We start from the raw sequence: 113,952 nt of genomic DNA, 5'->3' as shown, positions 1-113,952 counted from the left end.
ACCTCAACGAAACCATCAGCGAGCGCGTGCTGCGCGAGATGACCCTGCCGCCTTTCGAGTCCGCCTCCAAGAACAGCAAAGTCGCGATGATGATGTGTGCATTCCAGAAGGTGAACGGCGAGTTCGCGTGCCAGAACAAGCACCTGATGCGCGACATCCTGAAAACCGAATGGGGCTATCCGGGCTTCGTCCAGAGTGACTACAACGCCGTGGTCGACGGCTTGCCGGCAGCACAGGCCGGTACTGACCTGGACATGATGGGCTACCAGATGAACAGCACCGTCCTCAAGCCGTACCTGGACAGTGGTGAGCTGAGCAGCGCGACCATCGATGACAAGGTTCGCCGCATCCTCAAGCAGATCTACCTGTACACGTTCGACAGCAAAGCCCCGCTGACCAGCCACAACATGAACAGCGCCACCAGCAACCGCACGGCGCTCAATGCCGCGCGCGAAGGCATCGTGCTGCTGAAAAACCAGAACAGCCTGCTGCCGCTGGACGCCAAGAAGGTCAAGCGCATTGCCGTGGTCGGCACCCTGGCCAAGTACGCGCCGCCTACCGGTTTCGGCAGCGCCAATGTGATGGCCGCCAACTACATCAGCGAGCTGAGCGGCTTACAGCAACTGGCGCCAGGCGCCAAGGTCGAGTTCATCGACGGGCTGTCGCTGGACCCGGCCACCTCCAGCTGGACCCATGCCGACAGCAATGGCACTAGCGTCAAAGGCCTGAAGACCGAGTTCTTCAGCAACACCAACTGGTCCGGTGACCCGGCTGCCACCCGCACTGACAGCCACATCAACCTCGACTGGTCCACCGACAGCCTGCCGGTGAATGGCGATACCGCCGCCACGTCGATTCGCTACAGCGGCCAGATCACCCCGACCGTCAGCGGCGAACAGGTGTTCAAGATCCGCGCCGACGGTGCGGTACGCCTGTACGTCAACGGCAAGAAAGTCCTCGACAACGGCGACGGCAAGCCGCTGCCGAACAACAGCATTCCGCCGACCATCCCGGTGTTCGCCAAGGTCAATCTTGAAGCGGGCAAACCGGTCGACATCAAGCTCGAATACTCGCGCCGCAACGGCTACCTCTCCACCATGGGCGGCCTGGTCGGCGTGCAGATGAGCTGGGCCTCGCTGGTTGCGCCACAGGACCTGGCCCAGTACGACGCCGTACTGGTGGCAGCCGGCAACAGCAATGAATACGAGGGCGAAGGCTTCGACCACAGCTTCGACCTGCCGGAATACCAGAACCTGCTGATCCAGAGCATCGCCAAGGTCAACCCGAACACCGTGGTCACCCTGCACGGCGGCACCGGCTTGAAGATGAGCGACTGGATCGACCAGGTGCCGGCCGCACTGCACGCGTTCTACCCTGGGCAGAACGGCGGCCAGGCCCTGGCAGAGATCCTGCTGGGCAAGGTCAACCCGTCGGCCAAGCTGCCGATCAGTATCGAACGCAATATCGAAGACAACCCGATCTATGCGACTTTCCCCAAGTTCGACAATCAGGAAACCCTGAGCGAGATGAGCTACAAGGACGACCTGTTCCTGGGCTATCGCGGCTACGAGAAGAAGGGCATCAAGCCGCTGTATCCGTTCGGTTATGGCTTGTCGTACACCACCTTCGGCTACAGCAACATCAGCGTCAGCCCTGGCGTCGCAGTGGCCGGTGCGCCGATCAAGGTGTCGTTCGATCTGACCAACACCGGCAAGGTCGCAGGCGCCGAAGTGGCCGAGCTGTACGTGGGCCAGAACAACCCGAAAGTCGAACGCGCGATCAAGGAGCTCAAGGGCTACAAGAAAGTGTTCCTCAAGCCTGGCCAGAGCAAGCGCGTGACCATCGAGCTCAACGACCGCTCGCTGGCCTACTACGATGTGGCCGGCAAGCAGTGGGTGGTGGATGCCGACAGCTTCAACCTGTCGGTGGGCGCTTCGTCCCAGGACATCCGCCTGAACGCCAAGCTGGTCAACCCGTTCCGCCAGGAACTGTCGACCACCACCAGCAACCCGCTGCCGCGTTCGGCGCTTAATTCGACGTTGCGTGAATCGACGGTGAAGACCGGCGGCGTGCTGCATCAAAATGAAGGGGATAGCGGCACCAGCGACGGTGATGGCTATGACATGAGCGATGACAGCAGCCAGGGCAGTGCTGCGGGCAACTGATCCCTGTGGGAGGGTGCCTTGCTCCCGATAGCGGTTGTCCAGTCGACACTTGTATCGACTGAATCACTGCTATCGGGCACCTAGGTATCTACACAGGTATCTACACAGGTATCTACACAACACTGCAGCGCCCCCCCTAACCACGATGCGCAGCGAGCCGCTCTTGACCTTGATCTTGATCTTGATCTTGATCTGCTTTTGATCTTAGGCGCCCCGTTAAACCACGCTGGCCGAACGCAGGCTTGAATCCGTGGGTAACCCGGCAGGACGCCGGGTTAGCCGCCCCGCGCCATGGATGGCGCGTGGCGGCGGCCCACGGATTCAAGCCTGCGTTCGGGCACACCGAGCCTGGGCGAGGTGCCGAGTGGTGGGGCAAGAGCCTTTTTGGTTACTTTTGGGGCTCTTTTCCAAAAGTGACCCGCTGTAAAAGCGGAACCGATAGCAGCCGTGACCGCATGAACGGATATGTACTCGGTCTGATCCAACATCCTGGTCGGCCCATTTTAGGCCGCCATCGGGGGCAAGCCCCCTCCCACATTTGGATTGTGGAGCATCAGTAAGATAGTCATAAGCTAACAACGGGGGGCAAGTCGAATCGTCGCACAGCCCCTCCCACATTTGGATTGTGTTCGACTCAGGCTCTAATGGCCGCTTCGACCCGCGCAATGTACGCATCGAACCGCGCCACCAGGTCCACCTGCTCCGGAAAGCGCAGCCACTGGATCTGCAGGCCATCCATCATGGCCAGGATCTCTTCCACCAGCCCGGCGATGTCGACATCGCTGCGCACCTCCCCCGCCGCCACCAAGTCGGCGAACTGCCCCTGCAAACGTCGCTGGATCCCTGCATAGCGCTCCTGGAACCAGCCCCACGCCGGTTGCGTATCAAGCAGGCTTTCCGCATTCAAAATGGTAAACGCGCGCACCACGCCAGGCGCGGTGGCATTCGAACGGTTGATCGCGCGCAGGCTGCCAAGCAACCCGCTCAACGACTTCTCGGCGCGTACTTCATCGGCAATCCGTTGGTTGACTTCGTCGCGGCGTTGCAGCACGCCCATCAACAACGAGATCTTGCTGGGAAAGTGATGCAGCAGGCCAGCCACGGAAATACCGACAATCGCCGCCACCTGGGCCACGGAGGCGCCGCTGTAGCCCTCCAGGGAGAACACCTGCAAGGCCGCGTCCAGCAGCTCTTCGCGGCGTTTTTCTCCCTTGGGTGCACGGCGGGTTTTAGGGGCGGGTTCGGTCATGGGAACATCCTTGTGGGCAGGCCTGCACCGTATCCAAATTGCCCCTGGGCCGCAAATAAAGCTCAGGCGCTTTCGCGTTTGATCAAGCGGCAGTCCAACAGCTTCAAGCGCTGTACCTCAACCACCACCGGCAGTCCGCCACGGCTTTCCAGCACCCGCGTGGCCGCCAGCACACCGATTTCCAACGCCGGCGGCTTGATGGTGCTCAGGCTCGGCAACAGCATTTCGGCAAACGGGTAATCGCCGAAACCGAGTACCGCGCAGTCCTGGGGGATCTTCAACCCGGCACGCTGCCCCGCCAGCAAGCCACCGGCGGCCAGGTTGTCATTGGCGAAGAAGATCGCGTCGGGCGGTGTGGCATGGCTCATCAGGCTTTCCATCGCCTGCTTGCCCGCATCAAAAGGCGCGCGATCGGCGTCGGGGGCAAGCCCCCTCCCACAGGTTGATGGGTGTTTACAGCCCTCAGAAATCGACAGTGGCCGACAACAGGTAGGTACGCGGGGTCGACAGGGTCAATCCCGGCTCACTGTCATCCGACGCACCGGCCGAACTCCAGTAGCGCTTGTCGGCGACGTTCTCCACATTGGCCCGCAGGGTGATGTGCTTGTCATCGACCTTGAACGCGTAACGCGCACCCACGTCGATGCGGTTCCAGGCGTCGATCTGTTTGACGTTGGACTGGTCCAGGTACTGTGAGCTCGAGTAAATGCCGCGACTGGTCAGGGTCAGGCCTTCCAGCGTCGGCACGTCCCATTCGGCGCCCAGGTTCACGTTGTATTTGGGTGTGGCGGGCGCGCGATTGCCGTCGAACGTACCGTTGGTGGTGTGGGTCAGTTCGCTGTCGATGTACATCACCCCGCCGAGCAGGCGCAAGCCCTTCAGTGGTTCGCCGAACACGCTCAATTCCATCCCATTGTTCTGGCGCTTGCCGTTGGGGCCGAACACCCGCGAGGTGGCGTTGGTCTCATACGCCGGTTGCCTGATACGGAACACCGCGGCGGTCACGGCAAACGCCCCAGCGTCGTATTTGGCGCCCGCTTCGATCTGGCGGCTGATAAAGGGCGGGAAGATTTCGTCCTCGTTGATCGAGGTGGACGGTGCAACCTTGCCCTGGCTCAGACCTTCCATATAGTTGGCGTACAACGACAGTTTGTCGGTGGCCTTGAACAGCACGCCGCCCGAGAGCGAGATCTTTTCTTCATCGTAGGCGGTGGCGCCTTTGACGTTGTCGGTCCAGTCATCCACCTTCACCCGCTGCCAGCGCGCGCCAAGGGTCAACAGCAAACGGTCGTCGAAAAAGCCCAGGGTGTCGGACAAGGCCACGCCGCTGAATGTATTTTCGGTATAGACCTTGGAATCAAAGCGTGTCGGCCGCGAGGGCACCGGGGTCTGGACCGGGTTATAGAGATTGCTCGGCGCCGCCGCATACCGCGCCCCGCCGTTTTCAAAGTCCATGTAGAAGTAGCTGGCCGCCAGGTTGATTTCATGACTGACCGGCCCGCTGTGGAACCAGCTGCGCACGCCGGCAGTGGCGGTGCGCACGTTTTCATCGCGGGTAAAATCACGCGGCAGCACGCTGAAATCCCCGGCGTTGTTGGTGACCGAAACCGCGTGGCGCAGGAAGTCATGGTTACTCTTGCGCGCGCCTACCCCGCCGTACAGCATCACACTGTCGCTGAGATCGAACTCGCCGTTGACCGTGCCAAAGGTGTCGTTGGTACTGGCCTTGCTCCAGGACTGCGCGTAGTTGCGTCGCACATCATTGGCGCTCGGCACCTTGGCATTGGCGCCGACCTGCACGCGCTCCTGGGGCGCATCGGTGTCCCGCTCGGTACGCCCGATATCGGTGGAAAGACGCAGGCGCTCGCCGCGAAAGTCCAGGCCGAGCACCGCCATTTCGCGGTCAACCGACTGATGATCCCACGCCGTATCCCCGGCCTGTTTCACCCCGTTGAAACGGATACCGAATTTGTTGTCCTCGCCAAACCGACGCCCGATATCCACCGCGCCACCGGCCTGGCTGTCGGACGCCCAACTGCCGGTGAATGAATTGATGTCCTTGTCGGTAGCACGCTTGGGCACCACGTTGATCCCGCCGCCGACACTGCCGCGAGGGGAGATGCCATTGATCAACTGCGTCGGGCCCTTGAGGATATCGACGCGGTCGGCCATTTCCATGTCGATGGTGTAAGTCGGCAACACACCGTACAAGCCGTTATAGGCCACATCGCTGTTGAACAGGCTGAACCCACGGATGGTGAACTGCTCATAACGCCCGCCGGCCGGGTTGGTGGCACGCACCGAAGGGTCGCTGGCGATCAGATCGCCGAGGGTGCGCGCCTGCTGGTTCTTCACCGCATCCGCGGTGTAGGTGGTCATGCTGAACGGCGTTTCCATGAAGTCCCGCGAGCCCAGCAGCCCTTGCGAACCGCGACGCGCCACCTGACCACCGGCATACGTGTCGCCGTCGGCCAGCCCTGTGGTGCCCACAATCGACGTCGGCGCCAATTGCAGGCTCGCGCCCTCCGGCACCGCCACTAACACATACGCCTGCTCCCCCATCGGTTGCAGTTGCAGACCGGAGCCTTGCAGCAACCGTGCGAAGCCCTCCTCCACGGCATAATCGCCGGACAAGCCACCGCTGCTACGACCGCTGACCAACGCCGGATCGACCGACAGGTTGACCCCCGCCAGCCCGGCGAAACGCGTCAGCGCCGCGCTCAAGCTGCCGGCGGGTACCTGGTAACTGCGACGGGCGGCGGCGTCTTCGGCGTAACTGAGCGGGATGAACAGCGGGCTGGTGCTGAGGCTGAGCATCAGGCTCAGTTTCAGTAAGGGACGCAAGGACATGGCGGGGACTGCGGGCATGGGAAGGCTCTCGATTTTATTCACTGCCTGGAATGACAGGCGAGGTGAAAAAAAGGGACAGCCTGCTGTTGGATAATTATTCCTGGGCGCGATTAGAGACCCACCCGGGTATCGCAGTAGCCTCCATCGGCCTTGCGATCAGATATCCCTGAACCTCATGACACCCCCACCCACGGACAAGCTCATACGTTTGCAGGTTCTCAACACCCTCAGCCACCACGCGGTACCCCAACGAGTTGGCAAGTTTGATAATTGTGCGTACCAGACACTGACTCCTGGACTGCTGAACCAGGTTTTCAATCAGTGAACGATCTAATTTAACGACACTGGCGGGCAGCCGTTGCAGGTGGGACCAGTTGCTATAGCCCGTTCCGAAGTCATCAATGGCAATCTCGATACCCAACGCACGCAGCTGATTGAGATGGCGCAGGACGCTTTCGAAATCACCTATGCGGGCGCTTTCAGTCAACTCCACTTCAAGTAACCGAGGATCGAAATCAGCCTGTCGAACCCTACGCACCAGAGCGTTTATGAATATCGAAGACTCGATGTCCTGCACAGTGACATTGATCGACACCTTGAAATTCAAGCCCTTGCGCTGCCACTGAGCCGCCTGGTCGATCGTGTTTCGCAAGACCCACAGACTGATCTGCTCCATTAACGCTGTTTTTTCCGCCAGCGGGATGAACTCTGAAGGTCCGATGGCCCCCAGAAGCGGGTGCTCCCAGCGCAGTAGCGCCTCAACCGACGTGCATGTTCCAGTACCTATATCAATACGAGGCTGGTAGACCATTCTGAATTGTTCATCGCCGGCTATAGCCGTTGCCAGCGAGCTCAAGATAATAAAAGTGCGCTGCTGTGTGGCGTCCAGTTTATCCTCGTAGTAACCCCAGCCAACCATTCGATCTCGGGCATCATCCGCGGCGCTGATCGCCAGACGCAGACATTCATGCGGCGACTCACCTGAACCCTCAAGTTTCAACAAGCCCACGCCGACGGTCATCTGCAAAGGAATGTCGTGGCACAGTACCGGCGTGATGTAGTCATTGATAACCGCTTTGCTGACAGCTTCTCCAATGGGGCAAGGCACAATAAGGCCGAACCGTGTAGGACTGATTTTGTAAAGCCGGGATTCGGGTGGAACAATCCTTAACAAGCGCTCCTTGATAGCCAGCATCAAGTCCAAAGAAAACTCATAGCCCAACGTCTTGACTATCTCGTTCAAAAAGTCGGGAGAAATCACATCAATCACGACGAGACTACAGACTTGCAGGCGATTCTGAGCATTGCCGATGTCGCTCTCAAGCCGAGCGCGGTTGTATAAGCCTGTGGCAGGGTCAACATAGCTTTCTGATCTGAGCGCAATGATTCGACTCATCACCAGTCCAGCCAGATGCCTCAGCATTGAGGCATCTTGTTCGCTCATCATTGGCCTGGTGACGGTATCAATCACGCACAGAGCGCCAAGACCCAAACCGTCGTCAGTGGTCAGCGGCGCGCCCGCGTAATACCGGATACCTGGAAGCCCGGTGACCAGGGGATTGTCCTGGAAACGCGGATCAAGCATCGCGTCCGGCACCTCGAGAAACTCATGGGAGTACAAGGTATAAGCACAGAAAGATTCGCGGCGGGGCGTTTCATTGATGCTTACGCCGACCTTGGCGCGGAACCACTGCTGGTGTTCATCCACAATTGAAATGAGCACAATGGGTGCTCGGAAGTATTCAGCACAGAGCGCAACGATTTGATCAAACGTATCATCGCGCTGATCGTCGAGCAGACATAGCTCACGGATTCGCAGAAGACGACGTTGCTCAAGGGTTGACAGATCTTCGGCGTGTTCCATCAAACTCTCAACGAAGGTAATGAGATAAAGGACGATTCTTCGACGTCGCGGGCAGAGGCTTCGATCGGCAAGAACAGTGCAACCAACGATTCCTGCGCGACCTAAGCCACTTGAGTCGCGAACCTGCCCACCGCCTCGACGACTCTCTTGGCCCCATCCTGGATTTCAACAATGACCTGGCCCGCCTGCGTGGCAAGTTCAAGGCCTTGCTCTGCCTGGGACTTACTGTTTGCCATCTCAGCGACGGTTTGTTCCACCAGCTTCTGGTTCTGCAACACCACCGATGCGATCTCTTCAGTAGCAGTACTGGTGCGGCCAGCCAGTTGTCGAACTTCATCCGCTACTACAGCGAAGCCTCGCCCCTGCTCACCTGCGCGAGCAGCTTCAATCGCCGCATTCAATGCCAACAAGTTGGTTTGCTGAGCAATACTGCTGATCGTCTGAATGATCGAGCTGATCAACAACGACTGCTTCCCGAGCGCCTCTACCCCGCCGGAGGCAGCCTGCATATCACCCGCGACTTTACGCATGGTGTGCATCGTATCGTTGACTACGACGGCTCCGCGCTGAGCAGTAACATCCGTCTGCTGGGAGATCTCAAATGCAGTTTGGGCTGCTTCACTGACTTCCTGCTCACGCGCAACCTGGTCGGTGATAACCGTCGCAAACTTGACGACCTTGCAGAGCGTTCCTTCGGTGTCATAAACCGGGTTATACGTCGCTTCCAGCCATACCGTCCTACCGCTACTGTCAACACGCTCAAATCGCCCGGCGACAAACTCACCCTTGTTCAAGGTAGACCAGAACTCCTTGTATTTCTGCGACGACGCTTCCTCCGGCCTGCAGAAAATACGGTGGTGACTGCCCTTAGCCTGGCTCAGGTTGTAGCCCATCGCTTTCAGGAACTGCTCATTCGCCATGAGCACATGCCCGGAAAGATCGAATTCGATCACTGCCGTCGAACGAAGTAATGCATCGATGAAGGATGTGTTCTCCGACGCTTCTTCCACGCGCGAAGTGATGTTCGTGGCATGGCAGGTCACATGGCTCAACTTGCCATTTTCATCCTTTACCGGTTGCCAATGTGCGTGAAGCCACACCAGGGAACCGTCAGCGTGCAGGTATCTGTATTCATCAGAGATGGACTTACCGGCCGCTACCGCTGCTCGAAAGTTATGGAAGCATGGGAGCTTGGACACGTACTGCGGAACAACATCAGCCATGGCGCGACCCAGGAGCCGATCCTGGTCGTAGCCCAAGGCGCCTGCGAAATGTTCGTTGCACGCGATAATTTTGAATGTCGGGTCGATACTCATTGTCAGCATTTCGCGGTTGAGGCCATCGCGCAGTTGGCGCAGCTCCAACAGCTCTGCCGTCTGAGCGTGAAGCTGGTTCTTGATTTTGGTATTGAACATGGAAAACCGCCTATAGGGTCATAGCAAGTCTATCGGCACCACCTGAATGATATTGAGGCCGTCCGCCGCAGATAAAGGATGCGGCGATAAAGTACCGACCTCAGCCCCCGGTGTGTCAAAGACGCCGTCCTGCCCCAACCTGATATCCTAAGCCGCCGTGAAGAAAGCCACTTTCGCCGTAAGGCGATCCGCTAACTGCGAGAGTTCCATGCTAGCGGTTGCAACTAGATGCGAGCCGGTGGCTGATTGCACGGTGGAGCCGTGAATACGGTTGATGTTTTGAGCAACATCATCAGCCACGCCACTCTGCTGTACAGAAGCGCTGGCAATCTGGGCGTTCATATGACTGATGGCGCCAACCTGCTCGCTGATCCTGGCCAGTGCACTCTGCGCGCTGCGGGTTTGTGTGACGGTTTGGCTCGCCAGCTCGCAACTGTTGCGCATGGTTTGCGAGGCGGCTTGCGTCCCCGATTGCAGCGTGCTGATCATCTCCCGGATTTCCTCGGTTGACTGCTGGGTACGATTGGCCAGCGAGCGCACTTCATCGGCGACCACCGCAAATCCACGCCCATGCTCTCCTGCCCTCGCCGCCTCAATAGCAGCGTTCAGCGCCAGCAAGTTGGTTTGAGAGGCGATGGAGTTGATGACATCGATCACTGACTCGATATTTTCACTGTATTTGGATACCTGATCTACGGTACCCGTGGTTTGCTCCAGCATTATTGCCAGTTGGTCAATGGCAACGGCAGTGCTGGCAACCAATCGATTACCGTTTTCCACTTCGATGTCGGCCACGCGGGACGCATCAGCTGCCTGCGCGGCATACCCGGATACTTCGCTGACAGTAGCGGCCATTTGGGTGATGGCTGTGGCTACCTGCTCGGCTTCGTGGGTTTGCAGGTTGATCTGGTCATTGTTGGTCGACGAGGTGGCAGACAATTGGACGGAGGACTGATTGACCTCCTGGGCCGCCCTGCGCACTTGTTGAATAGTCTGCGCCAAGTGCACAAGCGCGTCTTTGAGCACCCCCATCACACTCTTGGGGTAATCAGTGCAAATAGTCTGGTTCAGATCACCCGCCGCCAGACGCTCAATGGCCAGTGCCACCTCAGTGGGCTCGGCGCCCAACGTCGATTTAACGAAGCGAATAATCACCGCCGATAACGTGACGCTCAGCAGCAGGGCGATACTGGTCGCGATCAGCATCAGGGTACTGAACTGGCTGGCCGTTTCCTGCACCGCGCCAAGCTTGGCCTTGATGGATGCTTCTTCATAGTCAATCAGCGCATTCACGCGCTTTAACCACTCGCTGTAATCCAAAGACGTTTGACGCATCAGAAGCGCCTGGGCTCCGGGAATGTCCCCCGCTCGGCGCATTGAAATGACCGCCTGGGTGGATGTGAGGGTTTGTTGTTCAATCTCCTTGATTGCGGTCAGCAGTCGAAGCTCTTCGCCCGTAACGCTTGCGCGTGTGAACAACTGATCCATTGGCGCCGCCGAGTCGGCGTAGGCTAGCTCCAGGGCTTTAATCTGCGACAAGTATGTGTCCAGATCATGGTCGCTCGTCACGAGCACCGCATCCCGGATAGCAATGGCACGGTTATGCACGCTGCCACGGAAATTGATGGCGTAGCGCTGCACCTTTGCCGCGTTTTCACTGACGTCGCCCAAGGTGGCATCAATGAACCCAACGCGCTGAATGCCGATGGCAGTGATCAACATCAGAAGTGCCAGGATGGCTGCGAAACTCAGCCCTATGCGTGTGGCCAACGAGAGCGTTTTCTTCATGGCTTACTCTGAAATATGCCCGTCATGGGACTGGGTTGATGCGGATGACGCGAGGGGCGCGGTGAGCCAATCACGCTGGGTGCGTTGAAGATACGTCGATGCCGGATAACCAATCCATTGAGTATTACGCACTGCATTGATAGCTCAGTGCTATCACGCGAAATAGTGAGCCGCAGGCTCATGAGGCAGCGCGCCGGGTGCCTGCCATCGCTCGGAACCTCAATAAAACGGTGACAGAGGCCCCCGTCAAAGGCTCACGCAATAGCCCTGTATATCACCGGCCTTGACCTGATCGAGTAGTTTCAGCCAATCAATGACTTCCTTGCCGAGGCCCTTATGGCACTGACTCACATCGCTTGCGTCTTTTCGTATTTCCTCTTGCTCAGCACTGTCTGGCCCAGCCACGCCAGAGACCTGGCCGAGGGCCTTACCGAACAGTCACCTTCGGTGGCACTTGAAAATAAAAACCAGCGGTACCCGCAATGGACCGGCATCGGTTTACTGAAAAACGCTTTGGGCCAGACCTGCAATGCCGTGCTGCTCGACACGCGCAATCGGCAGGGTAAGGCCGTCGGCCCGGCTTATGTGCTGACCAGCGGGCATTGTGTGTTCTATAGCTACGGTACGGCGCGCATCCGCCAGGCGTTCACCGCCGACGTGACCTTCAATTACTTTCATGACACCCCCGAACGGCATGCCACCTACACCGTCAAGACGGCACATTGGAGCAGCATGGCGGGCACTGACCTGGCCGTACTCGAACTGGATACGTCACTGGCCGTGCTGGTGGCCAGCGCGATCATGCCCCTCAAGCTCGCCGCTCATCGTCGGACAACGGATCGAGAAGTGATCAATGTGGGAGCGCCGACCGGTTTTCTGAAAAAGGGCCTGCGCATGAGTGCCTGCGCGGAGTCGACCCTCAACAGTTTTGCCGAACACCCCGGCGTGTTTCCCAGCGCCTTGCACAACCGCTGCAACGGTCTGCGCCCAGGCAGCTCCGGCAGTCCGATGCTGGACCGGAACACCAATGAAATCACCAGCATCATCAGCAAAGTCGCGTCTGCCATTCAGAAGGACATTCTCAACAGCTGCCAGAACAACTCGGCGTGCGAAGCCGCCAAATTCAACTACAGCTATCCTGCCAACGACTTGTACTACTGCTTTGTAGACGGTGTTTTCCGTAACGACACCCCAACCTGCCAGCTCAAGGCCGTTGACATCACGCTGGACGAGCCGTGGAATCTGAAACCGTATGTGCATTTAAAACATGACGCCGCCGACCAGATTACCCGTCCGACCTGGAACCTGAGGTTCTCGATCCAGGAGCCGTTCTACCGATTCAAGGCCGTGAATGACATCAGCGATTGCGCACGCACACACGGTTACCAAGTTGCTGCCGCCTCTGAGGAGGCCTACATCAACCAGCTCATCGGCCCAGTGCTGGGGCCGCATGTGCTATGCATACTCGGGGTACAAAAGGCCGAGCAGCCGCTGACCGAAGCACTGCTACGCAATGTATTCACCCATTCGGTATTCCTGACCAACCCGGCACCGGCCCCGCTGCTCAAGCACCGCTATCACATCGCCTGGGAAAACCAGCGCAACGGTTTCAGCCAGCATTACTACTACAGCGTGAACTCGGCGATCAGCACCACCTGCGGCGATATTGACGACGATCGCTACACCCTGGCCATGGATGGCACTTTTCTTGATATAGCAGAGCTGCCGATCACGCTCTGCAGCTATGCGCGTAACAGCGCTGGGCAACCGTCGGCCATTCGCACAGACGTGATCAAAGGTGCAATGGTTCGCTCGCAGCGTCATGCCAGGTGAGGCAGAACGCATCTGGTTCCACGTCTATGCAGATCAACTGCACCGTCGAAGAGATGTTTGCCAGGCTGAGGCGCCTATGCGCCAACACCTCAGGTCCTTAACAGCCCGCGGCGGGCCAGGAATTCCAGTAGGTTTTTTTCACAGACATGAAAAAGCCCAACCGGTGAAGATTGGGCTAAGTCATTGAAAAATATGGTCGGGACGGAGTGATTCGAACACTCGACCCCTAGCACCCCATGCTAGTGCGCTACCGGACTGCGCTACGCCCCGACTAGGCGTGTTACTGGGCTTGCTTCTTAACGAAGCGAACCGGAATATACCGCAAGCTTTTGAAATGTGGAAGTATTTTAAAAGCTTGAATCACTTTTTCAATACCACCAGCACATCTTCGAGTTCGGAGATCATCTGGCGGATCAGTTGCTTGTATTGGGTGGTGTCGTCTTTGGCTTCATCACCGGACATGCGCTGGCGCGCGCCGCTGATGGTGAACCCCTGATCGTACAGCAACGCACGGATCTGTCGGATCATCAACACATCCTGGCGCTGATAATACCGACGGTTCCCGGTGCGTTTGACGGGGTTGAGCTGAGGAAACTCCTGCTCCCAATAGCGCAGCACGTGCGGTTTTACCGCACACAGCTCGCTGACTTCACCGATGGTGAAGTAGCGTTTGCCTGGGATGACGGGTAGTTCGTCGTTATGACTTGGTTCCAGCATAAGCCTCAACTCGGGCCTTCAACTTCTGCCCTGGACGAAAGGTGACCACACGGCGAGCCGTGATCGGGATTTCTTCTCCCGTTTTTGGATTGCGGCCGGGCCGCTGGCGTTTGTCCCGCAGGTCAAAATTGCCGAAACCGGACAATTTGACCTGTTCGTTGTCTTCCAGAGCGTGCCTGATCTCTTCAAAAAACAGCTCGACCAATTCCTTGGCCTCGCGCTTGTTCAGACCCAACTCTTCGTACAGACGTTCCGCCATCTCAGCTTTCGTCAAAGCCCCCATACGTCACTTCCTTAACGTGGCGTTCAACCTTTGTTCGAGCGAGGTGAGGATATTTTGTGTCGTGGTATTCACCTCATCGTCATTAAGAGTGCGCGATGGATGCTGCCAGGTCAAGCCAACTGCAAGGCTTTTTCTATGCGGATCAATGCCTTTACCCTGATAGACGTCAAATAGCCTGAGGTCCGTCAGCCATTCCCCTGCATTTTCTCGGATTACCTCCAGAACGGCAGTGGCGGCGACTTCACGATCGGCGATCAAGGCCAGATCACGACGCACTTCAGGGAAGCGCGACAACTCGCTGAATTTGGGCATCTTGCCCGACGCAACTTCAGCCAGGACCAGTTCAAAAACGAAGACTGGACGGTCCAGACCCAGGGTTTTCGACAGTTCCGGGTGAATGGCGCCGACAAAGCCGACCAAGCGACCCTCGCGCTCGATGCGCGCGGTCTGGCCTGGGTGCAGCGCCGGGTGTTTGCCGGGCAGGAACGTGAACGCATCCAGCGCACCGGCAAAGCCCAGTACCGCTTCCACGTCGGCCTTGACGTCGAAGAAGTCCACGGCGTCGCGGCCCTGTGCCCAGCCTTCCGGCAGGCGGCTGCCGCAGACCACACCGGCCAGCATCGGCTCTTGCTTCAAGCCATCGAGTTGACCGACGAAACGCAGGCCGCTTTCGAACATGCGCACGCGATCCTGCTGACGGTTCAGGTTGTGAGACAGCGCCTTGACCAGGCCTGGCCACAGCGACGAACGCATGGCCGCCATGTCATTGGAAATCGGATTGGCCAGCAACAGCGGCTCAACGCCCGGGTTGAACAGCTCGAATTGCTTTGGATCGATGAAGCTGTAGGTCACCGCTTCCTGATAACCACGAGCCACCAGCAGGCGACGCAACTCAGGCAGGTGCGCACGCGCCTCGGCCTTCGGTTGTGGCGCAAGACGCGCTTGCGGGTAGCGCACCGGCAGACGGTTGTAGCCGTACAGGCGAGCCAGTTCTTCGATCAGGTCGACTTCCAGACTGATATCGAAGCGATGGCTTGGCACTTCAACGTGCCACTGCCCTTCCCCACCCGCAGAGATGGCGAGGCCGAGGGCCGACAGCAGTTGCTCGATCTCGGCAGGCTCAATCACCAGGCCGAGCATTTGCTCGACGCTTTTGGCACGCAGGGTGATGGGCGCAATGGACGGCAGGTACTGTTCGTTGACGATCTCGGTGACCGGACCGGCTTCGCCGCCGGTGATGTCCAGCAGCAGGCCAGTGGCGCGCTCCATGGCTTCACGGGCCAGCTTCCAGTCCACGCCACGCTCATAGCGGTGCGATGCATCGGTGTGCAGGCCGTAGGAACGGGCCTTGCCGGCGATGGCGATCTGGTCGAAGAACGCGCTTTCAAGGAATACGTCGCGAGTGGTCGCGGATACACCGCTGTGCTCGCCCCCCATCACGCCAGCAATCGCCAAGGCGCGGGAGTGGTCGGCAATGACCAAGGTGTCGGCGCGCAGGCTGACTTCCTGGCCGTCGAGCAGTACCAGCTTCTCGCCTTCCTCTGCCATACGCACGCGGATGCCGCCGTGGATTTCGGCAAGGTCAAACGCGTGCAGCGGCTGGCCCAGCTCCAACATCACATAGTTGGTGATGTCGACGGCCGCATCGATGCTGCGCACATCAGCGCGGCGCAGGCGTTCAACCATCCACAGCGGGGTTGGCCTGGACAGGTCGACATTACGGACCACGCGCCCCAGGTAACGTGGGCAGGCGTTTGGCGCCAACACGTCAATCGAGCGCACCTCGTCGTGCACGGCAGGCACGCTGGCAACCGCAGGACGGGTGACAGGCACGTTGTACAGCGCACCCACTTCACGGGCCAGGCCGGCCAGGGACAGGCAGTCGCCACGGTTCGGGGTCAGGTCGACCTCGATGCTGGCGTCTTCCAGTTCCAGGTAAACACGAATGTCCTGGCCCACCGGCGCATCGGCCGGCAGCTCCATCAGACCGTCATTGCCCTCACCCACCTGCAACTCAGCCTGGGAGCACAGCATGCCGTTGGACTCGACGCCGCGCAGCTTGGCCTTCTTGATTTTGAAGTCGCCCGGCAGTTCGGCACCGATCATGGCAAACGGGATCTTCAGGCCCGGGCGCACGTTGGGCGCTCCGCACACGACCTGGAAGGTCTCTGCGCCGTTGCTGACCTGGCACACGCGCAATTTGTCGGCATCCGGGTGCTGCTCGGTGCTCAGCACCTCGCCCACCACCACGCCACTGAATACACCGGCGGCCGGGGTAACGCTATCGACCTCAAGACCGGCCATCGACAGACGCGCAACCAGCGCGTCGCGATCCACCTGCGGGCTTACCCAGCCGCGCAGCCATTGTTCACTGAATTTCATCCTGCTCTCCTAAAGATTCGTTACGACTAGCGAAATTGCGCGAGGAACCGCAAGTCGTTGTCGAAGAACAGACGCAAGTCGTTCACGCCGTAACGCAGCATGGCCAGACGCTCAACGCCCATGCCGAAGGCAAAGCCCGAAAACTCTTCCGGGTCGATCCCGGACATGCGCAGCACGTTAGGGTGGACCATGCCGCAACCCATCACTTCCAGCCAGCCAGTCTGCTTGCAGACACGACAGCCTTTACCACTGCACATCACGCATTCCATATCGACTTCAGCGGAAGGCTCGGTGAATGGGAAGAAGGATGGACGGAAACGCACCGCCAGCTCTTTCTCGAAGAACACCCGCAGGAACTCTTCGATGGTGCCTTTGAGGTCGGCGAAATTGATATCGCGATCAACCAGCAGGCCTTCGACCTGGTGGAACATCGGCGAATGGGTGATATCGGAGTCGCTACGGTACACACGGCCCGGACAGACGATGCGGATCGGCGGCTTGTTCGCTTCCATGGTGCGGACCTGTACCGGCGAGGTATGGGTGCGCAACAGCATGTTCGCGTTGAAATAGAAGGTGTCGTGCATCGACCGGGCCGGGTGATGGCCTGGGATGTTGAGCGCCTCGAAGTTGTGATAGTCGTCTTCAACCTCAGGGCCTTCGGCAATGCCGTAGCCGATATGGGTAAAGAACTGCTCGATGCGTTCCAGAGTCCGGGTGATCGGATGCAGACCGCCCGACGCCTGGCCACGGCCAGGCAAGGTCACGTCAATGGACTCGGCGGCGAGCTTGGCCGCAAGATCGGCCTCCTCCAGCGACGCCTTGCGCGCATTGAGAACCTCGGTGACGCGCTCCTTGGCAACGTTGATCAGAGCCCCGACCTGCGGACGCTCTTCAGCAGGCAAATTCCCCAGGGTCTTCATCACCTGAGTCAATTCACCTTTTTTGCCAAGGTAGTGAACCCGGATTTGCTCCAGGGCATTGATATCTTCAGCGCTTTGCACAGCCTCAAGAGCTTGCGCGACGAGCGCGTCCAGGTTTTCCATGTACAGACTCCAGATACAAAATAGGGGAAGAGCTTGAAGGCTCTTCCCCTATTTATGACGTTTACCACCTTGGGCTACAGGAGCAACCCAGGGTGACTGTCGGGGGTACTTAAGCCAAGGAGGCTTTAGCTTTCTCGACAATCGCAGCAAACACCGCTTTTTCGTTCACGGCCAGTTCAGCCAGAACCTTACGGTCGATTTCGATGGACGCTTTCTTCAGGCCAGCGATGAAACGGCTGTAGGACAGACCGTTAACACGTGCACCAGCGTTGATACGAGCGATCCACAGAGCGCGGAACTGACGTTTTTTCTGACGACGGTCACGGTAGGCGTATTGGCCTGCCTTGATTACCGCTTGCTTGGCAACACGGAATACGCGTGAACGCGCGCCGTAGTAGCCTTTAGCAAGTTTCAGAATTTTTTTGTGACGCTTACGGGCCATGACGCCACGCTTAACACGAGCCATGAGTTACTTCCTCTATTCTTGAACCAAAATTAACGAAGGCGCAGCATGCGCTCGACTTTTGCCACGTCAGACGGATGCAGCAAGCTGCTACCGCGCAGTTGACGCTTACGCTTGGTCGACATTTTGGTCAGGATGTGGCTCTTGAAAGCGTGCTTGTGCTTGATGCCGTTAGCAGTTTTCAGAAACCGCTTAGCAGCACCACTTTTAGTTTTCATCTTTGGCATGTTCGGTACTCCGCATTCAGTTGATAAACATAATCAGAAGGCCTGCCGTGCCCTGTTGATTACTTCTTCTTTTTCGGGGCGATGACCATGATCAGCTGGCGTCCTTCCATCTTAGGATGCTGTTCGACCGAACCGTACTCGAGCAGGTCAGCTTCAACCCGCTTGAGGAGTTCCATCCCCAGCTCCTGGTGGGCCATCTCACGGCCGCGGAATCGCAAGGATACCTTGGCCCTGTCCCCATCACTCAGGAAACGTACCAGGTTGCGCAGTTTTACCTGGTAATCCCCTTCCTCCGTCCCTGGACGAAACTTGATTTCTTTAACCTGGATCTGCTTCTGGTTTTTCTTGGCTGCGGCAACCTGCTTCTTCTTCTCGAAGATCGATTTGCCGTAGTCCATCAGCTTGCAGACAGGCGGTACAGCATCGGCGGAAATTTCCACCAAATCGAGCTTGGCTTCTTCAGCCTTAAGAAGCGCGTCTTCAATTGACACAATCCCAAGCTGCTCACCCTCAGCCCCAATTAACCGAACCTCGCGTGCCGAGATATTCTCGTTGATCGGGGCTTTCGGTGCAGCTCGTTTATCTTGTCTCATTTCACGCTTAATAGTAATTACTCCGAATCTGGGCGACCACGCCGGGAAACCGCTTGCGCGAGGAACTCAGCGAACTGGGCGACGGGCATCGAGCCCAGGTCAGCACCTTCACGAGTACGCACAGCGACAGTCTGCATCTCGACTTCCCGATCTCCGATAACCAAAAGATAGGGAACCTTGAGCAAAGTATGCTCACGGATTTTAAAGCCGATCTTTTCATTTCTCAAGTCGGACTTGGCACGAAATCCGCTTTCGTTGAGTGTTTTTTCAACTTCAGCGGCAAAATCTGCCTGTTTATCAGTGATATTCATGATCACTGCCTGGGTCGGAGCCAGCCACGCAGGGAACGCGCCCTCGTAGTGCTCGATCAGGATGCCGACGAACCGTTCGAACGAGCCGAGGATCGCCCGGTGCAGCATGACCGGGTGTTTACGACTGTTGTCTTCGCAGACGTATTCGGCTCCCAGACGGATCGGCAGGTTAAAATCGAGCTGCAGGGTACCACACTGCCAGACACGGCCAAGGCAATCTTTCAGCGAGAACTCGATCTTGGGACCGTAGAACGCGCCCTCGCCCGGCTGCAGGTCGTACGCAAGGCCCGCGCTGTCGAGTGCTGCGGCCAGTGCAGCTTCGGCGCGATCCCAGAGTTCGTCGGAGCCGACGCGTTTTTCCGGACGAGTGGACAGTTTCATTTCGACTTCGGTGAAGCCGAAATCGCGATAAACGTCCATGGTCAGCTTGATGAACGCGGCCGATTCAGCCTGCATCTGCTCTTCGGTGCAGAAAATATGGGCGTCGTCCTGGGTAAAGCCGCGCACGCGCATGATGCCGTGCAGCGCACCCGATGGTTCGTTGCGGTGGCAGGCACCGAACTCGGCCAGACGCATCGGCAACTCGCGGTAGCTCTTCAGGCCTTGATTGAACACCTGCACATGGCAAGGGCAGTTCATCGGCTTGATAGCGTAGTCGCGGTTTTCCGACTGGGTGGTGAACATATTGTCGGCGTAGTTGGCCCAGTGCCCGGACTTCTCCCACAGGCTGCGATCGACGACCTGCGGGGTCTTGATCTCGAGGTAGCCGTTTTCGCGCTGAACCTTGCGCATGTACTGCTCGAGCACCTGGTACAGGGTCCAGCCGTTCGGATGCCAGAACACCATGCCCGGCGCTTCTTCCTGCAGATGGAACAGATTCAGGCGCTTGCCGATCTTGCGGTGGTCGCGTTTCTCGGCTTCTTCGATGCGCTGGATATAGGCGGCCAGCTGCTTCTTGTCGGCCCAGGCGGTGCCGTAGATACGTTGCAGTTGCTCGTTCTTTGCGTCGCCGCGCCAGTAGGCACCGGACAACTTGGTCAGCTTGAACGACTTGAGAAAGCGCGTGTTCGGCACGTGCGGACCACGGCACATGTCCACGTATTCTTCGTGGTAGTACAGACCCATGGCCTGCTCGTCCGGCATGTCTTCCACCAAGCGCAGCTTGTAGTCTTCGCCACGGGCGCTAAACACGTCGATCACTTCGGCGCGCGGGGTGACCTTCTTGATCACGTCGTAATCTTTTTCGATCAGCGCGTGCATGCGCTGCTCGATGGCCGCCAGGTCGTCCGGAGTGAAAGGACGCTCATAGGCGATGTCGTAATAGAAGCCTTCTTCGATTACCGGGCCGATCACCATCTTGGCGGTTGGGTACAGCTGCTTGACCGCATGGCCAATCAGGTGCGCGCAAGAGTGGCGAATAATCTCGAGCCCCTCTTGATCCTTGGGCGTGATGATCTGCAGGCTGGCATCGGAGGTGATCAGGTCACTGGCATCGACCAGCAGGCCATCGACCTTGCCGGCCACGGTGGCCTTGGCCAGGCCGGCACCAATGGATGCGGCGACCTCGGCTACGGAAACCGGATGATCGAATGAACGTTGACTGCCGTCGGGTAGAGTAATAGTTGGCATGGCGCCTCCTCTCCTAGTGGTGACCCCTACCAAAGGTCACGTGGGTTGGGATGAGCCAGTACAAGATCCAACACCAGGCTGTTCAATGCTGAATGCCTGCCTTACAGCGGCAGGAGCCTTTCGGCCAACCGATAATCGAACCAGAGTGACTGGAGTGAACAAAAAAAGCCCTGACAAGGCGGCAAATGGCACACCTGGGAAAAGCCAAGCCGACGATGCTAGCACAGATGAACGGTCATCGCGCCGACACGACCGGGGTAAAAGCAAATTCCAGGCTTTATGGGCGCAAAAGTGAACTTGAACTGTACGTCAGGCCTCAAACACCCCGAGAATCGCCGTTCGTCCTCGACCCAAAGGAGCATCCCATGATGCGTTTTACCTCGACCCTCGCCCTCGCCGCTTCCCTGGCATTCCTTTCGCTCGGCGCGCAAGCCGCGGCGCCATCGAACTGGCCGGCCGGTGCCCGTGACGCCTTCGTCAACGACTGCAGCTCCGCGGCCAGCCAGAACGTGGACGTCAAAACTGCCAAAGCCCACTGCGAATGTGGCGCCGACAAGATCAACGCCGATTTGAGCACCGCGGAAATCAAAGAACTGATGACCAATCAGAACGCCAGCGCGGAGCTCAAGAACAAAGCAGTAGCGGCTATTTCGTCCTGCAAAGTCGTCAAGAAAAAGTAAGAACGGCCGCTGATCAGGCGTCCTTTTTGCCAAAAAAACTGCCTAAAAACTGCTATTTCTCACAAATTACGTAGCTTTTACGGCTTTTTTTAATAGCTAATATTTCGCCGCAAAGCCCCGCAGGCCGGGGCTCTCAGCCAGAATCTGGATTGAACGCAACGCGATTGATTAGCAAACAATGCCTTGGGGGGGCTCCCAAGTCGAACATTTCGACTATGATAGCCCTGTGTGCCCAGTTGGCCTGAGCAGCACAGCACTACTGAAAATATATGTTTCTTGGAGATACACCATGTCTAATCGCCAAACCGGCACCGTTAAATGGTTCAACGATGAAAAAGGCTTCGGCTTCATCACTCCTCAAGGTGGCGGTGACGACCTGTTCGTACACTTCAAAGCTATCGAAAGCGACGGTTTCAAAAGCCTGAAAGAAGGCCAAACCGTTTCCTTCGTGGCTGAGAAAGGCCAAAAGGGTATGCAAGCTGCACAGGTTCGCGCCGAGTAATTCTCCGCTGAGCTAAAAAAACCCCGTCCATGTGACGGGGTTTTTTATGGGCGCTGCTAAAGCCGCAGGCTATCAGCCGCAATTGACCCGTGTGATCACCAGATTATCGTCGGCATTCAGGTTCAAGCGGTCGGAGCGATACTCCAGCGTGATCATGTCGTTGGGCTTGAGGATGCGTGCATTTTGTGCACCGGCACGGGTACGCGCCTGCTCCAGTAGTTGAGGCGAGGCTTTCTGGCCGATTGTGTACTCGGCGGCCTTCGACTCACAGCGGCTATGACCGGCATCGGTCACGCTGGCATCTTTGCCTGGCTCAGAGGCACCCGGGGTGCTGCAACCCGCCAATGCGAGCGCCGCCAACAAAGTACCGAATGATGCGAGCTTCCAAGGCATGAAGCCTCCTATGATAAAAAAGTGAACAGAGATCGTGCGACAGCGATTGAACCGATTGGTTTCAAGACGTTAACGTCTCACCCGCAAGTCTGCCTGAGTCACGCCAGGCAAGCGTCCAGTCAATCGTGACCAGATATGAACATGCTCAGTAGATATCGATGTAGTCAGACGACGGCTCTGGCCAGTTCTGCTTCAGCGCGTTGAAAATCTGCGTCACCCACACCTCGTCACTGGCAGCCACATTTCCTACATACCCCGACCCCTTCGCCCAGGTCTCCAAGCGAAACAGCAGCCCGTCGATATCTACGCCGCCTACGAGCTTTCCTGAAGAGATGTAGGCGATACCGGCGTTGGTGACGCGAAGCTGGGCATGTTCATCGTCACTGGCACTGGCAATCAGTTGCCGCACAGCTGCCAGATTAAGGTCTTCAGACTTATTCAAATCGATCTGCACGCGGTGTTTCCCGGCCAATAAACAGGGCGGCAGTGTCGCACACCCCTTTCCTTATGCCTAAGTAGCAGTGCCAAACCCCGTGTAAAATGCTTAACTGCGCCCGCTGCAGCCGCACGCCAGCGCATTGCCCCAGTACTTACAACCCGCGAGATTTTCCATGACCACCGTAACGCTCCAAGCCGATATCAAAGCCAAATGGCCCCTGGGGCAAAGCTCTTATAGCCCCGGTAGTGCGGAGGAGCTGGCGATCATTGGTATCGACCTGCTGGTCAAGGAGCTCGGCACCCAGGGCGCGCACGCTTTCATCGGCCAGGTATTCGAGAAATACCCGGCCGACCACATGGGCGCACAAGAGCGCGAATAAGAACCGGCCGGCGAGCGCCGACCGGCAAGCGGTTTACTTCAAACGCGCCAGGCGCTCGGTCAACAGATCGAAGAAGCCCTGGGCGTCACCGTTCTCGACCCAGAAGGCGTTCTTGTCCTGCTTCAGGCCGTCGTACCAATCGACGATGGTCTGGCCGAAGGTCGGGCCTTCCCGACTGTCGACAACCACGTTGACCTGGCGACCACTGAACAGCGATGGCTTGAGCAGGTAGGCGACCACCGTAGCGTCATGTACCGGGCCGCCGGGAATGCCGTAGTGCTCCATGTCGCCCTTGACGTACTCGTTAAGGATATTGCTGACGACTTTGCTCGCGTTGTTGTTCAGGTCTGCGATCTTCTTCAGGCGCGCTTCGCTGGTCAGCACTTTATGGGTGACGTCCAACGGCAGGTAGGTCAACTTCACGCCACTTTTAAGCACAATTTCTGCGGCCACCGGGTCGGCGAAGAGGTTGAACTCGGCCACCGGCGTGATGTTGCCGCCATTGAAGTGCGCGCCCCCCATTACCACCACTTCCTTGATGCCTTGAGTGATTTCCGGCGCCTGGGTCAGGGCCAGGGCCAGGTTGGTCTGCGGGCCGAGCATGGCGATGGTGATGCTGTGGGGTTTGGCGGTCGTCAGGGTCTTGATCAGATAATCCACCGCGTTGCCATCAGCCAGGCCTTGTTTCGGCTCATGCACGGTGACACCGGAGATACCTTCCTTGCCATGGATATTCTCGGCATAGATCGGCTTGCGCAGCAACGGCGCTGGAGCACCCGCGTAAACCGGGATGTCCTCGCGATCTGCCCATTCGCGCGCCAGGCGTTCGTTGCGCGAGGTTTTGTCCAGGCGGACGTTGCCGGCCACTGTCGTCAGTGCGCGAATGTTCAGTTCCTCTGGAGACGCCATGGCGAACAGCAAAGCAACCACATCGTCGGCACCGGGATCGGTATCGATGATCAGGTCGATTTTTTCCGCCGCCTGGGCGCTCGCTGCTGTTAACGCGGACAAAAGCAGAACACTCCGAAACAGGTTTTTCAGGGATGGAAGACCACGTTGCATAAAACACTCCTTGTCGTAAGGGGACTCTAGAAGGTTACGCCGGATACCAGCGCGATATTGCAGTAAGGCTGACATTCGCCGGTGCGCACGACAGCGCGCGCCCTGCCACTCAATTGCTTGAACGCTTCATGGCTGAGCAGGCGTCGCTCGCCCAGCGCAGCCTGCTCTGCCAGCGCGTTGAGCGCGACCAGCGCCGGAGGCTGCTTGAGCAGAATTTCTTCAGCCAGCACGTGGCTTTCCACCTGCATTTCACTGAGCACAACGCGCAGGGTGCTGATGAAATCCGGAGTGCCCTGGGTCAGCGCCAGGTCGATCAATTCGACGCCGGGAGGCACCGGCAGGCCGGCATCCCCGATGACCAGGATGTCGCCGTGCCCCAATGATGCGATCACGCGGGACAGGGCGATATTGAGCAGAGGGGTCTTTTTCATGAGGGCACAAAACCTTGTACGTCGTGCAGCGTAGGAATGGAAGGCTGGGCGCCGGCACGGGTCACCGACAACGCGGCCGCGACCTGGCCAAAACGGATGGCCTCGGCTTCGCTCTTGCCGGCCGCCAGCGCGGCGGCAAAGCCACCCACGAAAGTATCGCCGGCAGCCGTGGTGTCCACTGCCCGGACCCTGGGTGCGACCAAGTGCTCGAAGCTGTTGCCGTCAGCAAACAGTGCGCCCTGAGCGCCAAGGGTGATGATGACTTTGCCGGCACCAGCCTTGATCAGCGCTGTAGCGGCGCGTTTGGCGCTGTCGAGCGAATCGACCGCAACACCGCTCAAGGCACTGGCTTCACTTTCGTTGGGAATCAGGTAGTCGATCGAGGCATACCACTCGGCCGGCAAGGGCCCATTGGCCGGCGCCGGGTTGAGGATCACCGTCTTGCCCAGCTCGCGGCCGCGCTTGAGCGTATGCCCGACGGTGTCCATCGGCACTTCAAGCTGGCAAATGATCACGTCGGCAGCCTGCAACACAGCATCGCAGGCCGTCAACGACTGGGGCGTCAACTGAGCGTTACTGCCCGCCACAATTACAATCGCGTTCTGGCTGCTGTCATCCACCACGATCAGCGCGACACCACTGGAGCCGTCCACGGTGCTGATGGCCTGACAATCGATACCTTCGACCAATAGCGCATCGCGCAATTGGCCGCCATAGGCATCACTGCCGACGCAACCGATCATGGCCACATCCGCCCCGAGACGCGCCAGGGCGACGGCCTGATTGGCGCCCTTGCCACCGGGGACAGTGGAAAACGTCTGGCCGACAAGTGTTTCACCGGCACGCGGCAATCGACTGGCGCGGGTGACCAGATCCATGTTCAAGCTGCCTACTACCACTACGTTCGCTGGCATACATCAGTACTCATCAATTCGGTTCAGCGGTATTGGGCAAACACACCCGCCAACGGCGCCGTCGACTCACGCAAGACAATGCTTGGCGTCACGATACGTTGATCGACCGGCAGTTGGGGTGTCGCTATACGTCGCAGTAATAATTCGGCCGCTGTCTCACCCAACTGTACGATCGACTGCCCGACCGTGGTCAGCGCAGGATAGACATAGCGACCCATTTGAATATCATCGAAACCTATCACCGACAGCTCGCCCGGCACACGGATATTGCGCTCTGCCGCGGCGCGAAGCACGCCAAAACCGATCATGTCGTTGCAGGCAAAAATCGCACTGGGCGGTTGCTGCGCAAGCAATTGCACGGCGGCGGCATAACCGCCGGTGCTGGTGAAATCACTTTCCCGGATGCGCTCGGCCGCTGTTTCAACACCCGCCTCGCGCAACGCACGTCGATAGCCTGCCAGGCGCATTTGCGCCACGCGCGTATGCGCAGGGCCGGCGATGCAGGCGATGTCACGATGGCCCAATTCAAGCAAGTGCCGGGTCGCCAGGTAAGCACCCTCTTCATGATCGATGCGCACCAGGTCGACATCAATACCATCCAGTGCCCGGTCGACGATCACCATGGGCGTGCGCACCGCGCTCAAGCCAGCAGCAAGGCCGCTGTCATCGCCGCCCACCGAGGTCACGATCAAGCCGTCGACACGTTTCTCCAGCAACACGCGCAAATAGCTGCGCTGCTTTTCGGCGTTGTCGTCGGAGTTGCAGAGGATCACGCAATAGCCATTACGCTCGCAGTAATCCTCGATGCCCCGGGCCAACTCCGCGAAATACGGGTTGAGGCTGTTGGGCACCAGCAGCCCGATCGTCGCCGTGGTCTTGGCCTTGAGCGAGCGCGCTACCGCACTGGGCACATAGTCCAACTGCTTGATCGCCGCCTCGACCTTGACGCGCACAGGTTCGCTGACCGGGCGCGTCTTGTTCACCACATGGGACACCGTGGTATAGGAAATGCCCGCCAGCGCCGCCACATCCTTGATCGTTGCCATGGTTCAGCCCCGCCGACTGGCGCGCTGGCTGCGGTACGTATCGAGGACGACGGCGATCACGATCACCGCACCGGTAATGATGCGTTTGGTGGGTTCTGTCGCGCCGATCTGCGCCAGGCCCGCCGCCAGTACCGAAATAATCAGCACACCAAAGAACGTACTGATGACCGAGCCGCGTCCGCCCATCAGGCTGGTACCGCCAATCACCACGGCGGCGATCACTTGCAACTCCAGGCCTGAGCCGGCATTCGGGTCCGCCGCTTCCAGACGCGAGATCTGGAACAGCGCGGCCACACCGGCGAGCAGGCCCATCAGGCTGAACACCAGGATTTTGTAGGGCTTGGGGTTGATGCCGGCCAGGCGTACCGCTTCTTCGTTGGTCCCGATACCGATCAGGTAGCGACCGAACACGGTGCGGGTCAGCACCAGCTGCGCGGCGATGATTACCAGTAATGCAATGATGAACGACGGGGAAATCCCGAACGCGATCGGATTGGACAGCCAGGCAAACGAGTCACCGATGTAAGCGGTGCGCGAGCCGGTCATCTGGTACGCCACGCCCCGGGCCATCTCCAGCACGCCAAGGGACACGATAAAGGACGGAATACGCCAGGCCACGGTGATAGAACCGGTAAGCGTGCCGGCCAATGCGGCGCAGCCCATGCCCAGTACGGCAGCCGGCAATACGCTCCAGCCCCAGCTCAGAATCGCCACGCTAACCGCCGACGCCGCCAACGCCAGCACCGAGCCTACCGAGAGGTCGATGCCACCGATGATCAGGATGAAGGTCATGCCCACCGCCAACACCATCAGGTCCGGAATCTGGTTGGCCAGGGTGCTGAACGTGTCATAAGACAGGAAGTGATCGCTGAGTACCGAGAACAGCGCAATCATCGCCAGTAACGCGCCCGCCAGGCCCAGGTAGGTGCCCAGGCCGTAGAAGTTGCCGCCCGTTTTACCGGGGGAAGTGGTTGTTTTCATGGGGTATTCCTAGGCGCTGCCTCGTTGAGCAGCGCGTCACGTTTGTGATAGCCGGCAAAGGCGGCGGCGAGCAATTCGTCCTGGGTCCAGCGGTCGCGTTCGAATGTTTCGATCAGGCGTCCGGCGGACAATACGCCGATGCGGTCACAGATCAGCATCAGCTCGCGCAGATCACTGGAGACCACCACCAGCGCTTTGCCCTGGCGCGTCAACTCGCCGAGCAAGGCATAAATGTCGAACTTGGCGCCGACGTCGATGCCGCGCGTAGGCTCATCGAACAGCATCACCGCACAATCGCGCTCCAGCCAGCGGCCAATCACCACCTTTTGCTGGTTACCACCGGACAGCTCGGACACCAATTGCGCCGGGCTGGAGCTGCGGATGCGCATGGCGTCGATCTGACGCTTGGCCAGGGCGGTTTCATCGCGGCTGTTAACCAGACCGCCCGCAGAGATTTCCGGCATGTTGCCCAAGGCGATGTTGGCGCTGATGGACTGGGTCAGCAGCAGGCCTTCACCCTTGCGGTCCTCGGTGATCAGGGCAATCCCATGGGCGACCGCGTCGACCGGGGAGCGAATGCTGACCACGTTGGCCTGCGGCCCCAGCGCCACCGTACCGCTGTCGGCCGGATCGGCACCAAAAATCAGGCGCAGCAACTCGGTACGACCGGCGCCGATAAGGCCGGAAATACCGTAGATTTCACCGGCGCGCACCTGAAAAGATACGTCGCGGACCTTGTCCGAGCGCGTCAGGCCTTTGACCGTCAAGGCCGGCTCGCCGATGGTGCGCGGGCCCAGGTCGATATGCTCGCCCAACTCGCGCCCTACCATCAGGGTCACCAGTTGTTCACTGTTGTAATTGGCCATCGGCTCGACACAGACCAGCTTGCCGTCGCGCAATACAGCGATGCGCTGGGCCACACGGGCCAGCTCCTCGAGCCGATGCGAAATATAGATAATCGCCACGCCTCGGGCCTGCAGGCGGGTGATCTGTTCGAACAGCATCTCGACTTCACGGGCAGTGAGCATCGCCGTCGGTTCGTCGAGAATCAGCACATGGCAATCGCCGATCAGATTGCGGGCAATCTCGACCATTTGCTGATGACCAATGCCCAGGCTGCCCACTAGGGTGTCCGGGTCGATTGCGTCCAGGCCCACCTGGGCCATGGCTTCGGTCGCGGCCGCGCGCAACTGTTTGCGGCTGATCCAGCCACCACGGCTGGGCAGGTTATGCAGGAACAGGTTTTCAGCCACCGTCAGCGTCGGCAGCAGGTTGAGCTCCTGCATGACCATGCGCACACCCAGCGCTTCGGCCTGGGTGCGGCTGCCGGGTTGATAATCCTGACCCTTGAACTGCATGTTGCCGGTGGTCGGCGTGACCAACCCGCCGATGATCTTCGACAAGGTACTTTTGCCTGCGCCGTTTTCACCGGTCAGCGCCAACACTTCACCACGATTGAGCGTGAGCGTGACGTCGGACAGAACCGGCTGGGCATAGGTCTTGCCGATACCGCTGACCGAGAGGACAGCGTTCGGGGCGGAAGATGACATAGGAAAAATCTCCAGGCGCCCGCTCAGGACGAGCGAGCGCTGTTGGCTACTGCCGGGATTACTTCTTGAGGACGAGTTCGACCGGGGTTTCGATCACGCCATCGGTGGCATCGACCTTCTCGCCCTTGACCAGCTTCAGCGCATTCTGGATGCCGAACACGGCTTGCTGGGCAGCGGCCTGGTCGGCGGTTGCCAGCACGCGACCGTCCTGCAGCATCGGCTTGATGGCTTCGATATTGTCATAGCCCACCACCAGCACTTTACCGGCCTTGCCTGCCGCACGTACGGCGGAGACGGCGCCCAGGGCCATGTTGTCGTTACCGGCCAGAAGTGCCTTGAGGTCCGGGTATTCACTCAGCATCGCCGAGGCGACTTTCTGGCCCTGGTCAATTTCCCAGTTACCGGATTGGGTGGAGACGATCTTCATACCCGCCGCATCCATCGCATCCTTGAAGCCTGCGGTGCGCTGCTGCGCATTGGTGGTGGTCGGCACGCCTTCGATGATACCGACCTTGTCGCCCTCGGCCAGTTGCTTGGCCAGGTAGTCACCGACCAGCTTGGAGCCTTTGCGGTTGTCCGGGCCTACGAAGGGGATATCGAGTTTTTTGCTTTTCAGCACGTCCGGGTCCAGGCGGTTGTCAATGTTGACCACCTTGATGCCGGCATCCGACGCTTTCTTCAGCACGGTGACCAGCGCTTTGGAATCGGCGGGTGCGATGACGATGGCGTTGACCTTGGCCAGGATCATCTGATTGACGATATCGATCTGCGCGCTGGTGTCGGTTTCGTTCTTGATGCCGTTGGTGATCATGTCGAAGTCGGCGGCGTGGGATTTCTGGTAGTCCTTGGCCCCTTCTTGCATGGTCACGAAAAATTCGTTGGCGAGGGACTTCATCACCAGGCCGACCTTGGGTTTGGCGGCAGCGTCGTCAGCGAATGCAGAAGAGAGAGGCAGGGCAGCGGATGCGGCGGCAAGCACAGCGACAGCGAGAAGACGTCCTGCAAATGGCAGCTTCATGGATGTACTCCGATCTTATGATTATTGTGAGCAACGCTTGCACCGAAGAAACATCTCGCAAACGTTTGCGTTGGCAGAACTATGAGAACCTTGTCGAGATTTGTCAACGGTCGCCGCTCACCTTTCATTCCTGAAACCGCCGTTCACTCAGGCGCTGTTTGAAACGACAGGGCTGGCAACGATTTCACACGTGGCCCGACGTAAATACCATCAAGGCTTTCGGACAACCGAACATCACCGCCTCCCGCGTTCGGAAAGCCGGACAGCACCGTGTCAGACCAGCCTGAACAAGCAATTTAAGTTGTTCTAAATCAATAAGTTATTTTATCTATGCTTTCATCATTGGCCTGGTACAAATCCTGCTTTTTCACAGCGCCTCGGACGTTCAGAGTCGCCCGGGTGTTCTGGATAAATCTGCTACCGCACTCGTCAAAACCAGAGAGAAAAATAATGAAATCTGCATTGAAGTCCTTTGTTCCCGGGGCGCTAGCCCTCCTGCTGCTGTTCCCTGTCGCTGCTCAGGCAAAAGAAGTCGAGACCAAGCTCGCCAATGTGGTGATCCTCGCCACTGGCGGCACCATTGCTGGCGCGGGCGCCAGTGCGGCCAACAGCGCCACCTACCAGGCGGCCAAAGTCGGCATCGAACAATTGATCGCCGGCGTTCCTGAGCTTAGCCAGATCGCCCATGTTCGCGGCGAACAAGTGATGCAAATTGCGTCGGAAAGCATCAATAACGAAAACCTGCTGCAACTGGGTCGCCGCGTCGCCGAATTGGCCGACAGCAAGGACGTGGATGGCATCGTGATCACCCACGGTACCGACACCCTTGAAGAAACCGCCTACTTCCTCAACCTGGTTGAAAAAACCGACAAGCCTATCGTGGTGGTCGGCTCCATGCGCCCGGGTACCGCCATGTCGGCGGACGGCATGCTCAACCTGTACAACGCCGTCGCGGTAGCGGGCAGCAAGGATGCACGCGGCAAAGGCGTGCTGGTGACCATGAACGACGAGATCCAGTCGGGTCGCGACGTAAGCAAGATGATCAATATCAAGACCGAGGCGTTCAAGAGCCCATGGGGCCCATTGGGCATGGTCGTTGAAGGCAAATCCTACTGGTTCCGCCTGCCGGCCAAGCGTCACACCATGGATTCGGAATTCGACATCAAGACCATCAAGAGCCTGCCTGACGTTGAAATTGCCTACGGCTACGGCAACGTGAGCGACACTGCCTACAAAGCCCTGGCCCAAGCCGGCGCCAAAGCGATCATCCATGCCGGCACCGGCAATGGCTCGGTGTCATCCAAGGTCGTTCCGGCACTGGTGGAGTTGCGTAAACAAGGCGTGCAGATCATTCGCTCTTCGCACGTTAATGCCGGTGGCATGGTGCTGCGTAACGCTGAACAGCCAGACGATAAATACGACTGGGTGGCAGCCCTTGACCTGAACCCGCAGAAGGCCCGCATCCTGGCAATGGTCGCCCTGACCAAGACCCAGGACAGCAAAGAGCTGCAACGGATGTTCTGGGAATACTGATTCCAGACCTACCTGAAAGGGTGGCGAGGTAGCCTGCCTCCTCGCCACATCAGGTTTACGCCTAAAACTTCTCGCAGCAAATCACAGCAAATTTCCATTTTCGCTGTCAGACGGACGTCTTTGAATTTAAGCAGTTGCGAAATTACCTACAGTTAAATACTGTATGTGCGTACAGCTTACTAAGGAATACTCCGTGGCAAAGCCCTCCTCCGCAGCACCCGCAATGCCGGACGCCTACCAACGCCTGGCCATTCGCGTACAAAAAATCATTAATTCGACCAACGCCCAGAAAGCCAAGGCGGCGTTGATCTTCCGCCTGCCGGAAGAGCCCGAGGACGAGTGGGCGCGCCTGCTTGAAGAAATTGCGGAAAACGACAACGTCACCCTCGCCTACAGGGATGATGGCGGCGTGCAGATTTTCTGGGTTGTGCCGAAGGAAGATTGATTGAATGAGTGTCCGTTTTTTCGCTGTGTGCTGCCTGTTTTTTGCCGTCACCGCCAACGCCCAAGCCCCCCGAACCTTCAGTGAAGCCAAAAAAATCGCCTGGAAGCTCTACGCCCCTCAATCCACCGAGTTTTACTGCGGCTGCAAATACACCGGCAACCGCATAGACCTGAAAGCCTGCGGCTATATCCCGCGCAAGAACGCCAACCGCGCTGCGCGCATCGAATGGGAACATATTGTGCCTGCCTGGCAGATCGGCCATCAGCGCCAGTGCTGGCAAACTGGCGGGCGTAAAAACTGCACGCGCCATGACGACGTGTTCAAGCGTGCCGAAGCCGACCTGCATAACCTGGTGCCGAGCATCGGCGAGGTGAATGGCGACCGTAACAACTTCAGCTTCGGCTGGCTGCCGGTGCAGAGCGGGCAATACGGTTCATGCCTGACCCAGGTGGACTTCAAGGCCAAGAAGGTCATGCCGCGTCCGTCGATTCGCGGGATGATCGCACGCACCTATTTTTATATGAGCAAGCAATACGGCCTGCGCCTGTCGAAACAGGATCGCCAACTGTATGAAGCCTGGAACAAGACCTACCCGGTGCAAGCCTGGGAGCGCCAGCGCAACCAGACGGTGGGCTGTGTAATGGGCCGAGGCAATGAATTTGTCGGCCCGGTGAATCTGAAGGCCTGCGGCTGAAGGTGGGCGCAACTGGCGCCCACCCGGCCCGTTACTGCGCGACCTTGTGCTCGATGACCTCTGACACGGTGTCGTTCTTCTTGGCCCGCGCCATCTTTTCGTTGAGCAGTGCCTGCTTGGCCTCAGCCTCGGCCTTGGTGGCAAACGGGCCAAGCAGTACCTGGTCCTTGCCGTCTGCCTTCACGATATAAAAATTGAAACCATGTTCCAGCAACCAGGCGGTCAAGTCAGTGATCGCCTGCAGCTTGTGATCCGGCGCCCCCACCCATACATCCCATTCCTGCGCGGCAATCGCACCGGTCTGTGGCTGGCTTTCGGTCACGACAGGCTTGGCCTTGGGGGCATCGACAGGGTTACCTTCGCCGCATCCGGCCAATGCCAACACCGCAATTGCCATCGCTACTTTACGCACTGCCCTGCTCCTTTGAAGATAAAGAGGCGACTTTACCATTCACTGTCTATTCTGGCCGTCATAAACGTTGGCTTAAACAATGCGAATCATGTATCGCGACCTGTATGATGCCGCCATGGGAATTAATGTCGCCTCTATGCGTCCTAAAAGAGGCAGTCACAGGGAAGCGCTTCGCAGTAAGCTACGCACATCTGACACCTGCCCTGTCTGAACATGTGTCCTTAAAAGTAATCAAGGAGAAGTCCATGCTTATACTCACCCGCAAAGTTGGTGAAAGCATAAACATCGGTGATGACATCACGATCACCATCCTGGGCGTTAGCGGCCAGCAAGTACGAATCGGCATCAACGCCCCCAAGGATGTGGCCGTGCATCGCGAGGAAATCTATCAGCGCATCCAGGCTGGCCTCACTGCGCCGGACAAAAACCAGACGCCTTGAAGCACCTCCAGTAGCCAGCCTTTTGCTTCACCGTAACGGCTGGCGAAAACCTGATCGGCCCGTTCGCCTTCTTTATCCCAGCTGTACGCCTCGTACATGCCCCCGCGCTGCAAGATGAAACTGCCATGATGCCAGGAACTTGTTGCATCATTTGCAGCCAAATCCCACGTCATCCTGCGGTCCGTGTGCATTCAGGAGCACGTCGATGAGGCCAACCGTTACACAGCCCATGGTTTCCCTGTCCTGGACGATCACCTTGCTGATAGGCCTGGTCTTTCTGGCGCTAGGGTATGGACTGCGATTGGAAGTCCAGGGGGCTGTCGACGCGGCTGACCACTCCTGGCTGGACCTGGCATTACTGCTGTGTGCCTACCTGTTTGCGTTCTGCCTCAAGCCGATGCAGAAGACAATCTTGCGCAAGCTATGCCAGCGTGAGGCGCATCGCGCGCATCAAAAAGCAACACGCTGACGGTCTTCCAGCTCGCGCACAGTCAGCAGGCCATCCGCTTCTCGCAGGACCTGCAGCCCCTCATACCCGTCGATACAGGCATGCTCGGTCGCCATGGCAGCCAGGTGCGTCGAGGTCACCACCATCACATCCGCTCCCGCCGCTTCTGCGGCTCGAATGCCTACCGTCGCATCCTCGAACACCAGGCAATCCTGCACCGGCACGCCCAGGCGCTGGGCACCGAGCACATAACAGGCCGGATTTGGCTTGCCGCTGGCGACATCTTCGGCCGTCACCATTACCGCCGGCACCGGAATACCCGCAGCGTCCATTCGGCGCAATGCCAGTGCCTTGGGCGCAGACGTGACCAGCGCCCACTGATCGGCAGGCAAGCGCTTCAAGAACTCTACCGCGCCGGCAATCGCCACGACGCCCTCGACATCGTTCACTTCAGCTGCGGTAATCCACGCCGCTTCGGCCTGGGCGTCCACACCCGGCAACGCCTGGCGCGTGATCGTATCAATCGCGCGTGCGCCATGAATGGTGGTCAGGAACGCCTCCACATCCAGGCCATGGCGTTCGGCCCAACGGCTCCATACCCGCTCGGCGGCGGCAATGGAGTTAAGCAGGGTCCCGTCCATATCGAACAGAAAGGCACGGTAACGCTGAGTCAATACGGCAGGATTTCGGTTGGACACGACGCGGCTTCCTCAAGTGCTCAAACCATGAGCGGCCCCTGCAATCTACGTTTCACCTCGCCACTTGTAAACGCTGCGAGGCACCCGCCTCAAGCCTTGAATGACGAACTTGTCATCATCCTGTTGGCTGGCTGTTCGGGTCGCCTGATTACTGTGAACTCACTGCCGACCCCGGCAGCCAACCTTTCACAGAGAGATTTGGCCATGAAACGCTTTGCCCTCGCCTTGATTGCCTTGTTCGCCACCGCCTCGGTGTTTGCCGCCGACACCGCCCCAGCCGCTCCCGTGATCCATGATCAAACCGGCTTTTTCGTGCACCTGGATGTGGCGAAGGTGCTCTCCAGTACCGACACCTATGGCCAATGCGGTATCGTCCCGGCGCAACTGCGCTACCTGGATCATCAGGACCGGGAACATGTGCTGGACTACCGGGTGCAAGGCATCGGTTGCGCCAGTGACAATTGATCAGGCTACACTGGCGCAACCCATTGAATCAGGGCATTTCCCATGAACATCCTCGTAGTCGAAGACGAACCCAAGGCCGGCAATTATCTGCTCAATGGCTTGCAGGAACTGGGCTACAGCGTGAGCCTGGCCCGCGATGGCGTGGACGGTTTGCACCAGGCCCTGGAAACGCCGTTCGACGTGATCGTGCTTGATGTGATGATGCCGAAAATGGATGGCTGGGAAGTGCTGCGCCGCCTGCGCAAGGAGGCCGATACGCCGGTATTGTTCCTGACCGCCCGCGATGATATCGCCGACCGCATCAAAGGCCTGGAGCTGGGCGCCGACGACTATCTGATCAAGCCCTTCTCCTTCGCCGAACTGGTCGCGCGCCTGCGCACCCTGACCCGACGCGGCCCGACTCGGGAAGAAGAGCACCTGCAGATCGCCGACCTGCAAATCGATGTGCTCAAGCGCCGCGTCACCCGCGCCGGCACGCGCATTACCCTGACCAATAAAGAGTTCGCCCTGCTGCACCTGTTCGCCACTCACCAGGACCAGGTGCTGTCACGCTCGCTGATTGCCTCGCGGGTTTGGGACATGAATTTCGACAGTGACACCAACGTGGTCGACGTGGCCGTGCGACGCCTGCGCTTGAAAATCGACGACCCGTTCCAGCTCAAGTTGATCCATAGCGTGCGCGGCATCGGCTACCGCTTCGATACCCAGCCATGAGTCGCAGCCGTCATCACTCGCTGACCCTGCGCCTGGCGCTGATCTTCGCCCTGCTCGCCTTTGCCCTGATGACCACCCTGGGCGTGGCACTGTACCGCGAGCTGGAGCGCGAACTGATCCGCCGCGACGACACCGCGCTGATCTCCCGAGTGGATCAACTGCGCAACCTGCTCAGCGACAGCAATACCCTGGACCTGATCAAGACCAAACCCGAGTTGTTCCAGAACATGCTCGGCAACCGCGAATCCGTATTGAGCATCGCAGCCCCCGGTCAACAACCCTTGCTGTTGGTGAACCCGGCGAATATCAAACTGCCTGCGATAGAGCCGGTGCCCAGGGATCACGTACTGGCGCTGAGCGATGTGCAGCACGTGCCGGGGCTCAACGGCATTCCCTTCTCGACGGTAGCCGCGACCATCAACACCGGCGACCTGGGCAGCCTGCAAGTCACCAGCGGGCGCCTGATGACCGAGCGCACCGCCGTACTCGCCAGCTATCGATTGAGCGTTTACATCCTGGCAAGCATCGCTGCGATCATCCTGGCATTGGCCGGTTACCTGCTGGTGCATCGCGGCCTGCTGCCCTTGCGCCGCCTGGCCCGGCATGCGCATGGGATCGGCGTCGGCAACCTGGCCGAGCGCCTCGACAGCGAGGGCGCCCCGAAAGAACTGCTACCGATGATCGAGTCGTTCAACACCATGCTTGAGCGTTTATCCAAGGGCTTTGTGCAACTGGGCCAGGTCTCCACCGACATGGCCCACGAACTGCGCACGCCGATCAACAACCTGCTCGGCGAAACCCAGGTTGCCCTGCAGCAGCAGCGCAGTGTCGACAGCTACCAGCAACTGCTGGCGTCCAATGTCGAGGAGCTCGAACGCCTGGCGCGGATGCTCGACAACATGCTGTTCCTGGCGCGCACCGACCCGGCCAGCGCGTTGCGCCAGCGCCAGGCGCTGGACGCAGCGGATGAGGTGGAGCGCATCGCGGATTATTTCGAAGGGTTGGCCGCTGACGTGGGCATGCATATCGTGGTCCAGGGCGCAGGCGAGATCTGGGCTGAGCCGATGCTCCTGCGCCGCGCCCTGGCGAACCTGTGCGCCAACGCCATCAAGTATGGATCGCCGGGCTCGGCGCTGAGCATCCAGGCGATTGCAACCGACGAGGGCGTCAACGTGAGGGTCAGCAACCAGGGTGAGACCATTCCCGCCGAGCATCTGCCGCGGCTGTTCGAACGGTTCTACCGGGTGGATGAGTCCCGCGAGCGCTCCTCCCAATCCAATGGACTGGGGCTGTCGATCGTGGCCACCATCATGCAACTGCATAACGGGCGGTATCGCGTCAGCAGTGAAGATGGCGTAACGACTTTCGAGTTGTTTTTTCCCGTACGGGAAGCGTGAACCATCGCCCCTTCAATCAAACGCCCCGTTGAGCACTTCGTAGATAATACCGGTGGCGATCGTTACCAATATCAGATCCGTACCCGCTTGCTGCCACTCATACCCATCGTAATGAGGCAGGCGCCCCGCCAGGCGACCATCGAGCTTCTTCGCGATACCGGGCGGCAGCGGCTTGCCGCGAGCCAGATTTTTCTGAATACCCGGCGGCAACGCAGGCCCTGGACTCCAGTAATCGCGGTTACCACCCACCAGGCTCAGCACACCGCCTCGATCAACGCTGGGCCCGAGGTTACCGGCCGAGCCTTTGCCTTTGGGTTTGTCGTGGCCCTGCCCCGCCGAATGATTACCTTTGTTGTTGCCCTGACCCTTGCCATTGCCGGGGTCAGCCAGGGCCATACCGCTGCCTGCCAACACTGCAAGCGACAACGCGACAGAGACGAACTTAGAGGACTTGATCATGGTGTACTTCCTAGGTGGACGCCTGTTTAACTGTAGTCGAGGTTATAGCCCCTCGAACTAAATCAGCTCACCCGGCCACCTGTTTCCACGATATCCATCCGGGTTCGCCAGGCGGCCGAGACCGCCAGGCGCAAGCCCTCCACCAACACAGGCAATTCCATCGACGGCTGACCGAACGCCGGCAAGCCCGGCACATGGATAAATCCACTGCGCACCTCAGTACCCACCAGCGCATGCTGCAATCGATAAAACACCTGATTGCACACGAAAGTCCCAGCCGTCTGCGAAACCGAGGCCGCAATACCCGCCTCACGTACCGTCCTGACCATGCTCTTGATCGGCAAAGTCGAGAAGTAAGCGGCAGGCCCACCTTCCACCACTGCCGTGTCGATCGGCTGGGCGCCGAGGTTGTCCGGGATACGCGCATCATTGACGTTGATCGCGACGCGCTCAATGGAAATATCACTGCGCCCGGGGCCCAGGCCGGTCGCGATGACCATGGCCGGTTGCAGCTCCTCGATCAGTTGAAGCAAGGTCTGGGCAGCAGTGGCAAAGGCGCAGGGCAATCGGCGCGCGACGATCCGCACGTCATCACTCAGCTCTACCCCTTCCAGCAGGCGTACCGCCTCCCAGGAGGGGTTCACCACGTCGTGGTCGAAAGGCTCGAAGCCGGTCAGCAATAGGGTTTTCATCCTGGCCTCACATCAACAGATAAAGCAGCACGATATTGACCACCAGCATCATCAACGCGGTGGGCAATTGGGCCTTGATCACCGCGTTCTTGTCCGGCAGTTCCAGCAATGCTGCCGGTACGATATTGAAGTTGGCCGCCATCGGTGTCATCAGCGTACCGCAGTAGCCGGAGAACATGCCGATCGCGGCCATCACCGCCGGGTTGCCACCGTAGATGCCCACCAGCACCGGCACGCCGACGCCGCCGGTCATCACCGGAAACGCTGCGAAGCCGTTGCCCATAATCACCGTAAACAACGCCATGCCCAGCACATAGACCATTACCGCCACCAATTTGAAATCCAGATTGATGTAAGTGGTGGTGATGTGGGCGACCGCCGTGCCTACCCCGGCTTCATTGAACAACAGCCCGAGCATGGCCAGCATCTGCGGCAGCACCATGGCCCAGCCCAGAGCTTCGGTCAGGCGACGCGATTCGCGCAAGGCCTGCACGGGTGTATCGCGCGTCAGCCAGCAGGCCAGGCCAAGGGCGATCAGGCAGCCGATGCCGAGAGAGACGAAGGTAGTATTCTTCGGATCAAGCAGCGGCACACCGCCGATTTCGGTGTGCTTGAGCAATACCGAGCCAATCACCGTGGTCAGCGGAATGGCCAGCGCGGGTATGAATAGCTTGTGACCCAGGCGAGCGGCACTGGCGCGGGCCGCCTTGTCATGCAATTGCGCATGCTGGCCACGGCCAACGCCACCCAGGCCGGCAATCAGCGCCATTACTACAACGCCACCACCGATGACCACCGAGGGCAGGCGCTCTCCCACCAGGAACGGAATGGCAAACAGCAGCCAGAACAGCGCGCTCGACCAACGCTTGGGATGGGTGCGATCCAGCAGGATCATGCCGGCGGTGATCAGCAACAGCACACCGGCCAGCCAATACAGATATTGAATGGAAATAATCATTGCGCAGCCTCCACCGAGGGGGCGGCGGTCATCTCACGGGTCAACCGTCGATCGAATCGATGCAGTCGAATGGCATGAATGATAAAGGCACAGATCGCCGTCGGGATGCCCCACACTGCGATATGCAGGGGCTCAACATCGATCCCCGAGCCCAGCAGAAAGGTATGCATCAAGGCGATCGCACCAAAGGCGACGAAGATGTCTTCACCGAAAAACAGCCCCACGTTGTCGGTGGCGGCACACATGGCCAATACCTTGTGACGCAGCTTGTCCGGCAGCTTGCCATAGCGTTTTTCTGCCGCGCCTTCGGCCATCGGCGCCAGCAACGGCCGCACCATCTGCGGATGCCCACCCAGGCTGGTCAGTCCCATGGCCGCAGTGGATTCACGTACAAACAGATAGATGATCAGCAGACGCCCGACCGTCGCGCGCTCGAAACGGGCGATCCAATTCTGTGCATGCAGGCGCAAGCCATGTCGCTCCAACAGGCCAATCACCGCCAGCGGTAATAACAGGATCAATTGCAGTGCACGGGTCTGAAGGAAACCGTCACCCATGGTGGCGAGAATTTTCTCCAGCGGAAACTGAGCGGCGAGCCCGGTAGCGATAGCGGCGGCAGTGACCACCAGCAACGGATTGAAGCGCAATACAAAGCCGACCACGATGACAAGTACGCCGATCAACGGCCATAAATTCACAACAGTTTGCATGGCAGAGAGGTCCTTTAGTGCGCGCTGCGGCGCCATTACAGCAGGATGTGAGCAAGAGGCTCACAGCATGAAAGTGGCGTGCAGTCGGCTCGGTTTTTTTATTGTTGACCCGGAAGGTCGAGCAGTGGCGGCAACTTTGCTGCCTTGAGGCGGGAGGTGTCCAACAAGAAAAACTGTTGCTGCAGACCAATAAATTTTGTCGAGATTGGCACTGCTGGAATCGGCAACTGGAGGGATTCGGGATTCGCCCTATACTCAACGATGATGCGCCTACGCAGCATCCAGGGTGCTATTGCCGACAATGAGGGCTCCAGCTATGTATGCCGGTCAGATGAGCAGTATGGCGACAGCAATTGGCGAGATACGCTGCCAGATGGTGGTCCAGATCATTTGCCTGCTGTCGGTGGCGACGCTTTTCTGTTGACCGAGACGTCAGTGTCCCAAGTGCGCCGCAAGGCGCCGCTTTGCGTGGTATTGCCCGAATTTCAGACAACAAAAAAGGGCCCACCTTTCGGTGAGCCCTTCTAGACCGCCCAGCAGAGCGGATTTTGTTTGGTAGGCGCGATTGGACTCGAACCAACGACCCCCACCATGTCAAGGTGGTGCTCTAACCAACTGAGCTACGTGCCTGCTGTGAGGCGGCATTCTACGGAATTCCGTAGGGGTGTCAACATCTTTTTTGCAGCTAACCCTATGAATATGCGAATTTTTTATTCGCGGGTCAGGCGCCCGCGAATTACGCGTGGCTGGCAGGCAATTTTCAACTCAGGTAGGATCGCCGCACTCGTAAAAAATATAAAACAGAGGTTCCAGGATGGCGAACACCCCCTACCCCCAGTCGTATTACGCCGCCTCCGCGAATGCGGTTCCGCCGCGCCCGGCATTGCAAGGCGAGGTCGAAACCGATGTCTGCGTAATTGGTGCCGGTTATACCGGTCTTTCCAGCGCGCTGTTTCTGCTCGAGAACGGCTTTCGCGTAACCGTCCTGGAAGCCGCCAGGGTAGGTTATGGTGCGTCCGGTCGTAATGGCGGGCAGATCGTCAATAGCTACAGCCGCGACATCGACGTCATCGAGCGCAGCGTCGGGCCCAGGCAGGCGCAGTTGCTGGGCGAGATGGCATTCGAGGGTGGCAGGATCATTCGCGAGCGCGTGGCCAAATATCAGATCCAGTGCGACTTGAAGGACGGCGGTGTGTTCGCCGCCCTCAACAGCAAGCATATGGGCCACCTGGAATCACAGAAGCGCCTGTGGGAGCGCTACGGCCATACGCAACTTGAACTGCTGGACGAGCGCCGTATCCGCGAAGTCGTGGCCTGTGACAACTATGTGGGCGGCCTGCTGGACATGAGCGGTGGGCATATCCACCCACTCAACCTGGCATTGGGCGAAGCGGCGGCCGTCGAGTCCCTGGGCGGCACAATCCATGAGCAATCGGCGGCCGTGCGCATCGAGCGCGGCGCCAACCCGGTGGTGCATACCGCCGAAGGCAAGGTCAGAGCCAAGTTCATCATTGTTGCGGGCAATGCCTACCTGGGGAATCTGGTGCCGGAGCTGGCGGCGAAATCAATGCCGTGCGGCACCCAGGTGATCACCACCGCACCACTGGGCGATGAGTTGGCCAAGACCTTGTTGCCGCAGGATTACTGTGTCGAAGACTGCAACTACCTGCTCGACTACTACCGCCTCACCCGCGACAAGCGTCTGATTTTCGGCGGCGGCGTGGTGTATGGCGCGCGGGACCCGGCGAATATAGAAGCGATCATTCGACCAAAGATGCTCAAGGCGTTCCCACAGCTCAAGGACGTGAAGATCGACTACGCCTGGACCGGCAATTTCCTGCTGACCCTGTCGCGCTTGCCACAGGTGGGCCGCCTCGGCGACAACATCTATTACTCACAGGGTTGCAGCGGCCATGGCGTGACGTATACGCACCTGGCAGGCAAGGTCCTGGCCGAGGCATTGAAAGGCCAGGCCGAGCGCTTTGATGCGTTTGCCGACCTGCCCCATTACCCGTTCCCAGGCGGACAGCTCTTGCGCACACCGTTTGCCGCAATGGGCGCGTGGTATTACGGGCTGCGGGATAAACTGGGTTTTTGATGAAGAACGGGAGCCGGTTCGCCGGCTCCTCGCCTGGATTAGACAAATCGCAGACACAAAAAACCCCGGTCTTTCGACCAGGGTCTTTGCTATCGGATCAAAGCAGCCATCGGCTTCTTTGTGCTCCAAGGCGTTCAGTGGGCCTTGAGGCAGATATGGCGCAGCGGACGGGACTCGAACCCGCGACCCCCGGCGTGACAGGCCGGTATTCTAACCGACTGAACTACCGCTGCGTATCGCTTGGCTGACTGAGCGTAAAGCCTCAATCACCTTTGAACATCTGATCGATCAACCTGGGCTGTTCAATCTCAAGCTCGACACATCGAACCTGGAAAATATGGCGCAGCGGACGGGACTCGAACCCGCGACCCCCGGCGTGACAGGCCGGTATTCTAACCGACTGAACTACCGCTGCGCGTCGGTGCAACCTTTAACGTTGCGTCTTGCCCTAAGGCAAAACTCTCAAGAAGTGGTGGGTGATGACGGGATCGAACCGCCGACCCTCTGCTTGTAAGGCAGATGCTCTCCCAGCTGAGCTAATCACCCTTTGCTTCGTTGAGGCCGCGAAATTTACGCAGGTAGCGGACCTAAGTCAATAGCAGGATTGAGTTTTTTTCAAAAACAGCTGTAAGCAGCAAGCTTCAAGCCGCAAGTTCAAAGCCACCAAAAATCTGCTCTCACTTGCAGCTTGCAGCTTGAATCTGCATCTCACTGCTCATAGATCATCTTCTTGCTCATGCCGCCGTCCACCACGAACTCTTGTCCGGTGACAAACCCGGCCTGGCGCGACAGCAGCCATGCCACCATGGCCGCCACGTCCTCCACCGTCCCTACCCGGCCCGCCGGATGCTGCGCATGATCGACATCGGTAAGCGGCTCGGCCCGCCGCGCAGCAGGATCACGCGCATCGATCCAGCCGGGGCTGACCGCATTGACCCGCACTTCCGGCCCCAGGCTCATCGCCAGGGCGTGAGTCAGCGCCAGCAGGCCACCCTTGCTCGCCGCGTAGGCTTCGGTGTCCGGCTCCGACTGGCGGGCCCGTGTCGAGGCCAGGTTGACGATAGCGCCACCATGGGCGCGCAGGTAAGGCGCGCAATGCTTGGCCAGCAGCATCGGCCCACTGAGGTTCACTGCCAGCACGCGGTTCCAGTACGCCAGGTCGAGGCTTTCCAGGGTGATATTGCGTGGATCGGCCACCGCCGCATTGCACACCAACGCATCCAGGCGCCCAAACTGCCCCAATACCTCGGCGACACCCTGGGCCACTTGCTTCTCGTCGGCCACATCCATGGTGATAAACCAGGCATTCTCGCCCAGCACCTTGGACACCTTGGAACCGCGCTCGCGGTCCAGGTCGGTCAACACCACCTGCCAGCCCTCACTGATCAGCCACGCCGCAATCCCGAGACCAATGCCGCGCGCCGCGCCGGTTACCAGCGCAACGCGCCCGTTACTGGCCGCTGCGGCCTCCATGGACCACTCGATCACAAGGCCGCCAGCCCGCGGGCCAGGTCAGCCTGCAAGTCCGCCACATCCTCCAGCCCGACCGCGATGCGAATCAGGCTGTCACGGATGCCCGCGGCTTCACGCTCCTGCGGCGCCAGACGCCCGTGGGAGGTGGTGCTCGGGTGCGTGATGGTGGTCTTGCTGTCACCCAGGTTGGCGGTGATCGAGATCAGACGCGTGGCATCGATAAAGCGCCAGGCGCCCTCTTTGCCGCCCTTCACCTCGAAACTCACCACTGCGCCGAAACCGCGCTGCTGGCGCTGAGCCAAGGCGTGCTGCGGATGGCTTTTCAGGCCGGCGTAATGCACCTTCTCGATACCGTCCTGCTGCTCCAGCCATTCGGCCAGGGCCTGGGCATTGGCGCAATGGGCCTTCATGCGCAGGCTGAGGGTTTCCAGGCCTTTGAGAAAGATCCAGGCATTGAACGGGCTCAGGGTCGGGCCGGCGGTGCGCAGGAAGCCCACCACCTCCTTCATCTGCTCGCCGCGACCGGCCACCACGCCACCCATGCAACGGCCCTGGCCGTCGATAAACTTGGTGGCCGAATGCACCACAATGTCCGCGCCCAACTTCAACGGCTGTTGCAGGGCCGGGGTGCAGAAACAGTTGTCGACCACCAGCATGGCGCCCTTGGCATGCGCCACTTCGGACAGCGCGGCGATATCCACCAGTTCCGCCAGCGGGTTGGACGGCGACTCGACGAACAGCAGGCGGGTATTGGCCTTGATCGCCGCATCCCACCCGGACAAATCCGCCAGGGGCACGTAGTCCACTTCGATACCGAAGCGCTTGAAATACTTCTCGAACAGGCTGATGGTCGAACCGAACACGCTGCGCGACACCAGTACGTGATCGCCAGCACTGCACAGGCTCATCACCACCGCCAGGATGGCCGCCATGCCGGTCGCCGTGGCCACCGCCTGCTCTGCGCCCTCCAGGGCGGCGATGCGCTCTTCGAACGCACGTACGGTCGGGTTGGTATAGCGCGAGTAAACGTTGCCCGGCACTTCACCGGCAAAGCGCGCGGCGGCGTCGGCCGCCGTGCGGAACACATAACTGGAGGTGAAGAACATCGGGTCACCGTGCTCCCCTTCCGGGGTACGGTGCTGGCCGGCGCGCACAGCCAGGGTATCGAAAGCTACGCCATCGAGGTCGCTGTCCAACCGACCGGCATCCCATTCTTGACTCATGCTGCGACTCCTTACACAAATTCTTTGTTTAAGATACAAAACCGGCCCCTCAGGGCCGGTGTCTACTCAGTTGTTGTACAGATCGATGATCGCACTGACCGCCTGGGTCTTGATCTTGGACGAGTCGTTGCGCGCCTGCTCGATCTTGTTCAGGTAGGCCTCATCGACGTCACCGGTCACGTACTTGCCATCGAACACGGCGCAGTCGAACTCGGCGATCTTGATCTTGCCGCCGCCAACCGCCTCGATCAGGTCAGGCAGGTCCTGGTAGATCAACCAGTCGGCACCGATGAGGTCGGCCACGTCTTGCGTGGAACGATTGTGGGCGATCAGTTCGTGGGCGCTCGGCATGTCGATACCGTACACGTTCGGGTAGCGCACGGCGGGCGCGGCAGAACAGAAATACACGTTCTTCGCGCCGGCTTCACGGGCCATCTGGATGATCTGCTTGCAGGTGGTACCACGCACGATCGAGTCATCCACCAGCATGACGTTCTTGCCGCGGAATTCCAGCTCGATGGCATTGAGCTTCTGGCGCACCGACTTCTTGCGTGCCGCCTGGCCGGGCATGATGAAGGTACGGCCGATGTAACGGTTCTTGACGAAGCCTTCGCGGAACTTGACGCCCAGGTGGTTGGCCAGCTCCAGCGCAGCGGTACGGCTGGTGTCCGGGATGGGGATGACCACGTCGATGTCGTGCTCGGGACGCTCGCGCAGGATCTTCTCGGCCAGCTTCTCACCCATGCGCAGGCGTGCCTTGTAGACCGACACGCCGTCGATGATCGAATCCGGACGCGCCAGGTAGACGTGTTCGAAGATGCATGGCGTGAGTTTCGGCGCTACGGCGCACTGACGGGTGTGCAGCTTGCCGTCTTCAGTGATGTAGACCGCTTCACCCGGTGCCAGGTCGCGGATCAACGTGAAGCCCAGTACATCCAGGGACACGCTTTCGGAGGCGATCATGTACTCGACGCCTTCGTCGGTGTGACGCTGGCCGAACACGATCGGGCGGATGCCGTGGGGGTCACGGAAACCGACGATGCCGTAACCGGTGATCATCGCCACCACGGCGTAACCACCGACGCACCGGTTGTGCACGTCGATCACCGCGGCAAACACGTCTTCTTCGGTGGGCTGCAGCTTGCCGCGCTGGGCCAGCTCGTGGGCGAACACGTTGAGCAGTACTTCCGAGTCGGAACTGGTGTTGACGTGGCGCAGGTCGGATTCGTAAATCTCCTTGGCCAGTTGTTCAACGTTGGTCAGGTTGCCGTTATGCGCCAAGGTAATGCCGTAAGGCGAGTTGACGTAGAACGGTTGAGCTTCGGCCGAGGTCGAGCTACCGGCGGTCGGGTAACGCACATGGCCAATGCCCATGTGCCCGACCAGGCGCTGCATATGACGTTGGTGGAACACGTCACGCACCAGGCCATTGTCCTTGCGCAGGAATAACCGGCCGTCGTGGCTGGTCACAATACCGGCAGCATCCTGGCCGCGGTGCTGGAGGACGGTTAGCGCGTCATACAGCGCCTGATTGACGTTCGACTTACCGACGATACCGACGATGCCACACATGCGACGCAACCCCTACTTAATGAATCTTGACTGAACACCACTTACTGAGGCGTGTTGGCCGGCAAGAGGTGTTCCTTGAACGGAAGATCAGCGGGTACGCTGATTCCGCTGGCCAGCCACTGACTGCTCCACCCCAATATGAGGTTCTTGGACCAATCTGCAACCAATAGAAATTTTGGCACGAGTACCGACTCCTGCCACCACGCATCCTGCTGTACCGGCCCCAGGCTCAACAGCCCGACCGCCACGACCACCAGCAACGCGCCCCGCGCGGCGCCGAAGGCCATGCCGAGAAATCGATCGGTCCCGGAAAGGCCGGTGACACGTATCAACTCGCCAATCAGATAATTGACCATTGCCCCCACCAGCAGCGTGGCGATGAACATAATGGCGCAGCCCGCGATGACGCGGGCCGAGGGTGTCTCGATGTACCCGGCCAGGTAGACCGACAGTGAACCACCGAACATCCAGGCTACGACTCCTGCGATGATCCAGGTCAGCAACGACAGTGCTTCTTTTACGAAGCCGCGGCTCAGACTGATCAAAGCGGAGATGGCGACGATTGCAACGATCGCCCAATCAACCCAGGTAAATGGCACAGTGCAGCCTACGTACGGATAAGGCGGCGCATTTTAGCAGAGCGCCGGGCTATCGGTAAGCGGTGATTACGGGTGCTTTGCAAATCAATAGATTGGGCAGTGCGAACACTATTTCAAGACCGCTGAAAACAATGTGGGAGGGGGCTTGCCCCCGATGGCAGTGGTTCAGTGTCAGAGGTACTGACTGACCCACCGCTATCGGGGGCAAGCCCCCTCCCACATTTTGACCTTATCGTGCCGCCTAGCCGCGCTCAGGCTGGAAACGGGTCACAAACCCCTTGAGGTTCTGCTGACGATCGAGCAAATCGCGCAGGCGATCGGCTTCGGCGCGCTCGATCAGCGGGCCGATAAACACACGGTTCTTGCCATCGGCGCTGCGGATATAAGCGTTGTAGCCTTGGGCGCGCAGCTTTTTCTGCAAGGCGTCGGCGCCTTCGCGGTTGCCCAGGCTGGCCACTTGAATCGACCAACTGATCGGCAACCCATTCGGGTCGATACGACTCTGACCGACATCCGGCTTGCCCGGCGCGGCCGGCTGTGGCGCGACCGGCTTGGGCGCAGGGGTCGGCGCGGCAGGCTTGGCGGCTGCGACAGGCGCTGCCGGAGCCGGCTTGACCACCGGAACACTCGGCTGCACCGGCATGGAAGGCGCCTGCTGTGCAGCGACCTCGGCGTCGGTCGGCACGGGCTCTTGCTCAGGCAGCGCTTGCGGTTCAGGCACCACCACCGGTTCCACCTGAACCTGAGGCACCACCGGCGCCTGTGGCGCAGCCGGCGCTTCAACCACCACCTGGCGCTGTTCGTCCTGACGGGAGAACAGCATCGGCAGGAAAATCACCGCCAATGCCACCAACACCAGGGCTCCCACCATCCGCTGCTTGTATGCGCTATCGAGTAATGCCATGTGCAGCTTCCTCCGTGGAGCGCCGGGCCAGCCATTCGAGCGCCTCGGCAACACAATAAAATGATCCGAACAACAGAATCTCGTCGTCGGCCGTCGCCACCGCACATTGCGCCTCAAGGGCCGCAGTGACGCTTGCATACGACGCCACCGGCGCACCAAGGTTCTGCAAGGCAACTTGCAGTTCAGCTGCCGCACGGCTACGCGGGGTATCAAGCGGTGCAACGGCCCAGGCCCCTACGCTGCCGAGCAACGGCGCAATCACGCCATCAAGATCCTTGTCAGCCAGCAAGCCGAACACCGCCAGGCGACGGCCGGACAATGGCGTGCGCATCAGCCGCTGCGCCAGGTATTCAGCGGCGTGGGGGTTATGCCCCACATCCAGCAGCAGGTTAAGACGCTTGCCTTGCCACTCGACGGCGCGCCGATCCAGGCGCCCCACTACCCGCGTCGCCAGCAGGGTTGCGGCAATTTGCCCGGGATTCCACGGCAGATCCAGCAACAGATAGGCTTGCAGCGCGAGCGCGGCATTTTCCATCGGCAGGTTCAGCAGCGGCAAATCGCGCAACACTACCTGTTGACCCCGCGCATCGCGCCCGGACCATTGCCAATGCTGATCGCCGATCTCGAGACTGAAATCACGCCCGCGCAGGTAAAACGGGCAATCGAGCTCACGCACCTTGTCCAGCAAGGGTTGCGGTGGGTCAAGATCACCGCACAGCGCAGGCTTGCCCGGGCGAAAGATCCCGGCCTTTTCGTACGCCACGGATTCGCGGGTATCGCCCAGGTAGTCGACATGGTCGACACCGATACTGGTGACCAGCGCCACGTCGGCATCCACCACGTTGACCGTGTCCAGACGCCCGCCCAGGCCCACTTCCAGCACGACGATATCGAGCTGCGCACGCTCGAACAGCCACAACGCCGCCAGGGTGCCCATCTCGAAATAGGTCAGGGAAATATCGCCACGCCCTGCATCGAGGGCGGCGAAGGCTTCGCAGAGTTGCGCGTCGCTCGCTTCGACGCCATTGAGCTGCACCCGCTCGTTATAGCGCAGCAGGTGCGGCGAACTGTATACGCCGACTTTCAGCCCTTGAGCTTGCAGCAACGCGGCGACAAAGGCGCAGGTCGAGCCTTTGCCATTGGTGCCGGTTACGGTGATCACACGCGGTGCCGGACGCCCCAACCCCAGGCGGGCCGCTACCTGTTGCGAGCGCTCCAGGCCCATGTCGATGGCGGACGGATGCAACTGCTCAAGGTAGGCGAGCCATTCGCCCAGGGAACGTTCGGTCATAGGTTTGCCGGCACCGGCGGCACAACGATCGGCTCGACTTTAGGTGCGACGTAGACAGGCGTTGGCAGGCCCATCATTTGCGCCAGCAGGTTACCCAGCCGTGGCCGCAGCTCGCCGCGCGGGATAATCAGGTCGATGGCGCCGTGTTCCAGCAGGAACTCGCTGCGCTGGAAACCTTCCGGCAGTTTTTCACGCACGGTCTGCTCGATGACGCGCGGGCCGGCGAAGCCGATCAGGGCCTTCGGCTCGCCGACGATCACATCGCCCAGCATCGCCAGGCTGGCGGAAACGCCGCCGTACACCGGGTCGGTCAATACCGAGATGAACGGAATGCCTTCTTCGCGCAGACGCGCCAATACCGCCGAGGTCTTGGCCATTTGCATCAGGGAAATCAGCGCTTCCTGCATACGCGCGCCACCGGAGGCGGCGAAGCAGATCATCGGGCAACGGTTTTCCAGGGCATAGTTGGCAGCGCGCACGAAACGCTCGCCGACGATGGCACCCATCGAGCCGCCCATGAAGGAGAACTCGAACGCCGACACCACTACCGGCATGCCCAGCAGCTTGCCGCTGACGGAGATCAACGCGTCTTTCTCGCCGGTCTGCTTCTGCGCACCGACCAGACGGTCCTTGTACTTCTTGCTGTCGCGGAACTTGAGACGGTCGACCGGCTCCAGGTCAGCGCCCAGCTCGTTGCGGCCGTCGGCGTCGAGGAAGATGTCGATACGCGCGCGTGCGCCAATACGCATGTGGTGGTTGCACTTGGGGCAAACGTCCAGGGTCTTTTCCAGTTCCGGGCGGTACAGCACCGCGTCGCAGGACGGGCACTTGTGCCACAGACCTTCAGGAACCGAGCTTTTCTTCACCTCGGAACGCATGATCGAAGGGATCAGTTTGTCTACTAACCAGTTGCTCATGCTTTCTTTCTCCAGTACCGGTGGCTTGAACACAGCCCCGCGTATGCCCTTGAGCTAAATTCATATGTGGCGATGATGTCGGCGGGACGGGGTCAGAGGCTCGACCAGCCATTTCCCGCCTGTATCCTCAGCCTTCCAGACAACCTGCCAGCGCAGGGTTGCCACTTCGTTTCCGGGCCTCCCGCAGGCGGCGCCGGTGCTGTTTTACACAGTGGTAGTTATGGACGGCGGCAGACTGCCAGCCGTCACATCGCACCGCTGCTGTTGCGCACGGCCTGCACGAATGCGCGAATCCTGGCGTGATCCTTGATGCCCTTGCCCTGCTCCACCCCGCCGCTGACATCCACGGCATACGGCCGGACCTGCTCGATGGCCGCGCCGACATTCGAAGGGGTGAGCCCACCGGCCAGAATCACCGGCTTGCTCAAGCCCGCCGGGATCAGCGACCAGTCGAACGCTTCGCCCGTACCGCCGGGAACGCCTTCGACATAGGTGTCCAGCAGAATCCCGCGCGCCCCCGTATAGGCGGCACAGGCGGCGGCGATATCGTCGCCGGCCTTGACGCGCAGCGCCTTGATGTAGGGGCGCTGATAGCGCTCGCATTCGTCCGGGGTTTCGTCGCCATGAAACTGCAGCATGTCCAGCGGCACGGCATCCAGGGTTTCATTGAGTTCACACCGGCTGGCGTTGACGAACAAGCCCACAGTGGTCACGAACGGTGGCAGCGCAGCGATGATGGCCCGCGCCTGCAACACATTCACCGCTCGCGGGCTCCTGGCGTAAAACACCAGACCAATGGCATCCGCCCCCGCCTCGACCGCCGCCAACGCGTCTTCGATGCGGGTAATCCCGCAAATCTTGCTGCGAACGGCTGACATATCGTAGAAACCTCAGGGATTGAACCGAGAAAGTCCCGGATGGTAACAAAAGCTCTTCCGGGCGTCAGCCGTCAAGTTCGCTGAAACCGGTGAGGAAGTGTGGCCCGATAAAACGCTCCGGCAGCTCGAACTCATCACGGTACTCCACCTCCACCAGATACAGGCCGAACGGATGCGCCGTCACCCCACCGGTACGGCGCACGCGGCTTTCCAGCACTTCGCTGGCCCATTGCACCGGACGCTCGCCGGTACCGATGGTCATCAGCACACCCGCAATGTTACGCACCATATGGTGCAGGAACGCGCCCGCACGGATATCCAGCACAATCATCTTGCCATGACGGGTCACGCGCAGATGGTGGACTTCCTTGATCGGCGATTTGGCCTGGCATTGGCCGGCACGGAACGCGCTGAAATCATGCACCCCCACAAGGTGTTGCGCAGCCTCGGCCATGCGCTCGGCATCCAGCGGGCGGTGGTTCCAGGTAATTTCCTGGTTCAGGTGCGCCGGGCGGATCTGATCGTTATAGATCACGTAGCGGTAGCGCCGGGCGATGGCCTTGAAGCGCGCATGAAAATGCGCCGGCATGACCTTGGCCCAGGTGACGCTGACGTCATGGGGCAGGTTGATATTGGCGCCCATTACCCAGGCCTTCATCGAGCGTTCGGCCTGGGTGTCGAAATGCACCACCTGACCGCAGGCATGCACGCCCGCGTCGGTCCGCCCGGCACACATCAGCGACACCGGCGAGTCAGCGACTTTCGACAAAGCGTTTTCCAGGGTTTCCTGCACCGTCAGCACGCCGGATGCCTGGCGTTGCCAGCCGCGATAGCGCGAGCCTTTGTATTCCACGCCCAGCGCGATGCGGTAAAAGCCTGCGGCCGCCATTTCGGCGGCCGCGTTATCTATATTTGCCAAGAACTGAGAGCCTGATGAGTTGCGCGAAGGCAGCCATTATAAAGGCGACGGCTGCGCGACGGGCGCTTTTGTTGGAGAGGGGCGCCAAGCCAACTGTGGGAGGAAGCACGCCCTGTCTCACAATGGATGTTTATCAGCCTTCAGATTCGGCCGAGCATTTCCTTGGCCTCGCCGCGCTGGGTCTCGTTGCCCTCGGTCAGTACTTCGGACAGGATGTCCTTGGCGCCATCGGCATCCCCCATGTCGATATAAGCCTGGGCCAGGTCCAGCTTGGTGGCGACTTCATCGGTACCCGACAGGAAGTCGAACTCAGGCTCATCGTCACCGAGCGCCGCATCTTCAGCCGTGAACGAGGGTTCGATGGAGGGGTGCTCCAGGCTCTGGGACAGACGGTCCAACTCGGCGTTGACGTCATCCAGCTCCGACGCGAAGGCATCCGGCTTGGGCGCCGATTCGGGCTCATCCGCCAGGGAGAGGTCGAAATCTTCCGGCAAATCGAAGTCGTCCAGAGCTGCTGGGGTCAGGGTCGGCGGCTCGACGGCAGGCACGTCCTTCATCTGCTCTTCGAGCCCGGACAGGAAGTCGTCATCCGATTGCGCGGACGCCGGTGCATCCAGTTGCAGATCAAGGTCGAAGTCCGCCAGTTCATCGGCACGTGCATTGGCTGCCGTCTGCTGCTGAAGAAGCGCCTCGAATGTCTGCTGATCATCGACCTCAGCCGGCGATGCCGCTTCCAACTCGTCCAGGCTCAGATCGAAATCGGTGTCCAACGGCTCCGGCTGCGACGCAGCCGGCTTGTCTTCCAGCAAATCCTTGACGTACTGGGCGTCCAGGGCTGCAGCGGCCACTGCCGCGCTTACACCTGCCGCCAATACCGCCATGGCCGGGAAACGGCGTTTGAGCTGCTCGACCTGGGCATGGTTTTCACCGTTGGCCACCAGCTGCCGCTCCTGATTGACGAAACCGTCCTTGTCATTTTGCAGGCCGTACACTTCCATCAGCTTCAAACGCAGATCGCTGCGCTTGGGCTCGTGCTTGATCGCTTGTTCGAGCACATCGGCCGCCTGGTTCAGGTGGCCACGGTCGATATGGGACTGGGCCTGGGCCAGCGCATCGTTGGCGTTCTGCGCGGCAACCGCAACCGCCAGCGGCGCAAGCACCGAGGCGACGCTCGGCACGACCGGCTCAACCACCGGAGCGCGCGCAGGCGCGGGCGCTACATTCGGCGGCGGCACTTCCAGGCCTTCGAAACTGTCGGAGGGCAGGTCGCGCTCCAGGCTCGATGTGAACTCCGGCTCCTCAGCCAGCGCTCGCGCCATGCGCAGGTGCTTCTCTTCTTCAAGACGGGCGTTGCGATGACGCACCCACAGCAGCAGGAGCAGCAACGCCAGAATGATGGCCGCACCACCGAGCACACCGAGCACGATGGGGTTGGTCAACAGCTCATTGAATTTGCCTTCGGTGGTTGCAGGCGCGGCAACCGGCTTGGCAGGTTCCGGAGTAGGTGCGGCAACCGGGGCTTGTTCGGCAGGCGCCGGCTCATCGGCCGACGGCGCAGGCATCGCCGCCGCCTCGGGCGCTGCTGCTGCCGTCACGGGCGCCACTGCATCGCCCTTCTCGGCCTGCAACCGGGCCAGTTGATCATTTTTCAGTTGAATCAGCTTTTGCAGCTTGTCCAACTGGCTTTGCAAATCTGCCGCGCGGCTTTTGAGCTCTTCGTTATCGCGACGGGTGGTGTCCAGTTGCTCTTGAGTCATCGCCAGCTTGTCGCTCAACGCACGGCTGTCGCCCGCCTTGCCGTTTGCACCTTTTTTGGCTGCTTCGGCCGACACCAGGCTCAGGTTGTCCTTGGCATTGGTGCTCGACGGCGCGCTGCCAGTCTCGGTGCGCTTGGTGGCGTCCAACTGGGCCTTGCCTGCCACTTGCTGGGTGGCAGTGCGGCGCCCCTGGCGCCAGGCGGCGTTCTGCGCAGTCACTTCGGCGATCGCCTGGGGTTGCGCCAGCGCGGTGCTTTGCACGGTGTCCGGCAGGCGCAGGACCTGGCCGGTTTTCAAGCGGTTGATGTTGCCATCGACAAAGGCATTTGGGTTGAGCGCCTGAATGGCCAGCATGGTCTGTTGCACAGAGCCACCATTGCGGTTTTTCTCGGCAATTTCCCACAAGGTGTCGCGAGCCGTGGTGGTATGTTGCGCAGGCTTGCTGACGGCAGACGCGGTGCCGGCCGGCGCACTCAAGCGCGGCGCCGGGGCGCTGGCAGCCGATGTGGGCGGGTCGAATTTGGCGGGATCGAGCAGCACGCTGTAATCACGCATCAGGCGGCCATTAGGCCATTGCACCTGCAACAGAAAGCGCACATAGGAATCGGGCAGCGGTTTGTCGGAGGTGACGCGCACCACGCTGCGGCCATTGGGATTGACCACCGGCGTAAAAGTGAGCTGGTCGAGAAAGGCCTGGCGATCTACACCCGCATCGACGAACGCCTGGGACGACGCCAGGCTCGGGGTGATCTCGGACGCCGTGAGGCCACCGACGTCGAGCAACTCGATTTCCACCGACAGCGGCTGGTTCAACTTCGACTTGAGGGTCATCTCCCCAAGTTGCAGCGCCTGCGCCATACCGGAGGACAGCGCCGAGGCGGCCGCTATTGCTAACACCAGTTTGCGAACTTGAACCATAGCCTCATCCTTTGTCTGAACACTCCCCGGCTTGCGAGAAGGTTGGTAACCGCTGCCATAAGGCATGGCGAGCCGATAGGTCACCGACACGCTTGTGTTCCGCTTTGGGCCAAGCATAGCGCTTGGTGAGAATCAATCTACAAATTGACGCCAAGTATCTTTTACGCAAGGCCTTTTATCAACAACTGCGCCAGCTGCACGGCGTTAAGCGCAGCCCCTTTGCGTACGTTATCTGACGTCAGCCACAGATTTAGTTCCGCCGGGTCGTCGACGCCCGCGCGCACTCGTCCTACATAAACAACGTCCTGACCCACTGCATCGCCGACTGCCGTTGGGTAGTCGCCCGCCTCGACCAGCTCGATACCCGGCGCCGCCTCAAGCGCGCCGCTCACCGCAGCCAGATCGGCCGGCGCGCCCAACTGCAGCGACACAGTCAGGCTATCGCCGAAAAACACCGGGGCTTGAATGCACGTGGCGGAAATTTTCAGTAAAGGTGTTTCCAGTACGGCGCGCAATTCATGTACGAGACGTTTCTCCAGCGCCGTGTGACCCTGGGCGTCTGGCGTGCCGACTTGTGCCAGCAGGTTGAAGGCCACTTGCCGATCAAAGAAGGTCGGCTCCAGCGGACGCACATTCAACAGCTCGGCGGTCTGGCGGGCCAACTCACTCACGGCCTCGCGGCCCAGGGCAGACACGGCCAGGTTGGCGGTGACGCTCACGCGCTGGATATCCAGCAGGCCACGCAACGGCGCCAGCACCACCGCCAGGTAAGTGGCGGACGGGCTCGGGCTGGCGATTTGAAACGGCTTCTTCAAGTCTTTGAGCACGTGGGCATTGGCTTGCGGCACCACGTGCGGCGCCTGCTCGGCAGGCAACGCGCCAGACAAGTCGATCACCGAACAACCGGCGGCAATGGCGCGTGGAGCGAAGCTCAAGGTCACCGCCGGGCCGGCCGCGAAGAAAGCCAGTTGCGCCTTGCTGAAATCGAATTCGTCGACTTCCTTTACCCGCAGATTCTTGCCCCGGAACGGTACCGAGGCACCGGCGGAATTGTTGCCCGCCAGCAAATAAAGGGTGCCTACCGGGAAGTCCAGCTCTTCGAGAATCTGTACCAGGGTTTCGCCAACGGTGCCGGTGGCGCCGATCACGGCGATTTCAAAGGTCTGGGTCATGGGGCTTGCCTCGGGCATTGCGGGGGAGCGGCACTTTACCGGGTGACAGGGGGTGAGGCAATTGGCCTGGGGCTTGTGGAGTGGCTGATGGCCTCATCGGGGGCAAGCCCCCTCCCACAGGGTGATGTGTGAACGCATTCAAATGTGGGAGGGGGCTTGCCCCCGATAAGGCCCTGGCAGGCAACAAAAAACCCGCGCCTGTCACCAGAGCGCGGGTTTCCCGGTACAAGCAGCGATCAACGCTCGAGCAAAATCCGCAGCATGCGACGCAACGGCTCGGCCGCGCCCCACAGCAACTGGTCGCCAACGGTAAACGCGCCGAGGAACTGGCTGCCCATGTTCAGCTTGCGCAGACGGCCCACAGGTACATTCAGGGTGCCGGTGACCTTGGTCGGGCTCAGCTCCTGCATGCTGATATCGCGGTTGTTCGGCACCAGCTTGACCCAGGGGTTGTGCTGGCTGATCAACCCTTCGATATCGGCGATCGGCACGTCTTTGTTCAGCTTGATGGTCAGCGCCTGGCTGTGGCAGCGCATGGCGCCGATGCGCACGCAGATGCCATCCACCGGGATCGGATTCTTGAAGCGACCGAGGATCTTGTTGGTCTCGGCCTGGGCCTTCCACTCTTCGCGGCTCTGGCCGTTCGGCAGTTCCTTGTCGATCCACGGGATCAGGCTACCGGCCAATGGCACGCCGAAGTTTTCGGTCGGATAAGCTTCGCTGCGCATGGCGTCGGCCACGCGGCGGTCAATATCCAGGATCGCGCTGGCCGGGTCGGCCAGTTGATCGGCAACCGCAGCGTGGGTCGCGCCCATCTGTTTGATCAGTTCACGCATGTTCTGCGCGCCGGCACCGGAGGCCGCCTGATAGGTCATAGCGCTCATCCACTCGACCAGACCGGCCTCGAACAAGCCACCCAGGCCCATCAGCATCAGACTGACGGTGCAGTTGCCGCCCACATAATTGCGGGTGCCGGCGTCCAGCTGCTGGTCGATGACCTTGCGGTTGACCGGGTCGAGGATGATCACCGCATCGTCCTGCATGCGCAGGCTCGACGCGGCGTCGATCCAGTAGCCCTGCCAGCCGGCTTCGCGCAGCTTGGGGAAGACTTCGCTGGTGTAGTCGCCACCCTGGCAGGTCAGAATCACATCGAGGGTCTTGAGCTCTTCAATGCTGTAGGCATCCTTGAGCGGCGCAATATCCTTGCCCACGGACGGCCCTTGGCCACCTACGTTCGAAGTGGTGAAAAACACCGGCTCGATAAGATCGAAATCCTGCTCTTCCAGCATCCGCTGCATGAGCACGGAACCGACCATGCCGCGCCAACCGATCAGACCTACACGTTTCATCGCAACTACACCTTGTTAAAAAGTGGGCCGCCTTGCAGCAACAACTGCAAGCGGGCCCGAGAGATTACAGATTCCGCAGCGCGGCGACTACAGCATCGCCCATTTCTTGCGTCCCGACTTTGGTGCAGCCCTGCGACCAGATGTCGCCGGTGCGCAAGCCCTGGTCCAGCACCAGGCTTACGGCCTTCTCGATCGCATCGGCCGCATCGCTCAGGTTGAAGCTGTAACGCAGCATCATCGACACCGACAGAATCGTCGCCAACGGGTTGGCAATGCCCTGGCCTGCGATGTCCGGTGCAGAACCGTGGCACGGCTCGTACATACCTTTGTTGTTTGTGTCCAGGGAGGCCGACGGCAGCATGCCGATGGAGCCGGTGAGCATCGACGCCTGGTCGGACAGGATATCGCCGAACAGGTTGTCGGTGACGATCACGTCGAACTGCTTGGGCGCACGCACCAGTTGCATGGCGGCGTTGTCGACGTACATGTGGCTCAGCTCGACGTCCGGGTAATCCTTGGCGACCTCTTCGACGATCTCACGCCACAGTTGGCTGGAAGCCAGTACGTTGGCCTTATCGACCGAGCAGACCTTCTTGCCACGTACACGGGCCATGTCGAAACCGACACGGGCGATGCGGCGGATTTCGCTCTCGCTGTACGGCAGGGTGTCGTAGGCCTGACGCTCGCCATTCTCCAACTCGCGCACGCCGCGTGGCGAGCCGAAATAGATACCGCCGGTCAGCTCACGCACGATCAGGATATCCAGGCCCGCCACCACTTCCGGCTTGAGGCTCGAGGCGTCGGCCAGTTGCGGATAGAGGATGGCCGGGCGCAGGTTGCCGAACAGGCCCAGTTGCGCACGGATTTTCAGCAGGCCGCGCTCAGGACGGATATCCCGCTCGATCTTGTCCCACTTCGGGCCGCCCACGGCGCCCAGCAGCACAGCGTCGGCCGCGCGGGCACGGTCCAGGGTCTCGTCGGCCAGGGGCACGCCGTGCTTGTCGATGGCTGCGCCGCCGATCACGTCGTGGCTCAGCGCGAAGCCCAGGCTGTACTTGGCGTTGGCCAATTCCAGCACCTTGACCGCCTCGGCCATGATTTCCGGACCAATACCGTCGCCAGGGAGAATCAGAATCTGCTTGCTCATGGGTTCCTCATTTCATCGAGCGACCTGCTCGTGGGCAGGTCGGGAAAAATCAATCAGCGCTCGGCCCACACCACCAGCACGTCAGTGCTGAAGGTGCCGTCGGCTTGAATCTCGTAATAATCGCGCACTTCCTGGCCCATTGCCTGTTGCAGCTGCAGGATGGCTGCGCGCAAAGCCTGCGGGGTACGCATGCGTTCGACCCACGACGTGTATTCCAGGCGCAGGCGCTGGCGGCTGCTGTTGCGCACATGCAAGCCGGCCTCGCTGAGCTGGCGCATCCACTCGGCGGCGGAGTAATCACGCACATGGCTGGTGTCGCGCAGCACTTCGACGGTTTGCAGGTAAGTGTCCAGCAACGGGCTGCCCGGTGACAACACGTCCACGAAGGCCGCCACGCCGCCCGGCTTGAGCACTCGCCGCACTTCGCGCAGGGCCAGGCCGAGGTCGCTCCAGTGGTGGGCCGAATAACGACTGAACACGAAGTCGAACTCGCCATCGGCGAACGGCAGGCGTTCAGCGGCGCCGTTCACGGTGCTGATATTGGTGAAACCGCGATCTTGCGCAGCGGCGGCCACCACGTCGAGCATTGGCTGGGACAGGTCGTAGGCCACCACCTCTTTCACCAACGGCGCGACATGGAAACTGACATGACCGGCACCGCAACCCAGGTCCAGCAGTCGTGCACTGCCCTGCCCGGCCAGTTCGGCCTGGAGCAGCGCGAATTCGGTGCCCTGCGCGTGAACGGCGCTGCTCAGGTAGGCGGCGGCTTGTTCGCCGAATTGTTTTTGCACGACTTGGGTGTGGGCGGTGGTGGTCATGGGGGCTTTCCCTGGATTTTGTGTTGTTAACACCGGCCTCATCGGGGGCAAGCCCCCCCCACCTTTTGATCTGTGAATACATTCAAATGTGGGAGGGGGCTTGCCCCCGATAGCGGCGGTCCTGCCTACCTCAATCGCGAAACAACCACGGCTGGCTCGCCCGGTGCTTGCGCTCAAACGCCGCAATCGCATCGCCGTCCTGCAAGGTCAGGCCGATATCGTCCAGGCCATTGATCAAGCAGTGCTTGCGAAAGGCGTCCACTTCGAAGTGGTACACCTTGCCATCCGGACGGGTCACGGTCTGTGCGGCCAGGTCCACCGTCAACTGGTAGCCCACATTGGCCTCCACTTGCTGGAACAGCTCATCCACTTCGGCGTCGCTCAGGATGATCGGCAACAAGCCATTCTTGAAGCTGTTGTTGAAGAAGATGTCCGCATAGCTCGGCGCGATAATGCTGCGAAAGCCATATTCTTCCAGGGCCCACGGCGCGTGTTCACGGCTGGAGCCGCAACCGAAGTTTTCCCGGGCCAGCAGCACACTGGCGCCCTGGTAACGCTCGGCGTTGAGCACGAAGTCCTTGTTCAGCGGGCGCTTGGAGTTGTCCTGGTAGGCATAGCCCACGTCCAGGTAGCGCCATTCGTCGAACAGGTTGGGGCCGAAACCGGTGCGCTTGATCGACTTCAGGAACTGCTTGGGGATGATCTGGTCGGTGTCCACGTTGGCACGGTCCAACGGCGCGACTAAACCTGTGTGTTGTGTAAAAGCACGCATCGGGTATTCCTCAGATCAATTCGCGAACGTCGATGAAACGACCGTTGACGGCGGCGGCGGCGGCCATGGCCGGGCTGACCAGGTGGGTACGCCCACCGGCGCCCTGGCGACCTTCGAAGTTACGGTTGGAGGTCGATGCGCAATGCTCGCCCGACTCCAGGCGGTCAGGGTTCATCGCCAGGCACATGGAACAGCCCGGCTCACGCCATTCGAAACCGGCTTCGAGGAAGATCTTGTCCAGGCCTTCCGCTTCGGCTTGCGCCTTGACCAGGCCCGAACCCGGCACGACGATGGCTTGTTTAATGGTCGACGCAACCTTGCGGCCCTTGGCGATCACTGCTGCGGCGCGCAGGTCTTCGATCCGCGAGTTGGTGCAGGAACCGATGAACACGCGATCCAACTGGATGTCGGTGATCGCCTGATTGGCTTTCAAGCCCATGTACTTCAGGGCGCGCTCAATGGAACCGCGCTTGACCAGGTCGGCTTCCTGGGCCGGGTCCGGCACCTTCTGGTCGACGGCCAACACCATTTCCGGCGACGTGCCCCAGCTGACTTGCGGCTTGATCTGGGCAGCGTCGAGTTCGATCACGGTGTCGAACACCGCGTCGGCGTCGGACACCAGGTCTTTCCAGGCTTCGACGGCGGCATCCCAATCAGCGCCCTGCGGAGCGAATGGACGGCCCTTGACGTACTCGACGGTCTTTTCGTCCGCCGCCACCATGCCGACGCGGGCACCGGCTTCGATGGACATGTTGCAGATGGTCATGCGGCCTTCGATGGACAGGTCGCGAATGGCGCTGCCGGCGAATTCGATGGCATGGCCGTTGCCGCCGGCGGTGCCGATCTTGCCGATCACCGCGAGCACGATGTCCTTGGCGGTCACGCCAAACGGCAAGGTGCCTTCGACGCGAACCAGCATGTTTTTCATCTTCTTGGCGACCAGGCACTGGGTGGCGAACACATGCTCCACCTCGGAGGTGCCGATGCCATGGGCCAGGGCACCGAACGCACCGTGGGTGGAGGTGTGGGAGTCACCGCAGACCACGGTCATGCCCGGCAGGGTCGCGCCCTGCTCCGGGCCGATCACGTGGACGATGCCTTGACGCACGTCATTCATCTTGAATTCGGTGATGCCATATTCATCGCAGTAGTCGTCAAGCGTCTGCACCTGCAAACGCGACACCTGGTCGGCAATGGCTTCGATGCCGCCTTTGCGCTCCGGGGTGGTTGGCACGTTGTGGTCCGGGGTGGCGATGATGGAGTCGACGCGCCAAGGCTTGCGCCCGGCCAGCCGCAGGCCTTCGAACGCTTGGGGCGAGGTCACTTCATGGATGATGTGACGGTCGATGTAGATCAGCGACGACCCATCATCGCGCCGTTTCACTTCATGGGAATCCCAAAGCTTATCGTAAAGCGTTTTGCCGGCCATCAGTCGGTCCTCATCAGCGGTGTTTCTATGCGCCGGGCTTTCAATAACCCTTTGGCTTGTGAGGCTGATGGTATGGCGCTACATTAAATAACTCAAATTCATATTTTTTATGCTTTGGATTACCAACTGGAATAGCACCATGGACCTGGCCAACCTCAACGCCTTTATCGCCATCGCCGAAACCGGCAGCTTCTCCGGCGCCGGTGAACGCCTGCACCTGACTCAACCCGCCATCAGCAAACGCATTGCCGGCCTGGAGCAACAATTGAAGGTGCGCCTGTTCGATCGCCTGGGCCGTGAAGTGGGCCTGACCGAAGCCGGGCGGGCCTTGCTGCCGCGTGCTTATCAGATTCTGAATGTGCTGGACGACACCCGTCGCGCCTTGACCAACCTGACCGGAGAAGTCAGCGGGCGCCTCACGCTGGCTACCAGTCACCATATAGGCCTGCATCGCCTGCCGCCGGTTTTGCGCACCTTCACTCGGCAATACCCGAGCGTGGCGCTGGATATTCAATTCCTCGATTCGGAAGTGGCCTACGAAGAAATCCTCCACGGACGCGCCGAAGTGGCGGTCATCACCCTGGCGCCCGAGCCGCACAACCTGGTGCGCGCGACGTCCGTGTGGGACGACCCGCTGGATTTCGTGGTGGCCCCCGAACACAGCCTGATCAGCAACGGCTCGGTCAGCCTGGCCGATATCGCCGGGCACCCTGCGGTGTTTCCCGGCGGCAACACCTTTACCCACCATATTGTCAGCCGCCTGTTCGAGGCCCAGGGCCTGACGCCGAACATCGCGATGAGCACCAACTACCTGGAAACCATCAAAATGATGGTGTCCATCGGCCTGGCCTGGAGCGTGTTGCCACGCACCATGCTGGATGATCAGGTGGCAAGTATCGCGTTGCCGGGCATACAGCTGCGTCGCCAGCTAGGCTATATCGTGCACACCGAAAGGACGCTGTCGAACGCTGCGCGGGCTTTCATGAGCCTTCTGGATGCACAGGTCGATCCGCCAGGGATACCGGCATGACGTTGTGCGGCCTAGGGCTTCAAGCGAACCGCGCTGTCTTCCCATCGAGCCGAGGCCCTTTGAATAATGCCCAACCCCGTTGATTCCGTGCCACCACTGCCCCGCATCTACGCCTTGGATCCCCAAGAGGCGGAACAACGCTGGGACAGCGCCCCGCAACTGCTGTCGGCACTCAATGCCGCGCGGCTGGGCGCATGGTGCTGGGAAATCGACACGGGGAAAATCAACTGGTCCCGAGGCACTCAGGCATTGTTTGGCTACGATCCGCGCCAGCCATTGCCCAATGACCTCAACTACCTCGACCTTTTGGCGCCGGAAGACCGCGCCCACGTAGTCAGGGCATTTCATGCGGTGCTGGCCGGCGAACCGGTCGAACAGGCCATGCATCACCGCATCCAATGGCCCGATGGCAGCCTGCACTGGCTGGAAATCAACGGCAGCCTGGTGCCGGACAAAAACGGCAGGCGCCAAATGATCGGGGTGATCCGCGAGATCACTCACCAGCGCGAGCGGGAACACGCCCTCAGCCACTCTGAAAAACGCTTCGCCACGCTCTTCCACCTGTGCCCGAACATGGTGCTGCTGACGCGCCAGTCCGACGGCCTGATCAGCGAGGCCAACCACCATTTCGAACTGCTGTTCGGCTGGCCGGTGGCGCAAGTCATTGGCCGTACGACGCTGGAGTTGGGCCTGTGGCGTCACCCGGAGCAACGCACGCACCTGGTCAAGGCGACTCAGCGCAAAGGTGAATCCATCACCATGGAAGTGCAGTTCTGCGCCAGCAACGGCCAGATCCACGATGGCACGCTCAGTGCGCAAAAGGTCGAACTGGACGGTGAGGCCTACCTGATCAGCACCTTCCTCGACACCACCGAGCGCAAAAACGCCGAGCAGGCGCTCAAGGACAGCCAAGAGCGCCTGGACCTGGCGCTGGACTCGGCACAACTGGGCACCTGGGACTGGCACATCCCCACCGGCATGCTTTACGGCTCCGCCCGCGCCGCCCAGCTCCATGGCCTGCCGAGCGAACCGTTCCACGAGTCCTTCGATGCGTTTTTTGAAGGCATGTCCGATCAGGACCGCGAGGGCATGCGCCATGCATACCGCAGCCTGCGCGAAGGCGCCGACGGCAACTACCAGTTGACCTACCGCGTACCCGCCGAGGACGGCAGCGTGCGCTACCTGGAAAGCCGCGCACGGCTGTATCGCGACGAATCCGGCAAGCCCCTGCGCATGGCCGGTACCCTGCTCGATATCACCGATCAGGTGGAACGCGAGCAGCGCCTGAGCGCGTCCGAAGAGAAATTCGCCAGCCTGTTCCAGGCCAGTCCCGACCCGATCTGCGTCACCTGCCTGGACAGTGGCGAGTTTATCGAGATCAACCCGGCGTTCACCCAGACGTTTGGCTGGACGGCCGCCGAAGTGATCGACAAAAGCGCCGAGCAGATCGGCCTGTGGGATGAATCGAGCAAGCGCCTGCAACGCATCCAGCGGGTGATTCGCGAACAGTCATTGAGCAATGTGGCCATCGTGGTGCATGCCAGGAACGGCCAGAGCCTGACCTGCGTGATTTCCAGCCGCCTGATCAAGGTCAATGAGCAGCCGTGCATCGTCACGACCCTGCGCGATATCACCCAGCAGCAACGTTCGGAGGCGGCGCTCAAGGCCAGCGAAGAGAAGTTCGCCAAAGCCTTCCATTCCAGCCCCGACGCCATTTCGATCACCGAGCGCGACACGGGTCGATATGTGGAGGTCAATGATGGGTTTTGTCGCCTGACCGGCTATCGCGCCGAAGAAGCCATCGGCCTCACCCTGTACCAGATTGGCATCTGGGCCGATGAAAACCAGCGCACCGCGCTGCTGGCCGAACTGCAGATCAAGGGGCGCATCCATCACCTTGAAATGCTTTGGCACAACAAGCGTGGCGAGGTGCTGGCAGTGGAGGTGTCGGTCGAACCGATTACCTTGAATGAAACGCCGTGCCTGCTACTGACCGCACGGGACGTGAGCCTGCTGAAAAGCGCCCAGGCACAGATCCGCCACCTGGCCTATCACGACCCGCTGACCAACCTGCCCAACCGCGCGCTGCTGATGGACCGCCTGAGCCAGCAGATCGCCCTGCTCAAGCGCCACAACCTGCGCGGCGCGCTGCTGTTCCTCGACCTCGACCACTTCAAGCACATCAACGACTCCCTCGGTCACCCGGTGGGCGATACCGTGTTGAAAATCGTCACCGCCCGCCTGGAAGCCAGTGTGCGCATGGAGGATACGGTGGCGCGCCTGGGCGGTGACGAGTTCGTGGTCCTGCTCAGCGGCCTGGAGGGCTCACGCACGCAAGTCAGCAGCCAGGTACAGGCGCTGGCCGATACCCTGCGCGAATTGCTCTCCGAACCGATGTTCCTCGACGGCCACCGTCTGCAGGTGACGCCAAGCATCGGCGTGGCGCTGATCCCCGACCATGGCACCACCCCCGCCGACCTGCTCAAACGCGCCGACATCGCCCTGTACCGCGCCAAGGATTCGGGGCGCAACACCACCCAAATGTTTCACAACAGCATGCAAAAAACCGCCAGCGAGCGCCTGCGCATGGAAACCGACCTGCGTCTGGCCCTGTCGCGCGGTGAATTCAGCGTGCACTACCAGCCCCAGGTGGATGCGCGCGGCAATAGGATCGTCGGCGCCGAGGCCCTGGTGCGCTGGCAGCACCCGCAACTGGGGGCGCAGTCGCCGGCGGAATTCATCAAGGTGCTGGAGGACAGCGGCTTGATCCTCGAGGTGGGTACCTGGATTCTTGACGAAGCATGCAGCGCATTGGCGCGGTTGATTGCCGAGGGCCTGGTGGACCCGTTGAATTTCAGCCTGTGCGTGAATATCAGCCCGCGGCAGTTTCGCCAGAACGACTTTGTGGAGCGGGTCGAGCGCAGCCTCACGCAACACCACCTGCCCTACAGTTTGCTGAAGCTGGAAATCACTGAAGGCATCGTGATCCAGAATCTGGACGACACGGTAATGAAGATGCGTCGCCTGAAAAAACTTGGCGTGAGCTTTGCGATGGATGATTTTGGCACCGGTTACTCATCCCTGACCTACCTCAAGCGTTTGCCGGTGGATGGGCTGAAAATCGACCAGTCGTTTGTGCGTGACGCGACTCACGATCCCAATGACGCTGAAATCATCCGTGCCATTGTTGCCATGGCCCGCAGCTTGAATCTGGAAGTAATTGCCGAAGGCGTGGAAACCGTGGAACAACTGGCCTTCCTGCAGAAGCTCGGCTGTCATTTGTATCAGGGGTACTTGCATAGCCGGCCATTGCCGATAGAGGGGTTCAGGCAGTTACTGGAATAGGCATTTTCTGAAATGCAGCATTGCAACAAAATGCACCCTGGGTTATCCCTGCCCAGGTGCACCATGGTCAAATCAGTGCAACGGCCTGACCACGTGTGGGGGGTCGCCCCTGTTTTCCCCATAGCTCCTCGCGGCCGTTGATGACCGCCACCGAATGCCCAGTACGGTTGCACATGCCTATCTGACCTCGGGCAAGGTCACTCACCGACACTCGTTTCATGTGGCTTTTCAACCCAAGGCGCAGAAAGCCTTCGCCCGGGCCGTTTTCATCCTCCCCGTTATTCAGACTATAAATCGCAGCCTGATAACTGCGACCGGCCGTGCGATCGTTGTTCTCCATCTGCGCACGCTTGGCGCTGACGGCAAACAGGAACTGCGCATCCTTGAGCATGCCATTATCGGGCCCGGAGAACTTGGCGCCTCGGGTGCCCTCGGCCAATTCGCCGTCAGTCAACGTGAGCCGAAAGCCATCGCGCATGACGACGTGGTACCCGCCATTGGTCTTGGCCACTTCCTGGAAAATATCCGTGGGGCTTTGTCCGAATCGGTACATTGCGGCCTTGATGGCCGATACCGTCACACAGTTGCCATCCGGGCCCTGGCGAAAGCCACTCCAGATATTGTCGGGCTTCGCGCCACCGCGCTTGCTCGACAAACCCGGAATGCTCGCTGCGGCATCCGGTTTTGGCATCACCGGCTGGGGGGTTACCTGCGGAACAACAGGTGAAGGAACAGCGTCAGGAATAGTCTTTTGTTTCTTATCTGCTACCAGCGCGAGCAACTGAGTCAAAAGCGAAGTGAATAACGCCACGACTGAGTTGATCGCCTGCGCGTCGTTCTCGACAACCGCAGAACGCTGCACGATATCACCATACTTTATATCAGGCGTCGCCCTGACCGACGCGCGACCACCCTCTGCTTTAATAGTGGGTTCATTACTTGCGCTGAGTGCATCGATCGATAATGACTGCCTTACATCAATGACCCGTGCAATGTTATTAATTGGAAAGAGTGACATGGAGTTCTCCCTGCACAGGCACCTCTTCGAACTACACGTTCGAAAAAATGCCTGCACTTATAAAAAGACCGAAACGCGATGACTGCCTTTAAAACCTGGAACTTAGCCGATTAAAGCGCCCATGCCTGCCAGCAGATCGGTCGTCGACGGGACACGGACTGGTCAGGTCCGGAGTGGGAGCGTCGGGCAAGGGCGTTGGCTTGGGCTGCGGTTTGGTATCCGTTGGCACATTAGGCCTTGGGAAGTTGCCCGGAAGCACGGTTGGCTGGGGCTTGGCGTCCGGCACGGGTGGCTGAGGCTTCGCATCCGGCACGGTTGGCCGGGGCTTGGCGTCCGGCACGGTTGGCTGGGGCTTGGCGTCCGGCACGGTCGGCTGGGGCTTCGCATCCGGCACGGTTGGCCGGGGCTTGGTGTCCGGCACGGGTGGCTGGGGCTTGGCGTCCGGCACGGTTGGCTGAGGCTTCGCATCCGGCACGGTTGGCCGGGGCTTGGCGTCCGGCACGGGTGGCTGGGGCTTCGCATCCGGCACGGTTGGCCGGGGCTTGCCGTCCGGCACGGTTGGCTGGGGCTTCGCATCCGGCACGGTTGGCCGGGGCTTGTTATCCGGCACGGGTGGCTGAGGCTTGTGATCCGGCACGGGCGGCTGGGGCTTGTGATCCGGCACGGGTGGCTGGGGCTTGTGATCCGGCACGGGTGGCTGGGGCTTGTGATCCGGCACGGGTGGCTGAGGCTTGTGATCCGGCACGGGCGGCTGAGGCTTGTGATCCGGCACGGGCGGCTGGGGCTTGTGATCCGGCACGGGTGGCTGGGGCTTGTGATCCGGCACGGGCGGCTGAGGCTTGTGATCCGGCACGGGTGGCTGGGGCTTGTGATCCGGCACGGGTGGCTGAGGCTTGTGATCCGGCACGGGCGGCTGGGGCTTGTGATCCGGCGAGACTTTTCCATCAGGGCAGTGGCAATGAGCGACTACCACATTCACGTTTACGTTTGTCCTGGGGTCGTTGTTTACGCTTATCCCGGGCGTCGGCACCGTCAGGGGGATCGGCATGGGGTGCGGTTTATTCCCTCCAGGCAGGTTGACTGAAGGATCATTGGGTTGTGGTAGCACCCGCAACCCGCCTGCGTCCGGTTTCACCAGCTCTTTGTTGGTGTCCGGCAGCACCGGCAGCTTGCCCGTATCCGGCTTGACCAACTCTTTACTGGTATCCGGTTTCACCGGCAGCTTGCCTGCATCCGGCTTGACCAACTCCTTGCTGGTGTCCGGTTTCACCGGCAACTTGCCTGCATCCGGCTTGACCAGCTCCTTGCTGGTGTCCGGTTTCACCGGCAACTTGCCTGCATCCGGCTTGACCAACTCCTTGCTGGTGTCCGGTTTCACCGGCAACTTGCCCGCATCCGGCTTGACCAGCTCTTTGCTGTTATCCGGCTCAATCGGTAATTTGCCTGAGTCGGGCTTCACCGGTGTTTTGCCCGAAAATATGTCGCGCATGGCCCTAAAGATACCGTCAAGCATATCGAACAACTGCCTCAGCGCGGTCTCAGGAGTGACTGCCGTATTGTCCGGGCGCAATGACGTCAGGAGAGGTGTTGTGCCAGGAGACTGAACGGTCGGTTTGAGAATAACTTTAGTGTTCGAAACCGCTGGTTGCTCAAGAGCAGATGTATCGACTTTTACCAGTGGCGGAGTGTTAATCGACATAGACATACGCACGTTCCTTTATTTCATACAACTCGACCGGTTTAGGGTCAGAGGGAGTGATAGTTTTATCGACTGAAAACAGCAGCACTGCTTCAGTCCCTCCATTCGTGGGAAGTTGAGCTATCGAGTTCCGCAAATCGCAGTTCATATAAGGAAACCAAAGCGTATTATCAGACTTTGCCCCATGGACAATTTCCGCCAAGCCTTGATTTATGGCTTTTTTAATACGCAAGTGTGGTCACATGCGTTAATACTCTGTAGGAATGTCACTCATCGATAACATTCCACGTATTTACTCGCCCATGGTTTGTGTTAACTCGCACGCGTAAAAAAGGCGCCTGCAGTGGCGCCTTTAGGCAAGTCAATTGTAAGAACTCGGTTGCCTGGCTTCAGACAGGCACCGGATGGGGCATCCTCAGCAGGCGACTGACCTGCTCCAGGCCGGTCTCGCGACGCAAGGCGGTGAACAGCTCCACCGCTTCGGGGTAGTTGCGCGTCAGCATCGCCAGCCACTGCTTCAAGCGGCCGGGTGCCTGACGCTCGGTCAATTGCGCCACCGATTGGGTCCAGAATTCCTGGAGCATCGGCTGCATCTGTGCCCATGTCATTTCCACCACCTCTTGCCCTGCACGCGCCGCCGCGATCTGCCGCGCCAGGTCAGGACGCGCCACCAGGCCACGGCCAAGCATGATGTGTTCGGCGCCGCTGACTTCGCGGCAACGTTTCCAATCGTCGACGCTCCAGATGTCGCCATTGGCAAACACCGGCACCTTGACCACCTCCTGCACCCGCGGGATCCACTCCCAATGGGCTGGCGGCTTGTAGCCATCGGTCTTGGTGCGCGCATGCACCACGATATGCGCGGCCCCGCCTTCGGCCAGCGCCGTAGCGCAGACCAATGCGCCATCCGGGCTGTCGAAGCCCAGGCGCATTTTGGCGGTGACCGGAATATGCGCCGGGACCGCACGACGCACGTGCGCGACGATCCGGTTGAGCAACTCAGGCTCCTTGAGCAGCACCGCACCGCCGCGGGACTTGTTGACGGTCTTGGCCGGGCAGCCGAAGTTGAGGTCGATCACCTGCGACCCCAACTCGCAGGCCAAGGCCGCGTTTTCCGCCAGGCATACCGGGTCAGACCCCAGCAATTGCACGCGTAGCGGCACGCCCGCTGCGGTATGGGCACCCTGCAGCAGTTCCGGAGCAAGCTTGTGGAAATAGGCGGGGGTGAGCAATCGGTCGTTGACGCGGATGAATTCGGTCACACACCAGTCGATACCGCCCACACGGGTCAACACGTCCCGCAGGATGTTGTCGACCAACCCCTCCATGGGCGCCAAAGCAATTTGCATGGAAAACACTCAACAAAAATCGTGGCGCAGTTTACTGGGTTTCCCGTAACAACCGTTAACCCCCTGTCAGCGCAGGCCCATATCCCTCGATGAACTCGGCGGGCATGCGCTTGGGCCTGCCGCTGGACAGCTCGATGCAAACGAAGGTGGTGTGCGCACGCAGCAAGGTGGCGCCGTCACGCGGGCGCACCAGCTGAAAGCGGCGCGTCATCTTCAGGCGCTGGTCCCAATCGACGATCCACGTGGCCAGTTGCAGCTCATCGCCTTCGTAGCCGGCCGCCAGGTAGTCGATCTCATGACGCACCACGGCCATCGCGCGGTCCAGGCGCCGATACTCGGCAAGGTCCAGCCCCAGGCGCTGGGAATGGCGCCAGGCGCAACGCTCCAGCCAGGACACGTACACCGCGTTATTGGCGTGCCCCAGGCCGTCGATGTCCTCAGCGGCGACCTGCAGGTCGATGATGAACGGCGTTGCCAGATCCCAGCCCATGCCTTGCTCCAGTCGATTGATGTCGGCGGGCGCAGTGTATCAGGCGGTCTGGCGCTCCTGTACATGACAGCTCGCCAACAGGGCGAGTACGCCTTCGATTACCCGTGGATCGGCCAGCACCTTCTGATGCCCGCCCTGCTCCAGGCGCATCAGACGACTGTCTGGCCAGGCCTCGTGGATGGTCTGCGAGGCTTTGACCGGGACGAACGTATCGTCTTCGGCATGCACGATCAGGCCGGGAAGGTTCATCTGGTAGTGCGCGACATCCAGGTGCTTGAGCGGCATGCCGAATGCCAGCTCCACCATCTGGATGAACGCCGAACGTGCGCGCGGCGGCAACCCCATCATGCGCGTGAAACCGCGCAGCGCATCGAGAAACCGCGACGGCGCGGCGATACTTACCAACGCCCGCGTACGCAGCCCCAACTGCACCGCCAGCATCGCGCTGGCACCGCCCATCGAGTGGCCGACCACCGCATGCAGCGGGGGCAGCTCGGCCGCTGCCTCGAGCATGGCGCGGGCGAACAGCAGCACGTGTGCCTCACGCCCTGGCGAATGACCATGGGCCGGGCCATCCAGCGCAATCACCGAGTAGCCGCCTTCTACCAACGCCGTGATCAGGCTGGCGAATTGCGTAGGCCGGCCTTCCCAGCCGTGCATCAGCAACACCGCCGGCCCGTGCCCCCAGCGCAGCGCCGAGAGGCCGAAACGCAAGGTGATGCGCTGCGATTGCGCCAGCACCGGCAGCTCCCACGCCCGTGGCGGCAGCTCACGGGGCGTCATGAAGGTGCGCCGCATCCGGTTGGCCACCGTTTGCGGCGCGAGTCGGCCGACAGTGCCGTTGAAGCCACGCACCCAACTCAAGTCGCCCATGTTCTGAACCCTCTTCAGCGGACTGCCGACTTGGCGGCGCGCAGCACACGATCGGACAGCTCTCCCGGCCCCAGGGCCCGCGCCAGCGTCAAGCCGCCGACCATCAGCGCCATGTCGGCCAGGGCCTTGTCGGTATCTTCCGGGGTGGCCGCCAGCTGGGCCGCCATCAGCTCGCAATGTTCGCTCAGTGCCTGGCGGAACGCGTCCGGCAAACGGCCCATTTCGCCAACCGTCGCAGGTAGCGGGCACGCCTGGCCGGTGGAGTCCCGGTGTTTGCGCGACAAATAAAACGCCGCCACCAGGCTTCGACGTTCTTCGCCGGTCAGTTGCGTGTCCAGGTCTTCTATCGCCGCACGGCGCTTGGCCAGCAACTGAGTGAAGGCCTCCAGCATCAACGCATCCTTGCTTTCAAAGTGCGCATAAAAACCACCGACCGTCAGCCCCGCCGCCCCCATGACTTCGCCGACACTCGGCTCGGCCGGGCCACGCTGGATCAATGCCGCGCTGGCGGCCTGCAAGATGCGTTCGCGTGTTTGCGCTTTTTTATCGCTCATCAAAGCCTCCGTCTCTCATGGGTTGAATATTATTACCATAATAATATTGCGCAAGCGACAAGCGCGACCATTGGTCAGAACAGAAGAAAGGAAGTGGGGAAAGAATTGGCCAAACGCCAGACAAACAAAAGGGCCATTCAATAATTGAATGACCCTTAAAAATCCCGCAGAGCGGGTAATCGTGGCGTCCCCTAGGGGACTCGAACCCCTGTTACCGCCGTGAAAGGGCGGTGTCCTAGGCCACTAGACGAAGGGGACACAAACCTTCTGTACAGCTGATCAGAGCTGAGACCTGATCAATTCAAGGGCGGTGTGGCCAGACCTTGAACCTGTAAATTGGTGGAGCTAAACGGGATCGAACCGTTGACCTCTTGCATGCCATGCAAGCGCTCTCCCAGCTGAGCTATAGCCCCGATTTTTCGCCTGGCGGCGCAGCAGCCCTTTCGAGCTGCTTGTTGAAACTGGCGTCCCCTAGGGGACTCGAACCCCTGTTACCGCCGTGAAAGGGCGGTGTCCTAGGCCACTAGACGAAGGGGACAAAACCTTCTGTACAGCTGATCGGCGCTGAGTGCCGATCGATTCAAGGACGGTGTGGCCAGACCTTGAACCTGTAAATTGGTGGAGCTAAACGGGATCGAACCGTTGACCTCTTGCATGCCATGCAAGCGCTCTCCCAGCTGAGCTATAGCCCCTCATCGGTGAGGACGGGGCGAATCTTAATGGCGGTTTCGAAACGTGTCAAATTTATTTTCAACAATTTTCAAAATTTTTTGCCGGGATAACAATCACTTACCGACGAAACCCCGGAAAACCGGGGTTTCGTCCTTACAACCGTCTGCTTAAGCGATGGCGCCCAGCAGCTTTTCCCACTCTTTGTTTTCTTTCTTCGAAACACCACCAAGCAAATCAAGGGCTTGGCGCAGACGGAAACGCGTGAGGTCCGGGCCGAGGATTTCCATCGCGTCGAGCACCGACACCGAACTGGCCTGCCCGGTAATCGCGGCAAACATCAATGGCATGGCATCACGCAACTTCAGTTCCAGGGACTCGACCACCGCCTGGATCGTCGCGGTGATCGCATCCTTCTCCCATTGGCGCAGGCTTTCGAGCTTCCACAGGATCAACTGCATCAACTGACGCACTTGGTCACCCGAGAGCTTTTTCGATTCAAACAGTTTGGCATCCGGGTTTACGCCACCGGCGAAGAAAAAGCTGGCCAGCGGTGCGACCTGGCTGAACGTTTCCACCCTGCCCTGCACCAGCGGCGCGATCTTCATCATGTACTCAGGGTTCAACGCCCACTGCTGCACACGGCTGGCGAACTCGTGCACCGGCAGGTCGCGCAGCCACTGACCGTTGAGCCACGACAGCTTCTCGATATCGAAAATCGGCCCGCCCAGGGAGACGCGGGACAGGTCGAAGTGATCGACCATTTCCTGCAGCGAGAACTTCTCGCGCTCGTCCGGCATCGACCAGCCCATGCGGCCCAGGTAATTGAGCATGGCTTCGGGCATGAAGCCCATGCGCTCGTAGAAGGTCACCGACGTCGGGTTCTTGCGCTTGGACAGTTTGCTCTTGTCCGGGTTACGCAACAGCGGCATGTAGCACAGCTGCGGCTGTTCCCAGCCGAAGTATTCGTAGAGCAGGATCAGCTTGGGCGCCGACGGCAGCCATTCTTCGCCGCGCAGCACGTGGGTGATGCCCATCAGGTGGTCGTCGACCACGTTGGCCAGGAAGTACGTCGGCAGGCCGTCGGTCTTCATCAGTACCTGCATGTCCATGCGGTCCCACGGAATCTCGACATCACCGCGCAGCATGTCCGGCACTACGCACACGCCTTCGCTCGGCACTTTCATGCGAATCACGTGGGGCTCGCCGGCGGCCAGGCGCGCGGCCACTTCTTCGGGAGGCAACAGCAACGCGCGGCCATCATAGCGCGGGGTTTCGCCACGGGCCTGTTGCTCGGCGCGCATCTGGTCGAGTTCTTCAGCGGTGCAGAAGCATGGGAACGCATGGCCCATGTCCACCAGTTGCTGGGTGTACTGCTTATAGATGTCGCTGCGCTCGCTCTGGCGATACGGGCCGTGGGGGCCGCCGACATCCGGGCCTTCCGCCCAGGTGATGCCCAGCCAGCGCAGGGCATCGAAAATCTGCTGTTCCGACTCACGGGTCGAGCGCAGTTGATCGGTGTCTTCGATCCGCAGGATGAATTCACCGCCGTGCTGCTTGGCAAAGCAGTAGTTGAACAGGGCGATGTAAGCAGTGCCGACGTGGGGATCCCCAGTAGGCGATGGCGCAATGCGCGTGCGGACGGTGGTCATGGCAGGTCTCGAATGGGCGATAAGACTGAAAATTGAAACAAGGGGCGAATGGTAACAGCCTGGGTGATTTCTGGAAAACCGCGGCGCGGCCATCGGGGGCAAGCCCCCTCCCACACTTGACTGTATTCACACATCAACAGGTGGGAGGGGGCTTGCCCCCGATGAGGCCAGTGAAGTCACCCCAGATCAAACAGCCAGCAACCGCTCGCGCAACTTGCCAATCTCATCGCGCGTCTGCGCCGCCGCCTCAAACTCCAGATCCCGCGCCAACTGATACATTTTCTCTTCCAACTGCCGAATTCGCTTGGTGATCTCACTCGGCGAGCGCAGTTCGTTCTCGTACTTGGCGCTTTCCTCAGCAGCCTTGGCCATGCCCTTGCGCTTCTTGCTGCGCGAACCCGGCACGGTGGCGCCTTCCATGATGTCGGCCACATCCTTGAACACACCTTTGGGGGTAATGCCGTGTTCCAGGTTGAACGCAACCTGCTTCTCACGGCGACGCTCGGTCTCGCCGATCGCCCGCTCCATGGACCCGGTGATGCGGTCCGCATACAGGATCGCCCGGCCGTTGAGGTTGCGCGCCGCGCGGCCGATGGTCTGGATCAGCGAACGTTCGGAGCGCAGGAAGCCCTCCTTGTCCGCGTCCAGGATCGCCACCAGCGACACCTCGGGCATGTCCAGGCCTTCGCGCAGCAGGTTGATGCCCACCAGCACATCAAAAGTGCCCAGGCGCAGATCGCGAATGATTTCCACACGCTCCACGGTGTCGATGTCCGAGTGCAGGTAGCGCACGCGTACGCCGTGATCGGCCAGGTAATCGGTCAAGTCTTCGGACATGCGCTTGGTCAGGGTAGTGACCAGCACGCGCTCTTCCAGGGCCACGCGCTTGTTGATCTCCGACAGCAGGTCGTCGACCTGGGTCAGCGCCGGGCGGATTTCGATCTGCGGGTCGACCAGGCCCGTCGGGCGCACCAACTGCTCGATCACTCGGCCGGCGTGTTCGGCCTCGTAGTTGCCAGGCGTTGCGGAGACAAAGATGGTCTGCGGGCTGATGGCCTCCCATTCGTCGAAACGCATCGGCCGGTTATCCAGCGCCGATGGCAGGCGGAAGCCGTACTCCACCAGGGTTTCCTTGCGTGAGCGGTCGCCCTTATACATCGCACCGACTTGCGGCACGCTGACGTGGGACTCGTCGATCACCAGCAAGGCATCCGGCGGCAGGTAATCATAGAGTGTCGGCGGTGGCGCGCCGGACTCGCGGCCCGACAGGTAGCGCGAATAGTTTTCGATGCCGTTGCAGTAGCCCAGCTCCAGGATCATCTCCAGGTCGAAGCGGGTGCGCTGCTCCAGGCGCTGGGCTTCCACCAGCTTGTTGTTGGAACGCAGGTATTCCAGGCGCTCGGCCAACTCGACCTTGATGCCCTCGATCGCGCCCATCAGGGTTTCACGCGGGGTCACATAGTGGCTTTTCGGGTAGAAGGTGAAGCGCGGCAATTTGCGGATCACCTCGCCGGTCAACGGGTCGAAGGCCGACAGGCTTTCGACTTCATCGTCGAACAGCTCGATGCGGATCGCTTCCAGGTCGGATTCGGCCGGGTAGATATCAATCACATCGCCGCGCACGCGGAACGTGGCACGGGCAAAGTCCATGTCGTTGCGGGTGTACTGCAGGCTCGCCAGGCGCCGCAACAGCTCGCGCTGGTCGAGCTTGTCGCCGCGATCAACGTGCAGCACCATTTTCAAATAGGTTTCCGGGCTGCCCAGGCCGTAGATGCACGACACCGTGGTCACGATGATCGCGTCCTTGCGTTCCAGCAAGGCCTTGGTCGCCGACAGCCGCATCTGCTCGATATGGTCGTTGATCGACGCATCCTTCTCGATAAAGGTATCGGAGGACGGCACATAGGCTTCGGGCTGGTAGTAGTCGTAGTAGGAAACGAAATACTCCACCGCGTTGTTCGGGAAGAACGCCTTGAACTCGCCATACAGCTGCGCAGCCAGGGTTTTGTTCGGTGCCAGCACCAGGGTCGGGCGATTGACCTGCGCGATCACGTTGGCAATGCTGAATGTCTTGCCTGAACCGGTCACCCCGAGCAGCGTCTGATGCGCCAGGCCGGCCTCAATGCCTTCGACCATCTGGCGAATCGCTTCCGGTTGGTCGCCGGCAGGTTCAAAACGGGTGACGAGCTGGAAATCCGACATAACGTACCTCGTGTAGTCACCCCAGACTCAACACCGCCAGGGACGAAATAGCTCAGCAACCCACGAATAATCATCGCAGGTTGCAGGAAAAAACCATGATAGCCGTAGTAGTGGTGACGAATGTGACGGGTTTCAAGGCAATCGTCCTACCTGCCGTCCGGGATCAATCTGCAATAAGACTAACGGTCGGCCATTAAACCGAAAAACTTGGCCGAAAAGCCATTTCCGCTGTCGCCCTCAGCCGTGATGGCCTCTATACTAGCTCCCCGTTTGTGCACCGCTCTAGTGCAACCGGCTGGAGCGCGACACGTCCCTCCCTTCCCCCATAGAGCTGCCGCAAAAATGAGCCTGTTCTCCGCTGTCGAAATGGCACCACGCGATCCAATCCTGGGCCTCAACGAAGCATTCAACGCCGATACTCGAACCACCAAGGTCAACCTTGGCGTGGGCGTTTACTGCAACGAGGAGGGGAAGATTCCGCTCTTGCGTGCCGTTGCCGAAGCGGAAGCCATTCGCGTGGCGCAACATGCCGCCCGTGGCTACTTGCCGATTGACGGCATCGCGGCCTACGACAAGGCCGTGCAAACCCTGCTGTTCGGTGATAAGTCGCCGCTGCTTGAAGCCAGCCGTGTGGTCACCGTGCAGGCCGTGGGTGGCACCGGCGCGCTGAAGATCGGCGCCGATTTCCTCAAGCAGTTGCTGCCCGACGCCGTGGTGGCCATCAGCGACCCGAGCTGGGAAAACCACCGCGCACTGTTCGAAACCGCCGGTTTCCCGGTGCAGAACTACCGCTACTACGACGCAGCCACCCACGACGTCAACCGTAGCGGCCTGCTCGAAGACCTCAACGCCCTGCCGCCACAGTCCATCGTGGTGTTGCACGCCTGCTGCCACAACCCGACCGGCGTCGATCTGAGCCCGGCGGACTGGCAGAACGTACTGGACGTGGTCAAGGCCAAAAACCTGGTGCCATTCCTTGATATGGCCTACCAGGGCTTCGGCGACGGCATCCATGAAGACGCCGCCGCCGTGCGCCTGTTCGCGGAGTCGGGCCTGACCTTCTTTGTGTCCAGCTCGTTCTCCAAATCGTTCTCTCTGTACGGCGAACGCGTGGGCGCCTTGTCCATCGTCAGCGACTCCAAGGAAGAAAGCGCGCGCATCCTGTCCCAGGTCAAGCGTGTGATCCGTACCAACTACTCCAACCCGCCCACCCACGGCGCGGCAATCGTTGCAGCGGTACTGAACAACCCTGAACTGCGCGCCCAGTGGGAAACTGAGCTGGCCGAAATGCGCCTGCGCATCCGCGGCATGCGCGAGCAGATGGTGGCGGAACTGGCCAAGGCCGCGCCAGGCCATGATTTCAGCTTTGTCGGTCGCCAGCGTGGGATGTTTTCCTACTCCGGATTGACGGTTGAGCAAGTGACCCGCCTGCGCAACGAATTTGGCATCTATGCACTGGACACCGGCCGTATCTGTGTGGCGGCGCTGAACCAGTCGAACATTGCTGCGGTCACACAGGCAATCGTTCAGGTGCTGTAAACCTGCCAGCGTTGAACGAGGGGGAAGCCAAGGGCTTCCCCCTTTTTGTTGGCGAACCCACTAGACTGCATACCGACTGCCCCTTTGCTGTGAGAGCCCTATGAGAAACGACGACCTGGACCTGCGCGCCGACCGCGACGAACTGCACGACTATGCTCCACGTGCGCCGCAAGCCAAGCGCCAGAAAAGCCTGGTACTGCAAGTGGCGCTGGGGGTGTTTCTGGGTGGCTTGGCGTTGTGGCTGGTGCAACTGGGTGCCACGGCGATCATGGCCAAGCTGGCCATGGGTACCTTCCAGTTCGGCGGCTGAACGCAAGAGGAACCAACATGTGGGAGGGGGCCTGCCCCCTCCCACATTGGCTTCAGGCTGCTGCAAGCCCGCGTTCCTCCAGGAGTTTTACGAAGCTGTTGAGGCTCTGCGACACGGTGCCCCGGCGCCAGATCAGCCAGGTATTCAACACACGGAAGTTGTCCGCCAGCGGCCACACGCTGACCGCCGCCGCCCCCGGCATGCTTTCCAACATACTGCGCGGCATCAACGCCAGCCCTGCCCCGGCGCTGACGCAGGCCAGCATGCCGTGGTAAGACTCAATCTCGAAGATCTTGCCCGGCACCGCGCCGTCCTGGGAAAACCAACGCTCGAAGTGATGTCGATACGAGCAGTTGGAGCGAAAGGTATAGATATTCTCGCCGGACACATCCTGCCCGCGCGTGATCGGCGCATGGTGCAGCGGCGCGATCACCACCATCTCCTCTTCAAACACCGCCACGCCCTCCAGTGTGGAGTGCAGCACCGGGCCATCGACAAAGGCCGCCGTCAAACGCCCGGACAGCACGCCTTCGATCATTGTGCCCGACGGTCCCGTGCTCAGGTCCAGCTCGACCTTGGTGTACTGCTGGTTATACGCCGCCAGCAACGCGGGAATACGCACCGCTGCGGTACTTTCCAGCGAGCCGAGGGCAAAGGCGCCCTGGGGTTCCTCCCCCGCCACCGTGGCGCGGGCCTCCTGTACCAGATCGAGAATACGCCGCGTATAGCCCAGGAAATTCCACCCGGCCGGTGACAGGCGCAAGCGGCTCTTTTCGCGGATGAACAACTCCACGCCCAGATCCTGCTCCAGTTGCTTGATACGGGTGGTCAGGTTCGACGGCACCCGGTGAATCAATTGTGCGGCGGCGCTGATGCTGCCTTGCTCGGCAACGGCCTTGAAGATTTCCAGTTGCACCAGATCCAATTCATTCTCCAATCGTGAATTTATTGCTTAATATTATTCAGTTTTAAGAAAAGGTACAGCATCGTACGCTGGGCTCCATTCCCATCACCCCAGCAGGACGGTGCCATGAACGCTATTTCTCACCAGACCCACGCGTTGTCGATCAACCCGGCCAACGGCGAAACCGTCGGCAGCTACGCATATGAAAGCCAATCGCAGCTGGATGCCGCGCTCACCCGCTCCACCGCTGCCTTCCGCACCTGGCGCCGCCAGCCCGTAGGCCAGCGCGCCGAGTTGCTGTCGGCCCTGGCCGGTGCTCTGCGTGAGCAGGCCGAAGCGATGGCGCAGATGATCACCCTGGAAATGGGTAAACCCATCGCTCAGGCCCGCGCCGAAATCGAGAAGTGCGCGCAGCTCAGCGAGTGGTATGCGCAGCACGGTCCCGCCATGCTCGCGCCGGAACCGACCCTGGTAGACAACGGCAGCGCCCGGATTGAATACCGCCCGCTGGGGCCGATCCTTGCCGTGATGCCGTGGAACTTCCCGGTGTGGCAAGTGCTGCGCGGCGCCGTGCCGACTATGCTCGCCGGCAACACCTATGTGCTAAAACATGCGCCGAACGTCATGGGCAGCGCTTACCTGATCCAGCAGGCGTTCCAGAAGGCCGGCTTCGCTGCAGGCCTGTTCGAGGTCATCAACGTCACCACCGAAGGTGTGTCCAGCGCCATCGCCGACCCACGTATCGCCGCCGTCACCCTCACCGGCAGCGTGCGCGCCGGTATCGCCATCGGTTCCCAGGCCGGTGCCGCACTGAAAAAATGCGTGCTGGAACTGGGCGGCTCCGACCCGTTCATCGTGCTCAACGACGCCGACCTCGACGCCGCCGTACAGGCCGCGTTGATCGGTCGCTTCCAGAACAGCGGCCAAGTCTGCGCCGCCGCCAAGCGCCTGATCATCGAGGAAGGTGTGGTTGAAGCCTTTACCGCCAGGTTCCTCGAAGCCAGCCGCAACCTGGTGATGGGCGATCCAACCTCGCCTGCTACGTACATCGGCCCCATGGCACGCTTCGACCTGCGCGATGAGCTGCACGGTCAGGTCCAGGCCACCCTCAAAGAAGGTGCGACCCTGCTGCTGGGCGGCAACAAGGTGGCTGGCGCAGGCAACTATTACGAGCCCACCGTACTGGCTGACGTCACCGACCAGATGACCTCGTTCAAACAGGAACTGTTCGGCCCCGTCGCGTCCATCATTACTGCCCGCGACGCCGACCATGCGGTAGCGCTGGCCAACGACAGCGAGTTCGGCCTGACCGCCAGTATCTTCACCAACGACCCGGCGAAGGCGCAGGACATCGCCAACCAGTTGGACACCGGTGGGATCTTCGTCAACGCTTACAGCGTTTCCGACCCTCGGGTGGCATTTGGTGGCGTGAAGAAAAGCGGATTCGGCCGTGAGCTGTCGCACTTCGGCGTGCGCGAGTTCTGCAACGCGCAGACGGTGTGGCTCGACCGTCAATAAACAGCCCTGGCTTCAACACACATCAACTATGGGAGGGGGCTTGCCCCCGATGGCGGTGGATCAGCCAGACCTCTGTCAGTGACACACCGCTATCGGGGGCAAGCCCCCTCCCACAGTTGGATCCAGGCAGCCTCGGAGGCCGTACCTACCTTTAAGCAATCAGCGAATATGCCGCCGCACGCACTGCACCAACCCATCCAGTGCCTGCGACTTCACCGGCGCCAACACGCACACCGTGTGTTCACGCTCGCCCTCGGTCACGGTGAGCGTGTAATGCACCTGCCCCGGTTTGCCGGAGGGTTGAGTACTTTGCGGCAACTGAAAGAACTTCGACTGCTCGATCAGTTGCCGCAACTCCTGCTGGTCCTGCTCGGGCAGTGCTTCGAGCTCGACACTGCGAGGTGTGACCAAGCCCGGAAAATAAGCCGGGCCGCCGTTTTCCTTGATCGAGATTCGCATGGCTGTTCCTCACCGCCCAGGCGGCGTGTCAGACGTTGATACCCACCGCTTTCCACCCTTCCTTGACGGCCTTCTGCTCATCCTTGTTCGCGCCGTAGAGACGCCCGGCGATATCGTAAGTGATACGTGCAAAACGCAGAAACCCCGAGTTCGGCCGCAACCGCGCGTCGCGCAACGCGTCGTACCAGATGCGCCCGGCACGCTCCCAGGCAAAGCCGCCGATCCGGGTGGCAACCTGATAGAAGGCATGGTTGGGAATGCCGGAATTGATGTGCACGCCACCATTGTCGTCATAGGTTTGCACAAAGTCATCCATGTGGCCGGGCTGAGGGTCCTTGCCCAGCAGCTTGTCGTCAAATGCAGTGCCGGGGGCCTTCATCGAGCGCAGTGCAGTGCCTTTTATCTTTTTGGTAAACAACCCTTTGCCGATCAACCAATCGGCGTCCTCGGCCTTTTGTTTTAACGCGTACTGCTTGATCAGCGACCCGAACACATCCGACAGCGATTCGTTCAGCGCACCGGATTGATTGAAGTACATCAACTTGGCTTCATCCTCGGTGACCCCGTGGGCCAATTCATGCCCAATCACGTCGAGGGCCACGGTGAAGCGGTTGAACAGTTGCTGGTCGCCATCACCAAAGACCATCTGGGTCGAGTTCCAGAACGCATTGTTGTAGTCCTGGCCGAAGTGCACGGTGGCATCCAGCGCCATGCCGGCATCGTCGATGGAATTGCGATCGAACACCTGGTCGAAAAAGTCGAAGGTCGCCCCCAGGCCGTCGTAGGCCTCGTCCACCGCGGCATCACCGCTGGCGGGTTGCCCTTCGCCACGGATCAGCTTGCCGGGCAGGCTGTCGGTGTTGTCGGCGCTGTAGATCGAACGCTGTTTCTCGGCGCCCGCCGCCAGCGCCATGCGGGCCGGGCCTTTGGCGGGCACGGCGACCATGCGCAACGAGCGGAACGTGCTGTCCTTGGCACGCGTGCGCAGCGCAACCTCCCGTTGGGCTTTGTCACCGTGGCGCGCGATCTGGTCGAGCATGTACGGCGGGATCAGGCAGAAAATCGGATTTCGCGGTTGGCGAACACACATAAGCTGGCTCCTTTTTGGCGTGTGGTGAACGGCCGGTCAACGACTTCAGGATAGACGCGGGTCTGCCGCCTGGGCCAAATTGTCATGAAATCATGTTGCAGTCGTGTTTATCCAAGGCCCATCAGGAATACCCCATGCCCGCACGTCACGTCAAAATCGACCTGTCCTATCGCCCAAGGCTTGCCGACCTTCGCCCACTGATCACGCCCAGCCCATCCTTGCTGGAGGCCAGGGCTGCGACGCCGCGGGTTACCGCAGCCAAGGACCTGCAGGACCGGCGCGGCTACGCCGAGGATTTTCTCGGCAGCTTCGGTGTGCCCTGGCCCACCCTTGACTCGACCCTGGCAGGCGATGCCCAGCCCGGGCGCCTGGACTACACGCACTTTTCCATCAGTATGTCGCGCTCCCGACGCCTGGCACTGTATGTCGGCGTCAACATCGATGGCGACAAGCACGTGGATATCGTGCGCAGCAACGACACCTGGGCCTACGACGGCCGCCTGCCCCTCGACGCCCAGGTGGGCGAGGACCTCTACGCCGGCAATGGCCTGGACCGTGGTCATCTGGTGCGGCGCCAGGACCCCAACTGGGGAAACGAGGCGAACACCGCCAACCTCGACACCTTCCACTTCACCAACTGCTCGCCGCAGATGAGCGGCTTCAACCAGAAGACCTGGCTGGAACTGGAAGACTACATCCTCGACAACACCCAGCGCTGGAAAGCCCGCGCCAGCGTATTCAGCGGCCCGGTGTTTGGCGACGACGACCGCCTGTACCGTGGCGTGAAAATCCCCCAGGCGTTCTGGAAAGTCGTGGCCTACCTCAGCGACGACGGCAAACCCTCGGCCAGCGCGTACATGATCGACCAGCGCCGCGAGCTGGACCAACTGGACCTGGTATTCGGCCCGCTCAAAACCTACCGGCGCAGCGTGCTGCAGATCGAACAATTGACCGGTATCCGCTTCGGCAACCTGGCCGACTACGACGGTTTCAGCAACGAAGAGCGCGCCACGGGGACGCGGATCGAAGCGCTGATCCGGGGGCCGCAGGATATCCGACTCTGACCACGGCCCATTGTAGGAGCGAGCTTGCACGCGAAGCACCTTAGAGCACCGCGGCGCATCAGGCCGCTCGCGTTATCGTTGACGACCTTCGCGAGCAAGCTCGCTCCTACAGGCCGTGATCGACTACCATAGCGCCGCCGGTTCCCACACGGGACTAACAGGGAATTCGAAACGCCGCCCGCGACGTCAATCGAAACTGCCCCCGCAACTGTAGGTGCTGAGCCTGCTCCCCACTGCCACTGGACGTTGTCCGGGAAGGCCGGAGCGTGGCGACGACGCATCAGTCAGGAGACCTGCCGGCCAAGTGACTCACTAACCGGCGGGGTGTCCGGGAAGGACATCCGCGCCCTGCCAGACCTGCAGCGTTCGAAGGTGTGTTTCCGAGCCGTACCGCCCCTGCTTCACGTACGGTTCACCGGAGATTGCCCCATGCTGCTACGCGTTTCGGCCCTGATCACTGGCCTGGGCTTGTGTGCCCTGGCCCACGCCGCGCCTACTCACTACCCGCTGACGGTCGAGAACTGCGGCAACAGCCTCACCTTCCAGCAAGCCCCCGCGCGCAGCGTGACGATCGGCCAGGCCGCCACCGAGATGCTGTATGCGCTGGGAGTGGGCAATAAAGTGGTCGGTACTTCGCTGTGGTTCAACGATGTGCTGGGGCAGTACAAGGCGCAGAACGACAGCATCGAGCGCCTGGCCAATAACGAGCCGAGCTTCGAGGCGGTCATCGCCAAGCGCCCGCAACTGGTGGCCGCCGAGCTGGAATGGGTGGTCGGCCCTCAAGGCGTGGTGGGTACCCGCGAACAGTTTCACGAACTGAATATTCCCACCTACCTGCTGCCCTCCGACTGCGAAGGCAAGGACAATCTGGTCGGCGCCGACGGCACGCGGCTGGAGCCGTTTCGCATCGAGACGATCTACAAGAGCCTCAGCCAACTGGCCGAGATCTTCGACGTGCAAGCGCGCGGCCAGCAACTGACCGATGAACTCAAGGCGCGCCTGGCCAAGTCGATTGCCACCGCGCAGAGCAAAGGTTTGAAACAGGCCAGCGCGCTGGTGTGGTTCTCCAGCGCCGAAATGGCCAGCGACCCTTACGTGGCCGGCCACAAAGGGGTTCCGCAATTCATGCTGCAAACCCTCGGCCTGCGCAACGTGGTGCAATCGGATGAAGAATGGCCCGCCGTCGGCTGGGAAACCATCGCCAAGGCCAACCCTACCTTCCTGGTGATCGCGCGCATGGACCGCCGCCGCTACCCCGCCGACGACCATGAAAAGAAGCTGGCCTTCCTGCGTAGCGACCCGGTGACGCGCAACATGGACGCGGTGAAACACAACCGCATCATCATCCTCGACGCCCTCGCGCTGCAGGCCAGCCTGCGCACCTTCGACGGCCTGGAACAGCTGGCCGCCGCCATCGACGGCTACAACCTGCCGCAATGATACGGACCCTGCTCGCCCTCACGCTGCTGCTGATCGCCCTGCTTGCCGGTGTGGCCATCGGCGAAACCGCTATCTCGCCGCAGGTGGTGCTCCAGGTGCTCGCCAACAAACTGTGGGCGGCTGGCTATGTGCTCGATCCCATCGATGAAGGCGTGGTATGGAACTACCGCCTGACCCGCGCCCTGGTCGCCGGTGCCTGTGGTGCGGGCCTGGCGACTTGTGGGGTGATCCTGCAATCGTTGCTGCGCAACCCGTTGGCCGACCCGTATTTGCTGGGCATCAGCGCCGGCGCCTCGACCGGTGCGGTGCTGATTGCCTTGCTCGGGGTGGGCGGCGGTTTGATTTCGTTGTCGGCGGGCGCCTTTGTCGGCGCCATGGCCGCGTTTGCACTGGTGATCCTGCTGGCGCGGGCCAGCGGTTCCGCCAGCGGCACCGGCCAGATCATCCTCGCCGGCATCGCCGGTTCGCAGTTGTTCAATGCGCTCACCGCGTTCCTGATTACCAAATCCGCCAGCTCCGAACAGGCCCGCGGCATCATGTTCTGGCTGCTGGGCAACCTCAGCGGCGTGCGCTGGCCATCGGTGTGGCTGGCGGTGCCGGTGGCGGTCGCAGGGCTGGTGGTGTGCCTGTGGCACCGACGTGCATTGGATGCGTTTACCTTCGGCACCGATTCGGCGGCCTCGCTGGGCATCCCGGTGCGTCGCGTGCAGGTTGTGCTGGTGGGCTGCGCGGCAGTGGTCACGGCGGTGATGGTGTCGATTGTCGGTTCCATCGGGTTTGTCGGGCTGGTGATCCCCCATGCCGTGCGCTTGATGCTCGGCACCGGGCACTCGCGACTGCTGCCGGCCAGCGCCCTGGGCGGCGCCTTGTTCCTGATCGCGGCGGATGTGCTGTCGCGTACCTTGATCAAGGGCCAGGTGATTCCGGTGGGCGTGGTCACCGCGCTGGTCGGCGCGCCGGTGTTTGCGCTGATCCTGATCGGCCGGAGGAACGCGCGATGACGATACTGAGCTGCACCGCCCTGGGCTTCAAGGTGCGTGACGCCGAGTTGCTGCGCGATATTCATCTTGACGTGCAGTTGGGGGAAACCCTCGGCATCGTCGGGCCGAACGGTTCGGGCAAATCCACCCTGCTCAAGTTGCTCGCCGGCCTGCGCGCCCCGGCCAGCGGTGAAGTGCGCCTGGGCGGCAAGCGCCTGGGTGAATTGTCCCGCCGCGCCATCGCGCAGCAATTGGCCGTGGTGGAACAACAGGCCGACACCGACGACGCCATCCGCGTGTTCGACGCCGTGGCCCTGGGCCGCACGCCGTGGCTGTCGGCCCTGAGCCCGTGGTCCCATGAAGACGACAGCATCGTGCGCCAAGCCCTGCACGATGTGGACGCCACCCACCTGAGCCACCGCGCCTGGCGCAGCCTCTCGGGTGGCGAACGCCAGCGCGTGCACATCGCCCGCGCGCTGGCGCAACGGCCCCGGATCCTGTTGCTGGATGAACCGACCAATCACCTGGATATCCAGCATCAACTGACGATCCTCAAAGGTGTGCAGGCTTTGCCGGTCACCACCTTGATCGCCCTGCATGACCTGAACCAGGCACTGACCTGTGATCGCCTGGCCGTACTGGATCGTGGGCGCCTGGTGGCGCTGGGCACGCCGCTGCAGGTGCTGACGCCAGAGCGGTTAAACGAGACATTCGGGGTGCAGGGGCATTACCTGACGGACCCGTTCGACGGCGCGCAAATCCTGCGCCTGCGCTCCAGCTGAACCCTGTGACGGCGGCACAGCTGACAGTGATCCAAAGGTGGGAGGGGGCTTGCCCCCGATGGCGGTGTATCAGTAAAAGTCTCTGTAACTGACCCACCGCTATCGGGGGCAAGCCCCCTCCCACCTTTGATCACCACAGGCCGGTGCATAGGTGTCGCCTGCCCCACCGGGTTGGGCCGCTCATACCACCTTGATATGGGTAATTCCCACCACCTGCGCTTGTTCCAGGATTTCCTCCGGCGTCGCGTCCGCAGCAGGCAGGATCAAGCCGTTTTCCGCGTCGCCGAAGTGCAATTGCAGCAAATGCACTGCCGCTTCATGCACAGGCAACTCAGGCTGCTTGAGGTCGAATGTGTGAGTGCGCGGCTCATCATTGAACCGGTAGTTCAGGGTATAAGCATGCATGCGAGAATCCTTGTAATGGGAACACCTGATTAACCTGACTCAGCGATCAACTTTTTAGTTCCCACTCGATGCAGGTGCTGCGTTATCCAGGTGCGACTGTACGCCAGCACGCTGTCTGCCATCGCCAGCGGAAAATGAATGAAGCCATGGGCCGACTCCGGCAGCAGATGCGCCTCTGCCCCGCTCCAGCGCTCGGCGATCAGCAGCGTGTCGTCCTTGAGCGGGTCCAACTCGCCCACAAACATCAACGCCGGCGGCAGGCCGGATAAGTCGCCATACAAGGGTGACAGTGGCGGTTGTCGACGTGCTTCGTCGGTGATGCCCGGCGTGAGCAAGCGCAGCGCCGCGACCATTCCCGGCCCGTCCAGCAACAGCGTCTGCGGCCCGGCCGCGCGCACGCTTGGGGTGCCGGTCAAGTCGTACACCCCGTAGTACAACACCGCGCCACTGACGCGTTCGAGCAACGCCGCCCATTGCTTCAACGCCAGCAACGTCGCCGCCGCCAAGTGCCCGCCGGCCGACTCGCCGACAAAAAACACCGGCAGGCCGGCAAACTCCATGCAGTCCGCCAACAGCCAGCGCGCGGCGGTCAGGCAGTCTTCCAGCAGGCCCTCGACCGGGGTGTTGACCGCCAGCCGGTAGTCCACCGACACCACCGCCACGTCACAGGCGCGCACCATGCCCAGGTTGAGGTCGTCATTCATCTGCGCATTGCCGATCACCCAACCGCCGCCATGGATATCCAGCACCACGCCTTTTGGCGCACCGTCGGGCCGCATGATGCGCACCGGCACGCCGCCGACCAGCCTGCGCTCCACCACCGGGGCCTTCTTGAAACGCTGGCTGGTTTGCAGCAGCGCCTGGATCACACGCGGGGTGACGCGGTTGCGAATTTTAAAGCGCGGCATCCACGACAGCTTCTGATTGAAGCGACGCATCTGCGCCAGTTCGGCCTCGCTGGCGGGCCAGAGTTGGTAAGCCATCAACGGTTATTCCGCAAAATCGAGAAGTTCAACGCCGCGGCCACACACAGCCAGGCGAGGTAAGGGAACAGGATCAAGCCGGTAATCAGGTCCAGGCGCACCGCCAGCACCACCATCGCCGCCACGGTCAGCCACAGCAGCACAATGATCACCATCCCGGCGAGCGGGCGATGCGCGCCGAAGAACACCGGCGTCCACAGCGTGTTCAACGCAATCTGCGCCGCCCACAGGGCCAGCACTATTTCGCTGCCTGGGATCAGACTCAAGCGATAACCGGCCCAGGCCAACAGCAGGTAGATGATGGTCCACGCCACCGGGAACAGCCAATTGGGCGGGGTGAAGCTGGGCTTGACCAGGGATTCGTACCAGGCGCCGGGTTTGAAGATCACACCGGTACTGGCGGCGGCGGCGCAGGCGAGCAGGAAGATGAAAAAGGTCATGGTCGGTCCTTGAGGGGCAATGGTGGAAAGCAACGCTGTGTTTTTCAGTGACTCGAACGGGCGCGCATAAATTCCCTATACGCGGCAAAAATGACAGGCAGGCCATCTCTTCTACACGTCATGAAAAATGAGTAAGGTGGCCAAACCACCAAGAATTTGCATAGTTTCGACCACCTCATCAGAGCGCCCCTTCTTGGCTTCCAACCACCGCAGCACGCCCTGGTCAGTGTTTCTGATCTTCCTGCGCCTGGGCCTCACCTCCTTTGGCGGGCCGATTGCGCACCTGGGCTATTTTCGCGAAGAGTTCGTCACCCGCAGGCGTTGGCTAAGCGAGCGCAGCTATGCCGAACTGGTCGGCTTGTGCCAGTTCCTGCCCGGTCCGGCCAGCAGCCAGGTCGGCATCGCCTTGGGCCTGTCACGCGCGGGGTACGCTGGCGCCGCTGCGGCATGGGCCGGGTTCACCTTGCCGTCGGCTATCGCCCTGATCCTGTTTGCCTCGGGCTTGTCTCGTTATGGCGCCGCGCTTCCCGATGGCGTGCTGCATGGTCTTAAAGTCGTCGCCGTGGCGGTGGTGGCCCAGGCCGTGTGGGGCATGGCGCGCAACCTGTGTCGCGGCTGGGCGCGGATCACACTGATGCTGGGCGTCGCCTGCCTGGTACTGCTGGAACCTTCCGCCTGGGGCCAGGTCGGGGTGATCGCCACAGCGGGCGTGGCTGGCCTGCTGTTGTTCAAGCCCCAGACCCACGCCGAGCCCGACGCGCTGCCCATCACCATCAGCCGCCGCGCCGCAGTGGTATGGCTGGCGTTGTTCCTGCTGTTGCTGGTGGGCTTGCCGATCCTCGCCGATTGCGTAAGCAACCCCACGCTTACCCTGGTGGACGCCTTCTACCGCACCGGCTCACTGGTCTTCGGCGGCGGTCACGTGGTGTTGCCGTTGCTGCAAGCCCAGGTGGTGCCCACGCAATGGGTCAGCAACGATCTGTTTCTCGCGGGCTACGGCGCCACCCAAGCCGTGCCCGGCCCGCTGTTCACCTTCGCAGCTTTTCTCGGCGCCTCGATGAGCCACGCCCCGAGCGGCTGGCAGGGCGGCCTGATCGCCCTGCTGGCGATCTTCGCGCCGTCGTTTCTGCTGATCTTTGGCGCACTGCCTTTCTGGGCCGGCCTGCGCAGAAGCCTGCGCACGCAAGCCGCACTGGCCGGTGTGAATGCGGCGGTGGTCGGCCTGTTACTGGCAGCGCTGTATCAACCGGTGTGGACCAGCGCGATTTTCAGCGTCTACGACCTTGCCTTCGCCTTGCTCGCCCTGGCGGCGTTGATGGTCTGGAAGTTACCGCCATGGCTGGTAGTCGCGGCAAGTGCCGCCATCGGATACCTGCTCAGCCTGGCCGGCGGCTGAGATCAAAGGTGGGAGCTGTCGAGCCCCGGCGAGGCTGCGATGGGATCACCTCGGTCAACCGTCAAACCGCAGCCCGCGCATCGCCCAGGTCTCAGTCCGGCTCTACAATCCTGAGCCAGGGCCAGCGCGCCTGATAACTCCTGGCCTTTTCAGCAAACAATTGCGGCTCCGGATGCAGCGGGTTGATCCGCAGAACGCCATGCTCCACATCCGCCAACCCATAAGGCGCATACACCTCACCCGTGGCAACGTCCAAAGCGATGCACGTGCCCGCCACCAGATACCGGTCCACCCCCTGCCTGGCCGAGTGCAACTGCGGGTATGGCCGGCCAAAGCGCTGCCCATACCAGAGGTGCACGCGCGCCTGGTTCTTGACCTCCACGTTGACGCCCAGGTCCTGAAACAACGCCTCGGCCCTTCGAATCACCGCATCCTCCGCTTCGTAGGACAGGTTCTCATCGAAGTAAAACACGTCATAGTCCTTCACCCCGGCATCCGCTGGCCGCTGCGCCTGATGATTCCACACCGCCTGGAACAGACAGCCCGCCGTGAGCATGCACTGCGGCACGTCCAACGCCGGCAAGCGCGCGGTGATTTCGACGTTGATGGGGTTGGCCATGGCCAGGTCGAGGAAGGTGTTGACGGTCAATGTCATGGAAAGTCCTGGGTAATCAGTTCCGTGGGCTCGACTCTACAACAGCGCATTGAACGGTGACACCGCTCGCAACGCGACACCCGTATGATGCACGCCTGCACCCACGCACAACCGGAGCCCCGATGCCGCTGACCAAACGCGACTGCGCCCGCCTCGAACGGCAACTGATCGCCACCCTCACCGACGCCTGCGAAACCGCCAAAGCCGAAATCCCCGGCTTCGACTGGCTGACCCACACCGTCGACGACAGCGCCTTCCCCCAAAGCCTGCGCGTGACCTGGGTATTGGACACGCGCGCCAACAAGGCACTCGCCCTCAGCGGCGGTGCCGACCAACGCATGCGCGAACTGACCGCCACGGCGCTGCACGAAGCTGGCATCCCACCCTTGCCGATGGAGCGCTGCGTGCACTTTGATTGCGAAGAAGACTGCCGCCTGCAACACGCGGGCGACTGGCGTGCGCGGCTGGCGCGTCGCTAATCTGACCTGATGCCTGAGCCCGCAGGAAAAATCCCAACCCCCTGCAACGCCTTGCTCCCTTGCCTACGCATGGGTCAGAATTCGCCGGCTTGTGTGCTGGGGTGGCCGTTATTAAGGTGGCTCGGTCGCTGAATGTCTCGGCGATCGGGTTTAGTAGCCTGAAGGTTTATCCAAACAAAAGTGCATGAGCTGCATCAATCAGACATTCCTGTCTGTACTTGATGGCGGCTGTGCGCAGGGCACCTTCGGGTGCGCCGGCTTTCGTTTGGATTCCCCGGTCTACTAACCTGCGCACAGCTGCCACCCTTCTGTTTAGTAGCTAAAGGGCGGTAGCCACACTCAGGAATTCAAACATGCTATTCACCGTCGCCTCCAACGCCACCCACGAAACCCTCATCACCAACAGCTACGAAACCTTCACCAGCGTCAGCACCCTGCTGCTCGACCTGTCCGAAGACCTCAACGGCAAACACCGCGACATCGCGCTCGCGATCCACCAACTGAGCGAACTGGGCGTATTGCTCACTGCCCGATTGCTTGACCGCGAAGTGCCGTGCGCTGGCTGATTTTCAAGCACCCAACTCGAAAGCCCCTTTACTCGCCGAGTTGTTGTACGCACGTACGACGACTTGGCGATTTGCTTTTGATGGCTGGTTCGAATGACACAACTGCGGCAGTTTTCGGCCGAGAGCAATTCTCACGATAACTGCTTTTTGAACGCCAACGCATGACGTGGCATCTGGCAAAAAAAGGACCTCATTCGCACGCTAGGTATCGAGAAATTCAAACGAAGAGTTTTAGCAGATTCTCCAACAGCGCTTTAAACTCAGCGCGATCTGTATATCCGTAAAAATATTCGTCATTGACATGTAATTTCCAGCAGCAAAGGACGCTTGATGAGAACCCCACTACTCGCCCTGACTTTCGCAGCGCTATTGAGTGCATGCGCCATCCCTTACGAAACCCCGCAAGACCGCGCCAATATTGAACGTGACCTGAAGCTCAGCGCAGACGAAATCGTCACCATTACCGAATCCAACTGGTGCTTATTTCCCTATGGTGATTTGCACGTGTGTAGAGCCACGCAAGGCTTGGGTGTGCTGACGAAGAACAAGCTAGTGCTGGCCCTGTATAAGGGCGGTATTTACCAGCAAGCTGAAGTCATCAAAGCAAGTGATGTGCAGTGTGCCCACCTGCAAAGTGGCAGAGACGCAGCCGATACCTTCTACCTGTTCAGTGAACATTGGGCCGCCATGCTGGCGCCCATTACCGTAAGAGGTGCCTTGGCCCTCGACAAGAAAGCCCAGTTCCTGAGCGTGTTGGTGCCGCCGAGCACTGAGAGCTTCACGGCTGCGCAAGGCAATTTTATTCGGGTCACCGATCGCAAGAATTACTCGGCTGTGGCGGTACCAGGTACCAAAGCCTATGTAGGCACAAGCGAGAGTATTCGGGAGATTTTTAATCCGTGCACTCAGGGAAAGAATCGCTCAACCGCATCCTGAGTCCTGACCTTTCGAATGAAACAATCCCGGCAGCAGTTGAAGCGCAAGTAGTTCAATGCAGGCTCGATGCGGCGGGCGTGTAGAGCGCCAGCAGTGACAGACACAATGAAAAAGGCCGCAAGACTTTGAATCCCGCGCTCACCATCAGGCCGCAAGATGGCTCTGTTCATATCGCAGATGTGATGAGGAGGGATTCTTGGCTACTACCGGGATAAGCTACTGACTGGTAACTTTCGGTTATTTTATGCATGTCATCACCGGCTGCTCTGGGTCGAAAACAGTCACTCCTACCCGAAACGTCCACGGAGAATTGGCCCATGAAAACCGCCCTAATATCCGACACTCACAATCTTCTCCGCTCCGAAGCCATCGGCGCGCTCCAAGGCTGTGACCTGATCATCCACGCCGGCGACATCGGCAACCCGGACATCCTCGTCCAGTTGTCCAAAATTGCTCCCGTCCACGCCGTGCGCGGCAACAATGATCTCACCAGTCCATGGGCCAAAGACCTCCCCGACTTTCTGACCTGCACTCTCAACGGCTGGCACACTCTCCTTATCCACGACATCGCCGATGTCCCCGCCGATCTAGATCCAGACATAAAGCTCATCATCACCGGCCATTCTCACAAGCCGCGCATAGAATGGCGCGGTGATCGTCTATACGTGAACCCTGGTAGCGCCGGCCCTCGGCGTTTCAAATTGCCGGTCACGCTGGCAATTCTCGAGATACAACCCGACAGCATCGAGCCGCGCCTGATTTTCCTGCTGGATCCCCCCGCCTGAAATCGCTACGGTTACCGCGATCCAGAATAGGGAATCCACGCATGATCTGCAGCGCCAACAGTTGCGGCAGCGTTTTGTAGGAGGCGGTGTTTAATCACCTGGCGCCACCCGGTTTCGAAGCGGTAAGGGGCACAAAAGGGAACTCATTTATTTCTCAGAGGAAATGAGCGTTGGCCGAAGCTGCTGGGTGACTGGCAGCTATCGGCCAGAAGCAGTCATTCGGCAGGACAGGAACCTGTCAAGAAGCGACCCATTGCAAACCGTGAGAACAAAGCTCCACAGACAGCTAAAGTACGTACGCGGGCAAAAACTTAAAGATTTCCCAACCTAATAAGGGGAAAACATGGACATCTATTCTGAAACTGAAGAACAGAAGAACCCCACATGGGACGTCCGATTGACGGGGAAACTGGTCACTGCGGTATTCGGGGCGGCGCAGTGGAAGAAGGTGCACGCTAGCGTAAGATCCATGACAGACAGACCTGAGTTCTGCCACTACCATTACCACGAAGCCTTGGACATGATGAATGAATACATCGATTCCAAACTAAAGGAGACAGGCTTGTGGGGTGTCTACGAGGACTACGATGAGTTCAGTCATCTGATGCTGAAGATCAGGGCGAATATAACTGCCTTCGTCCAGAGTCTGCATGCCGTGGCGGATACTTGTTCCCACATGCTCTATTACTCCCTGGCGTTGGACAGGCTCCCCAGCCCCCTCAAGGAGCGAGACATCTATGCCAATAAGGTCCTCAAGCTCCTAGAGCAGCAACGTGATGAAGGGAGTCCCAATTACGACAATCTCTGTAAATTGTTCCGTGGGATCACAACTGGCGATGACTACAAGTACCTTAATGCCCTGACCAACACTTCAAAGCACCGCAGCATCGTCCGGCCAGAACTTAACGAGGACGCCACCGGCAGGAGGGAAGAGAAGTGGATTCTGTTCTTGGAGTCGTTTTGGTACGCAAAAGAGTTTTTTGAAAAAACCAACGCTCGCGAGTTCATGCAGAAAGAGCATGACCGTATTCAGCACCTCACCGTAAAGATTGGTGTGGAACTGAACGATGTCTTGAAGAAGCTCCAATCTTTTAAGCCCACAACCCCGGCTATTGAAAAAATCGGTGAAGAGTCTATATCGCAGCAGCCGTACGACCACCATGACTGTCTGACCGAAGTCAGCTCAAAGCCTTCATTAAAGAAAAAATACTAAACGGCTGCTTCTGGCCGAGAGCTACCTCTGCTGAAATCAGGAAACGGCCAAAGGTGGTCTGTGAGAAGCGTTCAGAAAAGCTCAAGACTACTCATCCTCTTGGGCATCGATGAGCGCTTTGAAGAGTTGATTATTCACATGCATAACGAAGTCATGGATATCTCTCATCATTGCTAGGACCGCAATGCTCGAGAATTCCTGTTCTTTGCCTTGGAGGCTTCTCCCGTTACGATGCACGATATCGTGCCGAAGAGCCACCGCACGATGAAGTCGCTCTTTAAGTTCAAGGTTTGGGAAAACCTGAATATTGAATGCAATCTCATAAAGCTGCTCAACTTTTCCCAGCCGATGATAGATCTGATCTCGCAAGTAGTCCTGGACACGTCTTTCTACCGTCAAACTCTCATTCCATGCTTCAAAAAGGGTGATCTTCTGAGAAGACAATTTTTCCTCTTTCAAGAGAAGATTCTCAGTTGCGCCTATCTCTTCTGCCACAAGTGCCATAAGTGTGTTGGCAAGGTAAGCCTCCATTGCGCTGATTAGTCCAGATAGCACCAGCTTATTAATTTCCGGAGCAGAGCTCTTGAGTAATCCTGATCCGCCAATACCATACGTATGCAGTACCTCAGTCATATGAGTGTAGCTCGACAAGAACTCGAATAGCGGATCGTCAGTCGACCGGACGTTATTCTGACCAGAGCTGGTGGCATTCGAATCGGAAAGTTCTGTGAGCTCACTGGAGAATACCTCCACATTTTGGTAGTCCACTAACGTGACTTCGTACCTGTAGGGAGTTTTTTTCACAGTTGCGTCGTAACGCTTTCCGCAATTGTCACAGTCAATCACAGCATTTCGAGTGGACGGCTTTTCAAGCCAGCTTGTGTCGGGAGCAGGTACTGAGGTCCGACTGGTGTGTGCACAACTAGGGCACTTAAACAGAACGACGGTGCTGAAAGGCATCGGAGACATCCGGAAAGAGACAATGAAGGGAGCACTACACAACCCTAGCTGAGTTCGGTAATGCCTTGAAAGTTTTGATACTCGATTGCGATGATCTCCATCCGTTGGAGTCAGTCTAAAAATAGACCTTCGAGAATACCCGCTTGGAGTTGAAACAGATTGAAGCCGAAGTCCGCTTCTGGCCGCAAGCCGCCCTTCATCTCAAGTCCAAACCACAGGAGATCTACAAAAGGAAGACAACAAACTCACGGCACCACTGGTCGAACTCCACTCAGGAACCGCTCTAGCAAGCCGATGACACGGGTAACAGCTTGCGCGGCTGCAGCCGCCAACCGAAACCGCAGACAGGGAAGTTTGGCCGTCTTTCACGCCCAACCCGGCGCACCTCAAACCTGTCATGAGTATCAACCCATGCTGCAAAAATCCCTGAGAGCCCAAATCCTCGCGCTGCTGAGCGCCAGCCTGCTGGCGATATTGCTGATTGCCTTGGCGTGCTTTCATTTTCTGTCCAACGGCGTGCATAACTACGCCAACCTGATCGAAGGCCCGCTGCGTACTTCGCAATTGATCGATGAGGCCAACCTGCAATTCAAGGTGCAGGTTCAGGAGTGGAAAAACGTATTGCTACGGGGCAAGCAGCCGGCCGACCTGGATAAATACTGGAAGCAATTCGAAGACCGTCAGCGCGACGTGCAGGGGATCCTCGGCGAACTGGCCAGCCAGAAAGGCCTGGACGGCGAACTCAAGGCTCGCATCGAACGTCTGCGTGACGAACACCGTCAGTTGGGCAGCGGTTACCAGAAAGGTCGCGATGCCTATATCGCCGCCGGTGCAGACCCCGCCGCAGGCGACGCCGCCGTCAAAGGTGTGGACCGCGCCACCAGCGATCAGATGAGCGAACTGGTCAGCGAACTGCGCAAGCAGGACACCGAGCAATCGATGCTGATCAACGCCGCAGCCGAGCGCACGGTGATGGTGGGCACTGTCGTGATGCTCGCTTCGGGGCTGTTGATCGGCCTGTTGAGCCTTTGGTTGATCAACCGCAACCTGGTGACCCCATCCGCAAGCTGATCGACTACGTGGAGCAACTGAGCCGCGGCAAATTTGCCGAACGCGTGGCCAGCGCCCGGGAAGACGAGTTAGGCAAACTGGCCGTGGCCGCCAACACTTTGCGCGATTTTCTTGCCGAAACCTTCAGCCGCCTGCAGCGCAGCGCCCATGACCTGGACAGCGCCAGTGGCGAGCTGAGCGCCATCGCCGGCCTCATCGCCAGCGGCACCAACGAGCAGTTCAACCGTACCGATCAAGTGGCGACGGCGATGAACGAAATGTCCGCCACCGCCCAGGAAGTGGCACGTCATGCGGCCGATGCCGCACGGGCGGCCGATGATGCCGACCAGTCCGCGCAGCAGGGCGAAAAAGTCATGAGCAATACCATTCACACCATCACCCAGATGCGTGGCGAGATCGTCAACACCGCCACCGTTATTCGTCGTCTGGAAACCGACAGCGGTCGCATCAGCAAGGTGCTGGAGGTCATTCGCGGCATCGCCGAACAGACTAACTTGCTGGCACTGAACGCGGCGATCGAAGCGGCCCGTGCAGGTGACGCAGGCCGCGGTTTTGCCGTAGTCGCAGACGAGGTGCGCAGCCTGGCTCAGCGTACGGCCACATCGATCATCGAGATCAATCAGATCATCCAGACCGTGCAAACCGGCGCGGAAGACGCGGCCAAGGCGATTGAAAGCGGCCAGACGCGCAGTGAAGAAAGTGTCGCGCAAGTGAATCAGCCCGGCGCCATGCTGGAGCGCATCACCCATGCGGTGGAAGCCATTCGCGACATGAACCGTCAGATTGCCACCGCCGCCGAAGAGCAAACCTCTGTGGCCGAAGACATCTCGCGCAACCTCACCGAAATAACCTCGATTGCCAGTACTAACCTGGACAATGTGCAACGCACCGAAGCGGCAAGTCACAACCTTCACGGGTTGTCTGGGCAGTTGAACGAAGTGACGGCACGCCTGAGTGCCTAGCTAATAGCTGATAGCAAGGACGCCTCCCCCATGGACCTCCAACAAATCAAACACCACCTGGCCCGCCCCACACTGAAACTCACCGCCGGGGGCTTCCGCCCTCTCGGTAGCGACGAAGAAAGCTGGCTAGGTAATGTCTTCCTGTTCCGTCCCGATGAAGGCGTGCCGGTCAATCAGGCAGGGCAGCCGTTGCTGCCCTATGCCCAGCTCTACCTGCCCGCCCTGCCCTTCATCAGCCCGTTACTGACGGGAGTGCGTGTGCTGACGGTATTTATTTCGAACCCGTTTCCCGAACCCTTTGAGCCCATGGGCGACAACTGGGTGATCCGCGAATACGGGCCACAGGATGTGTTGGTGCGCAAGGTGCTGCCGGTGGAGGGTGCGTTTCTCAAAGCCTTCGCGCTGAACGCCCAGGTTGTGCCGGAGGACTTTCCGCTGTGGGATGGTGGCGGTGTGCCGGCTGATGTTGAGCAGGCGATACTCGAGCTGCAACGCGCAGGTGAACTACAGAGCTACTATGACCTGGTCACTCACACCTACGAGCACAAAATCGGCGGCTATCCGTCGTTTTGCCAGTCAGGGGTAGATCCGGGCGAAGGCTTCGAGTTTGTCTTCCAGATTTCGTCGGATGCGAAGATCAATCTGAATGTGGTCGACAACGGAAGCCTGATGTTCTGGAAGCACGTCGAGACTGGGGAATGGGCGTTTTATTATGATTTTTACTGAGACTAGGGGAAGCGCAAGCACCTGTCTGCGAGCCCGCATGAAGGAGAGCCAATGTCTACAAATGCGGCTGCGTTCTTCCAAAAACAGACTTAAACAATTTGTCTGTAAACCATGAGCGCCTTAGCATCCATGCAAATAACGGATCGTTGAAAGGCCCCTCATGCACCTTCATGGACTGAAAGCTCTATTACCGTGGTCACTGCTCGTCATGATGTGTTGCGCCGACGCCGCCACAGTGGCTGCGAGCGACAAAGCGGTAAGCCTCTTCGAAGCGCAACAATACCAGGCGACGATTGAGGAAGCGGACCGCGTGCTTCAAACCGACCCGGCCAACCCCGAGGTCTTGAATATCAAGGCGCTGGCAGTCTCCGCGCTGGGCGATGACCGCACCGCGATCCGCCTGGTTACCCAGGCACTGGAGGCGGCTCAACAGAATGGCCAGGTATCCATCGCACAACAGGCGACCTATTGGAACAACCTCGGTTATTTGCACGAACGACAACGCAATCTGGACATTGCCCTTGGCTACTATGAAAAAGCCTTGAAAATGCGCCTCGCGGTCCTGGGCGCAGATGACCTGCTGATTGCCGATACCTATAACAACATCGGTACCGCGCAGAGCAAACTGGGCCGATATGAAGAGGCCTTCGAAAACCTGCGCAAAAATCTCGCGCTGAGAAAGCGGATAGTGGGAGACCACGACGCTTCGGTCGCCGTGTCACTGAACAACCTGGGCAATGCCTATAACCTCCAGGGCAACCACCAGGCCGCGTTGCCGTTTTTTCAGCAGGCACTGGACATCGACATGGCCCTGCACGGCCCCCGGCATCCGACGGTCGCCATCCGCTGGAACAACCTCGGCGACGCCTATCGCGGCCTGGGTCAGTACGACAAAGCTGTAGCCTTCCTGACCAAGGCGCTGAACAGTGACCGCGCGACGTTCGGGGAGAACCACCCCAAAGTAATTTTGCGCTACTTCAACCTTGCACGGGTCTACGAGGCTGAAGGCGCCACCGCCAAGGCGCGCGAGGCCTATACAAAAGCGCTCCAGATACTCAGGCAGGTCGACCCCGAAGACGTTGCGCAAATCCGCTACTTCGAGGAAAAACTGCGAACGCTGGAAGGCTAGTGAAAATCGAGTCGACCCGATTTGATTAATGCCGGTCTGACCCTGATTTTCAGAAATGTGATCGCTTATCTCCGAGCAGGCACGAAGGAAAACCAATGTCCGCCGAAATCGAAAAATACCTGCAGATCAACGCCGAGATCGAACGATCCTACAAACAAGCGCTGCGCAACAAACGCCAGCAAACTCGAGCAGGCAAGGATGCCCGGCTCGACAGAGCCTACTTCAGGTTCGCCCTGGTCGGGCCGTCGGTTCTGGCCATACCGCTGACCATTATTGGCAAATGGGCTCAAGCCTATTGGCTGTACAACGTGAGTGCGGGACTGATCGCGGTATCTTACCTGGCGATGTTTTTCTACCCGCTGCTGGGGGTGTTGCTCTACCGCCACTCGCTGAAAAAAGCGATCACTGCGCCCTTCGCCAATTTGCTGGAATTGAACGTCAAAACCCTGATGCAGGTAGAGGCTCGCTATTTACCGGACCTGGCAGCCCTCTCGCGCGAGACGTTGAAGCTGGGTGCGCTGGAACTTAAAAGCGAGCGCGACAGCCTGGAAAAACGCACGCATATGGTGACGGGCGCGCTGGAGAAGGTCGGCATTCTCCCGGGCTTATTGGCGCTCATCGTCGCCCTTTCAAGTCTGGACGAAATGCTGGTCAGGGTCGGCATTGCCGAGCGTACGGAGTGGTTATTGGCGATAGCGGCGACCAATACCTTTTTCTTCGTAATGTGCTGCTACGTGCAATTCATGATTGTGCGCTACGAGCGCATGATCGCCCTCACCGAGCTGGCCGTGGACTGCAAGGACCGGCAGACAACGTGAGCGTTGCCTTGAGTGGGTTCCCTGATGGCGGAAAAAACCGGCATCAGGACCGGCGTACCTTCAGCCCTTCAACTCGCCGGCACGATTGCTCGCCGCATCATCGTAGGCCACGTACAACGCCTCAGCGATCTGGCTTTTGATGGCCTTGGTGGATTCCAGGCCCAGCACGAACCCTTCGGCCTTGCCGCCTGCGCGGTTGAGTTCTTCGTGGGTGGCAGCGCCGGTGATGGCGTCAAGGAGTTTGGCCGCGTGCGGGCCTACGCCTTTGGGCAGGGAGATTTGGTCGATGGACATGGCGGTACCTTTAAGAATGAGGTCGGTAGCGCGTGTAACCACTGCCGGGGCGAGCATGGTAAACCGGCTGGCGAAGAAAGGGGCCGCTTTCGGCCCTTCAAATGCGCCAGCGCAGCGTCACGGCTGGCAATCGCTTCGCAGCTGCTCAAGCATTATCCCTGCCGCGGGACTTCCATTTGGAGCATCAACTTCTTTTTCAAGCAGGTACATGTTGATGCCTTCCCTGACCAACTTATCGACAACCCCGGAGTATTGCATGGCATTAGCCATAGGGCTGTTCAGATAAAGCGCATGGTATTTGAACTGATCTCGTATAGTTTCACACCACCCACGCTGCGCCCTTAAGTCGTCAACCTCAAGAACCTCCTCCTCCGAAAAAATCAGATAAGCGACGTAGTTTTCGTACTGCTCAAGGTCTTTGCCGGCCTTGAGGCTATAGAGTTTAGGGTCATTGAACGGATAGGAGGCGGCCGAAAACTGCGGATGGGATAACGCCATACTCAAATACTCCCGGTATATCGACTTCGCGGCAGCAACCCTTGACTCATTCAGCTGATTGTAAGCAACACCTGCCGCCGCCACTGCGACCAAAAAAGTTAACAACGATGAAATTGCTGATACGTGGGAATACTTTCCCATGCAAAGTTTGCGCACTATGAAAATACCGAAAACAACAGCAGTTATACAAATTGCAATTACCATGACACGCCTTAATAAATCAGCTTTCGAAAAGTAAAACCTGGAATCATTTGATCATGCCTGTCTCAGCCCTGGAGACTCCCCCACGCCGCGCAAACATCGCCCTCTCCGTCTCCTCCGTCGCCCGCTCGCCCTTGTACGCCAACTGAGTGATAAGAAACCGATCCTTGGCGCCCTTAATGTCCGAAGGGTCATGGGTTCTGAGCAACGGCGCCAGGTCGATGGATGTGGCGAAGTTTTCGTTGGTCACGCTGTAGTAGCCCATGATACTGCCGGACCAGGGCGAGCTGGCGTCCGTCATGTCGATGGTGGCGTTGCGGTAGGCCACGGCGGCCGTTTTCAGCTCGACGGCGCCGTTGAGCAGATCGGTGAGGCGCTGGATATTCGCTTCGCTTAGCTGACCGGCCTTGTCGAGTACTTTCAGGCGGCCATCGGCTTCGACGGTAAAGCCATAATCGGTTCCGGCCAGGTCGGGCGCGGTGCTGGCCAAGGCTGATTCGAACGTGGTGAAGGCGCTTTTCAGCACGGCTTGTGCACCATTGAAACGCTCGGCAAAGCGAGGAAACTCAGGCGATTCGGAGCGGCCGACCCAGGTGTCGATGACCTGTACGGGTCCGCGCAGGGCCAGGGCGGCTTCGCTGGGATGGTAGACGGCCGCCGGGCCGGCGTTTGCCAAGGCCTGGCTCGCAGCCCCGGACTGCGCCTGGGGCGTGAGTGTCTGCTCGGAAGGCGCAAGGCGCGTGTTGGCTGGGGCTATAGGGGCAGCGCTGACGGAGAGTGACATTTCAATCGGTCCATGATTGGCGGGTTCATGGAGGTTATCGACGCAGAGGGCTCGATCTTTAGCCCGCTCGGGCGCGCAAGCCTTACTCCTGCACGCTGCGCATCAGCGTGCCGAACAGGTCCCCGCGCGGCATCTTGTCCAGGGGGATGTCGGCCTCCTCGAACCACGCCTGCCCGGCTTCCGGATGGGGACCGCTGAGCACCACCACGCCCTTTTTGTAGGTGTAACGTGCGGCCGCCACATCGCCGTTGTGGTAAGTCGCCAGGGTGGTATACGTGGAGGTCGCGGTGGCTTTGGGGAAGTACGGGCCATCCTGGTAGAACACCGTATCCGGCTTGCCGTCCCAGGTGACGCGCACGGCGGCGTCTTCGATGCCGCCCACTTCAAAGCCTGGCCGGCCTGCTTCGCTGTCGAGGTCCTGGGTAATCAAGCCGAGGTTGTTGTCATCGGCCAGGTAGGCACCCATGCACAACCCCAGGTAGCGCCCGCCCCCGGCGACGTAATCGCGGATGGCATCGGCGCGTGCGTCGCCCAGGCTGTCCAGCGCAGCCGGGATATCCTGGCCGCCTCCCGGTTGAACGTAGAGGTCGTAGCGCGCGAGAGTTTGCGGGGTGATGTCGACCGGTTCACCGGCGCCGACAAAATCGATCTGGTAATGCGGGTCCAGGCGCAGCAGCGCCGCTTTGACGTTTTGCGAACAATCGGCACAGCCTGCCGGGCCCCGGTAGATTGCCACATGGGTGATCGGCGTGGCGGCGTGCGCCTGGGCGGCAGCGAGAACGAGAAGCGTGGCAGCGATAGCGTGCAGGTTCATGGGGGTGCGCTCTGTAGCAGATGGGATTCGCGTACCACAGCCTAAATCGAATAGCCCGCGAAAACCGTTAACAGTTGTAAGCAACCGTCGCTTGAATGCCCCTCACTCAGCCGCCTGCGACAACGGCCGCGCCACCTGCTCCAGGGCCTTACGTTCAGCCGCCACGCCCCAAATTGCCTGCACCACCGCGGCGATGAGCATCAGCGCCGCACCAATCAGGTAGCCAATCAACAGACTGCCGCGCTGTTGCGTCTGGATCAGCTCGCCAAACAGGGTCGGCCCGATGATCCCGCCCAGCCCCGTGCCGAATGCGTAGAACACCGCAATCGCCAGCGCGCGTATCTCCAGGGGAAAGGTCTCTGCCACGGTCAGGTACGCCGAACTCGCCGCTGCCGAGGCGAAGAAGAAAATCACCATCCACGCGATGGCTTGCTGGGTCACGTCGAACCAGCCTTGCTGGAAGGCATAGCCACTGAGCGCCAACAACACCCCGGAGGTGGCGTAGGTAAAGCTGATCATCACGCGTCGACCGATCACGTCGAACAGCCGGCCGAGCAACAGCGGCCCGCAGAAGTTGCCAAGGGCGAGGGGCAGCACGTACCAGCCGACGCGCTCGGCGGGTACCTGGTAGAAGTCGGTGAGCACCAGCGCGTAGGTGAAAAAGATCGCGTTGTAGAAGAATGCCTGGGCGGTGAGCAGGGTCATGCCGACCAGGGCGCGACGACGATAGCTGACGAACAGCGTGTGGAAGATTTCCGCCAAGGGCGTGTGGTCGCGGGCGTGCAGACGCAGCGGCGGGCTGGTGGAGGGGGCAAGCGCATGGCCCTGTTCGCGCAGGCGCGCCTCGATGCCGTCGACGATGCGTTGTGCTTCGGCGTGGCGGCCGTGGATCAGCAACCAGCGCGGGCTTTCCGGCAGCCACAGGCGCATCACCAGAATAACCAGGCCCAACGCGGCACCGATGCCGAAGCACAGGCGCCAGCCGAGGTCGCCGCCGACGATCTGCGGGTCAAGGAGCACAATGGCACCGCCGGCACCGAGGGCGGCGCCCAGCCAGAAGGTGCCGTTGATGGTCAGGTCGACCCAGCCGCGATAACGCGCCGGGGTGAATTCCTGGATGGTCGAGTTGATGGCCGTGTATTCCCCGCCGATGCCCATGCCGGTGAAGAAACGAAACAACAGAAAGCTTTCCAGGTTGAAGGAAAACGCCGTGGCCGCGGTGGCGCCCACATAGAGCCACAGCGTGATAAAGAACAGTCTGCGTCGCCCCAGACGGTCGGTCAGCCAACCGAACAGCAGCGCGCCCAGCACCGCGCCGGCGATGTAGACGCCCCCGGCAAGGCCGATGTCGACGTTGCTGAAATTCAGGCCGGTGCTGCTTTTCAGCGCGCCGGACACCGAACCGGCCAGGGTCACTTCCAGGCCGTCGAGCAGCCAGGTAATGCCCAGGGCGAACACCAGCAAGCTGTGGAAGCGGCCCCAGGGCAGCCGATCCAGGCGTGCGGGCAGGTCGGTTTCGAACAGCGCGCCAGGGGTATTTGAGTGGGGTGGGGTCATTGTCACATCCGTTATGTGAACTGCCTTGTCAGTTATGAGTGAGTCTTTTGAGAGGGAGTTCAACGTGGTTGCGCTGAACGAAGGGGCGGATGGCGCAGTCGCACTATCAAGCCCCGGCAAGGAACCCACTGATGCCTCTGAACCCTGCTGCTTTCACGATGCTGTTGAGCCTGGCCGCCGGTACGGCGCTCGCTTCCCAGGAACCCCTGCGCCTGGAACAGCTGAAACGCTGCGGTGACCTGCTGGAGAACGCACAGCAGGACTGGTGCCTGCGCGTGCGTGGCCTGGGCGCCGCCCCTGCGCAATTGAAACTGGGCGGCCAGGTGTTGCCGCAAGACGCCGTGAAGCGCGACGGCGACCAACTGCGCCTGCGCCTCGATAGCCGCCGCTACCAGAGCGGCCCACTGTGGCTTGAAGACGGCCCGCGCACCAGCAACGCCGCCTGGCTGAGCCTGCGCAACAGCCAGGTGGTGGCCGCCGGGCCCAGCGAAGTGGCGAAGAACATGGACGGCCTGACCACCTATGTCGATCTGGTCAGCGTGCTGATCGAAGAAGACCAGGAGGGTCGCCAGGAAGCCGAGCGCCTGGCGCGCAAATACGGCGCGACGGTGGTCGGCAGTATCGCGCCGCTGAACGTTTTTCAGCTGCGTCTGCCGGCCACCGACCTGATACAGCGCGACGCCCTGGTGCTGCGCCTGGGCAGCGAGACCAGCGTCGATGCGGTGGTCATCGAAGAGTCGGCCGCCGAAGAGGCCGAGCAAGCCGCCCCTCGTCGTGAAGCGCCGAAGAAGCCGTCGCCCGACTCCGACGAATGGGCCGCCAACCGCTTTCTCGATGCCGTGGCGTATTACCAGCGGCGCATTCCGGGCCAGCACACGCCCATCGTCGCGCAACCGGTGCGCATTGGGGTGATCGAGCGCGGCGTGGATTTCGACACCGCGGATTTCGCAGACTACCTCGGCGCCTGCGCGCCCCGGCGCACCTGCGTCTACGCCGGCGATACGGGTACAGCGGACAGCCATGGCACCACCGTCGCCGGCATCCTTGCGGCAGGCTGGAACAACGGTGGCAACACCGGCTTTTTGCGTGGCCTGGACAAGGCCGGTGGGGGCTTCGATGTGATTGTCGAGCGCAACTCCGATGCCGGAATTACCGCAAACATCGCCGCGTCGGTCAACCTCGTGGAGGACGGCGTACGCGTGCTCAACTGGAGCTGGGGCATTCATCGCGTCGGCACCAAGGACGTCAACGGCCATGACGTCGACTCGCTGGTGCGCTCGGGGATAGCCATGAGCGGCTACGAAGAACTGCTCGAAGAGTTTTTCCTGTGGCTGCGCAAGGAACACCCCGACGTGATCGTGGTGAACTCCGCCGGTAACGGTTCGGCCTTCTCGGGCAGCGACGAGTACCGCCTGCCCTCCTCGTTCATCACCGAGCAATTGCTGGTGGTGGGTGGGCATCAGCGTAACGAGCGCGATGGCGTCGCCGTCGATGATCCGGCCTACGCCGTCACGCGCAGCTCCTCGAACGTGGACATGCGCGTCGACATCACCGCCGCCGCCTGTGCCCACGCGTCCACGCCGGGCGCCGACCAGGAAGGCGCCGTGCATTGCGGCACCTCCTACGCCACGCCGATGGTCGCGGGCCTGCTGGCGGCGATGCTGTCGATCAACCCGCAGCTGCAGCCCGAACAACTGCGCACGCTGTTACGCCGCAGCGCCCTGGCGATCGGCGATAATCACGACTTCGAACGCAGCGACGCCCAGGACCTTACGGCACCGATCCTGCCGTCGGAGCGCAATTACCAGCTCAATGACAAGGATGTCGGACGCTCGGCGCGGCTGGATATGCAAAAGGCGCTGGACCTGGCGGTGCAGAGTCGTACGCGGGTGCGGTAATGGCGGGCCGAGGGCGGCGGCAACGTCATAGTTTCGCCGCCTGGACCAAGGCTAGCGCAGCCGGCACCGCACACGTCAACGCCGCTGAATCTTCACACTGGCGAAGGTGGATTCTTCCCGAGCCTGCTCCAGTATGTTCTTCGGCTTCGCCGGCGCCCCCGGCCTGGCCACCGGGCGCGGCGTAATCGGCAGGCGCAGGCGCATGTCCGAGCGTTCGTCACTGGGTGCCACGCCGAAGAAGTCCCGATAGCACTTGGAGAAGTGCGGCGTGGACACGAAGCCGCAGATCGCCGCAAGCTCGACCATCGATAGAGGCGTCTGCATGAGCAACTGGCGAGCCCGCGTCAGGCGAAGCTTGAGGTAGTAGCGCGACGGCGTGCAGTACAGGTAGCGCTGGAACATGCGCTCCAGCTGGCGCCGCGACACCTGAACGTAGGCGGCCAGTTCATCGAGGTCGATGGGTTCTTCCAGGTTGGCTTCCATCAAGGCCACTACTTCCTGCAGCTTGGGCTGTTGCGTGCCCAGCAGATGCTTGAGCGGCACGCGCTGGGTGTCGCGCTCATTGCGGATGCGCTCGTACACGAACATCTGGGAAATCGCCGCCGACAGTTCATGCCCGTGATCGCGGCCGATCAGGTGCAGCATCATGTCCAACGGGGCGGTGCCGCCCGAACTGGTGAAGCGGTTGCCATCGAGGGAGAAGACGCTGGCGCTGACCGTGACACGGGGAAAGGCTTCCTGCATGGAGGCCATCAGTTCCCAATGCACACTGCACTGGAAGCCATCGAGCAGGCCCGCCTTGGCCAGCGCCCAACTGCCGGTGCACACCGCGCCAAGGCGGTTGCAGTACAGACGCGCCTGGCTGCGCAACCAGGTGATGTGGGCGGGTGTGGCGGCCTGTTGGATGCCCACGCCGCCACAGACGATCACGGCATCCAGTTCGCGCTGTTCATGCGCCACCGCATCCGGAGTGACCGACACCCCGTCGCTCGCCCATACCGGCTCACCGTTGAGGCTGAGGGTGCGCCAGCGATAGAGCTCTTCACCGGCCAGTTGATTGGCCATGCGCAAGGGCTCGACCGCACAGGACAGCGATATCAGGGTGAATTGGTCCAGCAGCAAAAAGCCGAAGGTCTTGCAGGCAGGCGCGTCAGCTTCCATCACCGATACTCAGCACTGGTATTCAAGAGGGCTCAACCACAACGGTCTTGGTCGACTGCCCGTGCTGGCGCGCCGTGACCACGCCAATCAAGGAGATCAGCAAGGCCAGGCCAATCGTCGAGGACACTTCCGTGCGGTGCTCCGGCGTCACCATCATCACGGCCAACGCCGCGCAGATGAACACGATCACCAGGTAAGTCAGCCAGGGAAACAGCCACATACGGAAGGCCAGCTCGACGTTCTGCCTGAGCAGCAAGCGCCGCATTCTCAGTTGCGAGATGGCGATGACCAGGTACACCAGCAACGCGATGGCGCCTGAACTGGCGAGCAGAAACTGGAACAGGCCGGCGGGCATGAAGTAGCTCAGCAGCGTCACCCCCGCGCCGATGATGGTGCTGGCAATCACCGCCGCCCTGGGCACGCCCGCCACGGAGGTGCGTTTAAGGGCGCGAGGCGCGTCGCCGCGTTTACCCAGGGAGAACAGCATGCGCGAGGAAATGTAGATCGAGGAGTTCATGCAACTGGCAACGGCGATCAACACCACCACGTCGACCATGAATTTGGCGTTGGGGATGTTCATCAGCTCCAGCGCGCGCTGATAGGAACCTACGGACGCGAGCAGCGGATCATTCCAGGGCACCACGGAAATGACGACCGAGATCGACAACAGGTAGAACACGCCGATGCGCCAGATCACCGAACGCGTGGCCCTGGCGATGTTCTGCGCAGGATTGCTCGATTCGGCCGCGGCGATGGTCACCGCTTCCGTACCGATAAAACTGAACATGATGGTAATGAACGCCCCGACCACCGCCGACAACCCGTTAGGCGCAAAACCGCCGTGCTCCTCCATCAACCGGCTCAAGCCACTGGCTTGGTGATCAGGCACCCAGCCCATCAGCACGCTGAAACCCAGGCCGATAAACCCGATAATGGCGATGACCTTGGCCATCGCGAACCAGAACTCGAACTCACCATACTTGGCCACGCTGAACAGGTTGGTGATCACCAGCAGGATGATCGACAACAAAGCGAACAGCCACGCATCGACCTGAGGAAACCACTGATTGAGCACGTGACCTGCAGCCAGCGCCTCGATCGGAATCACCAACACCCAGAACCACCAATACAACCAGCCGATGGTGAAGCCCGCCCAACGGCCAATGGCCTGGTCGGCGTAGGTTGAAAAGGAACCGGTGTCGGGACGTGCCACCGCCATTTCCCCAAGCATGCGCATCACCAGCACCACCAGCAGGCCGGAGAACAGATACGCCAGCAACACCGCCGGCCCCGCCGCTGCGATGGCATGGCCGGAACCGACAAATAATCCCGCGCCGATGATGCCTGCGATGGACAACATGGTGACGTGGCGCGGTTTGAAACCCTGCGCCAGCTGACCGTTGGAATCGTTGGAATTGAGGCTATTCATTGTTTTTGTTGTTCTCAGGCGACCAATGCCCCTCACCTTAAGGGCGCTGCGCCGGGCCAAAGTAGCCTGAGCACGCCATCATCGTGTCTGATCTCGACATTTGCCGATCGGCTGCGGCGACTGGCGAACCGGCGTCTGCACCCGCGACCGCTCCTCAGGCTGCGGTACCGGCCTTGAATAGTTCGCTCATGAGTTCGGTGGCCGCACCGTGCCCGAAGACATGCGCGGAGTCGCGCTGGGAGGGGTCCAGCGTGCCTTCGCCTCTGATGCTCTGCCCGGTATAAACCAGCGTTCCCTCAAGCACTTCGACGGCGCTGTGATAGCCCAAGCCGACCAAAAACGCGCCGGCCCCAGCCGCACGCGCATAACGCTGGTCCTGCTCGGCCGGTGTCAAATCCGACATAGGCGTGAGCCTGCTACTATCCTGACCAGGCAGCGCGCCCACGTATTGATCGCTCGCGCTCACTCCGCGCAGCATGTCCCAGGCCTGTAGAATCTCGACCGGAGACGCTGACATATGCCCGACAAGCGGCTCGGTGGTTTCCTTGATGCGGGCCGTGCCGATATCGAAGACCGCCCAGCGATTATCAGGAATACGCTCGGATGCCGGCACATTGAGCGCCCTATCCGCCTCCAGCCCGCTGTTATGCACGCCCGCTCGAAAAGGTATGTCGGCAGGCGAATTGAACGGACGGACTTTTCGTTCAGCGCGCTTATCCGGGCCTACCACCGCAGAGCCGCCCTGCTCCCGCATGCGCTGGACGGCGGCGGCATCGGGCACTTCCAGCCCCTGTGCCTGAAGCTGACGGTTGAGCGCCGTCATCAGCCCCTGGTCTGCGTTGCCGGGGGTGGTGTAAAACCCGCCGATATCGCCCATCAGTGCGATGGTCGCCGCTCTATCAGTGGCGCTTGCCGCCCCGCTACCGGCGCGCGCCAATGCAGCCAGCAAGTCGTCCGTTGTTTTCCCCGCCAACAGCCGGCCTTCCCCCAGTAAATGAGCACCCAGCATGCCCTGATGCTGCGGGCTCAGGTTCGACACCACACGGTGCAAGACGCTGGCGGCACCGGCCAGCTCTCGGGTCAGGACGTCGCCGGGCTTGTAGAACACGTTTCTCGCCGCGACGGTCTGTGCCAACGCCAACGCTTTGGTGGTTGTCTGAGCGGCCTGGCCCGCCGGGTTGCCATGGGTGATGTGTTGATGCACGGCGTCCTTGGCCTTGAGCGCATCATTGAAGACCGCAGCGTCCTTGGCGGCATTTTCCAGGGCGCCGTGATTCAGGAAAAGCCTGTCGCCGATGTGCTCGAAGCCGGGCTTTTCGGAAAAGGCCTGGCGCAGTTTGTCCTGCACGGTCGGATGGGTCAGCGCGTATGAGATTTCATCCATCGAATGCCCGCCATCCACGTAGATGAACAGCAAGGCTTGAATGGCCAAATAGGTTTCAAGGTCGTCCGGGCGGGTATTGGCATGCACATCCTTGCAAGCACGCACCGCCCCCTGTTCGATCACAATCGAACCCGACGGACCGTTGACGTAGGTCCCTGTGCCTTTTTCAAAAAACGTCTTCAGATAAGAACCCGGTTTGGATGCATCCGGGTGCTCGGGATCCTGCATCTCAAGCCTGTCGGGGCAACGGGTGCTGGCGCTGGCCAGCAACTGGCTCTGGTAATCGTTTTCATACTGGATATTGAAAGGGTCATTCAGGCGCAGGTCTGCGGGTGTCGCATCAATATTTCGCAAGATACCGACGTTATGACTGTCTGCCTGCCTGAACAAATTACCTTCTCGAGCGTTGAGTTCAATACGGCCTTTTCCGGGTGCCTTGATGGGATCAAACACGCCGTCCCAATGGTCCGCCGGGAGTTTTGCCTCGACGTCCGGTTCATTCTTCAGTGCGTAACTCAAATACCGGTGTTTGTAGATATCAAACAAGGCCGTCCTGGCCTCGGGCGAGATATTCAAGGTTTCCAAGGTTTTCTCGGCACGCGTGTAGAAGCCCTGGAGTTGATCCAAACCGACGATGCTTGTGTCGAAACTCTGGTTTTTCCAAGCCGCCTCGTATTTCTCGAACAACTGCGCAGACACGTAGTTGTTCTTGATGTAATCGACCTGGTTGTTTGAGATATCGACAAACGTTTTATAGGTAGCCGGCGAGCGGAAATAATCTTGCAGGGCATGCTTGGCATAGTAGCTTTCGAACGCGCGCCGTACCGGGTCGTTGACCATTTTCAGCCTCATCGAACCTTCGGCACCTTGCGTCGAGCCGTTGGTGACCAGCTTGGTCAGCTCAGCTCTACGCTGCTCTGGATCGGGGATGCCACGCAATCGGGTAAGGGTCTTCTGGGTTTCGGTTTCAGCTGGCCCCGCGATCCTGAACCTGTTCAAACCCAGGCTCAGCGCACCGTCCTTGATTGACGCCTTGCCCGGCGCGATACGGTCCTGTGAGTGTTTTTCCACGATATCACTGTCAATCACGGCGTTATAAATAGCGCCGTTTCTGATTTGCGCGACCTGCGTGCCGCCGTAAAGAAAACTGACCGGGCGCTCCTGCCCGTCGGCTTTGAGCGTCACGGTGGGCAGGGCGTTGGAAGTGACTTCAATAGGTTTGTTTTTTATATAGTCGAAGTTCTTCACAAACTCGACATTCTTCAACACCTGGTTAACAGCGTTAGCCTGTAACTCGGCCGCCGCGCTGGGGACGCTATCATTCGTGATCAGCATAGTGGTTGCCTGTAGTCTTGAGTAAGGTGGCAAGTGTCGTCGCGACGGTTTATTCAACAATGCTGTGCAGTGATGTCATCAGATTGAAAAACCCGTCCAATGCGACTTGCAATGTTTTGGCTGAGCCCATGCACGCATCGTCCAGCAGGGCCTTGACTTCGTAACCGCGCAGACCTTTGCCCAACACGGGCTGGCCGGTCACCACCGATGGCAACGCGTGCTGCAGTAAAAGCAGCAGTTTTTCCGCATGGATATTCAGCGTGGCGCTGTTCAGATTTTTCAACTCACTCCACATCCATACGCCATGATGGTCGGCAGTGAGCATGATCGGGCTGATCATTTTAAAGTTGAGCGCGATTGACGAGTGGCGATCAAAGTAGCCGATTTGTTCTGGGCGTACGCCAAGGTCCAATAAGGTTTCGCGTAGTGTTTTCGCAATATCAGAACTCACAGCCCATGCCCTCAAGCGTAAGCAGCCTTGCTTCTGGAGTTATAACTGGCGTCCCTGAGTTATCCCTTGGCGCCGCGCTCGTAGAATGTGAGAGAGGCGAAACATGAGTGGCGGCCGTCCACCAACAGTTCCATCGGGCAATGGGAGCGCGATTCGCGTATCAACCCGCCTGCGCCATCATTTGCCACAAGGAAGCTCCCACGCCAGTGATGCTCTCGCCTGCAATGAGCCCGGCCGCCGCAGTAATTGCAAAACGCTCGGTAAGGTTTGGCCAACGACAGCTGACCAACCAGGTCAGCACCGCTCCCAAAGCCATCATCAGCGAAATGGACGCCGGTAATACAAACGCCAACCCCAGGGCGGCAGCGCTTGGCAGGTAGCGGCTGCGATGCGCAGGCAAGGTGCTGTCAAGCACACCCAGCAATACGCCGATCAAGCCCGCGATGCCGATGGCCCAGCGAATGCTCGGCGATAACGAGTCCAGCCCGTGGGTCAGGGTTTGCGCCACGGCTTTCCAGGTGGCGACGGCCGGGGCCGGCCATTGCTCGGTGAGGAGCATGGTCTGTGGGTCGGGAATCAGCGCCAGGTAGGCGAATACGCCGACGATACTGCCGACGAAAATCCCCAGGATCTGCGCGATCACCTGCTTGTGAGGGGTGGCGCCAATTGCCTTGCCGACCTTGAAGTCATTCATCAAGTCGGTGCACTGCCCGGCCGAACCGCCGGCGGTGTTGGCGCTCATCAAGTTGATCGGCACCTGTCCCGGCGCGACGATGCCAAAACTCAGCTGGGACAATTGCCCAATCGCGCCAATCGGCGGGATGCCGGTGGCCCCCACCACGCGCGCGGCCACGGCGGCCAGGCAGATGGCCAGGGGGATGGTGAGCAGCGCCATCCACGGATTGATGCCGAACAGCAACGCCTGCAGGCTCACGACCAGGATGATCGCCAGCGCAAACCCGGCAGCCGGGCCCGGCTTCGGCAGGGTCCAGGGTGTGCCGCCGTCCGCGCGGGTGGTTCGGTGCAATGCCCACAAGCGAATGGCCAGGGACGCCAGGGTAGAACAGACCATCAGGCTCACGCCCGGCCACAGCAGCCACTCCACCAGTGCGGCGAATTGCGGGCCGCTGCTGCCCGGCGCGACGTCCACCAGCCCGTGCGCCAACAGCCAGGGCCCCAGCCCGCCCCAGGCCAGCAAGGCGCCGAGCAGCAAGGTCAGGCCTACGCGGATGCCGATGATGCCGCCAAAACCGAGCAACAACAGCGACGGGTCAGTGGTAAACGTCAGGCGTTCGAGCTGGGCCGTCGGCGACCAGCGCGGGAACGCCCACAGGAAGGTATCCACCCATTTGACCAACCCCGACAGCAACGCGGCGCCGAGCAGCACTTTCAAGCGCGTCGCCGCTTCGCGACCGTGGTTGTAGATATGCAGCAGGGTCTCCAGGGTGGCCATGCCTTCGGGAAACTTCAGTGCCTTGTCGTTGAGCAACGAGGGCCGCAGGTACCATGCGATCCAGATACCCAGGAAGCTCACGGAAAACACCCAGGCGATCATCGCGATCGCCTCCAGTTGGTTGCCCGTGAGCAAGGTGTAGGCCGGGATGGGCGCGACCAGCCCGCCGGAAATGATCGACGCGGCGGCCGAGGCGACGGTCTGGTTGATGTTGCTTTCGTGCAGCGTCCACGGCAATGGTGCAGCAGAACGCTTGGCCAGGCCCTGCCAGATCGCGTAGCCGATCAGCAACGCGATGATCGACATGTTGAACGACCAGCCGATCTTGAGGCCGGCGTACACATTGGACGGTGTGAGCAGGATACCGAGCAGGATGCCGGTGATGACCGCGCGCAGGCTGAGTTCACGTTCTACGGGGGTGGTTGCCGCGATGGGATGCATGCAGATTCCTTTCGACGAAAAACAGTGCCACCTCATAAGTGAGCGCTGAAAGACACGAAGGTTCATCGATTCGGCTTGCCCCGATAGCCATAGGTATCTACACAACGCTGTAGCGCCCAACGCTAACCACGATGCGAAGCGAGCCGCTCTTGATCTTGATCTTGATCTTGATCTGCTTTTGATCTTGATCTGCTTTTGATCTCAGGCGCCCCGTTAAACCACGCTGGCCGAACGCAGGCTTGAATCCGTGGGT

General features: G+C 60.2%; 103 protein-coding genes, 9 tRNA genes, 5 pseudogenes and 1 riboswitch (1 of these 118 running past the window's edge). Of the genes and pseudogenes, 36 read left to right on the top strand and 81 right to left on the bottom strand.

Annotation, left to right across the window (positions count from 1 at the left end):
* Positions 1-2,165, top strand: partial view of a beta-glucosidase gene (locus BFQ04_RS24210; RefSeq protein WP_065952954.1) — the 3' portion only. It extends 586 nt beyond the left edge of the window; only the last 2,165 of its 2,751 coding nucleotides appear in the window; its start codon lies off the left edge, out of view; the stop codon is at positions 2,163-2,165.
* Between the two features lie 634 nt (positions 2,166-2,799).
* Here the strand turns inward: BFQ04_RS24210 and BFQ04_RS24205 are convergent.
* The 7 genes and pseudogenes from BFQ04_RS24205 to BFQ04_RS24180 all read right to left on the bottom strand — a co-directional run bounded on the left by BFQ04_RS24205 (position 2,800) and on the right by BFQ04_RS24180 (position 11,331).
* Positions 2,800-3,414: a TetR/AcrR family transcriptional regulator gene (locus tag BFQ04_RS24205; RefSeq protein ID WP_065887195.1), complete on the bottom strand. Its 615-nt coding sequence runs from the start codon at positions 3,412-3,414 to the stop codon at positions 2,800-2,802.
* A gap of 62 nt (positions 3,415-3,476) precedes the next feature.
* A pseudogene (locus BFQ04_RS24200) lies at positions 3,477-3,839 on the bottom strand (substrate-binding domain-containing protein); the annotation flags it as partial.
* Positions 3,840-3,876: 37 nt separating this feature from the next.
* The gene (locus tag BFQ04_RS24195) at positions 3,877-6,282 is read right to left on the bottom strand and encodes a TonB-dependent receptor (RefSeq protein ID WP_065952953.1); all 2,406 of its coding nucleotides are present in this window, start codon (positions 6,280-6,282) and stop codon (positions 3,877-3,879) included.
* Between the two features lie 76 nt (positions 6,283-6,358).
* Positions 6,359-8,128, bottom strand: a complete 1,770-nt coding sequence (locus BFQ04_RS24190; RefSeq protein ID WP_065952952.1) for a putative bifunctional diguanylate cyclase/phosphodiesterase — start codon at positions 8,126-8,128, stop codon at positions 6,359-6,361.
* Between the two features lie 101 nt (positions 8,129-8,229).
* Positions 8,230-8,664: pseudogene (locus BFQ04_RS30560) on the bottom strand (methyl-accepting chemotaxis protein); the annotation flags it as partial.
* Between the two features lie 102 nt (positions 8,665-8,766).
* Positions 8,767-9,444: pseudogene (locus BFQ04_RS30555) on the bottom strand (PAS domain-containing protein); the annotation flags it as partial.
* Positions 9,445-9,690: 246 nt separating this feature from the next.
* A complete protein-coding gene (locus tag BFQ04_RS24180; RefSeq protein WP_065952950.1) occupies positions 9,691-11,331 on the bottom strand; it encodes a methyl-accepting chemotaxis protein in 1,641 nt (546 codons plus the stop codon).
* A 336-nt stretch (positions 11,332-11,667) separates the two neighbouring features.
* Here BFQ04_RS24180 and BFQ04_RS24175 point away from each other — a divergent pair, with 336 nt between their 5' ends.
* Positions 11,668-13,164, top strand: coding sequence for a trypsin-like serine peptidase (locus tag BFQ04_RS24175; RefSeq protein ID WP_083218061.1), 1,497 nt, complete (start codon positions 11,668-11,670; stop codon positions 13,162-13,164).
* A gap of 193 nt (positions 13,165-13,357) precedes the next feature.
* On the opposite strand, the gene BFQ04_RS24170 is transcribed toward BFQ04_RS24175, so the two are convergent.
* From BFQ04_RS24170 to thrS, 9 genes are all read right to left on the bottom strand, one after another.
* Positions 13,358-13,434: transfer RNA gene (locus tag BFQ04_RS24170), tRNA-Pro, on the bottom strand.
* Between the two features lie 90 nt (positions 13,435-13,524).
* Positions 13,525-13,881, bottom strand: a complete 357-nt coding sequence (locus BFQ04_RS24165) for a MerR family transcriptional regulator (protein ID WP_003174972.1) — start codon at positions 13,879-13,881, stop codon at positions 13,525-13,527.
* Positions 13,862-14,164: an integration host factor subunit alpha gene (gene ihfA, locus BFQ04_RS24160; protein ID WP_002553164.1), complete on the bottom strand. Its 303-nt coding sequence runs from the start codon at positions 14,162-14,164 to the stop codon at positions 13,862-13,864. The genes BFQ04_RS24165 and ihfA overlap by 20 nt, the downstream gene beginning before the upstream one ends.
* Before the next feature lie 3 nt (positions 14,165-14,167).
* A complete protein-coding gene (gene pheT / locus BFQ04_RS24155) occupies positions 14,168-16,546 on the bottom strand; it encodes a phenylalanine--tRNA ligase subunit beta (protein WP_065952949.1) in 2,379 nt (792 codons plus the stop codon).
* Between the two features lie 26 nt (positions 16,547-16,572).
* Positions 16,573-17,589 (bottom strand): phenylalanine--tRNA ligase subunit alpha, encoded by a 1,017-nt coding sequence (pheS, locus tag BFQ04_RS24150; RefSeq protein WP_034099107.1) that lies wholly within the window; start codon positions 17,587-17,589, stop codon positions 16,573-16,575.
* Positions 17,590-17,698: 109 nt separating this feature from the next.
* Positions 17,699-18,055 carry a 50S ribosomal protein L20 gene (rplT, locus tag BFQ04_RS24145; protein WP_003192488.1) on the bottom strand — a complete coding sequence of 119 codons (357 nt, stop codon included), beginning with the start codon at positions 18,053-18,055 and terminating at the stop codon, positions 17,699-17,701.
* A gap of 29 nt (positions 18,056-18,084) precedes the next feature.
* A complete protein-coding gene (rpmI, locus tag BFQ04_RS24140; protein ID WP_002553160.1) occupies positions 18,085-18,279 on the bottom strand; it encodes a 50S ribosomal protein L35 in 195 nt (64 codons plus the stop codon).
* A 59-nt stretch (positions 18,280-18,338) separates the two neighbouring features.
* Entirely contained in the window at positions 18,339-18,890 is a 552-nt protein-coding gene (infC, locus tag BFQ04_RS24135) for a translation initiation factor IF-3 (protein ID WP_170827566.1), read from the bottom strand.
* Positions 18,890-20,812 (bottom strand): threonine--tRNA ligase, encoded by a 1,923-nt coding sequence (gene thrS / locus BFQ04_RS24130; protein ID WP_065952948.1) that lies wholly within the window; start codon positions 20,810-20,812, stop codon positions 18,890-18,892. The genes infC and thrS overlap by 1 nt, the downstream gene beginning before the upstream one ends.
* 365 nt (positions 20,813-21,177) lie before the next feature.
* Here thrS and BFQ04_RS24125 point away from each other — a divergent pair, with 365 nt between their 5' ends.
* Both BFQ04_RS24125 and BFQ04_RS24120 read left to right on the top strand, forming a co-directional pair.
* Positions 21,178-21,492, top strand: a complete 315-nt coding sequence (locus BFQ04_RS24125; protein WP_083218060.1) for a hypothetical protein — start codon at positions 21,178-21,180, stop codon at positions 21,490-21,492.
* A 289-nt stretch (positions 21,493-21,781) separates the two neighbouring features.
* Complete coding sequence (locus BFQ04_RS24120) at positions 21,782-21,994, top strand: cold-shock protein (RefSeq protein ID WP_007905882.1); 213 nt, start codon at positions 21,782-21,784, stop codon at positions 21,992-21,994.
* 72 nt (positions 21,995-22,066) lie between these two features.
* Here BFQ04_RS24120 and BFQ04_RS24115 read toward each other — a convergent pair whose 3' ends face one another.
* Together BFQ04_RS24115 and BFQ04_RS24110 are read right to left on the bottom strand one after the other, a co-directional pair.
* The gene (locus tag BFQ04_RS24115) at positions 22,067-22,387 is read right to left on the bottom strand and encodes an I78 family peptidase inhibitor (protein ID WP_065952947.1); all 321 of its coding nucleotides are present in this window, start codon (positions 22,385-22,387) and stop codon (positions 22,067-22,069) included.
* A 145-nt stretch (positions 22,388-22,532) separates the two neighbouring features.
* On the bottom strand, positions 22,533-22,841 hold the full coding sequence (locus BFQ04_RS24110; protein ID WP_065952988.1) for a hypothetical protein: 309 nt from the start codon (positions 22,839-22,841) through the stop codon (positions 22,533-22,535).
* A 157-nt stretch (positions 22,842-22,998) separates the two neighbouring features.
* On the opposite strand from BFQ04_RS24110, the gene BFQ04_RS24105 reads away from it, so the two are divergent.
* A complete protein-coding gene (locus BFQ04_RS24105) occupies positions 22,999-23,205 on the top strand; it encodes a hypothetical protein (protein WP_065952946.1) in 207 nt (68 codons plus the stop codon).
* 33 nt (positions 23,206-23,238) lie between these two features.
* On the opposite strand, the gene BFQ04_RS24100 is transcribed toward BFQ04_RS24105, so the two are convergent.
* From BFQ04_RS24100 to BFQ04_RS24070, 7 genes are read right to left on the bottom strand one after another with little or no spacing between them, the layout of a single operon-like run.
* Positions 23,239-24,267: a nucleoside hydrolase gene (locus tag BFQ04_RS24100; protein WP_065952945.1), complete on the bottom strand. Its 1,029-nt coding sequence runs from the start codon at positions 24,265-24,267 to the stop codon at positions 23,239-23,241.
* Between the two features lie 26 nt (positions 24,268-24,293).
* Positions 24,294-24,698 carry a D-ribose pyranase gene (rbsD, locus tag BFQ04_RS24095; protein WP_065952944.1) on the bottom strand — a complete coding sequence of 135 codons (405 nt, stop codon included), beginning with the start codon at positions 24,696-24,698 and terminating at the stop codon, positions 24,294-24,296.
* The gene (gene rbsK / locus BFQ04_RS24090) at positions 24,695-25,612 is read right to left on the bottom strand and encodes a ribokinase (protein WP_065952943.1); all 918 of its coding nucleotides are present in this window, start codon (positions 25,610-25,612) and stop codon (positions 24,695-24,697) included. The genes rbsD and rbsK overlap by 4 nt, the downstream gene beginning before the upstream one ends.
* A 23-nt stretch (positions 25,613-25,635) precedes the next feature.
* On the bottom strand, positions 25,636-26,658 hold the full coding sequence (locus BFQ04_RS24085; protein ID WP_065952942.1) for a LacI family DNA-binding transcriptional regulator: 1,023 nt from the start codon (positions 26,656-26,658) through the stop codon (positions 25,636-25,638).
* A 3-nt stretch (positions 26,659-26,661) separates the two neighbouring features.
* Positions 26,662-27,639, bottom strand: a complete 978-nt coding sequence (locus BFQ04_RS24080) for an ABC transporter permease (protein WP_003174987.1) — start codon at positions 27,637-27,639, stop codon at positions 26,662-26,664.
* A complete protein-coding gene (locus BFQ04_RS24075; RefSeq protein ID WP_065952941.1) occupies positions 27,636-29,189 on the bottom strand; it encodes a sugar ABC transporter ATP-binding protein in 1,554 nt (517 codons plus the stop codon). Before BFQ04_RS24075 ends, BFQ04_RS24080 begins: the two co-directional genes overlap by 4 nt.
* A gap of 58 nt (positions 29,190-29,247) precedes the next feature.
* Positions 29,248-30,207: a sugar ABC transporter substrate-binding protein gene (locus BFQ04_RS24070; RefSeq protein ID WP_065952940.1), complete on the bottom strand. Its 960-nt coding sequence runs from the start codon at positions 30,205-30,207 to the stop codon at positions 29,248-29,250.
* 450 nt (positions 30,208-30,657) lie between these two features.
* Here BFQ04_RS24070 and BFQ04_RS24065 point away from each other — a divergent pair, with 450 nt between their 5' ends.
* From BFQ04_RS24065 to BFQ04_RS24055, 3 genes are all read left to right on the top strand, one after another.
* Positions 30,658-31,740 carry an asparaginase gene (locus BFQ04_RS24065; protein WP_065952939.1) on the top strand — a complete coding sequence of 361 codons (1,083 nt, stop codon included), beginning with the start codon at positions 30,658-30,660 and terminating at the stop codon, positions 31,738-31,740.
* A gap of 193 nt (positions 31,741-31,933) precedes the next feature.
* Positions 31,934-32,185 (top strand): DUF1654 domain-containing protein, encoded by a 252-nt coding sequence (locus tag BFQ04_RS24060; RefSeq protein ID WP_175413316.1) that lies wholly within the window; start codon positions 31,934-31,936, stop codon positions 32,183-32,185.
* Between the two features lie 4 nt (positions 32,186-32,189).
* Entirely contained in the window at positions 32,190-32,879 is a 690-nt protein-coding gene (locus BFQ04_RS24055; protein ID WP_065952937.1) for an endonuclease, read from the top strand.
* A 31-nt stretch (positions 32,880-32,910) separates the two neighbouring features.
* On the opposite strand, the gene BFQ04_RS24050 is transcribed toward BFQ04_RS24055, so the two are convergent.
* On the bottom strand, positions 32,911-33,276 hold the full coding sequence (locus BFQ04_RS24050; RefSeq protein WP_065952936.1) for an SPOR domain-containing protein: 366 nt from the start codon (positions 33,274-33,276) through the stop codon (positions 32,911-32,913).
* A gap of 260 nt (positions 33,277-33,536) precedes the next feature.
* On the opposite strand from BFQ04_RS24050, the gene csrA reads away from it, so the two are divergent.
* On the top strand, positions 33,537-33,731 hold the full coding sequence (gene csrA / locus BFQ04_RS24045; RefSeq protein ID WP_003192511.1) for a carbon storage regulator CsrA: 195 nt from the start codon (positions 33,537-33,539) through the stop codon (positions 33,729-33,731).
* 205 nt (positions 33,732-33,936) lie between these two features.
* On the top strand, positions 33,937-34,200 hold the full coding sequence (locus tag BFQ04_RS24040) for a hypothetical protein (RefSeq protein WP_065952935.1): 264 nt from the start codon (positions 33,937-33,939) through the stop codon (positions 34,198-34,200).
* Here the strand turns inward: BFQ04_RS24040 and BFQ04_RS24035 are convergent.
* Positions 34,182-34,877, bottom strand: coding sequence for an HAD-IA family hydrolase (locus BFQ04_RS24035; RefSeq protein ID WP_065952934.1), 696 nt, complete (start codon positions 34,875-34,877; stop codon positions 34,182-34,184). The genes BFQ04_RS24040 and BFQ04_RS24035 overlap by 19 nt on opposite strands.
* Positions 34,878-35,081: 204 nt before the next feature.
* On the opposite strand from BFQ04_RS24035, the gene BFQ04_RS24030 reads away from it, so the two are divergent.
* Genes BFQ04_RS24030 through BFQ04_RS24020 form a run of 3 tightly spaced genes read left to right on the top strand, consistent with a single transcriptional unit; the run spans position 35,082 to position 37,453 of the window.
* A complete protein-coding gene (locus BFQ04_RS24030) occupies positions 35,082-35,342 on the top strand; it encodes a DUF2790 domain-containing protein (protein WP_065952933.1) in 261 nt (86 codons plus the stop codon).
* Between the two features lie 42 nt (positions 35,343-35,384).
* Positions 35,385-36,056, top strand: a complete 672-nt coding sequence (locus BFQ04_RS24025; RefSeq protein WP_065952932.1) for a heavy metal response regulator transcription factor — start codon at positions 35,385-35,387, stop codon at positions 36,054-36,056.
* Entirely contained in the window at positions 36,053-37,453 is a 1,401-nt protein-coding gene (locus BFQ04_RS24020; RefSeq protein ID WP_065952931.1) for a heavy metal sensor histidine kinase, read from the top strand. The genes BFQ04_RS24025 and BFQ04_RS24020 overlap by 4 nt, the downstream gene beginning before the upstream one ends.
* A 12-nt stretch (positions 37,454-37,465) precedes the next feature.
* Here the strand turns inward: BFQ04_RS24020 and BFQ04_RS24015 are convergent, their stop codons facing one another.
* The 5 genes from BFQ04_RS24015 to BFQ04_RS23990 all read right to left on the bottom strand — a co-directional run bounded on the left by BFQ04_RS24015 (position 37,466) and on the right by BFQ04_RS23990 (position 40,902).
* Positions 37,466-37,912: an anti-virulence regulator CigR family protein gene (locus BFQ04_RS24015; protein ID WP_065952930.1), complete on the bottom strand. Its 447-nt coding sequence runs from the start codon at positions 37,910-37,912 to the stop codon at positions 37,466-37,468.
* A 62-nt stretch (positions 37,913-37,974) separates the two neighbouring features.
* Positions 37,975-38,604 carry a pyroglutamyl-peptidase I gene (pcp, locus tag BFQ04_RS24010; RefSeq protein WP_065952929.1) on the bottom strand — a complete coding sequence of 210 codons (630 nt, stop codon included), beginning with the start codon at positions 38,602-38,604 and terminating at the stop codon, positions 37,975-37,977.
* Positions 38,605-38,611: 7 nt separating this feature from the next.
* The gene (locus BFQ04_RS24005; protein WP_065952928.1) at positions 38,612-39,562 is read right to left on the bottom strand and encodes a DUF979 domain-containing protein; all 951 of its coding nucleotides are present in this window, start codon (positions 39,560-39,562) and stop codon (positions 38,612-38,614) included.
* Positions 39,559-40,272, bottom strand: coding sequence for a DUF969 domain-containing protein (locus tag BFQ04_RS24000; RefSeq protein ID WP_065952927.1), 714 nt, complete (start codon positions 40,270-40,272; stop codon positions 39,559-39,561). The genes BFQ04_RS24005 and BFQ04_RS24000 overlap by 4 nt, the downstream gene beginning before the upstream one ends.
* A gap of 553 nt (positions 40,273-40,825) precedes the next feature.
* A tRNA-Val gene (locus tag BFQ04_RS23990) sits at positions 40,826-40,902 on the bottom strand.
* A gap of 184 nt (positions 40,903-41,086) precedes the next feature.
* On the opposite strand from BFQ04_RS23990, the gene BFQ04_RS23985 reads away from it, so the two are divergent.
* Complete coding sequence (locus tag BFQ04_RS23985; RefSeq protein ID WP_065952925.1) at positions 41,087-42,370, top strand: NAD(P)/FAD-dependent oxidoreductase; 1,284 nt, start codon at positions 41,087-41,089, stop codon at positions 42,368-42,370.
* Positions 42,371-42,526: 156 nt separating this feature from the next.
* Here BFQ04_RS23985 and BFQ04_RS23980 read toward each other — a convergent pair.
* The 19 genes from BFQ04_RS23980 to leuC form a co-directional block, all read right to left on the bottom strand.
* Positions 42,527-42,603 (bottom strand) — tRNA-Asp (locus tag BFQ04_RS23980).
* Positions 42,604-42,708: 105 nt separating this feature from the next.
* Positions 42,709-42,785: transfer RNA gene (locus BFQ04_RS23975), tRNA-Asp, on the bottom strand.
* A 55-nt stretch (positions 42,786-42,840) separates the two neighbouring features.
* A tRNA-Val gene (locus tag BFQ04_RS23970) sits at positions 42,841-42,916 on the bottom strand.
* 162 nt (positions 42,917-43,078) lie between these two features.
* Positions 43,079-43,843 carry an SDR family oxidoreductase gene (locus tag BFQ04_RS23965; protein WP_065952924.1) on the bottom strand — a complete coding sequence of 255 codons (765 nt, stop codon included), beginning with the start codon at positions 43,841-43,843 and terminating at the stop codon, positions 43,079-43,081.
* An 11-nt stretch (positions 43,844-43,854) separates the two neighbouring features.
* Complete coding sequence (locus tag BFQ04_RS23960) at positions 43,855-45,066, bottom strand: O-succinylhomoserine sulfhydrylase (RefSeq protein ID WP_065952923.1); 1,212 nt, start codon at positions 45,064-45,066, stop codon at positions 43,855-43,857.
* A 66-nt stretch (positions 45,067-45,132) separates the two neighbouring features.
* Positions 45,133-46,638: an amidophosphoribosyltransferase gene (gene purF / locus BFQ04_RS23955; RefSeq protein WP_065952922.1), complete on the bottom strand. Its 1,506-nt coding sequence runs from the start codon at positions 46,636-46,638 to the stop codon at positions 45,133-45,135.
* Between the two features lie 41 nt (positions 46,639-46,679).
* Positions 46,680-47,237, bottom strand: a complete 558-nt coding sequence (locus tag BFQ04_RS23950; protein WP_065952921.1) for a CvpA family protein — start codon at positions 47,235-47,237, stop codon at positions 46,680-46,682.
* A gap of 241 nt (positions 47,238-47,478) precedes the next feature.
* On the bottom strand, positions 47,479-48,141 hold the full coding sequence (locus BFQ04_RS23945; protein WP_065952920.1) for an SPOR domain-containing protein: 663 nt from the start codon (positions 48,139-48,141) through the stop codon (positions 47,479-47,481).
* A complete protein-coding gene (gene folC, locus BFQ04_RS23940; RefSeq protein WP_065952919.1) occupies positions 48,125-49,432 on the bottom strand; it encodes a bifunctional tetrahydrofolate synthase/dihydrofolate synthase in 1,308 nt (435 codons plus the stop codon). The genes BFQ04_RS23945 and folC overlap by 17 nt, the downstream gene beginning before the upstream one ends.
* A complete protein-coding gene (gene accD / locus BFQ04_RS23935) occupies positions 49,429-50,349 on the bottom strand; it encodes an acetyl-CoA carboxylase, carboxyltransferase subunit beta (protein ID WP_005789754.1) in 921 nt (306 codons plus the stop codon). The genes folC and accD overlap by 4 nt, the downstream gene beginning before the upstream one ends.
* Positions 50,350-50,594: 245 nt before the next feature.
* Positions 50,595-51,227: a phosphoribosylanthranilate isomerase gene (locus tag BFQ04_RS23930; protein WP_065952918.1), complete on the bottom strand. Its 633-nt coding sequence runs from the start codon at positions 51,225-51,227 to the stop codon at positions 50,595-50,597.
* 64 nt (positions 51,228-51,291) lie between these two features.
* Entirely contained in the window at positions 51,292-52,116 is an 825-nt protein-coding gene (truA, locus tag BFQ04_RS23925) for a tRNA pseudouridine(38-40) synthase TruA (protein WP_065952917.1), read from the bottom strand.
* Positions 52,117-52,286: 170 nt separating this feature from the next.
* Positions 52,287-54,821, bottom strand: a complete 2,535-nt coding sequence (locus BFQ04_RS23920; RefSeq protein ID WP_065952916.1) for a FimV/HubP family polar landmark protein — start codon at positions 54,819-54,821, stop codon at positions 52,287-52,289.
* A gap of 161 nt (positions 54,822-54,982) precedes the next feature.
* Entirely contained in the window at positions 54,983-55,993 is a 1,011-nt protein-coding gene (locus BFQ04_RS23915; protein WP_065952915.1) for an aspartate-semialdehyde dehydrogenase, read from the bottom strand.
* A gap of 236 nt (positions 55,994-56,229) precedes the next feature.
* On the bottom strand, positions 56,230-57,342 hold the full coding sequence (asd, locus tag BFQ04_RS23910) for an aspartate-semialdehyde dehydrogenase (RefSeq protein WP_057721535.1): 1,113 nt from the start codon (positions 57,340-57,342) through the stop codon (positions 56,230-56,232).
* A gap of 64 nt (positions 57,343-57,406) precedes the next feature.
* The gene (gene leuB / locus BFQ04_RS23905) at positions 57,407-58,489 is read right to left on the bottom strand and encodes a 3-isopropylmalate dehydrogenase (RefSeq protein ID WP_065952914.1); all 1,083 of its coding nucleotides are present in this window, start codon (positions 58,487-58,489) and stop codon (positions 57,407-57,409) included.
* 53 nt (positions 58,490-58,542) lie between these two features.
* Positions 58,543-59,307 carry a class I SAM-dependent methyltransferase gene (locus tag BFQ04_RS23900; RefSeq protein WP_065952913.1) on the bottom strand — a complete coding sequence of 255 codons (765 nt, stop codon included), beginning with the start codon at positions 59,305-59,307 and terminating at the stop codon, positions 58,543-58,545.
* Positions 59,308-59,437: 130 nt separating this feature from the next.
* Complete coding sequence (gene leuD, locus BFQ04_RS23895; protein ID WP_065952912.1) at positions 59,438-60,079, bottom strand: 3-isopropylmalate dehydratase small subunit; 642 nt, start codon at positions 60,077-60,079, stop codon at positions 59,438-59,440.
* Positions 60,080-60,089: 10 nt separating this feature from the next.
* Positions 60,090-61,508 (bottom strand): 3-isopropylmalate dehydratase large subunit, encoded by a 1,419-nt coding sequence (gene leuC / locus BFQ04_RS23890; RefSeq protein ID WP_065952911.1) that lies wholly within the window; start codon positions 61,506-61,508, stop codon positions 60,090-60,092.
* Positions 61,509-61,647: 139 nt separating this feature from the next.
* Here leuC and BFQ04_RS23885 point away from each other — a divergent pair, with 139 nt between their 5' ends.
* Both BFQ04_RS23885 and BFQ04_RS23880 read left to right on the top strand, forming a co-directional pair.
* Complete coding sequence (locus tag BFQ04_RS23885; RefSeq protein WP_065952910.1) at positions 61,648-62,538, top strand: LysR family transcriptional regulator; 891 nt, start codon at positions 61,648-61,650, stop codon at positions 62,536-62,538.
* Positions 62,539-62,604: 66 nt separating this feature from the next.
* Positions 62,605-65,883, top strand: coding sequence for a PAS domain S-box protein (locus BFQ04_RS23880; RefSeq protein ID WP_065952909.1), 3,279 nt, complete (start codon positions 62,605-62,607; stop codon positions 65,881-65,883).
* A 67-nt stretch (positions 65,884-65,950) separates the two neighbouring features.
* Here the strand turns inward: BFQ04_RS23880 and BFQ04_RS23875 are convergent, their stop codons facing one another.
* On the bottom strand, positions 65,951-66,901 hold the full coding sequence (locus tag BFQ04_RS23875) for a hypothetical protein (RefSeq protein ID WP_065952908.1): 951 nt from the start codon (positions 66,899-66,901) through the stop codon (positions 65,951-65,953).
* 288 nt (positions 66,902-67,189) lie between these two features.
* On the opposite strand from BFQ04_RS23875, the gene BFQ04_RS30550 reads away from it, so the two are divergent.
* Entirely contained in the window at positions 67,190-67,981 is a 792-nt protein-coding gene (locus BFQ04_RS30550; RefSeq protein ID WP_371914541.1) for a DUF4573 domain-containing protein, read from the top strand.
* A 608-nt stretch (positions 67,982-68,589) separates the two neighbouring features.
* Here BFQ04_RS30550 and BFQ04_RS29520 read toward each other — a convergent pair.
* The 11 genes from BFQ04_RS29520 to uvrB all read right to left on the bottom strand — a co-directional run bounded on the left by BFQ04_RS29520 (position 68,590) and on the right by uvrB (position 76,389).
* Complete coding sequence (locus BFQ04_RS29520; RefSeq protein WP_139111967.1) at positions 68,590-68,832, bottom strand: hypothetical protein; 243 nt, start codon at positions 68,830-68,832, stop codon at positions 68,590-68,592.
* A gap of 157 nt (positions 68,833-68,989) precedes the next feature.
* Positions 68,990-69,949 (bottom strand): tRNA dihydrouridine synthase, encoded by a 960-nt coding sequence (locus BFQ04_RS23865; protein WP_065952906.1) that lies wholly within the window; start codon positions 69,947-69,949, stop codon positions 68,990-68,992.
* 55 nt (positions 69,950-70,004) lie between these two features.
* The gene (locus BFQ04_RS23860; RefSeq protein ID WP_065894097.1) at positions 70,005-70,439 is read right to left on the bottom strand and encodes an acyl-CoA thioesterase; all 435 of its coding nucleotides are present in this window, start codon (positions 70,437-70,439) and stop codon (positions 70,005-70,007) included.
* Positions 70,440-70,478: 39 nt separating this feature from the next.
* Positions 70,479-71,312: an alpha/beta fold hydrolase gene (locus BFQ04_RS23855; RefSeq protein WP_065952905.1), complete on the bottom strand. Its 834-nt coding sequence runs from the start codon at positions 71,310-71,312 to the stop codon at positions 70,479-70,481.
* A 14-nt stretch (positions 71,313-71,326) separates the two neighbouring features.
* Positions 71,327-71,866, bottom strand: coding sequence for a TetR/AcrR family transcriptional regulator (locus BFQ04_RS23850; RefSeq protein ID WP_065952904.1), 540 nt, complete (start codon positions 71,864-71,866; stop codon positions 71,327-71,329).
* A gap of 182 nt (positions 71,867-72,048) precedes the next feature.
* Positions 72,049-72,124: transfer RNA gene (locus BFQ04_RS23845), tRNA-Glu, on the bottom strand.
* A 79-nt stretch (positions 72,125-72,203) separates the two neighbouring features.
* Positions 72,204-72,279 (bottom strand) — tRNA-Ala (locus BFQ04_RS23840).
* Positions 72,280-72,328: 49 nt separating this feature from the next.
* Positions 72,329-72,404 (bottom strand) — tRNA-Glu (locus tag BFQ04_RS23835).
* Between the two features lie 78 nt (positions 72,405-72,482).
* Positions 72,483-72,558, bottom strand: a tRNA-Ala gene (locus tag BFQ04_RS23830).
* 147 nt (positions 72,559-72,705) lie between these two features.
* Positions 72,706-74,187: a glutamate--tRNA ligase gene (gene gltX, locus BFQ04_RS23825; protein WP_065952903.1), complete on the bottom strand. Its 1,482-nt coding sequence runs from the start codon at positions 74,185-74,187 to the stop codon at positions 72,706-72,708.
* Positions 74,188-74,373: 186 nt separating this feature from the next.
* Positions 74,374-76,389 (bottom strand): excinuclease ABC subunit UvrB, encoded by a 2,016-nt coding sequence (gene uvrB / locus BFQ04_RS23820; protein ID WP_065952902.1) that lies wholly within the window; start codon positions 76,387-76,389, stop codon positions 74,374-74,376.
* A 342-nt stretch (positions 76,390-76,731) separates the two neighbouring features.
* Here uvrB and BFQ04_RS23815 point away from each other — a divergent pair, with 342 nt between their 5' ends.
* Both BFQ04_RS23815 and BFQ04_RS23810 read left to right on the top strand, forming a co-directional pair.
* Entirely contained in the window at positions 76,732-77,928 is a 1,197-nt protein-coding gene (locus BFQ04_RS23815) for an amino acid aminotransferase (protein WP_065952901.1), read from the top strand.
* Between the two features lie 100 nt (positions 77,929-78,028).
* Positions 78,029-78,238, top strand: coding sequence for a hypothetical protein (locus BFQ04_RS23810; RefSeq protein ID WP_043047518.1), 210 nt, complete (start codon positions 78,029-78,031; stop codon positions 78,236-78,238).
* Positions 78,239-78,290: 52 nt separating this feature from the next.
* Here the strand turns inward: BFQ04_RS23810 and BFQ04_RS23805 are convergent, their stop codons facing one another.
* Positions 78,291-79,163 (bottom strand): putrescine utilization regulator PtrR, encoded by an 873-nt coding sequence (locus BFQ04_RS23805; RefSeq protein WP_065952900.1) that lies wholly within the window; start codon positions 79,161-79,163, stop codon positions 78,291-78,293.
* Between the two features lie 105 nt (positions 79,164-79,268).
* Here BFQ04_RS23805 and BFQ04_RS23800 point away from each other — a divergent pair, with 105 nt between their 5' ends.
* Positions 79,269-80,660 carry an aldehyde dehydrogenase family protein gene (locus BFQ04_RS23800; protein WP_065952899.1) on the top strand — a complete coding sequence of 464 codons (1,392 nt, stop codon included), beginning with the start codon at positions 79,269-79,271 and terminating at the stop codon, positions 80,658-80,660.
* A gap of 159 nt (positions 80,661-80,819) precedes the next feature.
* Here the strand turns inward: BFQ04_RS23800 and BFQ04_RS23795 are convergent, their stop codons facing one another.
* Both BFQ04_RS23795 and BFQ04_RS23790 read right to left on the bottom strand, forming a co-directional pair.
* On the bottom strand, positions 80,820-81,119 hold the full coding sequence (locus BFQ04_RS23795) for a protealysin inhibitor emfourin (RefSeq protein WP_065952898.1): 300 nt from the start codon (positions 81,117-81,119) through the stop codon (positions 80,820-80,822).
* 28 nt (positions 81,120-81,147) lie between these two features.
* Positions 81,148-82,209 (bottom strand): M4 family metallopeptidase, encoded by a 1,062-nt coding sequence (locus tag BFQ04_RS23790; RefSeq protein WP_065952897.1) that lies wholly within the window; start codon positions 82,207-82,209, stop codon positions 81,148-81,150.
* Positions 82,210-82,343: 134 nt separating this feature from the next.
* Here BFQ04_RS23790 and BFQ04_RS23785 point away from each other — a divergent pair, with 134 nt between their 5' ends.
* The 4 genes from BFQ04_RS23785 to BFQ04_RS23770 all read left to right on the top strand — a co-directional run bounded on the left by BFQ04_RS23785 (position 82,344) and on the right by BFQ04_RS23770 (position 86,475).
* Positions 82,344-83,273: a DNA/RNA non-specific endonuclease gene (locus BFQ04_RS23785; RefSeq protein WP_065952896.1), complete on the top strand. Its 930-nt coding sequence runs from the start codon at positions 82,344-82,346 to the stop codon at positions 83,271-83,273.
* 121 nt (positions 83,274-83,394) lie between these two features.
* Positions 83,395-83,589: riboswitch (cobalamin riboswitch) on the top strand.
* A gap of 113 nt (positions 83,590-83,702) precedes the next feature.
* On the top strand, positions 83,703-84,713 hold the full coding sequence (locus BFQ04_RS23780) for an ABC transporter substrate-binding protein (protein ID WP_065952895.1): 1,011 nt from the start codon (positions 83,703-83,705) through the stop codon (positions 84,711-84,713).
* Positions 84,710-85,714 (top strand): FecCD family ABC transporter permease, encoded by a 1,005-nt coding sequence (locus tag BFQ04_RS23775; RefSeq protein ID WP_065952894.1) that lies wholly within the window; start codon positions 84,710-84,712, stop codon positions 85,712-85,714. The genes BFQ04_RS23780 and BFQ04_RS23775 overlap by 4 nt, the downstream gene beginning before the upstream one ends.
* Positions 85,711-86,475, top strand: coding sequence for an ABC transporter ATP-binding protein (locus BFQ04_RS23770; RefSeq protein WP_065952893.1), 765 nt, complete (start codon positions 85,711-85,713; stop codon positions 86,473-86,475). Before BFQ04_RS23775 ends, BFQ04_RS23770 begins: the two co-directional genes overlap by 4 nt.
* A 180-nt stretch (positions 86,476-86,655) precedes the next feature.
* Here the strand turns inward: BFQ04_RS23770 and BFQ04_RS23765 are convergent, their stop codons facing one another.
* The 3 genes from BFQ04_RS23765 to BFQ04_RS23755 are packed head-to-tail and all read right to left on the bottom strand — an operon-like array spanning position 86,656 to position 88,303.
* Positions 86,656-86,880, bottom strand: coding sequence for a hypothetical protein (locus BFQ04_RS23765; protein ID WP_065952892.1), 225 nt, complete (start codon positions 86,878-86,880; stop codon positions 86,656-86,658).
* A gap of 29 nt (positions 86,881-86,909) precedes the next feature.
* Positions 86,910-87,863, bottom strand: a complete 954-nt coding sequence (locus BFQ04_RS23760; protein WP_065952891.1) for an alpha/beta hydrolase — start codon at positions 87,861-87,863, stop codon at positions 86,910-86,912.
* Entirely contained in the window at positions 87,863-88,303 is a 441-nt protein-coding gene (locus BFQ04_RS23755) for a tryptophan-rich sensory protein TspO (RefSeq protein WP_065952890.1), read from the bottom strand. Before BFQ04_RS23755 ends, BFQ04_RS23760 begins: the two co-directional genes overlap by 1 nt.
* A 193-nt stretch (positions 88,304-88,496) precedes the next feature.
* Between BFQ04_RS23755 and chrA the strand changes: the two genes are divergently transcribed.
* On the top strand, positions 88,497-89,699 hold the full coding sequence (chrA, locus tag BFQ04_RS23750; protein WP_065952889.1) for a chromate efflux transporter: 1,203 nt from the start codon (positions 88,497-88,499) through the stop codon (positions 89,697-89,699).
* Positions 89,700-89,790: 91 nt separating this feature from the next.
* On the opposite strand, the gene BFQ04_RS23745 is transcribed toward chrA, so the two are convergent.
* A complete protein-coding gene (locus BFQ04_RS23745; protein ID WP_065952888.1) occupies positions 89,791-90,354 on the bottom strand; it encodes a nucleotidyltransferase family protein in 564 nt (187 codons plus the stop codon).
* Positions 90,355-90,476: 122 nt separating this feature from the next.
* Here BFQ04_RS23745 and BFQ04_RS23740 point away from each other — a divergent pair, with 122 nt between their 5' ends.
* The 6 genes and pseudogenes from BFQ04_RS23740 to BFQ04_RS23720 all read left to right on the top strand — a co-directional run bounded on the left by BFQ04_RS23740 (position 90,477) and on the right by BFQ04_RS23720 (position 94,333).
* The gene (locus tag BFQ04_RS23740; protein WP_065952887.1) at positions 90,477-90,833 is read left to right on the top strand and encodes a hypothetical protein; all 357 of its coding nucleotides are present in this window, start codon (positions 90,477-90,479) and stop codon (positions 90,831-90,833) included.
* Positions 90,834-91,186: 353 nt separating this feature from the next.
* A complete protein-coding gene (locus BFQ04_RS23735; RefSeq protein WP_057721507.1) occupies positions 91,187-91,399 on the top strand; it encodes a DUF6124 family protein in 213 nt (70 codons plus the stop codon).
* Positions 91,400-91,729: 330 nt separating this feature from the next.
* Positions 91,730-92,335, top strand: coding sequence for a hypothetical protein (locus BFQ04_RS23730; protein WP_065952886.1), 606 nt, complete (start codon positions 91,730-91,732; stop codon positions 92,333-92,335).
* A gap of 317 nt (positions 92,336-92,652) precedes the next feature.
* On the top strand, positions 92,653-93,120 hold the full coding sequence (locus BFQ04_RS23725; RefSeq protein ID WP_065952885.1) for a metallophosphoesterase family protein: 468 nt from the start codon (positions 92,653-92,655) through the stop codon (positions 93,118-93,120).
* Positions 93,121-93,161: 41 nt separating this feature from the next.
* A pseudogene (locus tag BFQ04_RS30545) lies at positions 93,162-93,242 on the top strand (arsenate reductase ArsC); the annotation flags it as partial.
* A gap of 221 nt (positions 93,243-93,463) precedes the next feature.
* Positions 93,464-94,333, top strand: a complete 870-nt coding sequence (locus BFQ04_RS23720; protein WP_065952884.1) for a hypothetical protein — start codon at positions 93,464-93,466, stop codon at positions 94,331-94,333.
* 87 nt (positions 94,334-94,420) lie between these two features.
* On the opposite strand, the gene BFQ04_RS29790 is transcribed toward BFQ04_RS23720, so the two are convergent.
* On the bottom strand, positions 94,421-94,966 hold the full coding sequence (locus BFQ04_RS29790) for a hypothetical protein (RefSeq protein WP_175413315.1): 546 nt from the start codon (positions 94,964-94,966) through the stop codon (positions 94,421-94,423).
* A 738-nt stretch (positions 94,967-95,704) separates the two neighbouring features.
* Between BFQ04_RS29790 and BFQ04_RS23710 the strand changes: the two are divergent.
* The 4 genes and pseudogenes from BFQ04_RS23710 to BFQ04_RS23695 all read left to right on the top strand — a co-directional run bounded on the left by BFQ04_RS23710 (position 95,705) and on the right by BFQ04_RS23695 (position 99,999).
* Positions 95,705-97,326 (top strand): annotated as a pseudogene (locus BFQ04_RS23710) (methyl-accepting chemotaxis protein).
* A 30-nt stretch (positions 97,327-97,356) separates the two neighbouring features.
* Positions 97,357-98,052 carry a DUF1963 domain-containing protein gene (locus tag BFQ04_RS23705; protein ID WP_065952882.1) on the top strand — a complete coding sequence of 232 codons (696 nt, stop codon included), beginning with the start codon at positions 97,357-97,359 and terminating at the stop codon, positions 98,050-98,052.
* Between the two features lie 208 nt (positions 98,053-98,260).
* Entirely contained in the window at positions 98,261-99,181 is a 921-nt protein-coding gene (locus tag BFQ04_RS23700) for a tetratricopeptide repeat protein (RefSeq protein ID WP_256544616.1), read from the top strand.
* A 95-nt stretch (positions 99,182-99,276) separates the two neighbouring features.
* The gene (locus BFQ04_RS23695; protein WP_065952880.1) at positions 99,277-99,999 is read left to right on the top strand and encodes a hypothetical protein; all 723 of its coding nucleotides are present in this window, start codon (positions 99,277-99,279) and stop codon (positions 99,997-99,999) included.
* Between the two features lie 60 nt (positions 100,000-100,059).
* On the opposite strand, the gene BFQ04_RS23690 is transcribed toward BFQ04_RS23695, so the two are convergent.
* From BFQ04_RS23690 to BFQ04_RS23670, 5 genes are all read right to left on the bottom strand, one after another.
* Positions 100,060-100,293, bottom strand: a complete 234-nt coding sequence (locus BFQ04_RS23690) for a hypothetical protein (RefSeq protein WP_065952879.1) — start codon at positions 100,291-100,293, stop codon at positions 100,060-100,062.
* A gap of 117 nt (positions 100,294-100,410) precedes the next feature.
* Entirely contained in the window at positions 100,411-100,995 is a 585-nt protein-coding gene (locus BFQ04_RS23685; RefSeq protein WP_065952878.1) for a hypothetical protein, read from the bottom strand.
* A 43-nt stretch (positions 100,996-101,038) separates the two neighbouring features.
* A complete protein-coding gene (locus tag BFQ04_RS23680) occupies positions 101,039-101,776 on the bottom strand; it encodes a hypothetical protein (RefSeq protein WP_065952877.1) in 738 nt (245 codons plus the stop codon).
* An 82-nt stretch (positions 101,777-101,858) separates the two neighbouring features.
* Positions 101,859-102,590, bottom strand: a complete 732-nt coding sequence (locus BFQ04_RS23675; protein ID WP_065952876.1) for a BPL-N domain-containing protein — start codon at positions 102,588-102,590, stop codon at positions 101,859-101,861.
* A gap of 102 nt (positions 102,591-102,692) precedes the next feature.
* The gene (locus BFQ04_RS23670) at positions 102,693-104,147 is read right to left on the bottom strand and encodes an MFS transporter (protein WP_065952875.1); all 1,455 of its coding nucleotides are present in this window, start codon (positions 104,145-104,147) and stop codon (positions 102,693-102,695) included.
* A 131-nt stretch (positions 104,148-104,278) separates the two neighbouring features.
* On the opposite strand from BFQ04_RS23670, the gene BFQ04_RS23665 reads away from it, so the two are divergent.
* On the top strand, positions 104,279-106,045 hold the full coding sequence (locus BFQ04_RS23665; protein WP_065952874.1) for a S8/S53 family peptidase: 1,767 nt from the start codon (positions 104,279-104,281) through the stop codon (positions 106,043-106,045).
* A gap of 75 nt (positions 106,046-106,120) precedes the next feature.
* Here BFQ04_RS23665 and BFQ04_RS23660 read toward each other — a convergent pair whose 3' ends face one another.
* The 5 genes from BFQ04_RS23660 to BFQ04_RS23640 form a co-directional block, all read right to left on the bottom strand.
* A complete protein-coding gene (locus tag BFQ04_RS23660; RefSeq protein ID WP_065952873.1) occupies positions 106,121-107,206 on the bottom strand; it encodes a choline metabolism transcriptional regulator GbdR in 1,086 nt (361 codons plus the stop codon).
* Positions 107,207-107,228: 22 nt separating this feature from the next.
* Complete coding sequence (locus BFQ04_RS23655) at positions 107,229-108,635, bottom strand: amino acid permease (RefSeq protein ID WP_065952872.1); 1,407 nt, start codon at positions 108,633-108,635, stop codon at positions 107,229-107,231.
* A gap of 154 nt (positions 108,636-108,789) precedes the next feature.
* A complete protein-coding gene (locus BFQ04_RS28965) occupies positions 108,790-111,354 on the bottom strand; it encodes a hypothetical protein (protein ID WP_083218055.1) in 2,565 nt (854 codons plus the stop codon).
* Between the two features lie 49 nt (positions 111,355-111,403).
* The gene (locus BFQ04_RS23645) at positions 111,404-111,805 is read right to left on the bottom strand and encodes an InvB/SpaK family type III secretion system chaperone (RefSeq protein WP_065952871.1); all 402 of its coding nucleotides are present in this window, start codon (positions 111,803-111,805) and stop codon (positions 111,404-111,406) included.
* A gap of 160 nt (positions 111,806-111,965) precedes the next feature.
* The gene (locus BFQ04_RS23640; protein ID WP_065952870.1) at positions 111,966-113,699 is read right to left on the bottom strand and encodes an OPT family oligopeptide transporter; all 1,734 of its coding nucleotides are present in this window, start codon (positions 113,697-113,699) and stop codon (positions 111,966-111,968) included.
* Between the last annotated feature and the right edge of the window lie 253 nt (positions 113,700-113,952).

It is taken from the genome of Pseudomonas sp. 37 R 15 (assembly GCF_900004865.1).
In the GTDB taxonomy this organism is placed as follows: domain Bacteria; phylum Pseudomonadota; class Gammaproteobacteria; order Pseudomonadales; family Pseudomonadaceae; genus Aquipseudomonas; species Aquipseudomonas fluorescens_AM.
The sequence above is the reverse complement of the archived record's forward strand: the minus strand, read 5'-3'. Positions and strand labels throughout refer to the sequence as shown.

Coding starts and splice junctions, on each gene's coding strand:
- BFQ04_RS24205 (WP_065887195.1), bottom strand. CDS start 3,414: ATGACCGAACCCGCCCCTAAAACCCGCCGTGCACCCAAGGGAGAAAAA.
- BFQ04_RS24195 (WP_065952953.1), bottom strand. CDS start 6,282: ATGCCCGCAGTCCCCGCCATGTCCTTGCGTCCCTTACTGAAACTGAGC.
- BFQ04_RS24190 (WP_065952952.1), bottom strand. CDS start 8,128: ATGGAACACGCCGAAGATCTGTCAACCCTTGAGCAACGTCGTCTTCTG.
- BFQ04_RS24180 (WP_065952950.1), bottom strand. CDS start 11,331: ATGAAGAAAACGCTCTCGTTGGCCACACGCATAGGGCTGAGTTTCGCA.
- BFQ04_RS24175 (WP_083218061.1), top strand. CDS start 11,668: ATGGCACTGACTCACATCGCTTGCGTCTTTTCGTATTTCCTCTTGCTC.
- BFQ04_RS24165 (WP_003174972.1), bottom strand. CDS start 13,881: ATGCTGGAACCAAGTCATAACGACGAACTACCCGTCATCCCAGGCAAA.
- ihfA (WP_002553164.1), bottom strand. CDS start 14,164: ATGGGGGCTTTGACGAAAGCTGAGATGGCGGAACGTCTGTACGAAGAG.
- pheT (WP_065952949.1), bottom strand. CDS start 16,546: ATGAAATTCAGTGAACAATGGCTGCGCGGCTGGGTAAGCCCGCAGGTG.
- pheS (WP_034099107.1), bottom strand. CDS start 17,589: ATGGAAAACCTGGACGCGCTCGTCGCGCAAGCTCTTGAGGCTGTGCAA.
- rplT (WP_003192488.1), bottom strand. CDS start 18,055: ATGGCTCGTGTTAAGCGTGGCGTCATGGCCCGTAAGCGTCACAAAAAA.
- rpmI (WP_002553160.1), bottom strand. CDS start 18,279: ATGCCAAAGATGAAAACTAAAAGTGGTGCTGCTAAGCGGTTTCTGAAA.
- thrS (WP_065952948.1), bottom strand. CDS start 20,812: ATGCCAACTATTACTCTACCCGACGGCAGTCAACGTTCATTCGATCAT.
- BFQ04_RS24125 (WP_083218060.1), top strand. CDS start 21,178: ATGATGCGTTTTACCTCGACCCTCGCCCTCGCCGCTTCCCTGGCATTC.
- BFQ04_RS24120 (WP_007905882.1), top strand. CDS start 21,782: ATGTCTAATCGCCAAACCGGCACCGTTAAATGGTTCAACGATGAAAAA.
- BFQ04_RS24115 (WP_065952947.1), bottom strand. CDS start 22,387: ATGCCTTGGAAGCTCGCATCATTCGGTACTTTGTTGGCGGCGCTCGCA.
- BFQ04_RS24105 (WP_065952946.1), top strand. CDS start 22,999: ATGACCACCGTAACGCTCCAAGCCGATATCAAAGCCAAATGGCCCCTG.
- BFQ04_RS24100 (WP_065952945.1), bottom strand. CDS start 24,267: ATGCAACGTGGTCTTCCATCCCTGAAAAACCTGTTTCGGAGTGTTCTG.
- rbsD (WP_065952944.1), bottom strand. CDS start 24,698: ATGAAAAAGACCCCTCTGCTCAATATCGCCCTGTCCCGCGTGATCGCA.
- rbsK (WP_065952943.1), bottom strand. CDS start 25,612: ATGCCAGCGAACGTAGTGGTAGTAGGCAGCTTGAACATGGATCTGGTC.
- BFQ04_RS24085 (WP_065952942.1), bottom strand. CDS start 26,658: ATGGCAACGATCAAGGATGTGGCGGCGCTGGCGGGCATTTCCTATACC.
- BFQ04_RS24080 (WP_003174987.1), bottom strand. CDS start 27,639: ATGAAAACAACCACTTCCCCCGGTAAAACGGGCGGCAACTTCTACGGC.
- BFQ04_RS24075 (WP_065952941.1), bottom strand. CDS start 29,189: ATGTCATCTTCCGCCCCGAACGCTGTCCTCTCGGTCAGCGGTATCGGC.
- BFQ04_RS24070 (WP_065952940.1), bottom strand. CDS start 30,207: ATGAAGCTGCCATTTGCAGGACGTCTTCTCGCTGTCGCTGTGCTTGCC.
- BFQ04_RS24065 (WP_065952939.1), top strand. CDS start 30,658: ATGAAATCTGCATTGAAGTCCTTTGTTCCCGGGGCGCTAGCCCTCCTG.
- BFQ04_RS24055 (WP_065952937.1), top strand. CDS start 32,190: ATGAGTGTCCGTTTTTTCGCTGTGTGCTGCCTGTTTTTTGCCGTCACC.
- BFQ04_RS24050 (WP_065952936.1), bottom strand. CDS start 33,276: ATGGCAATTGCGGTGTTGGCATTGGCCGGATGCGGCGAAGGTAACCCT.
- csrA (WP_003192511.1), top strand. CDS start 33,537: ATGCTTATACTCACCCGCAAAGTTGGTGAAAGCATAAACATCGGTGAT.
- BFQ04_RS24040 (WP_065952935.1), top strand. CDS start 33,937: ATGAGGCCAACCGTTACACAGCCCATGGTTTCCCTGTCCTGGACGATC.
- BFQ04_RS24030 (WP_065952933.1), top strand. CDS start 35,082: ATGAAACGCTTTGCCCTCGCCTTGATTGCCTTGTTCGCCACCGCCTCG.
- BFQ04_RS24025 (WP_065952932.1), top strand. CDS start 35,385: ATGAACATCCTCGTAGTCGAAGACGAACCCAAGGCCGGCAATTATCTG.
- BFQ04_RS24020 (WP_065952931.1), top strand. CDS start 36,053: ATGAGTCGCAGCCGTCATCACTCGCTGACCCTGCGCCTGGCGCTGATC.
- BFQ04_RS24015 (WP_065952930.1), bottom strand. CDS start 37,912: ATGATCAAGTCCTCTAAGTTCGTCTCTGTCGCGTTGTCGCTTGCAGTG.
- pcp (WP_065952929.1), bottom strand. CDS start 38,604: ATGAAAACCCTATTGCTGACCGGCTTCGAGCCTTTCGACCACGACGTG.
- BFQ04_RS24005 (WP_065952928.1), bottom strand. CDS start 39,562: ATGATTATTTCCATTCAATATCTGTATTGGCTGGCCGGTGTGCTGTTG.
- BFQ04_RS24000 (WP_065952927.1), bottom strand. CDS start 40,272: ATGCAAACTGTTGTGAATTTATGGCCGTTGATCGGCGTACTTGTCATC.
- BFQ04_RS23985 (WP_065952925.1), top strand. CDS start 41,087: ATGGCGAACACCCCCTACCCCCAGTCGTATTACGCCGCCTCCGCGAAT.
- BFQ04_RS23965 (WP_065952924.1), bottom strand. CDS start 43,843: ATGGAGGCCGCAGCGGCCAGTAACGGGCGCGTTGCGCTGGTAACCGGC.
- BFQ04_RS23960 (WP_065952923.1), bottom strand. CDS start 45,066: ATGAGTCAAGAATGGGATGCCGGTCGGTTGGACAGCGACCTCGATGGC.
- purF (WP_065952922.1), bottom strand. CDS start 46,638: ATGTGTGGCATCGTCGGTATCGTCGGTAAGTCGAACGTCAATCAGGCG.
- BFQ04_RS23945 (WP_065952920.1), bottom strand. CDS start 48,141: ATGGCATTACTCGATAGCGCATACAAGCAGCGGATGGTGGGAGCCCTG.
- folC (WP_065952919.1), bottom strand. CDS start 49,432: ATGACCGAACGTTCCCTGGGCGAATGGCTCGCCTACCTTGAGCAGTTG.
- accD (WP_005789754.1), bottom strand. CDS start 50,349: ATGAGCAACTGGTTAGTAGACAAACTGATCCCTTCGATCATGCGTTCC.
- BFQ04_RS23930 (WP_065952918.1), bottom strand. CDS start 51,227: ATGTCAGCCGTTCGCAGCAAGATTTGCGGGATTACCCGCATCGAAGAC.
- truA (WP_065952917.1), bottom strand. CDS start 52,116: ATGGCGGCCGCAGGCTTTTACCGCATCGCGCTGGGCGTGGAATACAAA.
- BFQ04_RS23920 (WP_065952916.1), bottom strand. CDS start 54,821: ATGGTTCAAGTTCGCAAACTGGTGTTAGCAATAGCGGCCGCCTCGGCG.
- BFQ04_RS23915 (WP_065952915.1), bottom strand. CDS start 55,993: ATGACCCAGACCTTTGAAATCGCCGTGATCGGCGCCACCGGCACCGTT.
- asd (WP_057721535.1), bottom strand. CDS start 57,342: ATGAAACGTGTAGGTCTGATCGGTTGGCGCGGCATGGTCGGTTCCGTG.
- leuB (WP_065952914.1), bottom strand. CDS start 58,489: ATGAGCAAGCAGATTCTGATTCTCCCTGGCGACGGTATTGGTCCGGAA.
- BFQ04_RS23900 (WP_065952913.1), bottom strand. CDS start 59,307: ATGACCACCACCGCCCACACCCAAGTCGTGCAAAAACAATTCGGCGAA.
- leuD (WP_065952912.1), bottom strand. CDS start 60,079: ATGCGTGCTTTTACACAACACACAGGTTTAGTCGCGCCGTTGGACCGT.
- leuC (WP_065952911.1), bottom strand. CDS start 61,508: ATGGCCGGCAAAACGCTTTACGATAAGCTTTGGGATTCCCATGAAGTG.
- BFQ04_RS23885 (WP_065952910.1), top strand. CDS start 61,648: ATGGACCTGGCCAACCTCAACGCCTTTATCGCCATCGCCGAAACCGGC.
- BFQ04_RS23880 (WP_065952909.1), top strand. CDS start 62,605: ATGCCCAACCCCGTTGATTCCGTGCCACCACTGCCCCGCATCTACGCC.
- BFQ04_RS23875 (WP_065952908.1), bottom strand. CDS start 66,901: ATGTCACTCTTTCCAATTAATAACATTGCACGGGTCATTGATGTAAGG.
- BFQ04_RS23865 (WP_065952906.1), bottom strand. CDS start 69,949: ATGCAAATTGCTTTGGCGCCCATGGAGGGGTTGGTCGACAACATCCTG.
- BFQ04_RS23860 (WP_065894097.1), bottom strand. CDS start 70,439: ATGGGCTGGGATCTGGCAACGCCGTTCATCATCGACCTGCAGGTCGCC.
- BFQ04_RS23855 (WP_065952905.1), bottom strand. CDS start 71,312: ATGGGCGACTTGAGTTGGGTGCGTGGCTTCAACGGCACTGTCGGCCGA.
- BFQ04_RS23850 (WP_065952904.1), bottom strand. CDS start 71,866: ATGAGCGATAAAAAAGCGCAAACACGCGAACGCATCTTGCAGGCCGCC.
- gltX (WP_065952903.1), bottom strand. CDS start 74,187: ATGACCACCGTCCGCACGCGCATTGCGCCATCGCCTACTGGGGATCCC.
- uvrB (WP_065952902.1), bottom strand. CDS start 76,389: ATGTCGGATTTCCAGCTCGTCACCCGTTTTGAACCTGCCGGCGACCAA.
- BFQ04_RS23815 (WP_065952901.1), top strand. CDS start 76,732: ATGAGCCTGTTCTCCGCTGTCGAAATGGCACCACGCGATCCAATCCTG.
- BFQ04_RS23810 (WP_043047518.1), top strand. CDS start 78,029: ATGAGAAACGACGACCTGGACCTGCGCGCCGACCGCGACGAACTGCAC.
- BFQ04_RS23800 (WP_065952899.1), top strand. CDS start 79,269: ATGAACGCTATTTCTCACCAGACCCACGCGTTGTCGATCAACCCGGCC.
- BFQ04_RS23795 (WP_065952898.1), bottom strand. CDS start 81,119: ATGCGAATCTCGATCAAGGAAAACGGCGGCCCGGCTTATTTTCCGGGC.
- BFQ04_RS23790 (WP_065952897.1), bottom strand. CDS start 82,209: ATGTGTGTTCGCCAACCGCGAAATCCGATTTTCTGCCTGATCCCGCCG.
- BFQ04_RS23785 (WP_065952896.1), top strand. CDS start 82,344: ATGCCCGCACGTCACGTCAAAATCGACCTGTCCTATCGCCCAAGGCTT.
- BFQ04_RS23780 (WP_065952895.1), top strand. CDS start 83,703: ATGCTGCTACGCGTTTCGGCCCTGATCACTGGCCTGGGCTTGTGTGCC.
- BFQ04_RS23775 (WP_065952894.1), top strand. CDS start 84,710: ATGATACGGACCCTGCTCGCCCTCACGCTGCTGCTGATCGCCCTGCTT.
- BFQ04_RS23770 (WP_065952893.1), top strand. CDS start 85,711: ATGACGATACTGAGCTGCACCGCCCTGGGCTTCAAGGTGCGTGACGCC.
- BFQ04_RS23765 (WP_065952892.1), bottom strand. CDS start 86,880: ATGCATGCTTATACCCTGAACTACCGGTTCAATGATGAGCCGCGCACT.
- BFQ04_RS23760 (WP_065952891.1), bottom strand. CDS start 87,863: ATGGCTTACCAACTCTGGCCCGCCAGCGAGGCCGAACTGGCGCAGATG.
- BFQ04_RS23755 (WP_065952890.1), bottom strand. CDS start 88,303: ATGACCTTTTTCATCTTCCTGCTCGCCTGCGCCGCCGCCGCCAGTACC.
- BFQ04_RS23745 (WP_065952888.1), bottom strand. CDS start 90,354: ATGACATTGACCGTCAACACCTTCCTCGACCTGGCCATGGCCAACCCC.
- BFQ04_RS23740 (WP_065952887.1), top strand. CDS start 90,477: ATGCCGCTGACCAAACGCGACTGCGCCCGCCTCGAACGGCAACTGATC.
- BFQ04_RS23735 (WP_057721507.1), top strand. CDS start 91,187: ATGCTATTCACCGTCGCCTCCAACGCCACCCACGAAACCCTCATCACC.
- BFQ04_RS23730 (WP_065952886.1), top strand. CDS start 91,730: ATGAGAACCCCACTACTCGCCCTGACTTTCGCAGCGCTATTGAGTGCA.
- BFQ04_RS23725 (WP_065952885.1), top strand. CDS start 92,653: ATGAAAACCGCCCTAATATCCGACACTCACAATCTTCTCCGCTCCGAA.
- BFQ04_RS23720 (WP_065952884.1), top strand. CDS start 93,464: ATGGACATCTATTCTGAAACTGAAGAACAGAAGAACCCCACATGGGAC.
- BFQ04_RS29790 (WP_175413315.1), bottom strand. CDS start 94,966: ATGACTGAGGTACTGCATACGTATGGTATTGGCGGATCAGGATTACTC.
- BFQ04_RS23705 (WP_065952882.1), top strand. CDS start 97,357: ATGGACCTCCAACAAATCAAACACCACCTGGCCCGCCCCACACTGAAA.
- BFQ04_RS23700 (WP_256544616.1), top strand. CDS start 98,261: ATGATGTGTTGCGCCGACGCCGCCACAGTGGCTGCGAGCGACAAAGCG.
- BFQ04_RS23695 (WP_065952880.1), top strand. CDS start 99,277: ATGTCCGCCGAAATCGAAAAATACCTGCAGATCAACGCCGAGATCGAA.
- BFQ04_RS23690 (WP_065952879.1), bottom strand. CDS start 100,293: ATGTCCATCGACCAAATCTCCCTGCCCAAAGGCGTAGGCCCGCACGCG.
- BFQ04_RS23685 (WP_065952878.1), bottom strand. CDS start 100,995: ATGGTAATTGCAATTTGTATAACTGCTGTTGTTTTCGGTATTTTCATA.
- BFQ04_RS23680 (WP_065952877.1), bottom strand. CDS start 101,776: ATGTCACTCTCCGTCAGCGCTGCCCCTATAGCCCCAGCCAACACGCGC.
- BFQ04_RS23675 (WP_065952876.1), bottom strand. CDS start 102,590: ATGAACCTGCACGCTATCGCTGCCACGCTTCTCGTTCTCGCTGCCGCC.
- BFQ04_RS23670 (WP_065952875.1), bottom strand. CDS start 104,147: ATGACCCCACCCCACTCAAATACCCCTGGCGCGCTGTTCGAAACCGAC.
- BFQ04_RS23665 (WP_065952874.1), top strand. CDS start 104,279: ATGCCTCTGAACCCTGCTGCTTTCACGATGCTGTTGAGCCTGGCCGCC.
- BFQ04_RS23660 (WP_065952873.1), bottom strand. CDS start 107,206: ATGGAAGCTGACGCGCCTGCCTGCAAGACCTTCGGCTTTTTGCTGCTG.
- BFQ04_RS23655 (WP_065952872.1), bottom strand. CDS start 108,635: ATGAATAGCCTCAATTCCAACGATTCCAACGGTCAGCTGGCGCAGGGT.
- BFQ04_RS28965 (WP_083218055.1), bottom strand. CDS start 111,354: ATGCTGATCACGAATGATAGCGTCCCCAGCGCGGCGGCCGAGTTACAG.
- BFQ04_RS23640 (WP_065952870.1), bottom strand. CDS start 113,699: ATGCATCCCATCGCGGCAACCACCCCCGTAGAACGTGAACTCAGCCTG.